The organism is Roseobacter sp. EG26, from assembly GCF_049830555.1.
Lineage (GTDB): Bacteria > Pseudomonadota > Alphaproteobacteria > Rhodobacterales > Rhodobacteraceae > Roseobacter.
Genome location: NZ_JBNBLH010000001.1, coordinates 1013708 through 1128198 on the forward strand (window position 1 = coordinate 1013708; position 114491 = coordinate 1128198).

At 58.1% G+C, this 114491-nt stretch carries 105 protein-coding genes and 2 tRNA genes (2 of these 107 running past the window's edge); 60 read left to right on the plus strand and 47 right to left on the minus strand.

The window, feature by feature from the left end:
* On the minus strand, positions 1-370 hold the 5' portion of the coding sequence (gene hpt, locus ACOTTU_RS05010) for a hypoxanthine phosphoribosyltransferase (RefSeq protein WP_425656290.1). 176 nt of this gene lie to the left of the window's left edge; only the first 370 of its 546 coding nucleotides appear in the window; its start codon is at positions 368-370; its stop codon lies beyond the left edge, outside the window.
* A gap of 69 nt (positions 371-439) precedes the next feature.
* On the opposite strand from hpt, the gene ACOTTU_RS05015 reads away from it, so the two are divergent.
* A complete protein-coding gene (locus ACOTTU_RS05015; RefSeq protein ID WP_425656291.1) occupies positions 440-895 on the plus strand; it encodes a type II toxin-antitoxin system RatA family toxin in 456 nt (151 codons plus the stop codon).
* 28 nt (positions 896-923) lie between these two features.
* Positions 924-2216: an MmgE/PrpD family protein gene (locus tag ACOTTU_RS05020; protein WP_425656292.1), complete on the plus strand. Its 1293-nt coding sequence runs from the start codon at positions 924-926 to the stop codon at positions 2214-2216.
* Here the strand turns inward: ACOTTU_RS05020 and ACOTTU_RS05025 are convergent.
* From ACOTTU_RS05025 to ispD, 4 genes are read right to left on the minus strand one after another with little or no spacing between them, the layout of a single operon-like run.
* A complete protein-coding gene (locus ACOTTU_RS05025) occupies positions 2205-2669 on the minus strand; it encodes a CinA family protein (RefSeq protein WP_425656293.1) in 465 nt (154 codons plus the stop codon). The two genes, ACOTTU_RS05020 and ACOTTU_RS05025, sit on opposite strands and share 12 nt — an antisense overlap.
* A complete protein-coding gene (locus ACOTTU_RS05030; protein WP_425656294.1) occupies positions 2666-3163 on the minus strand; it encodes a phosphatidylglycerophosphatase A family protein in 498 nt (165 codons plus the stop codon). The genes ACOTTU_RS05025 and ACOTTU_RS05030 overlap by 4 nt, the downstream gene beginning before the upstream one ends.
* Entirely contained in the window at positions 3160-3639 is a 480-nt protein-coding gene (gene ispF, locus ACOTTU_RS05035; RefSeq protein WP_425656295.1) for a 2-C-methyl-D-erythritol 2,4-cyclodiphosphate synthase, read from the minus strand. Before ispF ends, ACOTTU_RS05030 begins: the two co-directional genes overlap by 4 nt.
* Complete coding sequence (ispD, locus tag ACOTTU_RS05040; protein ID WP_425656296.1) at positions 3620-4294, minus strand: 2-C-methyl-D-erythritol 4-phosphate cytidylyltransferase; 675 nt, start codon at positions 4292-4294, stop codon at positions 3620-3622. Before ispD ends, ispF begins: the two co-directional genes overlap by 20 nt.
* Positions 4295-4473: 179 nt before the next feature.
* Here ispD and dusB point away from each other — a divergent pair, with 179 nt between their 5' ends.
* The 5 genes from dusB (at position 4474) to ACOTTU_RS05065 (ending at position 11673) form a co-directional block, all read left to right on the plus strand.
* Positions 4474-5457 (plus strand): tRNA dihydrouridine synthase DusB, encoded by a 984-nt coding sequence (gene dusB / locus ACOTTU_RS05045; protein WP_425656297.1) that lies wholly within the window; start codon positions 4474-4476, stop codon positions 5455-5457.
* Complete coding sequence (locus ACOTTU_RS05050) at positions 5454-6521, plus strand: two-component system sensor histidine kinase NtrB (protein WP_298918189.1); 1068 nt, start codon at positions 5454-5456, stop codon at positions 6519-6521. Before dusB ends, ACOTTU_RS05050 begins: the two co-directional genes overlap by 4 nt.
* A gap of 23 nt (positions 6522-6544) precedes the next feature.
* On the plus strand, positions 6545-7909 hold the full coding sequence (locus ACOTTU_RS05055; RefSeq protein WP_425656298.1) for a response regulator: 1365 nt from the start codon (positions 6545-6547) through the stop codon (positions 7907-7909).
* 101 nt (positions 7910-8010) lie between these two features.
* Positions 8011-10257 carry an ATP-binding protein gene (locus tag ACOTTU_RS05060; RefSeq protein ID WP_425656299.1) on the plus strand — a complete coding sequence of 749 codons (2247 nt, stop codon included), beginning with the start codon at positions 8011-8013 and terminating at the stop codon, positions 10255-10257.
* A 3-nt stretch (positions 10258-10260) separates the two neighbouring features.
* Entirely contained in the window at positions 10261-11673 is a 1413-nt protein-coding gene (locus ACOTTU_RS05065; protein ID WP_425656300.1) for a sigma-54-dependent transcriptional regulator, read from the plus strand.
* A gap of 4 nt (positions 11674-11677) precedes the next feature.
* On the opposite strand, the gene ACOTTU_RS05070 is transcribed toward ACOTTU_RS05065, so the two are convergent.
* Both ACOTTU_RS05070 and ACOTTU_RS05075 read right to left on the minus strand, forming a co-directional pair.
* Positions 11678-12631 (minus strand): nuclear transport factor 2 family protein, encoded by a 954-nt coding sequence (locus ACOTTU_RS05070; protein ID WP_425656301.1) that lies wholly within the window; start codon positions 12629-12631, stop codon positions 11678-11680.
* 126 nt (positions 12632-12757) lie between these two features.
* Positions 12758-13240, minus strand: coding sequence for a hypothetical protein (locus tag ACOTTU_RS05075; RefSeq protein WP_425656302.1), 483 nt, complete (start codon positions 13238-13240; stop codon positions 12758-12760).
* A 103-nt stretch (positions 13241-13343) separates the two neighbouring features.
* Between ACOTTU_RS05075 and trkA the strand changes: the two genes are divergently transcribed.
* The 4 genes from trkA to hflX all read left to right on the plus strand — a co-directional run bounded on the left by trkA (position 13344) and on the right by hflX (position 17941).
* Entirely contained in the window at positions 13344-14720 is a 1377-nt protein-coding gene (gene trkA, locus ACOTTU_RS05080; protein WP_298918205.1) for a Trk system potassium transporter TrkA, read from the plus strand.
* 3 nt (positions 14721-14723) lie between these two features.
* Positions 14724-16277, plus strand: a complete 1554-nt coding sequence (locus ACOTTU_RS05085; protein ID WP_425656303.1) for a TrkH family potassium uptake protein — start codon at positions 14724-14726, stop codon at positions 16275-16277.
* Positions 16278-16406: 129 nt separating this feature from the next.
* Positions 16407-16646 (plus strand): RNA chaperone Hfq, encoded by a 240-nt coding sequence (gene hfq, locus ACOTTU_RS05090; protein WP_007119530.1) that lies wholly within the window; start codon positions 16407-16409, stop codon positions 16644-16646.
* The gene (gene hflX, locus ACOTTU_RS05095) at positions 16643-17941 is read left to right on the plus strand and encodes a GTPase HflX (protein WP_425656304.1); all 1299 of its coding nucleotides are present in this window, start codon (positions 16643-16645) and stop codon (positions 17939-17941) included. Before hfq ends, hflX begins: the two co-directional genes overlap by 4 nt.
* Positions 17942-17944: 3 nt before the next feature.
* Here hflX and ACOTTU_RS05100 read toward each other — a convergent pair whose 3' ends face one another.
* Positions 17945-18508 carry a pseudouridine synthase gene (locus ACOTTU_RS05100; RefSeq protein WP_425656305.1) on the minus strand — a complete coding sequence of 188 codons (564 nt, stop codon included), beginning with the start codon at positions 18506-18508 and terminating at the stop codon, positions 17945-17947.
* A 7-nt stretch (positions 18509-18515) separates the two neighbouring features.
* The gene (locus ACOTTU_RS05105; RefSeq protein WP_425656306.1) at positions 18516-20981 is read right to left on the minus strand and encodes a penicillin acylase family protein; all 2466 of its coding nucleotides are present in this window, start codon (positions 20979-20981) and stop codon (positions 18516-18518) included.
* A gap of 102 nt (positions 20982-21083) precedes the next feature.
* Here ACOTTU_RS05105 and ACOTTU_RS05110 point away from each other — a divergent pair, with 102 nt between their 5' ends.
* Positions 21084-21956, plus strand: coding sequence for an NAD(P)-dependent oxidoreductase (locus tag ACOTTU_RS05110; protein WP_425656307.1), 873 nt, complete (start codon positions 21084-21086; stop codon positions 21954-21956).
* Positions 21957-22007: 51 nt separating this feature from the next.
* Here ACOTTU_RS05110 and ACOTTU_RS05115 read toward each other — a convergent pair whose 3' ends face one another.
* Both ACOTTU_RS05115 and hemB read right to left on the minus strand, forming a co-directional pair.
* Positions 22008-22574: a YSC84-related protein gene (locus tag ACOTTU_RS05115; protein ID WP_298918222.1), complete on the minus strand. Its 567-nt coding sequence runs from the start codon at positions 22572-22574 to the stop codon at positions 22008-22010.
* A 105-nt stretch (positions 22575-22679) separates the two neighbouring features.
* Entirely contained in the window at positions 22680-23684 is a 1005-nt protein-coding gene (gene hemB, locus ACOTTU_RS05120; protein WP_425656308.1) for a porphobilinogen synthase, read from the minus strand.
* 159 nt (positions 23685-23843) lie between these two features.
* Between hemB and ACOTTU_RS05125 the strand changes: the two genes are divergently transcribed.
* Together ACOTTU_RS05125 and mfd are read left to right on the plus strand one after the other, a co-directional pair.
* Complete coding sequence (locus ACOTTU_RS05125) at positions 23844-24335, plus strand: component of SufBCD complex (protein ID WP_425656480.1); 492 nt, start codon at positions 23844-23846, stop codon at positions 24333-24335.
* 34 nt (positions 24336-24369) lie between these two features.
* Entirely contained in the window at positions 24370-27834 is a 3465-nt protein-coding gene (mfd, locus tag ACOTTU_RS05130) for a transcription-repair coupling factor (RefSeq protein WP_425656309.1), read from the plus strand.
* On the opposite strand, the gene ACOTTU_RS05135 is transcribed toward mfd, so the two are convergent.
* From ACOTTU_RS05135 to ACOTTU_RS05145, 3 genes are all read right to left on the minus strand, one after another.
* Positions 27835-29028, minus strand: a complete 1194-nt coding sequence (locus ACOTTU_RS05135) for a multidrug effflux MFS transporter (RefSeq protein ID WP_425656482.1) — start codon at positions 29026-29028, stop codon at positions 27835-27837.
* 147 nt (positions 29029-29175) lie between these two features.
* Positions 29176-29817 carry a DsbA family oxidoreductase gene (locus ACOTTU_RS05140; protein ID WP_425656310.1) on the minus strand — a complete coding sequence of 214 codons (642 nt, stop codon included), beginning with the start codon at positions 29815-29817 and terminating at the stop codon, positions 29176-29178.
* Complete coding sequence (locus tag ACOTTU_RS05145) at positions 29810-31327, minus strand: class I adenylate-forming enzyme family protein (protein ID WP_425656311.1); 1518 nt, start codon at positions 31325-31327, stop codon at positions 29810-29812. The genes ACOTTU_RS05140 and ACOTTU_RS05145 overlap by 8 nt, the downstream gene beginning before the upstream one ends.
* Positions 31328-31391: 64 nt before the next feature.
* Here ACOTTU_RS05145 and ACOTTU_RS05150 point away from each other — a divergent pair, with 64 nt between their 5' ends.
* Positions 31392-32012, plus strand: coding sequence for a helix-turn-helix domain-containing protein (locus ACOTTU_RS05150; RefSeq protein WP_298918237.1), 621 nt, complete (start codon positions 31392-31394; stop codon positions 32010-32012).
* A 12-nt stretch (positions 32013-32024) separates the two neighbouring features.
* On the opposite strand, the gene ACOTTU_RS05155 is transcribed toward ACOTTU_RS05150, so the two are convergent.
* On the minus strand, positions 32025-33842 hold the full coding sequence (locus ACOTTU_RS05155; protein WP_425656312.1) for an extracellular solute-binding protein: 1818 nt from the start codon (positions 33840-33842) through the stop codon (positions 32025-32027).
* A gap of 341 nt (positions 33843-34183) precedes the next feature.
* Between ACOTTU_RS05155 and ACOTTU_RS05160 the strand changes: the two genes are divergently transcribed.
* Entirely contained in the window at positions 34184-34969 is a 786-nt protein-coding gene (locus tag ACOTTU_RS05160; protein WP_425656313.1) for a 3-hydroxybutyrate dehydrogenase, read from the plus strand.
* 66 nt (positions 34970-35035) lie between these two features.
* Positions 35036-36076 carry a patatin-like phospholipase family protein gene (locus ACOTTU_RS05165; protein ID WP_425656314.1) on the plus strand — a complete coding sequence of 347 codons (1041 nt, stop codon included), beginning with the start codon at positions 35036-35038 and terminating at the stop codon, positions 36074-36076.
* Positions 36077-36078: 2 nt separating this feature from the next.
* Here the strand turns inward: ACOTTU_RS05165 and ACOTTU_RS05170 are convergent, their stop codons facing one another.
* The 4 genes from ACOTTU_RS05170 to ACOTTU_RS05185 all read right to left on the minus strand — a co-directional run bounded on the left by ACOTTU_RS05170 (position 36079) and on the right by ACOTTU_RS05185 (position 39554).
* Positions 36079-36801, minus strand: a complete 723-nt coding sequence (locus ACOTTU_RS05170; protein WP_298918250.1) for a DUF502 domain-containing protein — start codon at positions 36799-36801, stop codon at positions 36079-36081.
* A gap of 75 nt (positions 36802-36876) precedes the next feature.
* Positions 36877-37809, minus strand: a complete 933-nt coding sequence (locus tag ACOTTU_RS05175) for a pseudouridine-5'-phosphate glycosidase (RefSeq protein ID WP_425656315.1) — start codon at positions 37807-37809, stop codon at positions 36877-36879.
* The gene (locus ACOTTU_RS05180; RefSeq protein WP_425656316.1) at positions 37806-38699 is read right to left on the minus strand and encodes a PfkB family carbohydrate kinase; all 894 of its coding nucleotides are present in this window, start codon (positions 38697-38699) and stop codon (positions 37806-37808) included. Before ACOTTU_RS05180 ends, ACOTTU_RS05175 begins: the two co-directional genes overlap by 4 nt.
* 48 nt (positions 38700-38747) lie before the next feature.
* The gene (locus ACOTTU_RS05185; protein ID WP_425656317.1) at positions 38748-39554 is read right to left on the minus strand and encodes a DUF4198 domain-containing protein; all 807 of its coding nucleotides are present in this window, start codon (positions 39552-39554) and stop codon (positions 38748-38750) included.
* A 1-nt stretch (position 39555) separates the two neighbouring features.
* On the opposite strand from ACOTTU_RS05185, the gene ACOTTU_RS05190 reads away from it, so the two are divergent.
* Positions 39556-40701, plus strand: a complete 1146-nt coding sequence (locus ACOTTU_RS05190; protein WP_425656318.1) for a HupE/UreJ family protein — start codon at positions 39556-39558, stop codon at positions 40699-40701.
* 4 nt (positions 40702-40705) lie between these two features.
* Here the strand turns inward: ACOTTU_RS05190 and ACOTTU_RS05195 are convergent, their stop codons facing one another.
* Positions 40706-41326: a thiamine phosphate synthase gene (locus ACOTTU_RS05195; protein ID WP_425656319.1), complete on the minus strand. Its 621-nt coding sequence runs from the start codon at positions 41324-41326 to the stop codon at positions 40706-40708.
* A 142-nt stretch (positions 41327-41468) separates the two neighbouring features.
* Between ACOTTU_RS05195 and ACOTTU_RS05200 the strand changes: the two genes are divergently transcribed.
* From ACOTTU_RS05200 to ACOTTU_RS05215, 4 genes are all read left to right on the plus strand, one after another.
* Positions 41469-42224: an RNA methyltransferase gene (locus ACOTTU_RS05200; protein ID WP_425656483.1), complete on the plus strand. Its 756-nt coding sequence runs from the start codon at positions 41469-41471 to the stop codon at positions 42222-42224.
* 63 nt (positions 42225-42287) lie between these two features.
* Positions 42288-43442, plus strand: coding sequence for a heme A synthase (gene ctaA, locus ACOTTU_RS05205; RefSeq protein ID WP_425656320.1), 1155 nt, complete (start codon positions 42288-42290; stop codon positions 43440-43442).
* Entirely contained in the window at positions 43439-44914 is a 1476-nt protein-coding gene (locus tag ACOTTU_RS05210) for a carboxypeptidase M32 (RefSeq protein WP_425656321.1), read from the plus strand. Before ctaA ends, ACOTTU_RS05210 begins: the two co-directional genes overlap by 4 nt.
* A gap of 81 nt (positions 44915-44995) precedes the next feature.
* Positions 44996-46609 (plus strand): hypothetical protein, encoded by a 1614-nt coding sequence (locus tag ACOTTU_RS05215; RefSeq protein ID WP_425656322.1) that lies wholly within the window; start codon positions 44996-44998, stop codon positions 46607-46609.
* Between the two features lie 12 nt (positions 46610-46621).
* Here the strand turns inward: ACOTTU_RS05215 and gyrA are convergent, their stop codons facing one another.
* Positions 46622-49378: a DNA gyrase subunit A gene (gene gyrA, locus ACOTTU_RS05220; RefSeq protein ID WP_425656323.1), complete on the minus strand. Its 2757-nt coding sequence runs from the start codon at positions 49376-49378 to the stop codon at positions 46622-46624.
* 191 nt (positions 49379-49569) lie between these two features.
* Here gyrA and ACOTTU_RS05225 point away from each other — a divergent pair, with 191 nt between their 5' ends.
* The gene (locus ACOTTU_RS05225) at positions 49570-49839 is read left to right on the plus strand and encodes an usg protein (RefSeq protein WP_298918264.1); all 270 of its coding nucleotides are present in this window, start codon (positions 49570-49572) and stop codon (positions 49837-49839) included.
* Between the two features lie 9 nt (positions 49840-49848).
* Here the strand turns inward: ACOTTU_RS05225 and ACOTTU_RS05230 are convergent, their stop codons facing one another.
* The gene (locus ACOTTU_RS05230; RefSeq protein WP_425656324.1) at positions 49849-50796 is read right to left on the minus strand and encodes a radical SAM protein; all 948 of its coding nucleotides are present in this window, start codon (positions 50794-50796) and stop codon (positions 49849-49851) included.
* 173 nt (positions 50797-50969) lie between these two features.
* On the opposite strand from ACOTTU_RS05230, the gene zwf reads away from it, so the two are divergent.
* Genes zwf through pgi form a run of 3 tightly spaced genes read left to right on the plus strand, consistent with a single transcriptional unit; the run spans position 50970 to position 54696 of the window.
* On the plus strand, positions 50970-52439 hold the full coding sequence (gene zwf / locus ACOTTU_RS05235) for a glucose-6-phosphate dehydrogenase (RefSeq protein WP_425656325.1): 1470 nt from the start codon (positions 50970-50972) through the stop codon (positions 52437-52439).
* Positions 52436-53107, plus strand: a complete 672-nt coding sequence (gene pgl / locus ACOTTU_RS05240) for a 6-phosphogluconolactonase (protein ID WP_425656326.1) — start codon at positions 52436-52438, stop codon at positions 53105-53107. Before zwf ends, pgl begins: the two co-directional genes overlap by 4 nt.
* On the plus strand, positions 53104-54696 hold the full coding sequence (pgi, locus tag ACOTTU_RS05245; RefSeq protein ID WP_425656485.1) for a glucose-6-phosphate isomerase: 1593 nt from the start codon (positions 53104-53106) through the stop codon (positions 54694-54696). The genes pgl and pgi overlap by 4 nt, the downstream gene beginning before the upstream one ends.
* A 40-nt stretch (positions 54697-54736) precedes the next feature.
* On the opposite strand, the gene ACOTTU_RS05250 is transcribed toward pgi, so the two are convergent.
* Positions 54737-55219: an acyl-CoA thioesterase gene (locus tag ACOTTU_RS05250; protein WP_425656327.1), complete on the minus strand. Its 483-nt coding sequence runs from the start codon at positions 55217-55219 to the stop codon at positions 54737-54739.
* Between the two features lie 125 nt (positions 55220-55344).
* Between ACOTTU_RS05250 and ACOTTU_RS05255 the strand changes: the two genes are divergently transcribed.
* A complete protein-coding gene (locus tag ACOTTU_RS05255; RefSeq protein WP_425656328.1) occupies positions 55345-56964 on the plus strand; it encodes a long-chain fatty acid--CoA ligase in 1620 nt (539 codons plus the stop codon).
* A gap of 118 nt (positions 56965-57082) precedes the next feature.
* Complete coding sequence (locus tag ACOTTU_RS05260; RefSeq protein WP_425656329.1) at positions 57083-57526, plus strand: hypothetical protein; 444 nt, start codon at positions 57083-57085, stop codon at positions 57524-57526.
* 17 nt (positions 57527-57543) lie between these two features.
* Here the strand turns inward: ACOTTU_RS05260 and ACOTTU_RS05265 are convergent.
* The 4 genes from ACOTTU_RS05265 to speB all read right to left on the minus strand — a co-directional run bounded on the left by ACOTTU_RS05265 (position 57544) and on the right by speB (position 61640).
* A tRNA-Gly gene (locus tag ACOTTU_RS05265) sits at positions 57544-57617 on the minus strand.
* A gap of 45 nt (positions 57618-57662) precedes the next feature.
* On the minus strand, positions 57663-58514 hold the full coding sequence (locus tag ACOTTU_RS05270; protein WP_425656330.1) for a class I SAM-dependent methyltransferase: 852 nt from the start codon (positions 58512-58514) through the stop codon (positions 57663-57665).
* Positions 58511-60562 (minus strand): ASKHA domain-containing protein, encoded by a 2052-nt coding sequence (locus tag ACOTTU_RS05275; protein WP_425656331.1) that lies wholly within the window; start codon positions 60560-60562, stop codon positions 58511-58513. The genes ACOTTU_RS05270 and ACOTTU_RS05275 overlap by 4 nt, the downstream gene beginning before the upstream one ends.
* A 106-nt stretch (positions 60563-60668) precedes the next feature.
* Positions 60669-61640, minus strand: a complete 972-nt coding sequence (gene speB / locus ACOTTU_RS05280) for an agmatinase (protein ID WP_425656332.1) — start codon at positions 61638-61640, stop codon at positions 60669-60671.
* A gap of 158 nt (positions 61641-61798) precedes the next feature.
* Here speB and guaB point away from each other — a divergent pair, with 158 nt between their 5' ends.
* The 3 genes from guaB (at position 61799) to ACOTTU_RS05295 (ending at position 67383) form a co-directional block, all read left to right on the plus strand.
* Entirely contained in the window at positions 61799-63247 is a 1449-nt protein-coding gene (gene guaB / locus ACOTTU_RS05285; protein ID WP_425656487.1) for an IMP dehydrogenase, read from the plus strand.
* 197 nt (positions 63248-63444) lie between these two features.
* On the plus strand, positions 63445-64614 hold the full coding sequence (locus tag ACOTTU_RS05290; protein WP_425656333.1) for an RsmB/NOP family class I SAM-dependent RNA methyltransferase: 1170 nt from the start codon (positions 63445-63447) through the stop codon (positions 64612-64614).
* A gap of 552 nt (positions 64615-65166) precedes the next feature.
* Entirely contained in the window at positions 65167-67383 is a 2217-nt protein-coding gene (locus tag ACOTTU_RS05295; RefSeq protein ID WP_298918476.1) for a PAS domain-containing hybrid sensor histidine kinase/response regulator, read from the plus strand.
* Here ACOTTU_RS05295 and ACOTTU_RS05300 read toward each other — a convergent pair.
* Entirely contained in the window at positions 67375-67986 is a 612-nt protein-coding gene (locus tag ACOTTU_RS05300) for a gamma-glutamyl kinase (RefSeq protein WP_425656334.1), read from the minus strand. The genes ACOTTU_RS05295 and ACOTTU_RS05300 overlap by 9 nt on opposite strands.
* A gap of 193 nt (positions 67987-68179) precedes the next feature.
* Between ACOTTU_RS05300 and recA the strand changes: the two genes are divergently transcribed.
* The 3 genes from recA to ACOTTU_RS05315 all read left to right on the plus strand — a co-directional run bounded on the left by recA (position 68180) and on the right by ACOTTU_RS05315 (position 72352).
* Positions 68180-69259 (plus strand): recombinase RecA, encoded by a 1080-nt coding sequence (recA, locus tag ACOTTU_RS05305; RefSeq protein ID WP_298918281.1) that lies wholly within the window; start codon positions 68180-68182, stop codon positions 69257-69259.
* A 143-nt stretch (positions 69260-69402) separates the two neighbouring features.
* On the plus strand, positions 69403-72060 hold the full coding sequence (alaS, locus tag ACOTTU_RS05310) for an alanine--tRNA ligase (protein ID WP_425656335.1): 2658 nt from the start codon (positions 69403-69405) through the stop codon (positions 72058-72060).
* A gap of 4 nt (positions 72061-72064) precedes the next feature.
* On the plus strand, positions 72065-72352 hold the full coding sequence (locus tag ACOTTU_RS05315; protein ID WP_425656336.1) for a DUF1330 domain-containing protein: 288 nt from the start codon (positions 72065-72067) through the stop codon (positions 72350-72352).
* 41 nt (positions 72353-72393) lie between these two features.
* Here the strand turns inward: ACOTTU_RS05315 and typA are convergent, their stop codons facing one another.
* The 3 genes from typA to ACOTTU_RS05330 form a co-directional block, all read right to left on the minus strand.
* Positions 72394-74211 carry a translational GTPase TypA gene (typA, locus tag ACOTTU_RS05320; RefSeq protein WP_425656337.1) on the minus strand — a complete coding sequence of 606 codons (1818 nt, stop codon included), beginning with the start codon at positions 74209-74211 and terminating at the stop codon, positions 72394-72396.
* 108 nt (positions 74212-74319) lie between these two features.
* Positions 74320-74655, minus strand: a complete 336-nt coding sequence (locus ACOTTU_RS05325) for a DMT family transporter (RefSeq protein WP_425656338.1) — start codon at positions 74653-74655, stop codon at positions 74320-74322.
* Between the two features lie 14 nt (positions 74656-74669).
* Positions 74670-75128 (minus strand): Lrp/AsnC family transcriptional regulator, encoded by a 459-nt coding sequence (locus ACOTTU_RS05330; RefSeq protein ID WP_298918291.1) that lies wholly within the window; start codon positions 75126-75128, stop codon positions 74670-74672.
* 110 nt (positions 75129-75238) lie between these two features.
* Between ACOTTU_RS05330 and ACOTTU_RS05335 the strand changes: the two genes are divergently transcribed.
* Both ACOTTU_RS05335 and ACOTTU_RS05340 read left to right on the plus strand, forming a co-directional pair.
* Positions 75239-75445: a DUF6356 family protein gene (locus tag ACOTTU_RS05335; protein WP_425656339.1), complete on the plus strand. Its 207-nt coding sequence runs from the start codon at positions 75239-75241 to the stop codon at positions 75443-75445.
* Positions 75445-76242, plus strand: a complete 798-nt coding sequence (locus ACOTTU_RS05340) for a class II glutamine amidotransferase (protein WP_298918295.1) — start codon at positions 75445-75447, stop codon at positions 76240-76242. The genes ACOTTU_RS05335 and ACOTTU_RS05340 overlap by 1 nt, the downstream gene beginning before the upstream one ends.
* A 51-nt stretch (positions 76243-76293) precedes the next feature.
* Here the strand turns inward: ACOTTU_RS05340 and ACOTTU_RS05345 are convergent, their stop codons facing one another.
* From ACOTTU_RS05345 to ACOTTU_RS05360, 4 genes are all read right to left on the minus strand, one after another.
* On the minus strand, positions 76294-77508 hold the full coding sequence (locus ACOTTU_RS05345; RefSeq protein WP_425656340.1) for an NADP-dependent isocitrate dehydrogenase: 1215 nt from the start codon (positions 77506-77508) through the stop codon (positions 76294-76296).
* Between the two features lie 113 nt (positions 77509-77621).
* Positions 77622-78197, minus strand: a complete 576-nt coding sequence (locus ACOTTU_RS05350; protein ID WP_425656341.1) for an HD domain-containing protein — start codon at positions 78195-78197, stop codon at positions 77622-77624.
* Positions 78194-78433 carry a hypothetical protein gene (locus tag ACOTTU_RS05355; RefSeq protein WP_298918302.1) on the minus strand — a complete coding sequence of 80 codons (240 nt, stop codon included), beginning with the start codon at positions 78431-78433 and terminating at the stop codon, positions 78194-78196. Before ACOTTU_RS05355 ends, ACOTTU_RS05350 begins: the two co-directional genes overlap by 4 nt.
* A gap of 4 nt (positions 78434-78437) precedes the next feature.
* Entirely contained in the window at positions 78438-79091 is a 654-nt protein-coding gene (locus ACOTTU_RS05360; RefSeq protein ID WP_425656342.1) for an alpha/beta hydrolase, read from the minus strand.
* Positions 79092-79272: 181 nt separating this feature from the next.
* On the opposite strand from ACOTTU_RS05360, the gene ACOTTU_RS05365 reads away from it, so the two are divergent.
* The 11 genes from ACOTTU_RS05365 (at position 79273) to ACOTTU_RS05415 (ending at position 87901) form a co-directional block, all read left to right on the plus strand.
* Positions 79273-79746, plus strand: a complete 474-nt coding sequence (locus ACOTTU_RS05365; RefSeq protein ID WP_298918306.1) for an Rrf2 family transcriptional regulator — start codon at positions 79273-79275, stop codon at positions 79744-79746.
* A 39-nt stretch (positions 79747-79785) separates the two neighbouring features.
* The gene (locus ACOTTU_RS05370; RefSeq protein WP_425656343.1) at positions 79786-80916 is read left to right on the plus strand and encodes a cysteine desulfurase family protein; all 1131 of its coding nucleotides are present in this window, start codon (positions 79786-79788) and stop codon (positions 80914-80916) included.
* A gap of 15 nt (positions 80917-80931) precedes the next feature.
* On the plus strand, positions 80932-82470 hold the full coding sequence (gene sufB, locus ACOTTU_RS05375; RefSeq protein ID WP_425656344.1) for a Fe-S cluster assembly protein SufB: 1539 nt from the start codon (positions 80932-80934) through the stop codon (positions 82468-82470).
* On the plus strand, positions 82467-82691 hold the full coding sequence (locus ACOTTU_RS05380; RefSeq protein ID WP_425656345.1) for an HTH-like domain-containing protein: 225 nt from the start codon (positions 82467-82469) through the stop codon (positions 82689-82691). Before sufB ends, ACOTTU_RS05380 begins: the two co-directional genes overlap by 4 nt.
* Entirely contained in the window at positions 82688-83002 is a 315-nt protein-coding gene (locus tag ACOTTU_RS05385; RefSeq protein WP_425656346.1) for a YbjQ family protein, read from the plus strand. Before ACOTTU_RS05380 ends, ACOTTU_RS05385 begins: the two co-directional genes overlap by 4 nt.
* A gap of 68 nt (positions 83003-83070) precedes the next feature.
* Positions 83071-83826, plus strand: coding sequence for a Fe-S cluster assembly ATPase SufC (gene sufC / locus ACOTTU_RS05390; RefSeq protein WP_425656347.1), 756 nt, complete (start codon positions 83071-83073; stop codon positions 83824-83826).
* The gene (gene sufD / locus ACOTTU_RS05395; protein ID WP_425656348.1) at positions 83826-85106 is read left to right on the plus strand and encodes a Fe-S cluster assembly protein SufD; all 1281 of its coding nucleotides are present in this window, start codon (positions 83826-83828) and stop codon (positions 85104-85106) included. The genes sufC and sufD overlap by 1 nt, the downstream gene beginning before the upstream one ends.
* On the plus strand, positions 85106-85591 hold the full coding sequence (locus ACOTTU_RS05400; protein ID WP_425656349.1) for a YIP1 family protein: 486 nt from the start codon (positions 85106-85108) through the stop codon (positions 85589-85591). The genes sufD and ACOTTU_RS05400 overlap by 1 nt, the downstream gene beginning before the upstream one ends.
* Positions 85588-86181, plus strand: coding sequence for a YIP1 family protein (locus tag ACOTTU_RS05405; RefSeq protein ID WP_425656350.1), 594 nt, complete (start codon positions 85588-85590; stop codon positions 86179-86181). Before ACOTTU_RS05400 ends, ACOTTU_RS05405 begins: the two co-directional genes overlap by 4 nt.
* Positions 86174-87394, plus strand: coding sequence for a cysteine desulfurase (locus ACOTTU_RS05410; RefSeq protein ID WP_425656351.1), 1221 nt, complete (start codon positions 86174-86176; stop codon positions 87392-87394). Before ACOTTU_RS05405 ends, ACOTTU_RS05410 begins: the two co-directional genes overlap by 8 nt.
* Positions 87395-87421: 27 nt before the next feature.
* Positions 87422-87901, plus strand: coding sequence for a hypothetical protein (locus ACOTTU_RS05415; protein WP_298918331.1), 480 nt, complete (start codon positions 87422-87424; stop codon positions 87899-87901).
* 42 nt (positions 87902-87943) lie between these two features.
* Here the strand turns inward: ACOTTU_RS05415 and ACOTTU_RS05420 are convergent.
* Together ACOTTU_RS05420 and ACOTTU_RS05425 are read right to left on the minus strand one after the other, a co-directional pair.
* Positions 87944-88020: transfer RNA gene (locus ACOTTU_RS05420), tRNA-Arg, on the minus strand.
* 176 nt (positions 88021-88196) lie between these two features.
* The gene (locus ACOTTU_RS05425; RefSeq protein WP_425656352.1) at positions 88197-89162 is read right to left on the minus strand and encodes a radical SAM protein; all 966 of its coding nucleotides are present in this window, start codon (positions 89160-89162) and stop codon (positions 88197-88199) included.
* 254 nt (positions 89163-89416) lie between these two features.
* Between ACOTTU_RS05425 and ACOTTU_RS05430 the strand changes: the two genes are divergently transcribed.
* The 5 genes from ACOTTU_RS05430 (at position 89417) to ACOTTU_RS05450 (ending at position 95054) form a co-directional block, all read left to right on the plus strand.
* Positions 89417-91096, plus strand: coding sequence for a hypothetical protein (locus tag ACOTTU_RS05430; RefSeq protein ID WP_425656354.1), 1680 nt, complete (start codon positions 89417-89419; stop codon positions 91094-91096).
* Between the two features lie 116 nt (positions 91097-91212).
* Positions 91213-91485, plus strand: coding sequence for a hypothetical protein (locus tag ACOTTU_RS05435; RefSeq protein ID WP_425656356.1), 273 nt, complete (start codon positions 91213-91215; stop codon positions 91483-91485).
* Positions 91486-91507: 22 nt separating this feature from the next.
* A complete protein-coding gene (locus ACOTTU_RS05440) occupies positions 91508-92563 on the plus strand; it encodes a hypothetical protein (RefSeq protein WP_425656358.1) in 1056 nt (351 codons plus the stop codon).
* Positions 92560-94623, plus strand: a complete 2064-nt coding sequence (locus ACOTTU_RS05445) for a glycosyltransferase (protein ID WP_425656359.1) — start codon at positions 92560-92562, stop codon at positions 94621-94623. The genes ACOTTU_RS05440 and ACOTTU_RS05445 overlap by 4 nt, the downstream gene beginning before the upstream one ends.
* Complete coding sequence (locus ACOTTU_RS05450; RefSeq protein ID WP_425656360.1) at positions 94620-95054, plus strand: hypothetical protein; 435 nt, start codon at positions 94620-94622, stop codon at positions 95052-95054. The genes ACOTTU_RS05445 and ACOTTU_RS05450 overlap by 4 nt, the downstream gene beginning before the upstream one ends.
* Positions 95055-95288: 234 nt before the next feature.
* Here ACOTTU_RS05450 and ACOTTU_RS05455 read toward each other — a convergent pair whose 3' ends face one another.
* A complete protein-coding gene (locus ACOTTU_RS05455; RefSeq protein WP_298918351.1) occupies positions 95289-95858 on the minus strand; it encodes a YcbK family protein in 570 nt (189 codons plus the stop codon).
* A 311-nt stretch (positions 95859-96169) separates the two neighbouring features.
* Here ACOTTU_RS05455 and ACOTTU_RS05460 point away from each other — a divergent pair, with 311 nt between their 5' ends.
* Genes ACOTTU_RS05460 through ACOTTU_RS05475 form a run of 4 tightly spaced genes read left to right on the plus strand, consistent with a single transcriptional unit; the run spans position 96170 to position 100421 of the window.
* On the plus strand, positions 96170-97783 hold the full coding sequence (locus tag ACOTTU_RS05460) for a L,D-transpeptidase family protein (RefSeq protein WP_425656361.1): 1614 nt from the start codon (positions 96170-96172) through the stop codon (positions 97781-97783).
* 31 nt (positions 97784-97814) lie between these two features.
* Positions 97815-98915 (plus strand): UDP-3-O-(3-hydroxymyristoyl)glucosamine N-acyltransferase, encoded by a 1101-nt coding sequence (gene lpxD / locus ACOTTU_RS05465; protein ID WP_425656363.1) that lies wholly within the window; start codon positions 97815-97817, stop codon positions 98913-98915.
* Positions 98916-98948: 33 nt separating this feature from the next.
* Positions 98949-99206 carry an acyl carrier protein gene (locus ACOTTU_RS05470; protein WP_425656365.1) on the plus strand — a complete coding sequence of 86 codons (258 nt, stop codon included), beginning with the start codon at positions 98949-98951 and terminating at the stop codon, positions 99204-99206.
* Positions 99207-99212: 6 nt separating this feature from the next.
* Positions 99213-100421 (plus strand): beta-ketoacyl-[acyl-carrier-protein] synthase family protein, encoded by a 1209-nt coding sequence (locus ACOTTU_RS05475; protein ID WP_425656367.1) that lies wholly within the window; start codon positions 99213-99215, stop codon positions 100419-100421.
* A 53-nt stretch (positions 100422-100474) separates the two neighbouring features.
* Here the strand turns inward: ACOTTU_RS05475 and ACOTTU_RS05480 are convergent, their stop codons facing one another.
* Positions 100475-101098, minus strand: a complete 624-nt coding sequence (locus tag ACOTTU_RS05480) for an invasion associated locus B family protein (protein ID WP_425656369.1) — start codon at positions 101096-101098, stop codon at positions 100475-100477.
* 422 nt (positions 101099-101520) lie between these two features.
* Between ACOTTU_RS05480 and ACOTTU_RS05485 the strand changes: the two genes are divergently transcribed.
* Positions 101521-103068: a helicase HerA-like domain-containing protein gene (locus ACOTTU_RS05485; protein ID WP_425656370.1), complete on the plus strand. Its 1548-nt coding sequence runs from the start codon at positions 101521-101523 to the stop codon at positions 103066-103068.
* A gap of 21 nt (positions 103069-103089) precedes the next feature.
* Here ACOTTU_RS05485 and ACOTTU_RS05490 read toward each other — a convergent pair whose 3' ends face one another.
* The 6 genes from ACOTTU_RS05490 to ACOTTU_RS05515 all read right to left on the minus strand — a co-directional run bounded on the left by ACOTTU_RS05490 (position 103090) and on the right by ACOTTU_RS05515 (position 108723).
* Positions 103090-104394 carry an ABC transporter permease subunit gene (locus tag ACOTTU_RS05490; protein ID WP_425656372.1) on the minus strand — a complete coding sequence of 435 codons (1305 nt, stop codon included), beginning with the start codon at positions 104392-104394 and terminating at the stop codon, positions 103090-103092.
* A complete protein-coding gene (locus tag ACOTTU_RS05495) occupies positions 104391-105401 on the minus strand; it encodes a branched-chain amino acid ABC transporter permease (RefSeq protein ID WP_425656374.1) in 1011 nt (336 codons plus the stop codon). Before ACOTTU_RS05495 ends, ACOTTU_RS05490 begins: the two co-directional genes overlap by 4 nt.
* A complete protein-coding gene (locus ACOTTU_RS05500; RefSeq protein ID WP_425656376.1) occupies positions 105401-105808 on the minus strand; it encodes a hypothetical protein in 408 nt (135 codons plus the stop codon). Before ACOTTU_RS05500 ends, ACOTTU_RS05495 begins: the two co-directional genes overlap by 1 nt.
* Positions 105809-105834: 26 nt before the next feature.
* The gene (locus ACOTTU_RS05505; RefSeq protein WP_425656378.1) at positions 105835-106659 is read right to left on the minus strand and encodes an ABC transporter ATP-binding protein; all 825 of its coding nucleotides are present in this window, start codon (positions 106657-106659) and stop codon (positions 105835-105837) included.
* Positions 106656-107438, minus strand: coding sequence for an ABC transporter ATP-binding protein (locus ACOTTU_RS05510; RefSeq protein ID WP_425656380.1), 783 nt, complete (start codon positions 107436-107438; stop codon positions 106656-106658). The genes ACOTTU_RS05505 and ACOTTU_RS05510 overlap by 4 nt, the downstream gene beginning before the upstream one ends.
* A 94-nt stretch (positions 107439-107532) precedes the next feature.
* Positions 107533-108723: an ABC transporter substrate-binding protein gene (locus ACOTTU_RS05515; protein ID WP_298918381.1), complete on the minus strand. Its 1191-nt coding sequence runs from the start codon at positions 108721-108723 to the stop codon at positions 107533-107535.
* Between the two features lie 214 nt (positions 108724-108937).
* On the opposite strand from ACOTTU_RS05515, the gene ACOTTU_RS05520 reads away from it, so the two are divergent.
* The gene (locus tag ACOTTU_RS05520; protein ID WP_425656383.1) at positions 108938-109978 is read left to right on the plus strand and encodes a PQQ-dependent sugar dehydrogenase; all 1041 of its coding nucleotides are present in this window, start codon (positions 108938-108940) and stop codon (positions 109976-109978) included.
* A gap of 3 nt (positions 109979-109981) precedes the next feature.
* Here ACOTTU_RS05520 and ACOTTU_RS05525 read toward each other — a convergent pair whose 3' ends face one another.
* A complete protein-coding gene (locus ACOTTU_RS05525) occupies positions 109982-110986 on the minus strand; it encodes a GlxA family transcriptional regulator (protein ID WP_298918386.1) in 1005 nt (334 codons plus the stop codon).
* Between the two features lie 192 nt (positions 110987-111178).
* Between ACOTTU_RS05525 and ACOTTU_RS05530 the strand changes: the two genes are divergently transcribed.
* The gene (locus ACOTTU_RS05530; protein WP_425656385.1) at positions 111179-112549 is read left to right on the plus strand and encodes a class II 3-deoxy-7-phosphoheptulonate synthase; all 1371 of its coding nucleotides are present in this window, start codon (positions 111179-111181) and stop codon (positions 112547-112549) included.
* A gap of 128 nt (positions 112550-112677) precedes the next feature.
* Here the strand turns inward: ACOTTU_RS05530 and ACOTTU_RS05535 are convergent, their stop codons facing one another.
* Entirely contained in the window at positions 112678-113364 is a 687-nt protein-coding gene (locus tag ACOTTU_RS05535) for a PAS domain-containing protein (protein ID WP_425656387.1), read from the minus strand.
* Positions 113365-113668: 304 nt separating this feature from the next.
* On the opposite strand from ACOTTU_RS05535, the gene ACOTTU_RS05540 reads away from it, so the two are divergent.
* A protein-coding gene (locus ACOTTU_RS05540) for a YicC/YloC family endoribonuclease (RefSeq protein ID WP_425656389.1) crosses the window boundary here: on the plus strand, positions 113669-114491 show its 5' portion. Its footprint extends 68 nt past the window's final position; only the first 823 of its 891 coding nucleotides appear in the window; its start codon is at positions 113669-113671; its stop codon lies beyond the right edge, outside the window.

Consider the following 114491-nt stretch of genomic DNA (forward strand, 5'->3'; position numbering starts at 1 on the left):
GCGCAGGCAGGCGGCTTTCAAGCAGATGTGTGACATGGTTCAACGTGTGGCCGGTATCTACGATGTCTTCGACCACCAGGACATCGCGGCCTTCAATGGCGCCTCGTAAATCCTTGAGAATACGCACTTCTCTGGAACTTTCCATACCATCGCCATAGCTTGAAGCCTCCAGGAAATCGACCTCGATGGGCAGGTCCAACTCGCGCACCAGGTCGGCGATGAAAACAAAGCTGCCACGCAACAGCCCCACGACGATCAGCTTGTCGGTACCCTCATATTCCTTCTGAATTTCGCGACAAAGGTCTTCGATCCGGGCGGCGATCGACTTGGCGGAGATCATTTCATCTATGACATAAGGACGCGAGGACATGGGTTAGACCTTGATATTGCAGGGCGGACATAGGACATGGATGGCTAACCTTCACAAGCCGACAAATCAATGCCAACCCACTCTGAAACTCGAACGCTCCCCTATACAGCCCAGCAAATGTACGATCTGGTTGCCGATGTGGGCAGTTATCCGGAATTTTTGCCATGGTGTTCGGCAGCACGCATCAAATCCGTGACACCGCAAGGTGATACAGAGGTCATGGAGGCCGATCTGGTGATCAGTTTCAAAGTCTTCCGCGAACGCTTCACCAGTCGCGTGGTCCTGATGCCCGCCGACCGAAAAATTGACACCGAATATCTCGATGGCCCGTTCAAATACATGAAGTCAAACTGGACCTTCAGGGATGTGGAGGGCGGAAGTGAGGTTAGCTTTTTCGTCGATTTCGCTTTCCGGAACATGATCTTGCAGCGGCTCATCGGTGTTGTTTTCAACGAAGCGATGCAGCGTGTCGTGCGTGCTTTTGAGGCCCGTGCAAAAGATCTCTACGGCGACGACAAGGCATGAACCCCGGGGGCAAGAGGCAGGGTCTGACATGAACATCACCGACGCACTTCTGGCCTTTTCAACAATTGACGCGGACCCCGAAGCGCGAGACATGATGCGCCTGTCGCTTTTCGATTGGGCGGCATGCGGCATGGCCGGGGCGGCGGAAACGGATTTTGCAGGCTTTTCCCGGCTTGTCCTGCAACAGGGCGGGACGGCGGAAGCGATGACGCTGCTTGGGTCCTCGATACCGGCAGCCGCTGCGGCATTGGTAAACGGCACCTTGAGCCATGCGTTGGATTTTGACGACACGCATTTCGCCCATATTGGCCACCCTTCCGTTGTCGTTGTGCCGGCAGCTTTGGCTGTTGCGCAAAAAAAAGGGTTGGGTTTTGATGCGATGCTGGATGCGGCACTGATTGGTGTCGAGGCGTCGATCCATGTTGGCCTTTGGCTGGGCCGGGATCACTATCAGATCGGCTTTCACCAAACCGCAACGGCGGGGGCCTTTGGTGCCACCCTCGCCGTCGCCCGTCTGCTGGGATTGACCAACCGCGAAACGCGCCATGCGCTGGGTCTTTGCGCCTCGATGGCATCGGGGGTGAAAGCGCAATTCGGCACGGCGGGAAAACCGCTCAATGCAGGTCTTGCGGCGCGCAGTGGCGTCGAGGCAGCACTTTGGGCGCATCAGGGCATGACCGCTGCATGGGATGGGCTGGACGGGCCGTCGGGGTTTGGGGACACACATCACGGATCCGCTCAGACAGAGCACCTGACCACTCTGGGAAGCGCGCCCTGGCATATCCTGTCGATCAGCCACAAATTTCACGCCTGCTGTCACGGGTTGCATGCGATGCTTGAGGCGATCGCGGGTGCCGCGCTCTCTCGCGACGACGTAAAGGCCGTTGCGATCACGACGCATCCACGCTGGATGTCGGTTTGCAACAAGGCGGACCCGACAACCGGTTTGGAGGCGAAATTCAGCTATCGCCATACGGCAGCGATGGCGCTCAGCGGCATTTCCACGTCTCGCCGTGAAATGTTCAGCGATGCAATGGCCAACGACCCGGCGCTTGGGGCACTGCGGCAAAAAATTCTGGTGCATGAGGATGCCAGGCTGTCGGAAATGCAGGCGAAGGTTCAGATCACGCGCCAAAACGGCGAGGTTGCAGAGTTTTCTCACGATCTCGCCGCGCCGATGCGCTTGGCAACGCGCCGGGAAAAACTGCAGATCAAGGCCCGCGATCTGGTGGGTGCAGAGATGGCGGATCAGATATGGGCGGCCATCGCTTCTGATGATTTTGCAGGGCTGTGCCTGATTCTGGGTGGGTCAAAGCGCTGATAAGAGCAGGCGCAACGCGTGATCTCTGGCCGCAAGTCGAACGTTTTCACGCCCCAATGGGCCAAAGTCCACGGTTTCGGCACGGATGCCTCCGTCTCTGGCCACGGCGAAACAGACCCGGCCTTCGGGTTTGTGTTCCGAGCCCCCGGGCCCGGCAATACCTGTGACCGAGACGCTGATGTCCGCATGGGATTCGGACCGCGCGCCGCGTGCCATCTCAATGGCGGTTTGTTCTGATACCGCGCCGAATTCACCAAGCGTTTCCGGGGTGACACCCAGCATTTCGATCTTGGCGCAATTGGCGTAGGTCACAAAACCACGCTCAACCACGGCGGAGGATCCGGGCACATCGGTCAGAGCCGCCGCGACCAGACCACCGGTACAGCTTTCCGCCGTGGCGATCATTTTTTTGGACGCGGCCGCTTTTTCAATGATCTGGGCGGCAAGTGTCACTGCAAGACCCCGTGATAAACCCCGCCGAGCACAAGGACGCCCAGGGCGGCAAAAACGCCGGCAATGACGTCATCTAGCATGACCCCCAGCGCGTCGCCGCGGCGATCCGCCCACCCCACAGGACCGGGTTTGAGAATGTCAAAAAAACGAAAAAGAACGAACGCCGCGATCCACCCCGGCCAAAAAGCAAGGATGTTGAGGCCCATGGACCACGCCATATAGGAGAGCGGTAAAATGGCGATCCATTGCCCCACGAGTTCGTCGACAACGATTTCCGATGGGTCGTGGTCATCGCCGCCGCGGGTCATTTGAGCCGTCGCCCACCAGCCTTTCAAAAAAGCGATGATGATGCCAAGGATCAGTAACGGAAACCCGCCCAGAACGTGGAGCAACCAGCCCCATGGCAGGGCTACCAGCGATCCCCAAGTGCCGGGTGCCGGGCGGATGTAGCCAACCCCCAGAACTGTTCCGATCAACGGTGCGAAACGCTTCATGCGGTCACCAATGCCGCAGTTGCAAGACAGGCGATGCCTTCGCCGCGTCCCGTGAAGCCCAGCTTTTCGGAGGTCGTTGCCTTGACCGAAATGCGTTCGATAGCGACGCCCGTCATTTCAGCCAGAGCCTCCCGCATTGTCTGCGCATGAGGGCCGATTTTCGGCTGCTCGCAAATCAACGTGCAATCAATGTTGGAGATGGCAAACCCGAGGTCGGCAGCCAGTTTCACGGCGTGGCGCAGAAAGATGTCGCTTGCGGCACCTTTCCATTGTGGGTCACTTGGCGGGAAATGCTGCCCGATGTCTCCGCGCGCCAAAGCGCCGTAGATGGCGTCGGTGATCGCATGCAGGGCGACATCTGCGTCGGAATGCCCCTGAAGACCCTGATCGTGCGGGATGTTGATGCCGCAGAGGGTCACATGATCCCCCGGCCCGAAGGCGTGCACGTCAAATCCATTACCCAGTCTGATGTCCATGACGCTCTCTCAAAATGCGTTCTGCCCGCCCGAAATCCTCCGGTACGGTGATTTTCAGGTTGTCTTCGCTACCATCGGTGATCACGATCTTCAATCCGGCTTGCCGTGCCAGGGCAACATCGTCTGAACCACCCTTGGGAAACGCCCGATGCGCGGCAAGGATCGCATCGACATGAAACCCTTGCGGCGTCTGGGCACGGTAGAGCGCTTTCCGGTCAACGATATCTGAAACCTGGCCCGCGTCCCCGCGCCACAAGGTATCGACAACAGGCACAGCTGGTGCTGCGGCAGGCGCGGTTTTCAAGGCTGCCAGCACGCCGTCGATGACCTGCGCGGTCACGCAAGGTCGCGCGGCATCATGGATCAGGACCTGATCGCAGGCCCCTTCAAGAACTTCCAGACCGGCGCGAACGGAGGCGCTGCGGGTAGCGCCTCCGGTAACGACATCTGCGGCGGGCGTTCCGGGCCAGACGTCCTGTTGGACGTCATCGGGATGCAGAACAAGAATGAGCCTGTGAATGCCCGGATGATCGGCAAAAACCTGTAGCGCGTGCTGCGCGCTTGTGCGCCCTGCCAAGGGGCGCCATTGCTTGGGCAGTCCACCGCCCGCGCGGTGACCCCGACCCGCAGCAACGATAATGGCCGCGACCTTCATATGCTCGAATACCCTGTCATAGAGATGTGTCTATGGCTTTGTCCGCGCGGTGGCAAATGGCGATTAATATGCCTAATAATTAGGCAACATGAATTCAATGCCGCCACGGAAGGGCTGGAAACATTGAGGTAATGCACGGCAATAGATAGCCTATGCCCCAGTGCACAAGGATTAAGCAAGTGACAACCGCTGCTCTGCCGTTTGATTTGAAAACGCCCGTTTTGCTGGCGCCCATGGCTGGAATCACCGATCTGCCGTTTCGGTCATTGGTCGCCGGCTTTGGCGCGGGGCTGGTGGTCTCGGAGATGGTCGCCAGTCACGATATGCTGAATGCCCGCCCGGGCAGCCGGGAAAAGGCGGAGCTGGGTTTGGGAGAGGTTGGCACGGCCGTTCAGCTGGCCGGGCGTGAAGCGGCACCGATGGCCGAGGCTGCCCGCATGGTCGAAGGGCAGGGCGCGCAGGTGATCGACATCAACATGGGCTGTCCTGCCAAGAAGGTGACGCAGGGCTATTCCGGCTCGGCGCTGATGCGCACGCCGGATCACGCGCTGACCCTGATCGAGGCTGTGGTCAGGGCAGTGAACATTCCGGTCACACTTAAGACGCGCTTGGGCTGGGACGACAACTTGCTGAATGCGCCGGATATCGCGCGCCGGGCCGAGGCTGCCGGTATCCGGATGATCACCATCCACGGGCGTACGCGGTGCCAGTTCTACAAGGGTCAGGCCGATTGGGCCGCCATTCGCAATGTCAAAAACGCCGTGGAAATTCCGGTGATCGCAAATGGAGATATTGTCGATGCCGCATCGGCTGCGCGCGCTCTGGAGCGTTCGGGGGCGGATGGCGTCATGGTCGGGCGCGGCGCGCGGGGCAAACCCTGGTTGCTGGCACAAATCGCCCACGACCTCTTTGGCCACCGAGCGCCGGTGATCCCCAAAGGTCGCGATTTCGCGGATCTTGTGCTGGGGCACTATGAGGCGATGATCCGCTTCTACGGGGAAACCCTTGGTCTGCGGGTCGCCCGAAAACACCTTGGCTGGTACATGGATACCTGTGGCACGCCTGCTGATCAGCGGCGCGCGGTACTGACGGCACCGGACGTGCGATCAACCTCTGCGCTGATTGCTGACGCTTGCACCGCGCCTGACGTGGTGGCTGCATGAATTCGGACAGCTCAATCTGGGCCAGCCTGCCGGTCCCGACCCTGATCATTGGGCCGGACAATCAAATTGTCGACATCAACTCCGCCGCCGAAGGCTTTCTCAACGTTTCCGCGAAATCCGTGCGCGATGTGCCGGTATGGGACCAGGTTGCGGTCAACGATCCGCTGGAGACCGCCTTCGAACGCGCGCGATCCAGCGGCACACCGCTCTTTGTGAATGACGTCGATGTCGGTAGCGGGCAGCGCGCGCCCATGCAATCCGATTTGCAGATTGCACCTTTGAACGGCACCCCGGGGCATATGATCCTGATGATCTCACCGCGAGAACTCGCCGGACGCATGACGCAGAATCACTCGGTGAAATCGGCGGCCAAGTCGGCGATCGGCATGGCTGAAATGCTGGCGCATGAGATAAAAAACCCGCTGGCCGGGATCACCGGGGCGGCGCAACTGCTGAGCATGAACCTTGGCGCGGAGGATCTCGAACTCACCGATCTGATCGTTGAGGAGAGCCGTCGGATCGTCAAACTTCTGGGGCAGGTCGAGCAATTCGGCAACTTGTCCGTGCCGGATTTTCAACCGGTCAACATACACGATGTTCTGGACCGGGCGCGGCGTTCCGCGCTGCTGGGGTTCGGTGCGCATATGAAGATCATCGAGGATTACGATCCCTCTTTGCCGCTGGCCTTCGGCGATCCTGACCAGCTGTTGCAGGTGGTGCTGAACCTGTTGAAAAACGCCTCCGAAGCGTCGGGCGGGGCGGCGGGCACCATCCGCCTGCACAGCTATTTCGAGCATTCTTTCCGTCTGCGCAGGTCGGATGGGTCAGGCAAATCACTGCCCCTGCAAATTGAGATCATCGACGACGGTCCCGGTCTGCCGGAAAACATCAAGGGCGATGTTTTTGACCCCTTTGTTTCGGGTCGGGAGAATGGCACCGGGCTTGGGCTGGCGCTTGTTAGCAAGATCATTTCCGATCACGACGGGTGGATTTCTGTCACCTCTGTGCCCGGTAAAACGGTTTTTCGAATTTCACTCTCACGCGCACCGGAAACTGCCGCGTGACGGATACTCAGGAGACGTAAGATATGGATGGCACGGTACTTGTCGCCGATGACGACAGAACGATCCGCACTGTTCTGACCCAGGCCCTGACACGGGCAGGGTGCAAGGTGCATGCGACATCCAGCCTGACCACCCTGATGCGATGGGTCGGTGAGGGCAAAGGCGATGTGGTGATCTCTGACGTGATGATGCCGGACGGTAATGGATTGGAAATGCTGCCAAAAATCGCTGAGGATCGCCCGGGACTGCCGGTGATCGTGATCTCTGCGCAAAACACCATCATGACGGCCATTCAAGCCGCAGAGGCGGAAGCCTATGACTACCTGCCCAAGCCCTTTGACCTGCCTGATCTGATGAAACGAACGGCGCGTGCACTGGAGGCGCGACCCCAAAGCCCTGCGGCAAGCTCAAGCTCGGACGGGCGTCCGGATGAGCTGCCTCTGGTCGGGCGCACCGCTGTCATGCAATCGCTCTATAGGGTTGTGGCCCGGGTCATGAACACAGACCTCCCCGTGCTGATCTGGGGCGAGTCTGGCACAGGGAAATCTTTGATTGCCAGGGCCATTCATGATTTCTCTGATCGCCGCAACCTGCCGTTTATCACCGCTGCGGCCGCAGATCTTCTCGACCTCGAAGGTCCCGCCCGTTTGTTGGCGCGGGTCAAAGGTGGCACGCTTTTGATCGAGGAAATCGCTGATTTACCCGCTGAGTTGCAAGCCAGGTTGGTCCATATGATGGACACACCGGGAGACTATCAGCCGCGTTTTCTCGCAACCAGTCAGACCGATCTGAACGATGCGATGGAGGCGGGGCAGGTCCGCAAGGATCTCTATTACCGGCTCAGTGGCGCGACACTTACCGTTCCTGCCCTGCGCGAACGGGTTGATGACATCCCGGTTCTGGCGGAGCATTTCCTCGCGAAAGCCGAGGCTGCGGGCAGCGCTGCGCGACAGCTGTCAGCACAGGCCAGCGAGATTTTTCGCAATTACAGCTGGCCGGGAAACGTCCGGCAGCTTGAAAATGCCGTCCGGCGGCTGGGGCTGACCAGCCGCGCCCCGGAAATTTCGGCAAGCGAGGTCGAACAGGTTTTGGGTGCCCAGCCCGACCTCGAACCGATGCGCACGGCTGGCAACACGGAGAAACTCGGCGCGTCGGTTGAGCGTCACCTGAGGCGGTATTTCGACCTTCACGGGAACATGTTGCCGCCCGCCGGGCTCTACACGCGCATTTTGCGGGAAGTCGAAGCGCCGTTGATCGGGATTGCACTTGAGGCGACGGGCGGAAATCAGGCAAAATGCGCCGATTTGCTTGGGATTAACCGAAATACCCTGCGAAAGAAGATCACAAATCTCGATATAGAGGTGACACGCCGCCGCAAATTGATGTAAAACGGCCACACAAAGCGTGGCCATTGGGGGACACCCCTGATCAGGACCACAAAATAGAGCGGTCAGGCGTGAAAGCGCCACATCATTTGTGAGGGCATCGGGTGACTCCCCGTGTAGAAAGGACACTATGGCTGCGGCTCGGGCGTTTGCGCCGGATCAGGCGCGTGCGCAATGCCGCGACATTGGGCCTTGTTCTGCTGGGGCCGTTGCTGACGCTGTCGACATATCTGGTATTGGGGCCGTTGGGTCAGGCGGGAAACACCCCAAGCTTGCGACTGATCCTGCTGGCCGATCTGGTCTACATTCTGGTGGTCGCGGCATTGGTATTGGCGCAGGTCGGTCGGCTGGTGGCTGCCCGTCGGGCCAAGTCCGCCGGATCGCGGCTGCACCTTCGGCTGACCGGGGTTTTTGCGCTGCTTGCCCTGATCCCAACGGTGACGGTTGCAATTTTTGCAGGGCTGACCATCAATGTAGGGCTCGAAGGCTGGTTTTCTGATCGCGTGCGTGAGGTGGTCGGTAATTCGCTGGCCGCGGCTCAGGCCTATGAGGCGGAACAGCGTCTTGATCTTTCCGAAGACGCGCGGGTTCTGGCCAGCAGCATCGATCAGGCCCGCCGTTCCGGCGTTCTGATATCCGACAGCGAGCTGCTGAGCGAAGGTCAGCGGCAAATCCAACGTGGGCTTCGTGAGGCCTACCTTATTGATGGGACAAGAGAAATCCGGGCGCGAGGGGATCGCTCCTACCTCTTTGACTATGAGCCACCAACAGAAGCACAGATGCGCGATGCCGATAGCGAGGACGTCGTGATCATTGAGGATTGGGGCAATAATGAGTTCCGTGCGTTGGTGCGATTGTCGGCTTTTGTTGACCGTTTTCTCTTTGTAAGCCGGGATGTCGATGGCGAGATTCTGTCGCTGCTTGATGAAACACAGGAAACCGTACGTCTCTACCAGCAACTGGAAAGCGAACGCGGGCGACTGCTCTTTGAGTTCGGTCTGTTGTATCTTGCTTTTGCTCTCATCCTGATCCTCGCGGCAATCTGGTTGGGTCTGTGGTTCGCCGAGCGGCTCTCGGGACCGGTGGGGCGTCTGACCGGTGCGGCGCAGCAGGTTGGGGCCGGGGATCTGAACGTTCAGGTGCGCGAAGGCGAGGGCGACGATGAAATCGCCATGCTTGGGCGCTATTTCAACCAAATGACACGCCAGCTTAAAGCCCAACGGGACACGCTGGTGGAAAATACCCAGCAGATTGAACGCCGTCGCCGGTTGTTTGATTCGGTTCTGAGTTCCGTCACCTCCGGCGTCGTGGGGCTGGACCCGCAGGGCAGGGTGACATTTGTCAATAAGTCTGCCGAGAGATTGCTGGACTGGCAAGGCGGGCAGGAATCACTGGCCATCAAGGTCGCGGTCCCCGAATTTGGACCGCTTTTCGAAGAAATCGTGCGATCACGCAACGAGGTCGCGCAGGGTGAGGTCAAGGTGTCCAGGCAACGCCGCCTGGAAAATCTGCTGGTGCGCATGGCGACGCGGCGATCTCAGGACGGCACATTGGAGGGCTATGTTGTCGCCTTTGATGATGTGACGGATCTGGTCAGCGCACAGCGCATGGCCGCTTGGGGGGACGTCGCCCGCCGCATCGCCCATGAGATCAAGAACCCGCTCACGCCGATCCAGCTTTCGGCCGAGCGCATCAAACGCAAGTTCTCTCCCAAAGTTGGCGATGAGAGTGAAACACTTGAGCAGATGACCGATGTCATCGTGCGCCAGACCGGAGATTTGCGCCGTATCGTTGATGAGTTCTCAAAATTTGCCCGCATGCCGGAACCGGAGCGCACGGCGCTGAACCTGACCGATCTGGTGCGGGATGCGGTCCTGTTGCAGCAGACCGGTCAGCCGGATGTGTCCATCAGAGCCGATTTGCCGGACAGCGAGATTACTGCCGATCTGGATGCCACGATGATCAGTCAGGCCCTGACAAATCTGATCAAGAACGCCGGTGAAGCCATTGATTCTCTAAAGGAAAAAGGTGCGCCAGAAGATCATTCACCTCAAATCGACGTGCAGCTTACGGTCGCTGGATCGCGTGCACGGATCTCGATTGCGGACAATGGTATTGGGCTGCCGGAAGACCGGGCGCGCTTGTTTGAACCCTATGTGACAACGCGCAGCGAAGGCACCGGTTTGGGCCTGCCCATCGTCAAGAAGATCATCGAAGAGCACGGCGGCAGCCTTTCTCTCGAAGACGCACCGGTCTTTGAAGGCCAAACCCATTCAGGGGCCATGGCGGTGATTTCGCTGCCCTGTAGCCCTGTCACCACAGACCCGTCCCTCGCCCAGGAAGGAACTTGAGCTATGAGCGATATTCTCATTGTAGATGATGAACGTGACATCCGGGAGTTGATCTCGGACATTCTGAAGGATGAAGGCTACGCCACGCGGCTTGCCGGTAATTCTGACGATGCCATGGCGGCGATTAACGCCGAAGCCCCCGCCCTGATCATTCTCGACATCTGGCTGAAGGACAGCCGCATGGACGGGATCGATATTCTCAAGACTGTGAAACAGGACAATCCGGATGTCCCGGTGGTGATTATTTCCGGCCACGGCAATATCGAAATCGCTGTCGCAGCGATCAAGCAGGGCGCTTATGATTTCATCGAAAAGCCCTTCAATATTGACCAATTGCTTGTGGTCATCCGACGGGCCATGGAAACTTCGCGACTGCGGCGCGAGAACCAAAGCCTGCGGCGGCGCGATGTCACGAAATCGGAAATGATCGGGACATCCGCCTCTTTCCGCACGGTTGTCGGTCAGCTCGACAAGGTGACGAAATCCAACGGTCGGGTGATGCTGACGGGCCCTGCGGGCTGTGGCAAGGAAGTCGCGGCGCGCTACATCCATGCCAATTCGAACCGGGCCTCTGCGCCCTTTGTCACCGTGAATTGTGCCGGTGTGGAACCGGAACGCATGGAAGAAGTGCTTTTTGGCAAGGAGACTCCGGAGCGGGGGGTCGAGCCGGGCCTTCTGGAGGAGGCGCATGGCGGCGTCATCTATTTCGACGAAGTGGCCGATATGCCGATCGGGTCGCAATCCAAGATACTCAGGGTGCTGGTGGATCAGCAATTCCAGCGCGTTGGCGGCAATGACAAGGTGCGCGTGGATTTGCGTGTCATTTCCTCAACCAACCGCGATCTGGAGCAGGCGATTGCCGCAGGCACCTTCCGCGAAGAGCTTTATCACCGGCTCAACGTGGTACCGATTGCCGTCCCGTCGCTGGAGGAGCGTCGCGAGGATATCCCGGCGCTGGCAGATCACTTCATTTCCGAGATGAACACGGTTCAGGGCCTGCCGCTGCGCACGCTCAGCGATGATGCCATTGCCTTGATGCAGACAATGGTCTGGCCGGGGAATGTGCGTCAGCTCAAGAACCTGATTGAGCGGGTATTGATCCTCGGGGATGGTACGGGACCCATTGAGGCGCGCGAACTTCCGGGTGTCGATGAAGGCAATAATGACGACAGCCGTGTCGTGCTTTCCGGGGCGCTCGCCACGCTCGCCCTGCGCGAAGCCCGCGAAGCTTTCGAGCGGGAATATCTGCTGACACAGATCAATCGGTTTGGCGGCAATATTTCACGAACTGCAAATTTTGTCGGCATGGAACGGTCGGCCCTGCACCGCAAACTGAAGTCTCTGGGGGTCGTGACATCGGCCAAATCCGGAACGCGCGTTGCGCATGTGGACGAAGAGGCCGATGCGGCGGAATAGCCGGTTACGGCGCAATTTCCGCCAGAATATCAACGCCCTGCATCTTCAGGAAATGCAGCATGTCGATGAAAATCCAGTTTTCCGCCAGTTTATCCCCTGAGCGGCGATAGACATCCACGACGCGCATATCGGCGCGAACATCATTCGCCGGGATGCCCATGAAACCGTTGGTGTTGGTCAGTGTCAGATTGGGCCAGCCGAAGAAACCGCCATAGTGCCCCTCGCTCATGCGGCACAAATGGCCATTGAAAGCCCGCCCCGACAGACCGTTGCGAAACGGCCCCTGATGCTGATCAATATAGCGATCAATTGTGTAGGTGGCGCCGATCCCGGCGGGCCCCCACCAGATCATGTCATCGGTCCAGTCACTCGCCAGTTCATCATGCGGGGTGGGAGGTTTTTCCGCCGCATTGGCGTGATCAATCGAGCCGATCAATTGATTGATCAGGGCAAGCGTCTTGTCGGTTTCCGTTTGTGGTTGACCGGATGCCACGATCCCATCGTGGGTCATCGGACCCGGTTGCACCACATGGACGCCGGTCTGAGGGGCCCGAAGCGGGTTGAGACCCGCCTGTAGCATTAGATGCAATAAATCCACGAACAGCGCCGATCTGGTAATGCGCCCGTTCTCGACCTTGTTGAATTCAGCGTAGCGCAGGAAGGCCATTTTCCTTGTTGCGGGGATGTTGAGAAAGGGGCTGTCAAAAAGCCCCATGAGATGGCCCATGGAGCAGGTCCAGTGACCCTGGAAACCGTCGATTTCATTCAACCCGGCAAAAAAGATGTCTTCGCGCCGTTGCACACGCGAAAAAGCGCTGAGGAAAGGCGCCCAGAACGCCTCTGCAATAGCCGCGGGTCCGGATTGTTCGTGAAAAGGGTGCATCCCGTACCAATGACAGTTTGCAGCATGCGATTGGCCCAGAATGTCAGCGACATTCCCGGCGGTCGCTTGTGTCATCGCGGTATAATGGGATTGCACCACGGATTTTACGGATTGCACGGTGTCTGTGGGGGGATTCGAAATATTCATATGGCGAAGGATTAGAAAGCTCGCGTGGGGGTTTCCAGCCCAAAAGCGACCAACCTATCGTGCTTGGGTCACAATCTGCCAGGTTTTGTCCTTGTTGCGGATCGCACAGCTGCGTGACGACAGTCGCGGCAATACTGCTGTGGCACCCTGAGGGGCAGCGTTCGAGATATTGGCAGGGCAATTGGGCACGGTCACGCGGGCAAATCCCTTTTCAGCCATGCATTGTTGCTCCGCGCGACCCCGCAGGCTGGCATTGACATCGACCGTGTAGACGTCACCGGGAACATAGTAACCGCCCCGGTTGTAGCAATGCCCTTCGGCATTGCAGTACCGTCGCCCGGGAATGTAACGGGGTGGATCACGGCGGATCTGATTTGCTACGGGAACGTCCTTCAGAGATTTGATTTCACAAGATAAAAGATCAGATTGCATTCGTGTGACCGCAACACCTTCGCGATGATAGATCGTCAGGGGCGCGCAGCTGACAAGTACAAGCGGGCCCAGCAAAAGGGCAGATCGGATATTGAATTTCCTCATGGGACCAATCTGCCCTGATTTTGCGCGCAGGACAATTGAATTGACCCTCCATGGACCATCTGCCATTCAGAAGACCGCGAAAAGGTCGAAGGACGCAAAGCGCATGAAAGTGATCATCTGTGGCGCCGGGCAGGTTGGGTGGCAAATCGCGCGCCATCTTTCGGGCGAACGCAATGATGTCACGGTTGTAGACAACAATCCCGACCTGGTACGCCGCGCGACAGATACGCTGGACGTACAGGGAATCGCGGGTTTTGCAAGCTACCCGGACGTGCTGGACAGGGCCGGGGCGCGGGATGCTGAGATGATTATCGCCGCGACCCATTCCGACGAGGTCAATATGGTCACCTGTCAGGTGGCGCATTCGGTCTTCGGGATCAATCGAAAGATCGCCCGCCTGCGCAGTCAATCCTATCTCAACGCGATTTATTCCGACCTTTACCGCCGCAACCACATGCCGATCGACGTGGTGATCAGCCCTGAAAAGGAAGTGGCCGCTGCCGCCCTGCAACGTCTGTCGGCACCCGCTGCATTCGACACGGAAACCTTCATGAACGGCCAGGCGCATCTGATGGGTATTTCCATCGAAGAGGAATGCCCGGTCGTCAACACGCCCCTGCGGCAACTGACCGATCTCTTTTCAACGCTGCGGGCCACGGTTGTCGCGGTTCGGCGGGACGGCTCGCTGTTCGCGCCCGACGCCAATGACCAGATTTTCGTCGGCGACGAATGCTACGTCTTCTCTCATGCCAATGATATTCCGCGCACGTTGGAAATTTTTGGCAAGAAAGTCGCAAAGCAGGACCGCGTCGTTCTGGTGGGGGGGGGCAATGTCGGGTTGGCCGTGGCCCAGACGCTCGAAGCGCGCGCCAAGCGCGTCCGGGCCAAGGTGATCGAGAAAAACCGCATCTGCGCAGAAAAGGCCGCCGAAGCGCTGGAACGCACGATTGTGTTGAACGGCGATGGTCTGGATGCGGCGCTGCTGGCTGAGGCCGGAATTTCGCGTGCCGATGCGATGCTGGCGATCACCGACGATGACAAAACCAACATGCTGGCCTGCGTGCGCGCCAAAGCCGAAGGCTGCCCCTATACCATCGCATTGATCAATGATCCGACGCTTGTGCCGCTGATGATCCCGCTGGGCATCGACGCCTACATCAACCCGCGCGCCACAACGGTGAGCTCGATCCTGCGGCATATTCGTCACGGACGGGTCCGCGCGGTTTATTCCATTGGCGATGCGGAAGCCGAGGTGATCGAGGCAGAGGTGCTCTCGACGTCACCCCTGGCGGGCAAGCGGATCTCCGAGATCGATTTTCCCGAAGGCGTGCTTGTCGGTGCGGTGCGCAAGGGAGAAGAGGTTATCCGCCCCATGGGCAGCACGCGGATCGACGAAGGTGACGTGATTGCGATCTTTGCGCTGGCGGAGGATGTCCCGGAGGTGGAGCGGCTGATGCAGGTCTCCATCGATTTCTTCTGATCCATGGGACGCGCGCTGAACTCCCGCAAACGGCAGGGCGCTTTTCGCCAGCTTCTGGATTTACCGCTTTTCCTGCTGATTTTCGGTGTGGCCTCCGTGGCGATGCTGGTCCCTGCGATCCATGGCGGCGCCTCCCGTAATCTTGAAACCGCCCGCATGTTTTTCTATTGCGGATTACTTGGGATCACGTTTTTCGTCTTTGTGGCCATTGCCCAGGCGGGGCGCAGATCACGGTATGGCGTGCTGGGATCACTGTTGTCGCTTTTTGCGACATTTGTTTTTCTCCCGGCGTTTCTGGCAATTCCCTTTTTTGAAAGCCTGAAGACCACGACTTTTCTGAATGCCTATGTGGAGATGGTCAGCGCGTTGACAACCACGGGCGCCACCATGTTCGACGACCCTGAACGGCTCGATAGCACGCTGCATTTGTGGCGGGCACAGGTTGGCTGGATGGGTGGCGCGATCATGTGGATCGCAGCCTCCGCCATTCTGGCACCGCTCAATCTGGGTGGGTTCGAAGTGACGGCTCAGGCGGAGCCCGGGCAACGCGAAGCGCTGTCCAGCCTGATCGACCGTGCGGACCCGCGCGAACGGCTTCTGCGTGTCGCATCCGCGCTGATGCCGATCTACGTTGGCCTCACACTGCTTTTGTGGATCTTGCTGATGATCAGTGGCGATACATCGCTGGTGGGCCTGAGCCACGCCATGTCGATCATGGCCACGTCGGGCATTTCACCTGTGGGCGGCGTGGAATTCAGCACATCTGGCATCACCGGCGAGGCCCTGATGCTGCTCTTCATGTTTTTCGCGCTTTCGCGGCTGACGTTTTCATCTGACACGGTGACCGCAACGCAAGGTGGCTTGCGTACGGACCCGGAGTTTCGGCTTGGCATCGTGCTCGTTCTTGGCGTGCCCCTGATCCTCTTTATACGCCATTGGCTGGGGGCACTTGATGTTTCAGCCGAGAGCCAGGTGGGGCAGGCAGCCAATGCGCTCTGGGGTTCGGTGTTTACGGTGATGTCATTTCTGACCACAACCGGCTTTGTGAGTTCTGACTGGGCGCAAACCCAGGCATGGTCCGGCCTTGAGACGCCAGGCCTTATCCTGATGGGGTTGGCCTTGATCGGCGGCGGCGTGGCAACAACCGCCGGAGGGGTCAAGCTTTTGCGTGTTTTTGCGCTTTACCTCAACGGGTTGCGCGAAATGGAGCGGCTGGTGCATCCCTCATCCGTCAGCAGCGCCGGCGGACAAAGCCGCAGGTTGCAGAAAAACGGCGCTTTCATTGCGTGGATTTTCTTCATGCTCTTTGCCCTCACTCTGGCTGTCATCACCGTCACACTGGCCTTGCAAGGGGTCTCATTTGAGGACGCTTTGGTTCTGAGTATCGCCGGATTATCCACCACCGGACCTTTGATCACCTTTGCGGCCGATACGCCGATACAGCTGGTTCAACTGGATCCCTTTGCCAAGGCGGTTTTCTGCGCTGCGATGGTTTTAGGGCGTTTGGAAACGCTTGCGATAATCGCCCTGTTGACGCCGGATTTGTGGCGCGCATAATCATCTGAGATTTTTAGGTCCGTAACGGACTGTTTTTTGGGGTGGAATCTCTCGTGCGCGCGCTTCATAATCGGTGCGAGGGGTGGGCTCGGTCCGCGGGCTCCAGCAAGAAAAAAGGCGAGTGCTAGAATGGCGTCGGACAGACAGAACCTTCAGGATGCGTTCCTGAATCATGTGCGCAAGACAAAAGTTCCTGTGACAATTTTCCTGATCAATGGGGTGAAACTGCAAGGGGTCATCACGTGGTTCGACAATTTCTGTGTGCTGTTGCGTCGCGACGGGCAGTCCCAGCTTGTCTATAAACACGCCATTTCGACCATCATGCCCAGCCAGCCGATCAGCCTTTATGAGGGCGAAGACGCTTCTTGAGCAAAGCGCCATTTCAAATCGAGAATGACGACGCCTCGCGGGTGACCCGCGCGTGGGTCCTGCATCCCGACATCAAATCCGACCCCGAACGTCGCCTCGCTGATCACGCCCTGGCCGAGGCGATGGCGCTTGCGCGCGCCTTGTCCGAGCTGGAGGTTGTCGGTGGTGAGATTGTTCCGCTCAAGACGGTCCGGGCGGGCATGCTCTTTGGGTCTGGCAAGATTGCTCAGATCAAACAGGCGCTCGAAGACCGCGAGATCGAACTGGTTCTGGTTGATGGTCCGGTCAGCCCGGTACAACAGCGCAACCTTGAAAAGGCCTGGGGCGTCAAATTGCTCGACCGCACGGGGCTCATTCTGGAGATTTTCAGTGACCGGGCTGCTACCCGTGAGGGTGTGTTGCAGGTGGAAATGGCCGCGCTCAGCTATCAGCGCACACGTCTGGTGCGCGCCTGGACCCACCTGGAACGGCAACGGGGTGGCTTGGGATTTGTTGGCGGTCCCGGCGAGACACAGATCGAGGCGGACCGGCGCGCCATTGACGATCAGCTGACCCGGTTGCGTCGGCAGCTCGAAAAGGTTGTGAAAACGCGCGCGTTGCACCGGGCGGCCCGCGCCAAGGTACCTTACCCGATCGTGGCGCTCGTGGGCTATACCAACGCGGGGAAATCGACCCTGTTCAATCGGCTCACTGGGGCGGAAGTGATGGCCAAGGATATGCTTTTTGCCACGCTCGATCCGACCATGCGCCGGGTGCAATTGCCCGACGGGCCGGAAGTGATCCTGTCCGATACGGTTGGTTTCATTTCCGATCTGCCCACCGAACTGGTCGCGGCTTTCCGGGCCACGCTGGAAGAGGTGCTGGCGGCTGATGTGATCTGCCACGTGCGAGATATCTCGCACCCCGAAACCGAAGAACAGGCGCAGGACGTTGAGCACATCATGACCTCTCTTGGGGTCGAAGAAGATCGCCCGAGTTTCGAGGTCTGGAACAAGCTGGACCTGATGCCCGCCGACGCCGCCGATGCGATGCGGGCACGGGCTGACCGCGATGAGCGGGTGTTTGCCATCTCGGCTTTGACGGGCGAGGGCATTGATGCGCTGCTGGCGGCGGTGACCGATCAGGTGCAGGGGGCAAAACGTGCGGTCGATCTGTCGTTGAGCTTTGCGGAAGGCAAAAAACGGGCATGGCTGTTCGCGCAGGAACTTGTCGAGAATGAGCGGCAGACCGACGAAGGGTTTGAAATTTCCGTGCGCTGGACGGCTCAGCAGGAAGCGCAATACCAGCGGCTTTGAGGGTCACAGGCCGTCCGAACGGGCGTAGCGCCAGGTCCCGGGTGCCAGGTCGTTCAATCGCCATTGGCCGATCTGCACCCTGATCAGGCGCAGGCAGGGCAGGCCCACATGGGCCGTCATGCGTCGTACCTGACGGTTGCGACCTTCCCGTATGGTGATCCTTAACCAGGCATCGGGCACTGTCTTGCGAAACCGCACCGGCGGGACGCGCGGCCACAGCGGATCGGGGATGTCGATCTGCGCGATCTCAGCTGGTTTCGTTGGCCCGTCCTTCAAGATCACCCCGCGCTGCAATTGTTTCAGCGCAGAGGCGTCCGGGGTCCCTTCGACCTGAACCAGATAGGTCTTGGGCATCTTGTGTATGGGGTCCGTAATACGCGCCTGCAACCAGCCATCATCCGTCAGCAGCATCAGCCCCTCGCTGTCTTTGTCCAGCCGCCCGGCGGGGTAGAAGCCCGGCGCATCAATGAAACCAGACAGCGTCGGGCGCGGTGAGCCTTCTGTCCCTTTGTCGGTGAATTGCGACAGCACGCCGAAAGGTTTGTGAAAGAGAATGACCCGCGTCATGGGGTGGCTACTGCACCGGTTTCAGAACGGTCACCCCAACGGCGGCGGCGCGCGCGAGGTCTTCATCCAGCGACATCGGAATATATTCCCCACGCCGCCACAGTTGCGCCATGTCATCATAATGGCGCGACAGGAAATGCCCCGATTGCCCGGTTGAGGTGATAAAGACCGAACTGTCGGGGTCGGCAAAATCATAGACGCCGCGATAGGCCGCACCGTGCACATTATGGAAAGGATGCGGACCTGTGCCCGTTGTCAGACCCCGTTGCAAGGTATTGTCCCCCCCGTTGGTGGATTGCCGGATATTCACGAAATACCGCAACAGCGGAACCTCCCCCAGAACCGGGTGATCATGTGTGGCCTGATGCGCGTCCCCCCATCGCAGGGATTCCAGTGCCGGTCCCCATGTTTCCTCCACCCAGATCAGCGCGTCGTCCAGCGCCAGTCGCGCCATGTCGGAACAGGTCTCTACCGGGGCGGATTGGATGACATCGCACCAGATCGACGCGCCATCCACGTCCCGAAACGCGCGTTCAATGAAAAGCGGCTCGACATGGGTCAATTCGCTCGCCAGCGGGCCAAGCTCATCCTGGATCATCCGGGCCTGAAGGCTGCGCAGCCAGGCCGCGTAGATCAGCGGTTCGGGCATGTGTTCGTTCATCTCGCCGGACCAGCCGGCCAGAAGCGTCAGAGCGCGCTGTCTTTGACGCAGCGGTGTGCCCTCGGGTGCCGCCTCGCCGGTGAACCAGAGCTCAGCGCCTATCAACGGCAGCAGGGACCGGGCGGTAAAGCTGACGGTATCGAGTTGTGCTTCGATGAAACTGTCCCGGGTATGAACCTCACGGGCCTGCATCAGGCGCTGCCAGCGTTGAATGCGCTGCGTATCGCTCCAGTCGAAAGACACATGGTTCGGAAACGGGCGATCAACGGTCTTGTTGTTGGTGTTGCCGAGGATACCGCCGTTCGGCGCGATGAACTCCGGATTTGAGGCGTAGGGCAGGCGCCCCTGCCAGCGGTTGGCCTCGATCCATCCGGGGCTGGGCAAGCGTCCCTGACTTTGATGGCGCGCGTCCCGGCGGGGCATCGCGCCAATCATCTTCATCGCAATTTCGTCATTGTCCACAAGCATCAGGTTCTGTGCAGGGGCTACAAAGCCTTCGATCGCCTGCAAGCCGTCCCGGACCGACTTTGATTTCATCAGCCTGAGGGCCGCCATCATCGTGGTGTCTTTCGGGCTCAGAACCGTCCAGGCCAGAGACGCCACATGACCCTTGGGTGTGATGCTGGCGAGGTTGTAATGGGTGCCCGGCAGAACCGGCCCGTTGTCCGTCCAGCGCAGGGTGATGGTGATGGGCGTGGCATCCTTGATGTTGATGATCGAGCCGCGTGTCTCAAAGCGTTTGAACCCATCCGGTGTGCGGTATTCTTCCGGATTGTCGGGGTTGACCTCTTCGATATAGACATCCTGATCGTCCATACCTGCCGAGGTCAGCCCCCAGCCGAGATCGGCGCTGCGCCCGCTCAGAACCAGGGGCATGCCGGGAATGGTGGCACCGATGATGCCGCCTGACTGCAGTTCAAGTCGCGCCAGATACCAGATGGCCGGGGCTGTGAACCCAAGATGCGGATCATTGGCGAGCAAAGTGCCCCCGGAGGCGGAGCGTGACGGGGCCGCAGCCCAGACGTTTGATGCGCCCGCAAAAGGCTTGCGCTTGAAAGGAGAGAGCGGGTGTGTCTCCTGCGGCCGGGTTGCGGCAAATCGGGGCACACCGGGCACCAGTTGCGCATATTCGGGCAGGGCCGCCACACCGCTTCCCGGCGTATCAGGCAGAATGTCCTTGAGACGGTTGGCATTTGGCAGGGCCAGCGAAATACGCGCGCGCAACACCTCGGCGTCCAGATGGCTGGAGAGTTGCAACCCCATCAGCTTGATGATGGCCAGTGAATCGGCGGGCCGCCACGCCGATACCGGCGCGTTGAAAACGAACATCTCCGGCGCACCGCGCCCCAGCGCGGAAGTATTGATCTCATCCAGCCGCGCGTTCACACCGGTGGCATAGGCGCGCAGGATTTGCAGGGTTTCTTCGTCCTGCACCTCAACCGAGGCGACGGCGCGCGCATAGATATCCAGCCTGCGCAGCAGTTTATCAATGTTGACGGTCGCCGCCCCGAAGACTTCCGACAGCCGACCCTGGGCTGTGCGCCGCAGCATGGTCATCTGCCACAGCCGGTCCTGTGCGTGCGCGTACCCCAGCGCATAGAAGACATCCAGATCCGCCTCGCCGAAGATGTGCGGCACATTGGCATTGTCGCGCACGATCTCGACGGGGGCCGTCAGATAGGGCAGTTCCAGCACCTTGTCATAGTCAGGCAGGGACCGCGACGCGAGGTAGTAAACCATCCCGACACCCAGCACGACCAGGGTCACCAGTGCCCCGGCAATTCGCATCAGCCATATGAAGACCCGACCCATCTGCGCCTCGTGATTGTTTCGGGTCGTTTGGTTGACCCTTGGGATTTGACTGTTAGGTAGGACAGAAGCGTAAATCAACACGTAATAGGGAAGGTTAATTTTATGGCCAAGCTGGCATTTTTAGGACTCGGCGTCATGGGAGGCCCGATGGCCGGGCATTTGCAAAAGGCAGGCCACGACGTGACGGTTTACAATCGCACCCAGAGGAAATCCGAAGATTGGGTTGCAGCACACGGCGGGGCCATGGCCAAAACGCCCCGGGACGCGGCGGAGGGTGCCGAATTCGTCATGGCCTGTGTGGGCAATGACGATGATCTGAGGTCGGTTTGCCTGGGTGAGGACGGTGCCTTTGCCGGGATGGCGTCAGGCGCGGTTTTTGTGGATCACACCACGGTTTCGGCAGCGGTGACGCGGGAGCTTTACGCCGCGGCCAATGAAAAACAGGTGAGTTTTGTCGATGCGCCGATCTCGGGCGGGCAGGCCGGTGCCGAGAACGCAGCACTGTCGATCATGTGCGGCGGTGATGAGGGCGCGTACGACCGCGCATTGCCGGTCATGGAAATCTACTCAAAGATCTGCCGTCGTATCGGCGAGAGCGGCGCAGGCCAGATGACCAAGATGTGCAACCAGATCGCGATTGCGGGCCTGGTTCAGGGGCTCAGCGAAGCGTTGCATTTCGCCGAAAAAGCCGGTCTCGATGGGCGCGCGGTGGTTGAGGTGATCAGTCAGGGGGCGGCGGGCAGCTGGCAGATGTCCAACCGCTATGAAACCATGCTGGATGACCATTTCGACCACGGGTTTGCCACCGACTGGATGCGCAAGGATTTGGGGATTTGCCTGTCTACGGCTAATGAAACAGGTGCCAGCCTGCCGGTGACCGCCCTTGTGGATCAGTTCTACAAGGACGTGCAAAAAATGGGCGGCGGGCGCTGGGACACGTCCAGCCTGTTCAAAAGGCTGCAGGCGCTGGGTTAAGCGCCACCTCGAAGAACCTGACGCCCCGACCGCAATCGGGGCGTTTTCCGTTCAGGGAATGATACGCGAATACTTCGTTCCCTGAAGCGTGGCACCAACCAGCAGGCCCGCGCGGCCAAAAACGGCGGCCAGTACCGGTGAGAGGGTTGTGGTCGAATCCGCTTTCAAACCATCCCCCTGATCGGAAATGACATATTCGACGTCCCCTCCCACGGCCCAGCCGGGAGAGCGGCGGAAATTTGTCAGCGCCTCTTCGGTCATGAAGAACAGAACGTGGGAATACTGCTGCCCGCCAATCTGAAACCCACCCGAAAGCTGCGTGGTCGAGTAGTAATCCACCGTCACGTCATTGACCCGCAACGCGCCGCGCCCGTAAGCGCCGCCAAAGCCGAAACCGGCTTCGGTGACAAGCGGCATGACCAGCATGCCATTGGCCTTGTCAGCGAGGTTCCGTGTGTTAGGGAAACTGCGATACATTTCCTGGAGTGTGGAGTCGACGCGCGCGTCAATGGTTGCGGCCCCCTGGGACCCGATACCGTTGCCGCAGGCTGCTGTAACAGACACGCCTGCCAACGCGCCAAAAGTGAACACTCTGCGTGAGAGTCCTGAAGTTTTCATGCTATCCGCCTGTAATTTGTTGCTCGAATGCCGGTTGATCCGACTTATGCGCGAACATACGCCGATTGCGGGGCGGTGTCACTCAAAAGGTGGCGATTGCGCGGCTTATTGCTGGGCATTCAGCAGGCGCGCGGCGGCGGGGGCGAAGTATGTCAGAATGCCGTCACAGCCTGCGCGCTTGAAGGCCACCAGGCTTTCCATCATCACTTTTTCGCCATCGACCCAACCATGTTCTGCTGCGGCCTGGATCATGCTGAACTCGCCGGAGACCTGATAGGCATAGGTCGGCGCGCCAAAGGTGTCTTTCACCCGGCGACAGATATCCAGATAGGGCATCCCGGGTTTGACCATCACCATATCGGCCCCTTCGCGCAGATCCCGCTCGATCAGGCGCAGCGCTTCATCTGAATTGCCCGGATCCATCTGGTAGGTCTTCTTGTCACCGGTCAGTGCGCCCGAGGCGCCCACCGCATCGCGGAACGGACCATAGAAAGCCGAGGCATATTTGGCCGCATAACTCAGGATCATCACGTTTTGATGGCCAGCAGTTTCAAGAGCGGCGCGCATCGCGCCGATGCGTCCATCCATCATGTCTGAGGGGCCAATGATGTCCGCACCTGCCTCCGCCTGCGACAAGGTCATCTTGACCAAGGCCTCAATCGTGCGATCGTTGACGATTTCACCATCTTCGACAAAGCCGTCGTGACCGTTGATGTTATAGGTATCGAGCGCCACATCCGTCATCACCGCGATCTGGGGCACGGCCGCCTTGATGGCACGGATGGCGCGGTTGGCGTGGTTCTCCGGGTCCCAGGCACCGGCGCAATCCTCGGTACGTTCCTCGATGCTGGTGTAGGGAAAGATGCAGATGGCCGGAATACCCAGGTCCGCCGCCTCTCTGGCGGCCTCGACGATCTTGTCGACCGACCGGCGGAATACCCCGGGCATCGACGGGATCGGTTCTTCGATGCCGTCACCGGCACGCACAAACACCGGCCAGATAAAATCGCTGACACTCAGGCTGTTTTCGCGGGTCAGGGCACGAATTGCGGGGCTTTGACGGGCACGGCGGAAACGGGTGGCAGGAAAGGGGGCTTGGGTCGGGCGCATGGGCGAATTGTCCAGTTTGAGAGACAGATCATGCTTGGCACGGATTTTTCTGCAAGCCAAGGGTAGGAATTGCCGCAAAGCAAGGCTAAGAGGATCAAAACACGTAGCAAAAGCCCTTACCCCTTGAGTTTCTATCAAAGCGTCTTCGAACTGATCGACATGCGATCCTTCTCGAACCTGTGGTTCTGGATCGCACTGGCGGTGCTGTGGTCCACGGCCAGTCACTGGGTGCTCGGCGTGCCCTATGACATGGTGCTGCGCGCGCGGAGGAATGGGGGTCAGGCAGAACAGGATCTCGAAGATCTGGTGCGGATCAACTCCAACCGGTTACTCTATATCGCCAATGTCTCCGGCCTTTGGTTGCTGGGGCTTGGCTGTTTTTTGCTGACGGGTCTGTGTGTTCTGGGGTTTTTCTATCGTGTCGAAATTGCGCAGGCGCTCTTTCTGCTGGGCTTCCCGATGTCCATCGTCGGCCTTTTGTCTTTGTCCACGGCCCGCCTGATCTATCAGGAAGAGGCGCGCGGGGAGCTTTTGCGCCAACGTCTTACGCGTCACCGCCTTTACGTGCAGATGACTGGCATGGTTTCGATTTTCGTCACAGCGCTCTGGGGGATGTATCAAAATATGAACATCGGACCTCTGGGTGGTTGACACTCGGGCAATCTCCCCCAATTGACAAAAGCCCATGACTGACGTGTCTCATATTACCGTTTCAGGCGTCCCCGAAGGCTTTGATGCACGCTTCCTGTTGTCCGAGCTGCAACGGCAGGATGGCCCGATCTTGCACGTCGCCCGGGATGACAAACGCCTTGCAGCACTACGGGCCGCCTTGCGGTTCTTCGCGCCCGATATGCCGGTTGTGGTGTTTCCGGGCTGGGATTGCCTGCCCTATGACCGCGTTTCCCCCAATGCCGATATTTCTGCGCGCCGCATGGCCACACTGGCAGCGCTCGCGCACGGGATGCCGGCACAGTTTATCCTTCTGACAACGCTCAATGCCGCAACCCAGCGGGTCCCGGCGCGCGAGACCCTGAAAGGGGCCGCCTTTGCTGCGCGCGTCGGCGATCGCATTGATGAAGCCGCTCTGCGCAATTTTCTTGTGCGCATGGGGTTTGTGCAAAGCCCCACTGTGACGGAGCCCGGAGATTACGCCATTCGCGGTGGCATCATCGACATCTTCCCCCCCGGTGATCTGGGGCCCGTGCGGCTCGATCTCTTTGGTGATGTGCTGGACGGTGCGCGCCGCTTTGACGCGGCAACCCAACGCACCACCGAAAAGCTCGACGTCGTGGAACTGGCACCGGTGTCAGAAGTGATCCTGGACGAGGCGGCCATCACCCGGTTTCGCCAGAACTATCGCATCGAATTTGGCGCGGCGGGCACGGATGATCCGCTCTACGAGGCGATCAGTGCCGGGCGCAAACATCAGGGCGCGGAACATTGGCTGCCGTTCTTTCACGCGGAACTGGAAACTCTTTTTGATTACGTGCCAGCGGCGACCATCAGTCTGGATGACCAGGTGACGCCGACCCGTCTGGCCCGTTGGGACAGCATCGCCGATCAATATGAAACCCGCCGGTTGGCGATGACCAACCGCTCAAAGATGGACAGCGTCTATAAACCGTGCCCACCGGGTGTGCTTTATCTGGACGATGCCACGTGGGAAGCGACCATCAAGGATCGACGCGTCCTGCAACTGGCAGCCTTGCCGCAACCCACCGGTTTGGGTGTGATTGATGCAGGCGCGCGCATCGGGCGCAATTTCGCCCCGGAACGCCAGCAGGAATCTTTGAGCCTTTTCGGAGCTTTGGCGGCACACGTTAAAGCAAAGATGGAAAGCGGCCCGGTCTTGATCGCCAGCTATTCCGAAGGCGCGCGCGAACGCCTGACTGGGTTGATCGAAGACGAAGGGCTGGCCGAGGCGATCCCGGTGCCAAACGCCACGCGCATTGGCAAACGCGGGTTGCATCTGGCCGTCTGGGCGCTTGAACATGGGTTCGAAGCTCCCGGTCTGACGGTGATTTCCGAACAGGACGTGTTGGGGGATCGTTTGATCCGGCGGCCCGCGAAAAAGCGCCGCGCAGAGAATTTCCTGACCGAAACTCAATCACTGAGCCCCGGTGATCTGATTGTTCATGTGGATCACGGGATTGGCCGCTACAAGGGGCTGGAAGTGATCACCGCTGCCGGGGCAGCGCACGAGTGCATCCTTTTGGAATATGCAGAAGGGTCAAAGCTCTATCTGCCGGTTGAGAACATCGAGCTGCTGTCAAAATATGGTCATGAAGAAGGGCTGCTCGACCGTCTTGGCGGCGGCGCCTGGCAGGCCAAGAAGGCCCGCCTGAAAGAGCGTATCCGAGAGATTGCTGACAAACTCATTCGTGTGGCCGCAGAACGCGCGTTGCGCAAAGCGCCGGTGCTGGAGCCACCGCCGGGCATGTGGGATGCGTTTTCAGCGCGTTTTCCCTATCAGGAAACCGACGATCAGCTCCGCGCCATTGGCGATGTCATAGACGATCTGACTTCCGGCAATCCCATGGACCGTCTGGTCTGCGGCGACGTGGGCTTCGGCAAAACCGAAGTGGCCATGCGCGCGGCCTTTGTGGCGGCCATGTCCGGGGTTCAGGTCGCGGTGATCGCGCCCACGACACTGTTGGCCCGCCAGCATTACAAGAGCTTTGCAGAACGCTTCCGGGGCTTTCCGATCAATGTGCGCCAACTCAGCCGGTTTGTCTCGACCAAGGAGGCCAATGCGACCCGCGACGGCATGGCACGCGGCACCGTCGATATTGTGATCGGCACCCATGCGCTGCTGGCCAAGGGCATCCGGTTTCAGAACCTCGGCCTGCTGGTCATCGACGAAGAACAGCATTTCGGCGTGACCCATAAGGAGCGGCTCAAGCAGCTGCGCACCGATATCCATGTGCTGACCCTGACCGCCACGCCGATCCCGCGGACCCTGCAACTCAGCCTGACCGGTGTGCGGGACCTGTCGATCATCGGCACGCCACCGGTGGACCGGCTGGCCATCCGCACCTATGTCAGCGAGTTCGATACTGTGACGCTGCGCGAGGCGTTGTTGCGCGAACACTATCGCGGCGGCCAGTCGTTTTACGTGGTCCCGCGCATCTCCGACCTGCCGGAGATCGAGGAATTCCTCAAGGCGCAGCTTCCCGAACTGACCTATGTGGTGGCCCATGGCCAGATGGCGGCAGGTGAGCTTGATGACCGCATGAACGCATTTTACGATGGCAAGTTCGACGTTCTGCTGGCCACCACGATTGTGGAATCCGGGCTCGACATTCCCACCGCCAACACCATGGTGGTGCACCGGGCGGATATGTTCGGTCTGGCGCAGCTTTACCAGATCCGGGGCCGCGTCGGACGGTCCAAAACCCGTGCCTACGCCTATCTGACCACAAAACCCCGCGCGCGGCTGACAACCACGGCGGAAAAACGTCTGCGGGTGTTGTCCAGCCTTGATACGCTGGGGGCAGGCTTCACGCTGGCCAGCCAGGATCTGGATATTCGCGGCGCGGGTAATCTGCTGGGCGAAGAGCAATCCGGCCAGATGCGCGATGTGGGTTTTGAGCTCTATCAATCCATGCTGGAAGAGGCGATCGCCAAGATCCGCGCAGGCGAGATGGAAGGTCTGAGCGAGGCGGACGACCAGTGGGCACCGCAGATCAATCTCGGTGTGCCGGTGCTGATCCCGGAAGCCTACGTGCCTGATCTCGACGTGCGTCTGGGGCTTTATCGCCGTCTCAGCAGCCTGACCACCAAGGTAGAGCTTGAAGGTTTCGCCGCAGAACTGATTGACCGCTTTGGCAAATTGCCACGCGAGGTCAACACGCTGATGCTGGTGGTGCGCATCAAGGCCATGTGCAAACGCGCAGGGATCGCCAAGCTGGACGGGGGGCCAAAAGGCGCGACCATACAGTTTTACAACGACAAGTTCGCATCGCCAAAGGGGCTGGTGGAGTTCATTCAGGACCAGCGCGGCATGGCCAAGGTCAAAGACAACAAGATCGTTGTGCGTCGCGACTGGAAGGCGGATGCCGATAAGATCAAGGGAGCCTTTGCCATCGCGCGCGATCTGGCGGAAAAGGTCGTGGCCGAGAAGAAAGCCAAGAAGGCCAAGGCCAGCTGACTATTCTGCGGGCAAACGCGCCTCGACCCGCCCCATGTAGCGCATCAGCGCAAATGCCAGCAGGGCAAGGGCAAAAATTGCACCGATAAGCGGGCGGACTGTGCCGTCAAAGAGCAAACCTATGGGCGAGGCGATGGCCGCTGCCAGAACCGTCGAGACCGAGCCGATCACACTGGCCGCCATGCCTGCGATATGTCCCATGGGTTCCAGCGCGATCGCATTGAGATTGCCGATGGTCAAACCGGCCTGAAAGAACACATAGGCCTGCCAGATGGCAAATATGGCGAAAGTACTGGTGCCATAGGTTTCATTGTGGATCAGCACGGTCGCCGACAGCACGATCTGAACTGCAAGCGCCATGGTGATCAAGCGCCGCATCCCCAGACGCCCGACCAGCATCGCATTGAGAAAACTCGCTATAGCCGACACCAGTGCGATGCCGCCAAACCAGAAATGGAAAGTGTCCTGTTTGTCATAGACATGTTCATAGATGGGCTGGATCAGCATCAGGACGGTGAACAGCATGGCCATGCAAAGGGTTTGAACAAAGATCGACAGGCGGACCACGGGATGGGCAAACATCTCGCGCACCGCCGCCATCAGCAGCCGCGGTTTCAGCGGGCGACGGTTTTCGCGGGCCAGGGTTTCAGGCAGGCGCAATCCCAGCCATAGCACCGACAGAACCGAGAAAACGATGAAGGCCAGAAAGATGCCGCGCCAACCGTTTGTCATGATGATCACATAGCCGAGCGTTGGGGCAAACCCGGGGACCAGCGTGAAGATCATCATCACGATGGAGACGATCTTGGCCATTTCCCGGCCCGAGAAAAGATCGCGGATCACCGCAATGGAGACGACGCGCGGACCCGCGGCGCCGAGGCCCTGAAGGATGCGGGCGGCAAGCACGATTTCAAATGTAGAACTGGCCCAGGCGATGGCAGAAGCGGTGATGTAAAGCGCCGCCCCGCAGACCATCACACGCTTGCGTCCGAAGGCATCCGACAGCGGACCGGTGAAAAATGTGCCAATTCCCATGCCCAGCACAAAAGCCGTCATGATCAGAGGGGCGCGTGTCGGATCTTGCGGTGTGAGTTCATCGGCAATTTCGGGAAGGGCGGGTAGCATCGCATCAATTGAAAACGCAATGGTGGCAAACATCATCGCCATCAGGGCAATAAATTCAACCCGCCCCATGGCGGGCTGTGAAACTGGTTGCGACACAAAAATACTCCCGAGCGAGCATCGCGTAATAATCGACGTTCGGCCTATCCGGTGTAACCCAGAGTTGTAGAGGGGGCAACGTCACATTTTCACACATCCGTGCGTGCGATGCCGCAGAGGTCACGCGGTGGCGGTAAGCTCCGCGATGACTTTATCCCAAAGCTCGGGCGGCTGTGCGCCCGGCACCGCGTGCTTGCCGGCAACGATGAAGGTTGGCACGGAATTCACGCCCATGGACCGGCTGTGCGCGTCGCGCTTGGAGATGTCTTTTTCGTCCGAATCCGATTGCAACAGCTTGCGCACAACGGCGGCATCCATTTCGATGCCATCGGCAATATCGGCCAGAACGTCGTGATCCCCAATATCGCGGGCCTGGACGAAATAGGCCTCAAAGAGGGCTGCAACCGCTGCGGTCTGGCGTCCCTCAATCCCCGCCCAATGGATCAATCGGTGGGCGTCGAGTGTGTTGGGCGTGCGCTTCATACCTTCGAAATCTATCTTGAGACCGGCGGCCTCGGCATGTTCGACCACGGGCGCATAGGCGCGCACGGCCCCCTCCTTGCCGCCGAATTTGCCTTCGAGATAGGCCCGCCGGTCCATGCCAGCGCGGGGCATGTCGGGATTGAGCTGAAACGGATGCCATTCGATCTGGAACGGATGGCCGGGATGAGCGGCCAGCGCCTTGTCCAGATGGGTCTTGCCGATGTAGCACCAGGGGCAGATCGGGTCTGACATAATGTCGAGCTTGATAGGGTCAGTCATTTTGGGCCTCAAAACCGGCCCGCAATGCACGCCGCAGTATTTTGCCGTTTGGCCCCATGGGCAACTCGGGCAGGTGGATATAGAGACGCGGCTGTTTGTACCGCGCCAGCTTGTCAGACACATAGGTGTGCAAGCGCCGATCGTCCAGTGCATGCGGCGCGGTATAAAACGCGGCGATCACGCGGGTGTCTTGTTTGATCTGCACATCGGTCACCGCAACCGCCCGAATGCCGGGGCAGGTTCCAAGGATTGTTTCCACTTCGATGGGGGAGACCCGGTAGCCGCCCGCATTCATCATGTCGTCATTACGCCCCAGGTAGGTGATCTGCCCCTCCGGTGACATGACACCTTGATCGCCGGTCAGAAACCACTCTCCCTGCATCCTGGCCGCTGTTTCCTCGGGTGCATTGAGGTAGCCCAGCATCAATCCGGGATCCGAACGGTGAATGGCAATGGTGCCTTCCCGACCAACCGCGACTGGTCCCTCGCTGCCCATCAGGGCGACCCGGCGACCCGGTTGCGGGCGTCCCAGTGCGCCGGGGGTTGCGGAACGCCCCGGCGCGCTGGAAATGAAAGTCGAGCATTCGGACATGCCGTAGGCTTCAAAGAGCGGCGCTCCCGAAAGGGCTGTCCAGCGCGCCGCCAGATGGGAGGAGAGTTTCTCACCGGCGCTCAGCCCGTGTCGAAGATCGGGGGATTGGATTGGCGTGTCGTCCTTGAGCATCTGACGGTAGACACCCGGAGCCGCAGCAAAGATCGTGGCGGCATGACGGCGCATCAGGTCCGGCAGCTCCGTGACCGCTGTGTCCGCGGCGGGGATCAGGGCGGTGGCCCCAACCGTCCAGGGATCCATCAAGCCGGTGCCCAATGTATAGGTCCAGTTGAAGGCCCCCGCATGCATCACCCGGTCCTGCGTGGTCAGACCGTACCAGCCGTCAAACATCATGCGTCTTGCCCAGATCGCCCGATGCGCGTGCGCCACAGCACGGGGCTGCCCGGAAGTGCCCGATGTATAGATGATATACCCCAGCCTGTCCGGATCGCCCATGTCCCAGGGCGCGGGCGGCAGGGTGCGGAAGGATCGCAACCGGTCGAGGTCAATCAGCTTTGGATGCTCCGGGCAAGCAATGGCGTCCTCCCGAAGAATTGCGGCGGGGCGCATCTGCGCAATGATGCCAACCACTTCGCTTTCAGTCAGGGCCGCAGAGGTCGGGATCGGCACCAAGCCGACGGCCAGAGCCGCCAGATAGGCGATGGGAAAATCAACCGAGTTTCCGAGCCGCATCAGCAGCCTGTCGCCGGGGGTCAGCCCCTGATCCAGCAAACCTGTGGCCGTTCCCAGAACCGCCGCCAGCAATTGCGCATAGCGCCACCTCTGCGTGCTGTCCTTGCCGACCAGAAGCAGCGCGTCTTTATCAGGGAGGTGCTCGGCGCGCGCCAATACATAGGCTGCCATATTGAAAGGCGCAGGGCAGGGCGACGCCGTCCCTTCTTCAAAGAGTGATAACATATCAGGGTGCTAGCTTGGCCTCCGCCGCGTTGCAAGCGCTGTCGCGAGGCCTTATAGCTGCGCCATGAGTGCTGACCCCAAAACCCTGATCCAGATCGCCCGCCAGGGCGGAAATGACGAAAACGGCGCGCCGGTGGACCTTGGCCAACGCGTGCGCGAATTGCGAAAGGCTCGGGACTGGACGCTTGAGCAGGCCGCCGGTCAGGCCGGCCTTGCGCGCTCCACCTTGAGCAAGATCGAAAACGGACAGATGTCGCCCACCTATGACGCGCTGAAAAAGCTGGCCGTGGGTCTTGAGATTTCCATTCCACAGCTTTTCACGCCGCCTCGGGCCGGGCAGGTCAACGGCCGCCTTGCTGTCACCAAATCCGGGCAGGGGACGGCCCAGGCAACGGTGACATATGAACACGAGCTTCTGGCTGAAACCCTGACCAAGAAACAAATGCTGCCGTACCGCGCCCGTGTGCGCGCCCGTCGCATGGAAGAATTCGACGGCTGGGTGCGTCACGACGGCGAAGAATTTCTCTATGTACTGACCGGTGTCATTCGCCTTTTTACGGAATTCTACGAACCCATTGAAATGCGTCGTGGCGATAGTGCCTATTACGACGGGACGATGGGCCACAATATCGTGTCTGTCAGCGAAGAGGATGCCAATATTCTCTGGGTGACCTCCCTGACCTGACATGCCGCGTTGTTAGGACGGATCATACCACCAGACCTGAGGCATGTAGTTTGGCCCGTCTCCGTAAATGGGCAGGGTGTCGGAGAATTTCATTTCCTTGATGTGGGCAATCCGGCCTTCGGTGAATTGCCAGAAAGGAATGACATAGCGCCCGGCGGTCAGCAGCCGGTCAAGAGCGCGCACGGCTGCCACGAATTCATCCTGACCGCGGGCAGAGAGCATCCGGTCGATCATCGCATCAACTGCTGGTGAAGCGACCCCCATCCAGTTGCGCGACCCGGGCTGGTCTGCCGCTTCCGAACCCCAGTAAAACCGTTGCTCATTGCCCGGTGACAGCGACAGCGCGCGCCGATAGGTGGTCATGTCAAAATCGAACTCATTGGTGCGGGCGGTATATTGGGCACTGTCGGTCGTTTCGATTGCGACGTTCATTCCCAACCTTTTCAGGGCAGAGACATAAAGATCAGCAATGGCGATGTTCTCGCTGCTGGTCTGTGCCAGCAGGATGGAGAAGGACAATATCTCGCCGGAGTCGTTGCGCATCTGACCGTCCTGTGCCGTCCATCCGGCCTCTTCCAGCAGGGACATCGCGCGCCGGATGCCCTTGCGGTTACGGGCGGAGCCGTCGGAGACCGGCAATGCATATCCCTCAAGGGTGCCGGGCGGGATCGTGCCCGCAAAATCCGCCAGCAGATCGGCCACCTGACCCTGTGCTGCACCGGGCATCATCGCGAGGCTGGAATTGGAGAAATATGAGGTGATGCGCGGTTGCGCCCCGCCGGTCAGCGTATCGTTGATGAATTCGAAATTGAACGCCTGAATCATGGCCTCGCGCACGCGCCAGTCATCGAATGGCGGTTTGCGGGTATTCATGACAAAGCCGGTCATACCAGAGGGTTTTTGATGCGGGATTTCCGATTTCACGATCTCACCACGCGAAATTGCCGGAAAATCATACTGGGTGGCCCATTTTTCCGCATTGAACTCGCGCAGCGCTGAAATATCCCCGCCCTTGAAAGCTTCGAAGAGCACGGAAGCATCGCCATAAAAATCCAGCTTGATGCTGTCAAAATTGTGGGTGCCTTTGCGAAACGGCACATCCATCCCCCAGTAGTCCGGGTTGCGCGTCAATTCTACGAAGCGACCGGCTTCATAGTCGGAGATCACGTAAGGCCCGGTGCCCATCGGAAAATCTGCCAGGGGGGCATTGGCGAAATCTCTACCTTCCCATTGCGCGCGACTGAGAATGGGGCGCATGCCCGCCAGCAGGGCCAATTCCCGATTGTCGGTGTTGAAGGTGATGCGCAGGGATCTTGGGCCGGTTTGCTGGATGGCGTCGATCTGGGCCGCGAGGCTGTGGTAGCGTGGGTGGCCCTCGGTGCCAAGAAGTTCATAAGAGAACAGAACATCCTCCACGGTGACCGGCGAGCCGTCCGAGAACATGGCGTTTTCACGCAGGGTGAATCCCACCCAGGACCGATCATCGGGGACCTCGACCGATTCGGCCAAAAGACCATAAAGCGTGAAGGGTTCGTCCCAGGACCTGCCCATCAGACTTTCGTGGGTGAAGAAGCGCAATTGCCATGGAACTGTACCTTTGCGCACAAACGGATTGAGGCTGTCGAACCCACCTGTGTTCCCCAGGGTAATGCGACCGCCCTTGGGTGCATCGGCGCGCGCATATGGCAGAGACACAAAATCGGGTGGCAAGGCTGGCGTGCCATACATAGATATCCCGTGCGCTGGCTCGGCACTGGCCTCCGACAGCCAGAGAATCGCTGCGCACACGGCGAAAATCCGCTTGGTGGCGCGGAAATAAACAGTGTTCATTTTGGAGACAATCTCCTGCTGCCCTTGTTTTCTTGGACCTCAGCCTACCGAGGTATTTCCGTCTTATCAAACTTTTAGCTTGGCCTGTGGCGCTAGATTGCTTATAACAAGATCACTGCTCGATAGGTTTCTTGCCTGTATGAAACCTGCCTCAATAACTTAACGCCTGCCTTGTGCAGGCGTTTTTTTTGTGCCCGTGGAATCTGGTGAATTGATCTGTGTGAGGTGGAGTACCCCCGCTTTGTGATCAACCATGGGTTAATTGGGCGTTTTCTTTGCAGTCGCAGCACGTCATTATGCATGCAACGCAGCATGGCTGGCACCGGGAAAAGGAAACACAGATGGCATTTGAAATTTCACTGGCGGGCAAAACCGCCGTCATTACCGGGTCGAACTCGGGTATTGGTCTCGGCATTGCCTGGGAACTCGCACGTGCTGGTGCCGATATCGTCCTGAACTCTTTTACCGATAACACAGAAGATCACGCGCTGGCGTCAGACATGGCCAAATCCGCCGGGGTCAAGGTCCAGTACATTCAGGCCGATATGTCCAAAGGCGATCAGTGTCGGCATCTGATCGCGCAGGCGGGGCGTTGCGATATTCTGATCAATAACGCGGGCATTCAGCATGTGGCCCCGATCCCCGATTTTCCGGTCGAAAAATGGGATGCCATCATTGCGATCAATATGTCTTCGGCCTTTCACACGACCGCTGCCGCCCTGCCCATGATGCGCGCCGCAGGCTGGGGACGAGTGATCAACATCGCCTCGGCCCATGGGCTGACGGCCTCGCCCTTCAAATCCGCCTATATTGCCGCCAAACACGGGGTGGTCGGGTTGACCAAGACAACGGCGCTGGAAACCGCGCAAGAACCCATTACCGCCAATGCCATCTGTCCGGGCTATGTGCTGACGCCCATCGTGGAAAAGCAAATCCCCGACACGATGAAGGAATATAACATGTCGCGCGAAGAGGTGATCGAGAAGGTCATGCTCACCCGGCAGCCGTCCAAGGAGTTTGCAACCGTCGAGCAGATGGGCGGCACGGCAACCTTCCTGTGCTCGGATGCGGCGGCCCAGATCACCGGCACCACGATCAGCGTCGATGGCGGCTGGACGGCGCTTTAAGCGCGCTTTGATCTTTCGGGAACAGGCAACGACATACATAATCCGGTAACGGGGAAGGCTGCTATCATGGCGCGCAAAAAGCGGATCAATCTGGCCCTGCAGGGTGGCGGCGCGCATGGGGCCTTCACCTGGGGGGTGCTCGACCGGCTGCTGCAGGAGGAAGACATCGAGATTGCCGCGATCTCGGGCACCTCGGCGGGTGCGCTGAACGGGGCGGCCCTCAAGGCGGGGATGATCGAAGGCGGGCGCGACGGCGCGCGGGCGCGGCTCGACTGGCTCTGGCAGGAAGTGGGCGCGCGCCCTGATCTGAATATCCCCGCCTGGATGGTGCCGTTTTCGCTATCGGATTTCAGTCAGGCGCTGGAATATTCCTGGCCGGTGATGACCGCCGATGCGGTCTCGCGGCTGGTTTCTCCTTACGCATACGGCCCGTTTTACAGCAATCCGCTGCGCGCTATCGTCAAACAGTTCAATTTTGATGCTGTCTGTGAAGAAAGCGGCGAGGGGCCTTGCCTTTTCATCTGCGCCACGCGCGTGCGCAACGGCAAGGTGCGCGTCTTCAAGGATAGCGAGATCAGCACCGACGCCATTCTCGCCTCTGCCTGTCTGCCCACAGTATTTCAGGCGGTCGAGGTCGAAGACGCTGAAACCGGTATGAAGGAAGCCTTCTGGGATGGCGGTTACACCGGCAACCCCGCGCTTTTCCCGCTGTTTCACCCGAATTTGCCTGACGACATCCTGATCATCAACATCAACCCGCTCGAACGCACCGAACTGCCACGCTCGGCGCAGGCCATTCAGAACCGGATCAACGAGATCAGTTTTAATTCCTCATTGCTGCGTGAATTGCGCGCCATTGAATTCGTGCAGCGGCTGCTGGATCGCGGGACGCTGTCCACGGATCAGAAAAGCCGGGTGCTGGTGCATATGATTGCCGATGACGCGCTGATGAACGAACTATCCGTCGCCACCAAACTGGTGCCCACACCCTTCACCCTGTCGCGTCTGAAAGAGGCGGGTCAGAAGGCCGCCGATGACTTCATTGCGCAGCACAAGAAGGATCTTAACAAGCGCAGTTCGGTCGATCTGGTGGAAATGTTCCAGTAAGCTCAGATCTGCCCGTTTTCAGGCGGCGTGTTCGGGTCTTTGCCGTTGGGATAGACAAGCCCGGCGGAGATCACCAGTTTGGCGGCTTCCTCCACGGTCATGTCCAGCTCGATGATGTCATCGGCAGGAAAAAACAGCAAAAATCCGGACGTCGGGTTCGGTGTCGTCGGTACGAACACACTGACCATGGGACGTGCATCATTTGCACGCGCGGCGATCTCGCCCTTGGTGGTAGTCGAGATGAACCCGATGGCCCAGATGCCACGCCGCGGGTATTCGATCAGACAGGCTTTTTCGAAGGAACGTTCCGATTGCGCAAAAACCGTCTCCGAAATCTGTTTGATGCCGGAATAGATTGTGCGGACAACGGGGGTGCGTTCCACAAGGCTTTCGCCGTATCTGATCAGTGATCGCCCGATCAGCCCCTTGGCCATCCACCCCACAACGATGGTGAAGACCAGGAAAATGACCACACCGATGCCGCGCACGTTGATCTGCACCGAAGGATCGAGCCCCAGGTAATCCTGAAGCACCTTGTCGGGCTGGTAGCTGTCGGGCACCAGTGGCAGCACAAAGCCGTCAATCCAACCCACCACCGACCAGATCAGCCAGATGGTCAGACCCACAGGTGCGATCACCACAAGCCCGGTCAGAAACGACGCCCGCAGGCGGGCAAAAAGGCTTCTGCGTGTCAGGGGTGGTTCAGGGTCAAACGGCGTATTCATAAACGTTTCTCAAACTGGTTAACCGTAGTTAGGCGCTTTATTGCCACTTCACAATGGCGTCCGGTTGGTTTCCCTTCAACTTCCCGCACCACGCGAAATACTGGTCAATTCCGTGGCAATTGATGCGGCCAGACGGGCGTTGTTGCGTACCAGTGCGATGTTTGCCGTCAGCGAGCGCCCCTCGGTCAGCTCGAAAATCCGTTGCAGCAGGTAGGGTGTGACGGCCTTGCCTCTGATCCCATGAGCATCCGCGTCCGATTGCGCCTGTGCAATGATCGGGGCCAGGGTTTCGGCGGATATTTCATCAGCCTGTGGAATGGGGTTGGCGACAAGCTGCCCGCCGGGCAATCCCAGCATGCCGCGCATGTGATGCGCCCGGGCAATCTCACCGGCCTGATCCATGCGCAGGGGCGCTTTCAGCAAAGAGGATGCACTCCAGAACGCCGGGAAATTATCCTGACCCACGGCGATCACCGGCACCCCTTGGGTTTCCAGAACTTCCAGCGTCTTGTCCACGTCCAGAATGGCTTTCGCGCCCGCGGCCACAACGGTCACTGGGGTTTGCGCCAGTTCCATCAGGTCAGCGGAGATGTCAAAGCTGTCTTCAGCGCCCCGGTGCACGCCGCCGATCCCGCCCGTGGCGAAAACCGCGATGCCAGCGGTATGGGCGGCGATCATGGTGGCTGCGACCGTGGTCGCACCAGTGCCGCCTGTGGCCATGCAGGCGGCTATATCGGCACGCGACAGCTTGGCAACCCCTTTGGCCTGCGCCAGTTCTTCCAACTGTATGTCGTCGAGGCCGATGTGCAACGTGCCATCCATCACGGCGATGGTCGCCGGGGTCACCCCTTCAGCGCGGATGTCGTTTTCCACCTGGCGGGCAACCTCAAGGTTCTGCGGATAGGGCATGCCATGGGTGATGATGGTGCTTTCCAGTGCGACAATGGGTCTGCCAGCGGCTTTTGCGGCGGCAACCTCGGCAGAGAGGATCAGGGGCAGGGCGGTCATAGGGCAGTTTCTCCGGAAACATAGGTGGCGGCGGCGTGCAGGGCGCGTCTCAGCGCGTCTTCGGGGCTGGACCCTTCGGCATCTGCGGCGATATGGGCGGCCATGAAGGTATCACCGGCCCCTGTGACGCGGGTCACCAGAACCTGCGGCGGGGTCTGGGTGATCAGCGCGTCCGCACGACCCTCGGTCGCATCCGATCCACCATCGGTGACCAGAACGCGCGCCGCGCCACGTTTCAGCAGCCCTTCGGCCGCGTCACGCGAATTGGCGAATTTCTTCTGGCAGAGCAGCCCGGCCTCTTCGAGATTGACATAAAGCGTGCCGCGCCCGGTCTGCACAAAGGGGGCCAGCCTTTCGGCCTTGCCCGGCGAGGCAGGCGCCACGCGCAAATCCGCCTGCGCCAGCAGCGGGCTGCGGGCAATATCGCTCAGCAGTTTCAGGGTCAGATTGCCGTCAAGCGCCACCAGCCCCTCATAGGGTGTTTCCGGCGTCGCCAGCCGCCCATCCGACAGCGGTGCCAGTATCTTGGCGCCCGCCGCCTCAAGCGAATGCGCATCGGCAATGGCCGCGATCAGGCCGTTTGCACCTTCGACGGCCATGTAGATGTCGGTTGGCAAGTCGTCGGAGCGGTAGACCGTGTCGGTGATCATGCCGCGCGCGGCACAGGCGCTGATCAACTCATCGCCTTCCGCATCTCGCCCGATGGCCGTCAACAGCGCCGGGGTGAGATCAAAGCGTGCAAGTGTCATGGCGATGTTCATGGCCACGCCGCCGGGCAGGCGAGTGATCCGCCCGGGCACATCTGATCCCTGCCGCATGGCGCTGGCGGACCGGCCGATGATGTCCCACAGAACCGAGCCGATACACAAAATGTCAGGCGTAGATTTCATAGCCGTCTTGTGACGGGGAAGTGCGGGGGGTTCAAGAGCGGGCTGCTATTATTCGGGCACAGCAAAGGTCAGCGCCGCCCAGAGGGTTTCCCACACCGGGGCGTTTTCAGCCGTGCCTGCGGCGGCACTGGGGCGCAGCACCACCGCGTCGAGCAGATAGTCATGCCCTTGCCTGACAGGCAGTACCGCTATTCCGTCGTCATCCGTGCGGGTGAGCGACACCGTTACGCTGCCATCCGCCGCGCGGTCAAAGATTTCGACCTGCGCATCCGCGCGCGGCACGCCCTGATAATAGACCTGCACACGCATCTGCCCGTCAAATCCCGGATCATAGGGGTTTGTCAGGGCGACAAATTCCGTGGCCAGCCCAAAGGCGCGGTCCGCTCCGGCCCCAGCACCCACCGCGACCAGTGCCTTGGCATGGCGCGTATAGGTCTCGCGAAACCGTTCCTTCGACCAGCCAGCGGCCTCGTGATCCGCCGCAGCATCCGGGAAATCCTTGTGATCGGCAAATTTCAGAAACTTTTCCCATTCCTTATACGTCAGGTTGGAAGAGGTCGTTTCATGCAGGATCACCAGCAACCCCGCTCCTGGCGCTGTGACCTCCAGTGCAGGTGTGTCGCCGATGCGCCCCTCAACAGGGGTCAGCTCATCGCCCGAAACCATGTCAAATCGGGTGAACCGGTTGTCAAACCAGGCCAGCGAGGAGCCCTTGAAATTCTGACCATTGCGCAAATGGGCAACAAGTTCCGCACCGGGTGCAACCTGAAACTGTTCCGGTTCAATCCAAAACTCATGGCCAACCGCGGGCTGACCGGTTAGCAGTAGGGCCACGATGAAAAGACGAGAGATCACGATGTTATCCACGTTAAAAACCTTCCTGTTCAAGCTGTTGTTTTTGGCAGTTTTGTCAACCGCTGCTCTGTGGCTCGACGCGCCTGCAAGCCGCGCCCATGAATTGCAACCCACGATCGCTGACCTTTCCCTGTCACCGGACGATCATGTCACGCTGGATTTTCGCATCAATATCGAGGCTTTCCTCTCCGGTGTTGATCTTGATCTTGTGGATAACACCGATGATGACGCGGCCAGCGACGCTTATACACGCTTGCGTGATCTGCCTGCGGATGCGCTCTCCGAACTTGTGCCGCAATTGACCACACTGTGGAACGCGGCCCCGCTGGCCGAAGCGGATGTGCCCCTGAGTTTCAGCATCGCGCAGCTGGAGGTGCCTGAAGATGTGGATATCGAACTGCCCCGCATTTCGCTTCTGACCCTGACGGCCCCTCTGCCTGAAGGTGCGCGCGCGGTCACGCTGCATTGGCCCACCGGGTCTGGGGCGCTGGTGCTGCGCCAGCAGGGGGTCGAGGAACCTTACACCGGCTATCTGGCAGGCGGCGACAGCAGCCCGCCCATCGCCTTTGCCGGGGGTGGTGCGCAGACGCTGACGCAGGCGTTTCTGGGCTATATCCCGGTGGGGTTTGACCACATCCTACCCAAAGGGCTTGATCATATTCTCTTTGTGCTGGGCCTGTTTTTCCTGAGCACGAAGCTGCGCCCGCTGGTCTGGCAGGTCAGCGCCTTCACGCTGGCGCACACGGTCACGCTCGCGCTGGGGGCTCTGGGCCTTGTGAGCATCAACGCGTCGGTGGTGGAGCCGATGATTGCCGCCTCCATCGTCTTTGTCGCGGTGGAGAATATCTTTACCTCGGGGCTCAACCCCTGGCGGCCTGTCATCATCTTTGGCTTCGGGTTGCTGCACGGGTTGGGGTTTGCCTCCGTGCTGGGAGAGTTTGGCCTGCCAGAAGGTCAGTTCATCCCGGCCCTCATCGGGTTCAACATCGGGGTCGAGCTGGGCCAGCTGACCGTGATCGCACTGGCCTTTGCCTGCGTGGGCTGGTTTGCCAAACGGCCCTGGTATCGGGCCCGTATCGCCATTCCCGCCTCCTGCGTGATCGCGGCGGTCGGGGCCTATTGGTTTGTGGAGCGTGTCTTTTTGTGACGGCTCACACCATGGCGCTGGTCAGGGCACCCAAGGCTTTGGCCGGCGCGTCCGCATCCCAGATTTCCGAGCCGATGCCAAAGAAATCCGTGTGCGGCGCAAGCTGTGCCACCATGTCGGCGGTCAGATCGCCTTCGGCCACCACCGGCACCTCGATCACCTCTGACCACCATTGAAACAGATCCAACGGGGCGAAACTCCCGTCTCCCAGTGCGGAGGCGCGTAAGGGTCCGAAACTCACGTAATCCGCGCCCGCTTCGCCAGCTGTCATGCCATCATGGCGCGAGGTCGCACAATAACTGCCCACAATGGCCTCCGCACCAAGCGCCTTGCGCGTTTCGCGGACCGAACGGGCAGCATCGGTCAGATGCACGCCGTCCAAGCCCAACCGGTCTGCCAGCACCGAGTGATCGCTGAGCACAAGGGCGATGTCACGGGCATGGGTGACTTCACGCAAGGCGTCTGCCGCGCGTGACAGCCGGTCTTCGTCCTTGGTGGACAGGCTCAGGCGCACACAAGCCACCTCATGTGCATCCAGAACAGAGGCCAGAACGTCGGGAAAGCTGCTCAGTTCGAATTCCGGCGGGGTAATCAAATATAGCTGCGGCTGCTCGGGCATGTCCATGAACGGGATCCTTCCGTGGTCTTTGGCAGAGCAGTAGCGCACCTGCAAACGAATGGAAATGAATATGCCCGTGACGCGGAAAAATTCGCATGGGGGCGGGCTGCATGTTGCGGGCGCGCAGCACGCAGCTTATGAGGCGGGCATGACAAAGCCCGTTGAGCAACCCGAAACACCCGCCTTCGTGCTGGTGCGCCCCCAGATGGGCGAGAACATTGGTGCTGCTGCGCGCGCGATGTGGAATTTCGGCCTCGACCGGATGCGTCTTGTGGCCCCCCGTGACGGCTGGCCGAACCCCGCGGCGACAGCGATGGCAAGCGGAGCAGGGCGGCTGCTGGACGGCGCGCGGCTCAGCCCCGATCTGCCGGATGCCGTGGCCGATTGCTCTTATGTCTTTGCCACCACGGCGCGGGCGCGGGATTTGACCAAGCCGGTCTTCAGCCCCGAAGCAGCAATGCAGATGGCGGCGGAAAAGATCGCGTCCGGGCAGCGGGTCGCCGTCCTTTTTGGCCCGGAGCGGGCCGGGCTTGAAAACGACGATATCGCCCGGGCCAATGCGATTATTTCGGTGCCCGTGAACCCCGAATTTGCCTCGCTCAATCTGGCGCAATGTGTGCTGCTGGTGGGTTATGAATGGATGCGCGCCGTGGGCGAGGTGATGGATCACACCACCGAAATGGCAGGCACGGACTGGGCCGAAGGGGTGGAGGTGGAACATCTGGCGCAACACTATCAAGACCGGCTGGAAGAGGCCGGATTTTTCTTTCCCGAACACAAAGCCAACTCCATGCGGACCAATCTGCGCAACATGTGGAGCCGCATGCCGCTGACCCGTGCAGATGTGCAGATGCTGCACGGGGTGATGCGCCAGATGGTCCGCTGGAAAACGCGCGACGACTAGCAACTGGACGCGCCCGGTCAAGCGCCTTAGGTATGCGGCTGAAGTTAAGACAAGGACGATGGCATGAGCCGCAAACGCAAGCTCTTCGAAGAGGTCGGCACCGAGCAGCAAACGCGGCCCGTTGCGCAAACAGGGGTCATTGATCAGGGTCGTGGCGGCGCGCGTGGCGCAATCCGTATCTGGCTGATGGTCCTCTTTGCTCTGGTCTTTTTGATGATCGCCGTGGGCGGGCTGACACGGTTGACCGACAGCGGGCTCAGCATCACCGAATGGCGCCCGATCACCGGGGCGCTGCCGCCGATGAATGCGGCTGACTGGGAAATGGAATTCGCGAAATATCAGGCGATTGATGAATTCCGGATTCAGAACCAGTGGATGCAACTCGATGATTTCAAAGTGATTTACTGGTGGGAATGGGGCCATCGCCAATTGGGCCGCGTCGTCGGGCTGGTCTGGGCTCTGGGCTTTGCGTGGTTCGCGCTGCGGCGGCAAATTCCGACCGGCTGGTCGCCGAAACTGCTGTTTCTGGGCGCGCTTGGCGGCGCGCAGGGGGCCATTGGCTGGTGGATGGTCGCCTCCGGCGTGACCCAGGGCGAGGGCGTGACAGATGTGGCCAGTTACCGTCTGGCTACCCATCTTGGCTTGGCTTTCGTCATTCTGGGTTTCATCACCTGGTATATTCTGCAACTCGGGCGATCAGGCCGTGATCTGATGCAGGCCCGGCGTGCCAAGGAGGCCAGACAATGGGGGCTGGCTACCGGATTGATGCATTTCGCCTTCCTGCAAATCCTGTTGGGCGCGCTGGTCGCGGGCATCGACGCCGGGCGCAGCTATACCGACTGGCCGCTGATGGGCGGGCAGGTCTTTCCGGCCAGTGCTTTTGTGCTTGACCCGCTGTGGCGCAACTTCTTTGAAAGCCCCGGACTGGTGCAGTTCATCCACCGGGTCAGCGGTTATCTACTGGCGGGTTTTGCCATGGTGGTCTGGCTGCGGGGCCGCAAATCCGCCCATGCCACAACGCGCTTTGCCTTCAATGCCATGATCGCCGCCGTGGCCTTGCAGATCGTGATCGGTATCGCCACGGTGCTCTATGGTGCGCCGGTGCATATCGCGCTGCTCCACCAGCTTCTGGCCGTGGTCCTCTGGGTGCTGATCCTACGCGCCCGGTTCCTGAGCGGCTATCCCATTGCCACGTCTTTGAGAGGAAACACCCCATGACTGCATTTGACGCCCTCATGGCGCATGCCCGTGAAACGCAGGCTCTGGTGCAAGTCGCCGGACGTCTGGGCTGGGATCAGGAGACCATGATGCCGCGCGGGGCGGCCCCGCAACGGGGTGAAGAAATGGCCGCGATGGAAAGCGTTCTGCACGCCCGCCGTGTCGATGCGCGGGTGGCGGGCTGGCTGGCGGAACTGGATGGCGCCGATCTGGATGCGCAGGCGCAGGCGCAGCTTCGCCACATCCGGCGCAGCCATGACCGCGCCAGTAAGGTGCCCGCCGATCTGGCCGCCCGCATCGCGCGGGTGACATCCGAAGCGCAGGGCACCTGGGCCGAGGCCCGCAGCGCGGATGATTTTGCTACCTTTGCCCCCACGCTCGAAGAGGTGATCACCCTGAAACGCGAGGAAGGGCAGGCCCTGGCAAATGGCGGCGATGTCTATGACGCCATGCTGGCCGACTATGAACCCGGCACCACCGGGGCGGAGCTTGAGGCGATGTTTGGCGCGCTGCGTCCCGAGCTTGCCGCGCTGCGGGCGGCCGTGCGCGCGGCCGATGCGCCACCCAAACTCAGCGGTTCCTTTGATGAGGCAGCCCAGATGAAACTGACCCGCAAGCTGGCCAGGGCCTTCGGTTATGACATGACCCATGGGCGCGTCGACAAGGCGGTGCACCCTTTCAGTTCCGGCTCCGGGCTCGATGTGCGCATCACAACCCGCACCAGCGCAGAGGATCCGTTCAACTGTTTCTATTCCACAATCCACGAGGTCGGTCACGCCGCCTATGAGCAGAATATCAACCGCGACTATCTGCTGACCCCGCTGGGCGAAGGCGTGTCCATGGGCGTGCATGAAAGCCAGAGCCGCATCTATGAAAACCAGATCGGGCGCAGCCGCGCCTTTACCGGCTGGCTCTATGGCCAGATGCGCGACATGTTCGGCGATTTCGGCATTGCCGATGAAGACGCCTTTTACGCCTGTGTGAACCGGGTCTCGGATGGCTACATCCGGACCGAGGCGGATGAATTGCAGTATAATTTGCACGTGCTGATGCGCTTTGATCTCGAACGCGCGCTGATGGCCGGTGATCTGCAGGTCGCCGATCTCGAAGCCGCGTGGAATGACCGTTTCGAGGCTGATTTCGGCTTTGCGGTGGATAAACCTTCGAACGGCGTATTGCAGGATGTGCACTGGTCGGTTGGTCTCTTCGGCTATTTCCCGACTTACAGCCTGGGCAATGTCTACGCGGGCTGCCTGCACGAAGCCCTGCGCAGCGCCGTGCCGGACCTCGACAGCCATCTGGCGCAGGGTGACACGTCACCGGCCACCGATTGGCTGCGCGAGAACGTACAAAGCCACGGCGGTCTCTATGAGCCCCGCGACGTCATCGCCCGCGCCCGAGGTGCTGACCCTTCAGAAGCCCCGCTGCTGGCCTATCTGAGAGAAAAATTCACCACCATCTATGGCCTTTAACCAAGTTCAGGGAGATACTCCGAAGTCATAACGCCGCCGCATTCTGCTTGCACTGTTGGCTCAGCAAGATGGGAGCCGGAAATGTTCAAGCGTGGACTTACAATTTTCCTTATTGGTTTGGCGGCTTTTTCCGCGAATGCTGAAAATCCGCCAGTTGTTACGTTATCAGAATTGCGGCAGTTAGCGTACGACGGTGAGGTGAAAGCCGTATCCGCTGCGTTGAAACAGGCCCAGGATGTCTATCTTTCGGGTGAGATTTCGGCTGACTACATGCGCACCCTCTTTTCTGGTTTCCAGACAACAGATCGGCGCATGATCGCGTTCATCAACAAATGGCTTGAAGACGATCCTACGGGTGCGATGCCTAATATCGCGCGATTTTGGAGCATCAGTTCGGCGGCAGATGGACTCATTGGGACATCCTTTGCAAGTGATCTACATCGTGATGCGTTTTCCGCTTACAGGTTCTTGTTGAGCGAAGCGGGGCGCAGGGTTCGTTTGGCATTCGAGGAAGACCCTGATCTTATTCCGGTCTCCGACGGTGCCTTAAAACTCGTGGCGATTACCGGCGTAATGGACCAACCGGGGGTGTTCGTTGACCGCATTATGGAAATGCGACCGAACTGGGGAACGCTACACCGCGTGTTGTTTTTGGCGAACCCAGCGTACAATGGTTCTGTCGAAATGCTGGATCGGATTTGTGAACGCTATGGGCCGATGGTGCCGACCGACGGTGTGGATATGGTTTTCCGGTGCAAGTTCGTTGGGCGTTACGAAGACTTCAACGATGAGTCCTTCGACTGGCTCGTGTCCAAGGTGGATGAAGATGACGATCGGTACCTCGATTTCTACCGGGCAAAATTCATTATCACCATGGCGCACGATGGCTTGGCATCCGACAAGCAAATGCGATTTGCCCGGCGGATCATGTCTGAACCGACACGCATCAATCTCAATCTCGCAATGCGATATAACGCTTTTATTGCCCAGCCCAATGGATGGCCAAAAATTGATCGGCAGGTGATCCTGCAAGCGCGGGCCCATGCGAGGGAAGCTTTGAAGCACGATCCATATAATCACGATCTGATTGATATGGCACTTCTCGATTGGGCTCCGGCGGGCGATCAAAAGCGCAGCAAGAGAAAACACGAAAAGCTGCCCGATCCGATTGATGCAGCAACACGGATTGAATACGCTCGTCGGAAACTTGTTACCCGACCACATGACCCGCATCTTTGGTCGGACTACGCGGGTCAGCTAACGGGGCGAGGGACGCCTGACGCTTTCCTTGCTGGGGACCCGTACCTCGAAAATGCTGCCTATTACAGTGGTCATGATGCCGGTTTTCTTTCGTCGATCATGGCGCGAAAACTTCTTCAGTATCAGGCGGTTGAGGCCGCGGCCACGATGGAGATTTCGGATGTGTGGAAAGATTTTTTTGCTGATCTCGATGTTGAGTATCACATCTATTGTCCATATCTGCGAGCGTATCGTCAGCAACAGGCCCTTTGTGACACCGGAGGCGCCGAGATGGAGATGCTCTGCGACATGGGTCCGCAATTTACAGAACCTATGGAGGCACTCGCGAGGCTCGCAGCGAACACCGATAGTTGCGATTTCGCTGCTACGGCACCGTTGTCGAGATTACGCTACGACCCTATCGGGTTACCGCTATCAGCCGTGCCAGGCGGCTGATAGCGGCACCGTCTACGCCTCGGAGCCTTCTGAATCCTCTGCCTCGGGTTCCCCCTGATCCGCGATCCAGGCGACGCTGACAACTTCTTCGCCCTTGCCGGTATCGAATACCTTGACCCCACCCGCCGAGCGGGACCGGAAGGAAATGCCTTCGACCGGCACGCGGATCGACTGACCCTTGGAGGTGGCCAGCATGATCTGGTCGTCCATCTCCACCGGGAAGGAGGCGACCAGCGCCCCACCGCGCATGCCCTTGTCCATGGCCTGCACACCCATGCCGCCGCGCCCGCGCACCGGGTAATCGTGGCTGGAACTCAGCTTGCCGGTGCCCTTGGAGGTCAGCGTCAGGATCAGATTTTCCGCCGCCGACATCTCCGCATAGCGCTGCTGGCTGATGGTGGCATTTGCATCGGTGCTTTCGTCGTCGGTCATATCGGCGTCATCCGCCAGACCAGCCATCGCGCGGCGCATCTTGAGGTAAGCGGCCCGTTCGTCCGGGCTGGCGTTGAAATGGCGGATCACCGACATCGAAACCACCTTGTCGTGACCTGTCAATCTCACACCCCGCACCCCGACGGAACTGCGCGAGTTGAACACACGCACGTCGGAGGAGGGGAAGCGGATCGCGCGGCCAGACGCGGTGACCAGCATCACATCATCATCCGGAGAGGCGATGCGCGCGTTGATCAGCGTTGTCTGCGCATGCTCGTCCTCGAACTTCATTGCGATCTTGCCGTTGGATTTCACATTTGTGAAGTCTGACAAGGCGTTACGCCGCACTGTTCCGGCAGAGGTGGCAAAGACGATCTGCAATTCCGACCAGTCTTTTTCATCCCGGTCGATGGGCAGAATCGCAGCCACGGACACGCCCGGCGGGATCGGCAGGATGTTGACGATCGCCTTGCCCTTGGAGGTGCGCCCGCCCTGCGGCAAACGCCAGGTCTTGAGCTTGTAGGCCATGCCATCGGTGGTGAAGAACAAAAGCTGCGTATGCGTGTTGGCGACAAAGAGGGTGGTGACCACGTCCTCTTCCTTGGTCTGCATGCCCGCCAGACCCTTGCCGCCGCGGCGCTGACTGCGGAAATCGGCGAGCGGCGTGCGTTTGATATAGCCGCCGGAGGTGACCGTCACGACCATATCTTCGCGCGCGATCAGGTCTTCGTCCTCCATGTCACCCGACCAGTCGACAATCTCGGTCCGGCGTGGCACCGCGAAAAGGTCGCGCACTTCGCGCAGCTCGTCGGCGATGATGCCCATGATCCGGTCGCGCGATCCGAGAATTTCCAGGTATTCCTTGATCTTACCGGCCAGTTCTTCCAGCTCGTCCGTGACCTCCTTAACCCCGATTTGGGTCAGCCGTTGCAGCCGCAGTTCCAGGATCGCGCGCGCCTGCGCCTCGGAGAGGTTATAGGTGCCGTCGTCATTGGCGGTATGGGTCGGATCATCAATAAGCGCGATATAGGGCAGGATGTCCTGCGCCGGCCAGCGCCGCGTCATCAGCTTTTGCCGCGCTTCCGGCGCGTCCGCAGAGGCACGGATCGTGGCGACCACCTCGTCGATGTTGGTCACCGCCACGGCCAGACCGCACAGGATATGGCTGCGCTCGCGCGCCTTGCGCAGCAGATAGGCGGTGCGGCGCGCGACAACATCTTCGCGGAAGTCTATGAAATACGTCAGGAATTTCCGCAGTGTCAGCTGTTCGGGCCGACCACCATTCAGCGCCAGCATATTGCAGCCGAAATAGGTCTGCATCGGCGTGAACCGGTAAAGCTGGTTCATCACCACCTCAGCGGTGGCATCCCGTTTCAGCTCCACAACAACCCGCACCCCGTTCCGGTCGGATTCGTCCTGAACATGGGAGATGCCTTCGATTTTCTTCTCGCGCACCTGCTCAGCGATCTTCTCGATCATCGTGGCCTTGTTCACCTGATAGGGGATCTCGTCCACGATGATGGCCCAACGGTCCTTGCGGATTTCCTCCACCCGGGTTTTGGCGCGGATGATCACGCTGCCGCGCCCGTCAAGATAGGCTTTGCGCGCGCCAGAACGACCCAGCATGATGCCACCCGTAGGGAAATCAGGCCCCGGCACATATTCGATGAGCTGCTCGGAGGTCAGATCCGGTTCCTCGATCAGGGCGAGCGTCGCGTTAACCACTTCACCAAGGTTATGTGGTGGAATATTCGTGGCCATCCCAACGGCAATACCGCCCGCGCCATTGACCAGCATGTTGGGAAAACGGGCAGGGAGCACGGTCGGCTCCTGCTGCTTGCCATCGTAGTTATCCTGAAAATCGACAGTATCCTTGTCGATATCGGCCAGCAGATAGGCGGCAGGTTTGTCCATGCGCACTTCGGTATAGCGCATGGCGGCGGGGTTATCGCCGTCCATGGAGCCAAAGTTGCCCTGGCCATCGAGCAGCGGCAGCGACATGGAAAAATCCTGCGCCATGCGCACGAGGGCATCATAAATCGCGCTGTCACCATGGGGGTGATACTGGCCCATCACGTCGCCGACGGGACGCGCGGATTTGCGGTAGGATTTGTCATGGGTATTGCCGGTTTCATGCATGGCAAAGAGGATCCGGCGGTGCACCGGCTTCAACCCATCGCGCAAATCCGGAATGGCGCGGCTGACGATAACGGACATCGCATAGTCGAGGTAGGACGTGCGCATCTCATGTTCGATGCTGACCGACGGCCCGTCATACGCGGCGCGCTCCGGGGTCATTTCATCATCGTTTTCAGGGGGTTGTGGTGTGTCGCTCACGTGGTTCGCTCGATCTTCCCGCTGGCTCTATATCTTGTGGGAGCACACTATCAGAGGGGACATATAAGGTGCAATGCCTGTTCGTCAACAGGATTAGCAGCCAACTGGCTCAAGTGATAACACATTGTTTTCATTGAAAAGTAATTTTGTCATGGCATCCTGGTGCTGTGAAACAGTGAAAAGGTTAAAAAATGCCCGAATCTGAAACAGAACTTATGCTCAAAGGCTATGGGCTAACCACGGCCGAATTCTTTTACCACATTCCGGATTACACCCACGTGCTGAATACCTTCATCTGGCAGGAATATGATCTGGCACCCGACCATCCGAAGCTGTTCGAATTTGTCGAATTCTGGCAGTCAGAGATTGAAGGCCCACTTCATTCCGTGCGGTTTACCCATCGCAAGATGATCAGTCCGGGGGAATGGCGCAACGTGACGGGTGAATTCACCATACATTGAACCGTTCGCTCAGACAGAGCAACTGGCGCCCCCCAGAACGCAGAATTTCGCACAATGAGGATGGTTGAGCGCCACGTCCTTTTCGGCCTCTTCCAGCGTAGCGCCGAGTTCGAATTCCGCGGAATAGGGCAGCAATGTGCAGGCGAGCACAACCGGTGAGGCGTCGCCCTTGCGTTTGACGACCATGCGGGATGAGGAACACATCAATGCATCCGGCGATTTGTTCAGGATGTCCCAGCAGCCCTTAGTGATTTCCGGGACTTCGACCGTTTCGTCCATTTCAGGAAAGAGCACGGTCATGGTGGGGTCATGCGCATCAATGTCAAAGCCGTGTTTTTCGAAAAACGCCGCATAACCGGCGCGGCTTTCCACATCGCTTTCGGCCATGATAGAGCGCCCGGCGACCGCCATGCAGATACTGTTGTCCCTAAGCCATTCCATACCCGCCAGTGTTTTCCCGAAGGCTCCGGTACCACGTTCGCAGTCGTGCAAAAGCGGATCATGATGGTCCACGGAGATGCGTAGCGTCAGCCTGCCCGGATGCGCCTCATTCAACGCGACCAGCCCATCGCGCATCTTTGCGCGCATCATCGGTCGCATGGCATTGGTGAGGATCAAAACCTCATATCCACGCGCCAGTGCACGCCGCGCCATATCGATCATTTGCGGGTTCATGAAGGGCTCGCCCCCCGTGAAGGCGATTTCCGTAATCGGCCATTTCCTGTCCTCGATCTGGTCCAGGTAGGCCGAGACCTCATCCGCTGTAATATAGACCAGCCGATCATTTGTTGGGCTGCTCTCAATGTAGCAGTTCAGGCAGGTGATATTACACAGGGTCCCGGTGTTGAACCAAAGCGTTTTAGGGGAGGTCAGACGAACGGTCGCGCGCTCTTCACCTTTGGCGGTAAAAGCAGGTTCTAAGAATTTTCCTGCATTGGCCTGTGAGAGATCTTTCATGGGCGCGCGTGTCCTTCCTGTCAGCTTCCGGTGAATGTGTGCTAGGAGATAGACAAAGGCAAGAAAACATCTTTTGTTCTCTTTGCACGGGTTTGTGAACGGGTTTCAATCTGTTTCTGTTTGCGCTAACAGGAGCGCAAGACGCTCAGACATCTGGATTCAGGATAGACAATATGGTTTCGCGCGTAATTCCCGTCAGCCCCTTTGATCTCGTGATATTCGGCGGCACCGGCGACTTGGCCCGTCGCAAAATTCTGCCGGGGCTTTTCCGGCGTTACTGCGCGGGCCAAATGCCAAAGGACGCACGCATCGTGGGCGCCGCGCGCCGCGATATGGCGGCATCCGACTACGCGGAACTCGCCGCGGACGCCATCCGCGAATTCGGCGGTGGCAAAGCCTGCGAAGACGGCACGCTGGAGGAATTCCTGACCTGTCTTGACTACGTGACAATTGACGCGCGTGGGGAGAGAGGCTGGAAAGAGCTTCAGGAACGTATGGCTGGCAAGGGCCGTGTGGAGGCGTATTATTTCTCAGTAGCCCCGTCGCTTTTTGGCGATCTGGCCGAGCGCCTTCAGAGCCATGGCATGGCCGATGCGGAGGCGCGGATCGTCGTTGAAAAACCATTCGGGCGCGATCTGGCTTCGGCACAGTCCCTGAACGCAACGCTGGCAAAATATTTCGACGAAAAACAGATATACCGGATTGATCACTACCTGGGCAAAGAAACCGTTCAGAACCTCATGGCGGTGCGCTTTGGCAACATGCTGTTTGAGCCCTTGTGGAACAGTCAGTTTGTTGACCACATTCAGATCACGGTCGCCGAAACCGTCGGTGTGGGCGGACGCGGTGAATATTACGACAAATCCGGTGCTATGCGGGACATGGTGCAGAACCACCTGATGCAACTGCTCTGTCTGATCGCCATGGAACCCCCGGCGCGTTTCTCGCCGGATGCGGTACGTGATGAAAAGCTCAAGGTTATCAGAGCATTGGAGCCGGTGGAGCCACACCACATCGTGCGGGGCCAATATGAAGCGGACCCTGACGATCCTGAAGAACTCCCTGACTATCGAACGGCGGTGGGCGATCCGCGCTCTCGGACCGAGAGTTTTCTGGCCTTGAAAACCCATATTGCCAACTGGCGGTGGGCGGGCACGCCGTTTTATCTGCGCACCGGCAAACGGCTTTGCGCGCGTTCGTCCGAAATTTCCATTGTTTTCAAGGACACGCCGCATTCGATTTTTGGCGAGGAAGCCGGGCGTCATCGCAATGTCCTGTCGATCCGGCTGCAACCCAATGAGGGCATCACGCTGGGGGTGACAATCAAGGAGCCGGGCCCGGGCGGCATGCGGCTGATTGATGTGCCGCTGGACATGACGTTTGCCGATGCTCTGGGTCCGGATGGCGCCGAAAACGTGGATGCCTATGAGCGTTTGATCATGGATGTGATCCGGGGAAACCAGACGCTCTTTATGCGCGGAGACGAGGTGGAAGCCGCCTGGTCTTGGACGGATCCGATCATCGAGGGGTGGACAAACCGGGGCGATGTGCCCAAGCCTTACGACAGCCACGGCGCGGGGCCGGATGCTTCTGCACAGCTGATGCGCCGGGATGACCGGGAATGGCGGGAGATCACACCATGAAATTTGTCGAAAACTCGGATCGTGATATGGCGATCATGAACGTTGCACATGCGCTCACCAGCGATTTGCGCAAATGTCTGTTGCAGCACGAGTTTGCCAGCTTTGCAGTGCCGGGCGGGACAACGCCGGGGCCGGTTTTTGATGCCATGAGTTCGGTGGAAATCGACTGGTCGCGTGTGCATGTCATGCTGACGGATGAGCGTTGGGTGCCAGAGGATCATGCGCGATCCAATGCCGGTTTGGTGAAGGCCAGATTGCTGACCGGGCACGCCGCAAAAGCGCAGTTCGTCTCTTTCTATCGTGACGGAATGACCGCACAGGAAGCTGCCCCCGAGATTTCCGCGATGCTGACGGATCAAGTCCCGATTTCGGTTTTGCTGCTGGGCATGGGCGCGGATATGCACACGGCATCACTCTTTCCCGGCGCACCGGAACTGGAGGGCGTGATACACAGGGATGCACCGCTTGTCTGTGCGGTGACACCACACGATCAGCCTGAAACCCGTATTTCACTCAGCGGGCCCGCGTTGAATGGTGCGATGGACAAGCATCTGCTGATTTTCGGCGATGACAAGCGCGCGGCTTTTGATCGTGCAATGACATTGCCGGCGCTCGAAGCACCAATTGGTGCGGTCATCAAAGGAGGAACGGTTCATTGGGCAGCTTGAAGACACATTGGGACACGCTCCAAACCCGTTTTGATGCCACGCGCGCGAGGTCAATCCTGTCGCTTTTTGAGGACAGGCAGCGCGCGGTGTCTTTCAGCGCTCAGCTTGGTGATATGCTCTTTGATTATTCGAAAACCAATATCGATGACGACACGCGCGCAGCTCTCTTTGACCTCGTTGACGCAGCTGACGTGGCCACAAAGCGGGATGCCATGTTTGCGGGTGAGCCCATAAACGACACCGAAGGGCGCGCTGTTTTGCATACGGCTTTGCGTAATCTTGATGGCGGTCCGGTCTTGGTTGATGGTGCGGATGTCATGCCCGGGGTGCGCGATACATTGGCTCGGATGCGGGCCTATGCCGAAGACGTCCGCAGCAGTGACATCACCGATGTTGTCAACATCGGCATAGGCGGCTCTGATCTGGGGTCGGCGATGGCCGTGCAGGCGCTGTCGCCCTATCACGATGGCCCGCGCTGTCATTTTGTTTCCAACGTGGATGGCGCGCATGTCGCGGATACGCTGCGTGGGCTGGATGCGAAAACCACACTGGTGATTGTCGCGTCAAAGACCTTCACAACCATCGAAACCATGACAAATGCGCGCACGGCCAAGGCCTGGATGCAAGACCATGGGGGTGATCCGACCGCGCAATTTGCCGCCCTCAGCACGGCGGAAGATAAAACGCGGGATTTCGGCATTCCATCCGAGCGCGTCTTCGGGTTCGAGGACTGGGTCGGCGGGCGGTATTCCATGTGGGGGCCCATAGGCCTGTCGCTCATGATCGCCATCGGTGCCAAGGGGTTTGACGCCTTCTTGCGCGGGGGGCAGGCCATGGACAGTCATTTCCGCCACGCGGAGTGGTCAGAAAACCTGCCTGTGTTGCTGTCGCTCGTTGGTATTTGGCATGCACAGGTCTGCGGCTATGCCAGCCGCGCCGTTTTGCCCTATGATCAGAGGCTTGCCCGGTTGCCGGACTATTTCCAGCAGTTGGAAATGGAATCGAATGGCAAGGGCGTGCAGATGGATGGCGCCCCGGTCGAGGTCGATAGTGGCCCCATTGTCTGGGGTGCTGCGGGGACCAACGGGCAGCACGCATTCTATCAGTTGATCCATCAGGGCACACGGGTGATCCCCTGCGAGTTCATGATTGCAGCCGAAGGTCATGAGCCGGAGTTGAAACATCATCATCAACTGCTGATTGCCAATTGTCTGGCGCAATCCGAAGCCCTGATGCGCGGGCGATCCCTTGAAGAGGCCCGCGCGAAAATGCAAGCGGCCGGGTTCGAGGGCAAGGAGCTTGAACGACAAGCCCGCCACAGGGTTTTCAAGGGTAACAGGCCGTCTGTCACCTTGGCCTATCCGACGCTTGATCCGTTTACGCTGGGCCAGATCATCGCGCTCTATGAGCACCGCGTGTTTGTCGAAGGCGTCATTCTGGGCATCAACTCTTTTGATCAATGGGGCGTTGAACTGGGCAAGGAACTGGCGACCTCTTTGCAACCGGTTGTGGAAGGGGAAAAAGAGGCGTCGGGCAAGGACGGTTCAACCGTTGCTCTGGTCGGTTTTATTCACAAGCATCAGGCATAGGCGCTGAGAATCGCCGTCTGACCCGATGATCAACGCGCGCCTAGTTTTCCTGTGTTGCCCCATCGACGGAGATGAACCTGTCTTTGACAGCATCCGGGATCGGAAACCGGGCGGATGCGTCATGCGTCAGTAAGACGAGTACACAGTTAAAGCTCGCCCGCAGCGTACCTCCCGACCAAAGCGTCTGTGCCAGCGTGAAGGAGGTATTGCGAAAGGCGGTACAGCCACATGTCACAACGTAGTCTTCATCCATGCGCATTTCCTGGCGGTAATGGATTTCGCCGGACCTGATGACGATCCTGGGGTCAGTGCCGCGGCCCATGTATCGCGAAATGCCCCAATCCTGCGTGTAGCGGATGCGCAGGCGCTCGAACCAATGCATATAAACGGCGTTATTGACGTGATTGAGCACATCGAGTTCGGAGAACCGCACCTGATCGGCCATTGCCAGCGGGGCGGGCGGGGTGATGCCAAGGGCGCTCTGTGCGTCGGCGGACAAGGGTGTGTGGTACTGGAGGCTCATGTTGTGGCCATACGTGTTGCGACCTGCTTTGCCAAGGCTTGCCAGAGCCGGTTTCCCTTGGCACCTTGGCATGACGTATATTTTCTCGAGAATTCTTGCACCTGACCGGTGGATCGGAGACGCCCATGCTTGGCCAGATGATGACAGCGCCCTTGTTGATTTCTTCGCTTGTCGACCACGCCGCACGCTATCACGGCCAAACGGAAATCGTCTCGGTGAACACAGGGGGCGGCACGGAAACGGTCAATTGGGGCAGCGTCGCCCGGAACGCCAAAGCACTCGCCTCCGCGCTGACCGGTCTGGGGCTCTCGAAGCAAGCCCGGTGCGCCACCATCGCCTGGAACAATCGACGCCACCTTGAGATCTATTTCGGGGTCTCGGGCAGCGGCTTTGTCTGCCACACGATCAACCCACGCCTGTTCCCTGAACAACTGATCTACATCATCAATCACGCAGAGGATGAGGTGCTGTTTATAGACGCAACTTTCGTGCCTCTGGTGGCGGCAATCCGCGATCAGCTTACCTCGCTGAAACACATCGTTCTGCTGGAGGCGCGCGCGGATGAAGCCGCCAAGACATTGCCTGACATCATCGCCTATGATGATCTGATTGCCAGCGGTGATGACAGATTTGAATGGCCACAGTTTGATGAGCTGACAGCTTCCAGCCTGTGCTACACCTCCGGCACTACCGGCAACCCCAAGGGCGTGCTCTTTTCGCATCGCTCCACGGTGCTGCATAGTTTCGCCTGCAATCTTGCCGACAGCATCGGGTTTTCGGCAATGGATGTCGTATTGCCAGTGGTGCCGATGTTTCACGTCAATGCCTGGGGCTCCCCTTACGCCTGCGCCATGGTGGGGGCGCGCATGGTTTTACCGGGTCCGGGGCTTGATGGCCCCTCTCTTGTGGCCCTGATTGATCGGCACAAAGTCAACATCGCGCTGGGGGTTCCAACGATCTGGATGGGGCTTCTGGGTGAAGCTGAGAAGGCCGGTAGCTCGCTGGAAAGCCTTAGGAAAACGGTTGTCGGCGGATCCGCTTGTCCACCCTCGATGATCAAAGCGTTTCGAGACCGTTACGGAGTGGAAACCCTTCATGCATGGGGCATGACGGAGATGTCCCCGATTGGCAGTGTAAACCAACCGCTGGCCAAGCATCTGGACCTGGAACTCGACGCACTGCGCCGGCTGCGGGAAAATCAGGGCAGGCCGCCCTGGGGCGTAGAGCTTGCGATTGTCGATGATCAGGGAAACCCATTGCCACATGATGGCAAAACGCAGGGCGAGCTGTTGGTTCGCGGTCATTTCATCCTTGATGCTTATTTCCGCACGTCCAGCGAGGAGACTTTGCAGAATGGTTGGTTCAACACCGGTGACGTGGCCACGTTGGACCCCGACGGCTATCTGACGATCTGTGACCGCTCCAAGGACATTATCAAATCGGGCGGCGAATGGATCAGTTCGGTGGAACTGGAGAACATCGCCATTGCGCATCCGGATTTATCCGATGCTGCTGTCATCGGCGCACGCCATGCCAAATGGGACGAGCGACCCGTGCTGGTCGCCGTGAAAGCCGAAGGTCGAAATCCAACATCCGACGAGCTTCTGACTATTTTTGACGGCAAAATCGCCAAATGGCAGACGCCGGATGCAGTGGTCTTTGTCGATGCCTTGCCTCGCAACGCCACGGGCAAGGTTCTCAAGCGTGACTTGCGGGACACGTTCGCGAACATCTTGATGCAATAAGCCTCTGTTAACGCTTATCCCGCAGACTTGAGCAAGAAAGTGTGCAACCTAAAGGTAACTGATGCGTCTCAGTGCTCTTGTTGCGTGCAGAGCCTCTAACCCTTGCCGGAGTTCCGCCATGAAACTGTCTGCGATGATCCTCGCTGCTCTTCTTCCCACCACAGCACTTGCCGGACCTGATCGCCTGTCGATCCTGTTGGGATCCGAGCATGTAAACTCCACAGAGGATTTTCAGGAATTCAATCCCGGTGTTTTTCTAACCTGGGAGCAGGAGACCTTCGACTATAGCGTGGGTGCGTTTTACAACAGCTACGAAGATGTCTCGGTGATTGCCTCCATCGGGTATGATGTAGAGATTGCGCCGGAATTCGAGGTTGGCGTTTTTGCCGGTGTGGCACTGTACCCGGGCGAAGGGGATCGGTTCAGCCATGCGATTGGCGACCTTGTCCCGCTTGCCGGTTTGCAGGCGCGGTACAGAAACTTTTTCACTCAGCTGATCCCGACCAACGCCGATTCTGTCGATGCCGTGATCACCTTCGGGCTGACGTTCGAGCTGAACTGACGAACCGGGGTAGAAGTTGGAGCGGGTAGCGGGAATCGAACCCGCAATGTAAGCTTGGGAAGCTCGCGTGATACCTTTTCACCATACCCGCGCTCGCGTTTTGGATATTGATTTCGCGTCATAGCGTCAAGGACGATCACGCTGCCTTGCGGTGCGCCTGGAAGAAATTGATCTCGGCTGGAATGCGCACACCTTGAGACGACGCAAATGGTTCGAAAGCGGTTTCAAGACGTGCTGCAACGGCCGCGAAATCTCCGTCTGTTCCGTTAAAATGCGACAGGGTGCGCGCGGCCGGACCAATGCTAATCGCCAGGGCGGCCACTTCTGCGGGTGTGCCGTATGGCGTCAGGTACATGTCAACCGTTTCCGCTGCGGTCCGTTCAAAACCGGCGTTAGCAAGAATTCGGACCACCACATCCACATTGCGCATGCTGAAAGGCCCTGGAGCGTCAGGATCCACCGGCGGGGGTGATCCGAGGTGAGCCTTTGCTGCCTGTGCTGCGCATGTGAACCACGGGTTGTTCGGAATTTGGCCCCAAGTCGCAAAAGTCACCTTGCCGTTATGTTTTAAGGCATTGTGTATGTTCGTAAATGCGGCAGTGGGTTCAGAAAAGAACATCACGCCGAAACGGGAAACCATGTGCTCGAACTTTCCTTGCTCAAAAGGGTGTTCAGCAACATCGGCCATCAGAAAATCGACATTGGCGACACCTGTGGAACGATCCCGCGCCCGTTCCAGCATCGTCGAGGAAATATCTGCCCCAAGCACGAATCCAGACGGTCCGACCCCTTCTGCGGCTTGCAAGGTGCTGGCGCCGGTGCCGCATCCAGCATCCAGAACCTTGTCGCCCGGTTGCAGGTCAGCGCGGTCCAGCGTTCCATCCAGAACCGGCTGGAAAAGCGCGTCGAGGGCTGCTTGTTGCGCAACCCATTTCAGACCCGCATCCGTTGTCCAGAATTCCGCCTGATCGGCGTTGCCGGCGTTCACGCGCGACGTCTCCTGCGCCGCCCGCCGCCCGAGCCATCATCAGCGCCGCCGCCTCCGGTGTTGAAAGTGGCTGTCGGCAGGGTGACGATGGAATTGAGGATGGGGAAGGGCTCGACCGCGTTTGGAATGGCGGAGGCGTTGACAAAATGCTCCTGAAACCGTGGCTCGATGGCGGTCTCGACCTTGTGGATTGCCCGCACCGTAGCCTCGATTTCAGCGCGCGCAGCAGTGTTGAGCAAGGCAATGCGCGCGCCCGTTCCGGCGGCATTCCCGGCGGAGGTCACCTTGTCGAGCGCTGCGTCCGGGATCATGCCCAGAACCATGGCATGTTTGGGGGAGATATGTGCGCCGAACGCGCCAGCGAGTACGACACGGTCCACATTGTTGACGCCGAATTTATCCATCAGCAGACGTGCACCTGAGTATAGCGCGGCTTTTGCCATCTGGATTTCGCGGATGTCGCGGTTGGTGATGGTGATCAGGGGGCCACCTTGGGCGGTGCCGTCGTAGACGAGGTAGGAGTTTGTGCGCCCGTCCTGAAAGCAACGATCAGAACCTGTCTGCTCCGCTGAGCCAATCAGGCCAGGTGCATCCACGATCCCGTTCAGACGCATCTCGGCCACCATTTCGATGATGCCGGAGCCGCAGATGCCAGTGACACCGGTGGCGGCGATCATCTCGTCAAACCCCTCTTCATCCGACCAAAGATCCGACCCGATCACCTTGAAACGCGGGGCCTTGGTTGCGGGGTCAATTTCCACCCGTTCAATGGCACCGGGGGCAGCCCGTTGGCCGGAGCTGATCTGCGCCCCCTCAAAGGCGGGCCCCGTGGGTGAGGAGCAGGCCAGAACCTTATCCTTGTTGCCCAGCAGGATTTCCGCATTTGTGCCCACATCGACCACCAGAACGAGATCGTCGGATTTATCGGGGGCTTCGGACAGGGCCACCGCTGCCGCATCGGCACCCACGTGGCCCGCAATGCAAGGCAGCAGGTAAATGCGGGCGGAGGGGTGAATGTTCAGTTCCAGATCATCCGCCCGCAGACGCAGGGCGTTGTTTGTCGCCAGCGCAAAGGGGGCCTGACCCAACTCAAAGGGATCAATGCCCAAGAGCAGGTGATGCATGACCGGATTACAGACAAAAACCGCATCGACAATCAGGGTTTTGTCGATACCCGCTTCGGTTGCGATCTGGGTGAACAATGCGTTCATGCCCTCCCGCACGGCGCGCGTCATTTCCTCGGCACCCTTGGGGTTCATCATGGAATAGGACACGCGGCTCATCAGGTCTTCGCCAAAGCGGATTTGCGGGTTCATCACACCCGAGGACGCCAGAACGGTACCGGTTTGTAGATCACACAGATGTGCTGCAATGGTGGTGGAGCCGAGATCGACCGCGAGACCGTAAACTGTCCCGTCATAATACCCGGGCCAGATGTTCATGATGCGGGGTTTGTTCTCCTGATCGCCCAGATGCACGGCAACCGTGACCTTCCAATCGCCCTTGCGCAGGATGGGCTGCATCATTTGCAGAATGTGCAGATCGGCGGTGACGTCGTGAAGGTCCCATTGGTCCTGCAAGGCATCGCGCAACCGCTCCAGATCACCTGAGGGGTCGTGCATGTCCGGCTCGGCCACTTCGATGTAATAGAGCTTGGTGGAGGGATCGAGGATGATTTCGCGCGCTTCGGCACGTTTGCGCACCACCTGCTTGTGCACCTGGCTTTCGGGGGGCACATCAATGACCACATCGCCCTGCACGGTCGCCTGACAGCCAAGACGGCGGCCCTCTTTCAGCCCGCGTTTGTCCTGATAGCGCTGCTCGACCTTGTTCCATTCCGACAGCGCATCCTTGGCCACTGTCACGCCGTGTTTGGAGAATTCGCCGTAGCTGGGGGTGATCTGGCATTTCGAACAAATGCCGCGCCCGCCACAAACCGAATCGAGATCGACCCCCAATTGCCGTGCGGCGGTCAGGATCGGCGTGCCCACGGGAAAACGGCCGCGTTTGCCGGAGGGCGTAAACACCACCAAAGGATCAGTCGTCATGGATGAGGTACCTGTATCACTGCGTTACCCGTAGCATAGCGATGATGGCTCGGAGGGAAAGCCAATCCACGTCACATCATGCCGCAGGGGCGGCATGGATGGCGTGCTATCCGCGATGTCCAGCATGGAAAATGAACCCAAGTGTGTTCAGCAGAATTTGTGCTGCCAGAATGGATGTGGAGCCAGTCGGATCATAGTCGGGTGCCACCTCGACCAGATCAATACCCACGATCTTATGGGCATTGGCGACCCCCTGAAGCAGTTCCAGCACTTCGTAGTAGAGAAACCCGCCGTGGCTTGGCGTGCCGGTGCCAGGTGCGATCGACGGACAAAACGCATCAATGTCGATGGTGATGTAAATATCTGCGTCCTCGGGCAGGGTGCGCAACAGCCCCTCAATACCCATGTTGCGCGCCTGACGGACAGAGATGATCTGCGAGCTCATCTTGCGGGCATCGGCGTAACCTTCGCGCGCGGTTGAACTGACGTTGCGAATGCCCACTTGTGTCAGGCCGGAAACATAGCTCTGTTCGGCTGCGCGGCGCATCGGGTTGCCATGCCCGTGGCGCACGCCGTGGCGCTCATCCACGAAATCCAGATGCGCATCGATTTGCAGAACGTGAATGTCGCGCCCCTGATATTCCGGCCCCGAAAAGGCGCGAATGCAGGGAATGTTGATTGAATGATCACCGCCAATGACAACCGGAAGCGCCCCGGCGGAGAGGATTGCCCGCACCCCGCTTTCGATATTGGCATGACTTTTTTCGGTGTCGGTATGCACGATATCCGCATCACCGATATCCACGATGCGCACGGTTTCCGGCAGGTAGGTTGCGTCATCCTCGTGATCATAAGCGCCTGCATGTCCGAAGCTGAAAAGTGTCGAGGCCTCGCGCACGCCGCGCGGCCCAAACCGTGCACCGGCCCGCCATTGGGTGCCCGCATCAAACGGTGCGCCCAAGACCGCGACATCCGCCTTGATGGCGGTCCAGTCCGGCTCGTAGGGTCTCTTGCCGAAGGTCGAAATTCCTACAAAGGGCAGATCAAGCCTGCCTGCCTCATACCCGTGTCCGCTCATTGGTCTCTCCGCAAAATCGTGTCGCGGCAGCATTACGCCCGCCGACGGCTTTGGCAACGGTGATCGCGAGGGCTATGCGCCCATTTTGCCCCTTTCCATTTTGGGTGGGCCATGAAATAGGAAACTGCCAAATGAGACACTCCGAAAGCGAGGTTGCTATGGAGATTCGTGAGGCCCTGACCTTTGATGATGTGTTGCTTGTGCCGGGGGCGTCTTCGGTGCTGCCCTCCACGGCGGATACCAGAACGCGTGTCACCCGCGCCATTTCAATGAACATTCCGCTGCTCAGTTCGGCGATGGATACGGTGACCGAAGGGCGGATGGCCATTGCCATGGCGCAGGCCGGTGGTATCGGCGTCGTACACCGCAACCTCAGCATCGATGAGCAGGCACGCGAAATCCGCCGGGTGAAACGGTTTGAGAGCGGCATCGTCTACAACCCGATCACCCTGCGCGCGAACCAGACCCTGGCCGATGCAAAGGCCCTGCAAGACCGCTACCGCGTCACGGGCTTCCCGGTTGTGGATGATCAGGGCCGGGTTGTGGGGATTGTCACCAACCGCGACATGCGCTTTGCCAGCGACGACAAGACGCCGGTTTCGGTGATGATGAGCTCAGACAACCTCGCCATTCTGCACGAACCCGCCGACCGTGAAGAAGCCATCAGCCTGATGAAGGCGCGCCGTATCGAAAAGCTGCTGATCACCGACAAGGATGGCAAACTGACCGGTTTGTTGACGCTGAAAGACACCGAACAGGCGGTGCTCAATCCGACGGCGTGCAAGGATGCGTTGGGGCGTTTGCGGGTGGCTGCGGCCACAACCGTCGGGGATGCGGGTTTTGAGCGCTCCGAGGCTCTGGTGGACGCAGGGGCCGACATGATTGTGATCGACACGGCTCATGGCCATTCCGAAGGGGTGGCCGCCGCCGTGCGTCGCGCCAAAAGCCTGAGCAATGAGGTGCAGATCGTGGCAGGTAATGTCGCCACCGGTGAAGCGACCCGCGCGTTGATCGACGCAGGCGCTGATGCGGTCAAGGTCGGGATCGGGCCGGGCTCGATTTGCACAACGCGCATGGTCGCAGGTGTCGGGGTGCCTCAACTGACCGCGATCATGGATTGCGCAGGCGCCGCAGGGAACACGCCGGTCATCGCGGATGGGGGTATCAAGTTTTCCGGTGATTTTGCCAAGGCCATTGCTGCGGGCGCGTCCTGTGCCATGGTGGGCAGCATGATTGCAGGCACGGACGAAAGCCCCGGAGAGGTCATTCTCTATCAGGGCCGCAGTTTCAAAAGTTATCGCGGCATGGGCAGTCTCGGGGCCATGGCCAGCGGGTCAGCGGATCGCTATTTCCAGAAAGACGCCGCCTCCGACAAGCTGGTGCCTGAAGGGATTGAAGGGCAGGTCGCCTATAAAGGCAGCGCAGGCGCGGTCTTGCATCAGCTGGTCGGTGGTCTGCGTGCCGCGATGGGTTATACCGGCTGTGCGACCGTGGATGAGATGCGCACGAACTGTAATTTCGTGAAAATCACCGGGGCGGGTCTCAAGGAAAGCCACGTGCATGATGTGCAGATTACCCGCGAGAGCCCGAATTACCGGGCGGGCTGATAGGGAATTCGCGCGGCGTAGCCCGCATTTTGCGAATATCCGGCCTTGAAATCGGATGTGGGTATTGCTGACTGAGCGGGAAAAGCTTTGCAGAATATTGGGAAAGCTCAGAGCAGGGCTTGAATTGATGCGTCGAAAAAGCAACGTCGTTGATGGCGGCTCTATGACACGAAACGGATGATGGCGGCACAAGCGTTATGACACCGGCGGCCCGCATAAGCGCGGCAATTCACTTGATGGATCGTATTCAGGCAGGCGAACTGGCGGACCGTGCCTTGGCAGACTGGGGACGCAAGAACCGTTACGCCGGTTCAAAGGACCGGGCTGCGATTGGAGACATTGTCTTTGAGGTACTGCGGAGAAAACAAAGCCTTGCCGCACTTGGTGCAGGCGAGACGGGACGCGCACTCTTGCTCGGCTACGTGCGTGCACATGGTCAAGATCCTGAAACCGTCTTCGGTGTGGATCGGTACGCACCACCAGAGTTGACGGACGTTGAGCGCGCCTCGGCAGGGTCCGTTGAAGCCCATGACGGCGAAGGTGCTGACTTTCCCGACTGGCTTTGGCCTGATCTGGCGCGTTCTCATGGGGAGCAAGCGCAGGCGATTGCACAGGCCATGCGAAACCGGGCACCCGTCCACCTTCGGGTGAACCTTGCGAAATTGAGCCGCGAGAAGGCAATCGCCTCACTTGCCCTTGAGGTAATAGTCGGCGAGCCCCATGCGTTGTCTTTATCGGCCGTAGAGGTCTTGGAAGGATCGCGAAAAATCCGAAACTCAAGGCTCTACAAGAACGGAGAAATCGAGCTGCAGGACGCGTCCTCGCAGGCGGTCGGCGACCTGGTCCCGCTCAAGCAGGGCGAGAGATTACTCGATTTTTGTGCAGGCGCGGGCGGCAAGGTGCTGGCGGTGGCCGGACGCATTGCCGGAGATTTTTTTGCCCATGATGTCGACCCACGCAGAATGAAAGACCTGCCCGTCAGGGCCTCCCGGGCCGGCGTGTCCGTCAAGCAAGTTTCGCTCAGGGATGCGCAACAGGGACCGCAATTCGATACAGTTCTGGTCGACGCCCCATGCTCAGGCAGCGGTTCGTGGCGTCGCGACCCCCAAGGGAAATGGTTGCTGACCCCCGAGAAGCTCGGTCACGTTGTGGACCTGCAAAAGGAAATCCTTGATCAGGCGGCCAAACTTGTCCGGGCACAGGGTCATCTTGTGTATGCGACATGCTCGTTGCTGGAGTGCGAGAACGCATTTCAAATAAAAGAGTTCTTGAGCCGCAGCACCGCATTTTCGGTCGCGGTCGAGCGACATTTTACGCCTCTGTCTGGTGGTGATGGATTTTACTGTGCTGTCCTGCGCAGAGATTGAACGCTGATGGCAAACCGATCATTCACCGACACTTTCTGACGGGCAATTACATGTTTTCAAGCGAAGCCGATTGTGGTTCCCGGCTATCGAATGGGCCAATGGATCGCGTAGTTTTCAGTGTCGTGACATTTAACCCTTGGTTTTAATCTATCGAGCGACCTAAAAACCCTGTGTTGCACGCGGCGCGGCCGGTCTCACCAAATGCTTGGTTTACGCAACTTGTTGGCTTGCTAGATTGGAAAACGAACACTTCATCGCGGCCTTTCGTCAGCGGCTGCCAGGTCAGATTTGTAAGTTGCAACACAGGTTTGCGGTAACATTGGCGATGACGGGTGCAATAGAGTACACTTGACGCGAGTTTAATGCTCGGCATACTCAACTTGAACGGGCATTGCCTGACGTGGTTAAGCCAAGATTAACTCATCAGGCGTGTTAATGCTGAAGCGATTCGAAACTTCTGGGAGCTAGATTTTGTCGCGCCACGCGTTGTCTCCATCCAAATTGACCCGTTTTGCAATAGATGCACAGAAGCGTCTGGGCACACTCGTTTTGATGGCCGTTCTGTTGGGTGTGCTGGCATTGGCGTCGCCGGATATCCTGGCGCGCAAGGTGCTCTTTTCGGCATGTTTGTCGCTTCTTGTCTTGAGCTGCATCCTGATGTCGCTTGCACAGCGTTATAAAAAGAGCAATTCCGCGACCGTTTCATTGCTTGCAGATTTCATTGGAAACGATTCCTCCCCAAGTTTTCTGACAGATCAGGAGGGCGAAATTCTCTCTGCGAATGTCGCCGCCCGAAAACGATTTACAAAAGATATCGAAGATACGATCAGCGGTACCCTGAAAAACACCCTGGCAAATCCCAGCGGGATCGTCTTTCGCCTGCAGACCCGCGCAGAACTCGAAGGATCAGCACGAGAAGATTTGGTGACCCGGAAGGGTCATATTCGCCTTGTTGTCCATCAGGCCGGTTCGGAAAAATTCCTGTGGCGGCTGGATGATGTGCCGCTTGCGGCGCAACAGGCCGAGGGGCCGACGTTGCCGATGATCCTGATCGGGCGGACGGATGCAGTCCTTTACATGAACGAGGCTGCCCGGAAATTGGCCGGTGGTCGGATCAAAACACTGGACCGCCTGTTCAAGCACCTCCCTGTCGTGCCGGGCACGGTATGCGACATCGCTGGCGTCGAGGGTCCGACCCGCGCGCTGGTGAGTGAAGTTGATGCCGGCGCTGGCAGACGCGCGCTCTATTTGTTGCCGCCCGGGTCCGAGCCGATGGTCAAGGACGGTTGGAATGTCTTTCAGGACTTGCCGGTCCCGCTCCTCAAAGTTTGCCCTGATGGACGGGTGCAATCTTATAACCGTCAGGCCGCTGGGCTTATTGGGGTAGCGCTCAAGGACGAAGTGCAACTTTCCGACCTGATGGAGGGTCTGGGCCGCTCCATAACCGATTGGCTGACCGAAACGCTTGCCGGACGGACTGCGCAGAATTCGGAGTTCCTGAGGCTGAAGCGCACTGACAAGGAAGTCTTCGTTCAGGTAACCCTCAATCGTGTGACCGAAGAGGGCAAACCTGCGCTGATCGCGGTGCTCAACGATGCCACCGAGCTGAAGTCACTGGAAGCCCAGTTCGTGCAAAGTCAGAAGATGCAAGCGATCGGGCAGCTCGCCGGCGGTGTGGCGCATGATTTCAATAATCTGCTCACGGCGATCTCCGGCCATTGCGACTTGCTTTTGCTGCGACATGACCAGGGAGATCCTGATTTCAGCGATCTGGTTCAGATCAACCAGAACGCCAACCGTGCCGCTGCTCTGGTCGGGCAGCTCCTCGCATTCTCGCGCAAACAGACCCTGCGTCCCGAAACGCTCGACATGCGGGACACACTTTCGGACCTCACGCATCTTCTGAACCGTCTCGTGGGCGAAAAGATCACGCTGACACTCAGCCACGACCCGGTTCTGGATCCGATCCGCGCTGATAAGCGTCAGCTTGAGCAGGTCCTGATGAACCTTGTGGTCAATGCCAGAGATGCAATGCCACAAGGCGGGCAGATCAGAATCGTGACCGAATGTACCGATCTGGAAAAGCCTCTCGAACGGGATCGTGTAAGCGTTCCGCCAGGTCGATACGTTACCGTGCAGGTTTCCGACGACGGTGTGGGAATTCCATCGGACAAGCTGCAAAAGGTGTTTGAGCCGTTCTTCACCACCAAGAGGACCGGGGAGGGGACTGGCCTTGGTCTTTCCACGGCCTATGGCATTATCAAGCAGACTGGCGGCTATATCTTCGTGGACAGTACGGTCGGGACGGGCACTTGTTTCACGCTCTATTTCCCGGTTCTTGAACACCCTGAAACCGCAGCCCCGGCCGAGCGACAGATCGCTGCAAAACCTACCGGAAAACATGGCGATGGCGTGATCCTGTTGGTGGAAGACGAAGCGCCCGTGCGCGCCTTCGCCAGCCGCGCATTACGCCTGCGGGGATACACGGTGCTGGAGGCAGATTCTGCTGAAGCCGCCCTCAAAACCCTTGAAGACGCTTCGCTGAATGTCGATGTCTTTGTGACGGACGTGGTGATGCCCGGTATGGATGGGCCAAGTTGGGTGCGCGAAGCGCTGAAAGAACGGCCCGGCGTGCGGGTGGTGTTTGTCTCGGGGTATGCCGAGGACAGCTTCGGCGAAACACAGATCAAGATTCCCAATTCGGTCTTTCTGCCCAAACCATTTTCCCTCAACGACCTGACGGATACGGTGCATCAGCAACTACACTGACAACCCCTTTGGGCGAACGCTGTCATAGAGTTCAAATTCAGCGGCGCACTTGCGTCTGAGCCTGTCTTCAACCTCCTTGGATAGCGACAATGCCATCTCCGGGGAGGTATTTTCGCGCCCGATATCCGGCAAAACACCGACGCGATCTTTCAGGAACGCCTGTATGAGAGCCTGGTTTTCATAAGCAAAAAGATATGTCACGCGGGTGCCATTCGCTTGTGGTGCCAGAAAACGGGCCTGGCTGCCCACATCTGCAAAGGGCGGCGGTTTGCCTTTGCTGTAGGCCATCACGAATTCGTCAAAACTCACGTCGAATGTGGCCTTTGGGTCGCCACGCATCGAAGGCCGCTGACGATAGCGATACCAGCTTCCCAGCCAGCTGATCGGTTCGCGCACGACCGCCATGACCTGGAGTTCAGTGCCGCAAACCTTTTCATACATTGGTCGAATGAAGCGATTGTAGCGATAGAGAGGTGCATGTTTGAGCGCGGGTGGGTTGCTGATGACATGATCTGCGACCACAGAATATGCTTTTTCATAGGCGGTCGTGCCGGTTTTCGGAATGGACAGAAATACCAGACGCGGTTTGTAAAAGACGAGCACCTGAACCGCTCCCGAAAACAAGTTGATGTATTTAAACTACTCTTTAACGAGTTTCGGAAAGAAATGAATTAGTGAAATTTTGATTGAAATGTTCTCCTTTTGGTCTCATAAGGAACGTAATGAGAACATTACAGGATCCGACACCGGCGCGCATTGCCGAGTTTCGTGAAGTATGACACTAAGGGGAAATAGAATGGCAACGGCAGATTTATTGAGCATGAACAGCAAAAAAACCGCAGACAAACAGAAAGCGCTGGATTCCGCGCTGGCTCAGATTGAACGTCAGTTTGGTAAAGGTTCCATCATGAAGTTGGGGCAGGAAGGGGCTGTTCAGGATATCAAGGCCAGTTCCACCGGTTCTCTGGGGTTGGATATTGCGCTTGGGATCGGCGGGTTGCCGATGGGGCGGATCGTGGAAATCTACGGGCCTGAAAGTTCGGGCAAAACCACTCTGACGCTGCACTGTGTTGCGGAGCAGCAGAAGGCCGGTGGTGTTTGTGCCTTTGTGGATGCCGAGCATGCGCTTGACCCGACCTATGCCAAGAAACTCGGCGTCGATCTTGACGAGCTTCTGATCAGCCAACCCGATACCGGTGAGCAAGCGCTGGAGATTACCGATACGCTGGTCCGATCCGGTGCGGTGAACATGGTGATTGTCGATTCGGTGGCTGCCCTTACACCCAAATCCGAACTTGAAGGCGATATGGGCGACAGCTCCGTCGGAGTTCAGGCCCGCCTGATGAGCCAGGCAATGCGCAAGCTGACAGGCTCTATAAGCCGTTCGAACTGCATGGTGATTTTCATCAACCAGATCCGCATGAAAATCGGCGTCATGTTTGGCTCACCGGAAACCACCACCGGTGGCAATGCGCTTAAGTTCTACTCCTCTGTGCGTCTGGACATTCGCCGCATTGGTGCGCTGAAAGACCGTGATGAGGTGGTGGGCAACCACACCCGCGTGAAGGTTGTCAAAAACAAAGTCGCGGCCCCCTTCAAGCAGGTCGAATTTGATATCATGTATGGCGAAGGCATCTCCAAGATGGGCGAATTGCTCGATCTCGGTGTTGCCGCCGGCGTCGTCGATAAGTCCGGGTCTTGGTTCAGCTATGGTGACGAGCGCATCGGGCAGGGCCGCGAGAATGCCAAAGGCTTCCTACGCGAAAATGTGCAGATGGCGTTGGAGATCGAAGACAAGATACGCGCAGCCCATGGCCTGGACTTCGATATGCCGGCACATGAGCGCAAGGAAGATGACGACATTCTCGAAGCGTAACACGCGTTACATAGTCTTCAAAAGCAGGGCGCACCGAAAGGGCTGCGCCCTCTTTGCTTTTTAACGTCTTTGAGACGTGGACAGCCGGGAACGGGGCGGCTATTTGATCAAGACCACAATTCCACGCTCAAAGGCCCCGGTTCATGCAAACCCTGAACGATATCCGCTCCACCTTCCTGTCCTATTTTGACAAGCAGGGCCATGCGGTTGTGCCGTCGAGCCCGCTGGTGCCGCGCAACGATCCGACCTTGATGTTCGTGAATTCCGGCATGGTGCAGTTCAAAAACCTCTTCACAGGTGTCGAAACCCGCGACTACAAGCGCGCCACGACGGCGCAAAAATGCGTGCGGGCGGGTGGCAAACACAACGATCTGGATAACGTGGGCTATACCGCGCGCCACCATACTTTTTTCGAAATGCTGGGGAATTTCAGCTTTGGCGATTATTTCAAGGATGACGCCATCCCGTTCGCCTGGAACCTGATCACAGGTGAATTCGGTATCCCCAAAGAGCGCCTCTATGTCACCGTCTATCACACCGATGATGAGGCTTTTGACATTTGGAAAAAGGTCGGTGTGCCGGAAGAGCGGATCATCCGCATCGCCACGTCCGACAATTTCTGGCAGATGGGCCCTACCGGCCCCTGCGGTCCGTGCACCGAAATCTTCTACGATCACGGCGATCACATCTGGGGCGGCCCTCCGGGCAGTCCGGAAGAAGACGGTGACCGTTTCATCGAGATATGGAACATCGTTTTCATGCAAAACGAGCAGTTCGAAGATGGCTCGATGATCGATCTGGAAATGCAGTCGATTGACACTGGCATGGGATTGGAACGCATTGGTGCGCTTCTGCAGGGAAGCCATGACAACTATGACACGGATCTCTTCAAATCGCTGATCGAAGCCTCGGCCCATGCTACCGGCGTCGATCCCTACGGCGATCAGAACGTGCATCACCGCGTGATCGCCGATCACTTGCGATCCACGTCCTTCCTGATGGCCGATGGGGTCATGCCATCGAATGACGGGCGCGGCTATGTGCTGCGGCGCATCATGCGGCGGGCCATGCGCCATGCGCATCTTTTGGGTGCAAAAGACCCGTTGATGCATCGTTTGGTGCCGGCACTGGTTCAGAAAATGGGCGCGGCCTATCCCGAACTTGGTCAGGCGCAATCCATGATCGAACAGACGTTGTTGCAGGAAGAAACCCGGTTCCGCCAGACGCTGGATCGCGGTTTGAAATTGCTAGACGAAGAATTGGCGCGTCTGCCCGAGGAAGCAGATTTGCCGGGTGATGCCGCCTTCAAGCTCTATGATACCTATGGGTTCCCGCTTGATCTCACACAGGATGCGCTGCGCGAGAAGGGGCGGTCGGTCGACACCGACGGTTTCGACGCGGCCATGGCAGAGCAAAAAGCCAAGGCACGTGCCGCGTGGTCGGGCTCCGGCGAAGCCGCGGATGCGACGATCTGGTTTGATGTGGCCGACAAACACGGCACGACCGATTTCCTTGGCTACGACACCGAAGTAGCGGAAGGTCAGATTGTGGCGCTAGTGCAGGACGGCGCGGAAATCGCCAGTGCAGACCCCGGTCAAAACGTGCAGATCGCGCTGAACCAGACGCCTTTTTACGCCGAGAGCGGTGGTCAGGTTGGGGATACAGGTGTCATTCGCACAGCCAGTGGGGTGGCCGAGGTTTCTGATACGCGAAAATCGGCTGGCGTCTTCATTCATATCGCGACGGTCACCGAAGGGTCAATCACCACCGGTGATGCTGCCGTTCTCGACGTTGATCATTCTAGACGTACCGCCATCCGCGCGAACCATTCGGCCACGCACCTGCTGCACGAAGCCTTGCGCGAAGCTCTGGGCGATCACGTAGCACAGCGCGGATCGCTCAATGCGGAAGACCGGTTGCGGTTCGATTTCAGCCATACTCAGGCCCTGAACCTCGACGAACTGGCCAAAGTGGAAGCGGATGTGAACAGCTACATTCGCCAGAATGCTGCCGTTGAGACCCGGATCATGACGCCCGATGACGCGCGTGCCTTGGGCGCTCAGGCGCTCTTTGGTGAAAAATATGGAGATGAGGTGCGCGTCGTTTCCATGGGCCGCAAGGACGGTTCCGGCAAAGGGTCTGATGGCAACACCTATTCGCTGGAGCTTTGCGGCGGCACCCATGTGCGCCAGACCGGTGATATCGGCGCATTTGTGACCCTGGGCGACAGCGCCAGCAGCGCAGGTGTACGCCGGATCGAAGCGCTGACCGGGGCCGCAGCTCTGTCATATTTACGCGCGCAGGATCATCGACTGGCCGAGGTCGCCCTGGATCTCAAAGCGCAGGCGGCGGACGTGCCCGAAAGGGTTCGCAGTCTGATGGAAGAGCGCCGAAACCTGAGCAATGAGGTCGCTCAATTGCGCCGCGAACTGGCAATGGCGGGTGGCGGTGGCACAGATGCACCCGAAGCAAAGGACGTCGGTGGGATCGCTTTCATTGCGCAGGTTCTGACGGGTGTGACGGGCAAGGATCTGCCGGCGCTTGTGGATCAGTTCAAGGAAAAATTGGGCAGCGGCGCTGTGCTGTTGGTCGCTGATTCCGATGGCAAAGCGGCCGTCGCGGCTGGTGTGACCACGGATTTGACCGACCGCGCCTCAGCAGTTGATATCGTCAAGGCCGCGGTGGCGGAATTGGGCGGCAAGGGGGGCGGCGGACGACCCGATATGGCGCAAGGTGGCGCAAAAGATGCTCAGAACGCCAAAGCCGCCATTGCCGCAGCAGAAAAAGTTTTGAAAGGATAGGACCATGGGAGCCCTTTGGATCGCACATGTCACGGTGACAGATGACGACGCCTACAGCAAATACGCAGCCCTCGCCACGGAGGCTATTGCAGCACATGGCGGGACTTTTATCGCACGCGGTGGCCGGTTTGTTCAACTCGAAGGGCGCGCGCGTCCCCGCAATGTCGTCGCGCGTTTCCCCGACGTGGAAACAGCTGAAAAATGTTATCGTTCAGATGTTTATCAAGAGGCACTGAACCACGCGCGCAATGCCAGCGAACGTGAATTGATGATTATCGAAACCAACGAATGAGGGTTCGACCGCTCTAAGAGGGCGGACGATCACCTTGCGTCTTAGCTGGCTCTGGCCATCCGTTTGCGTTCATGCGGGTCAAGGTAGCGCTTGCGCAGACGAATGGCGTTTGGCGTCACTTCGACCAGTTCATCATCGTCGATATAGGCAATCGCCTCCTCCAGTGAGAGGTTCATCGGCGTGGTCAGCCGCACGGCTTCATCCGTCCCGGAGGCGCGCACATTGGTCAGTTTCTTGCCCTTGAGTGGGTTCACTTCGAGATCGTTTTCGCGGCTGTGCTCCCCGATGATCATGCCAGTGTAGACATTCGCCTGCGCGCCGATCATCATTCTACCGCGCTCTTCGAGGTTCCAGAGGGCATAGGCCACAGATGTCCCATTCTCCATGGAAATCAGCACACCTGCGCGTCGTCCGGGGATCGGCCCTTTGTGCGGCGCCCAGGTATGAAACACCCGGTTCAGAACACCTGTACCACGGGTATCGGTCAGGAATTCGCCGTGATAGCCAATGAGACCACGTGAAGGAACGTGGGCCACAATCCGTGTCTTGCCAGCACCCGCTGGCTTCATCTCAACAAGTTCGCCGCGTCGCGCCCCGGTGATTTTTTCAATGACCGCCCCAGAATATTCATCATCGACGTCGATTGTTGCTTCTTCGATGGGTTCATGCCGTATGCCATCGATCTCCTGAAACAGGACCTGCGGGCGCGAAATGCTCAGTTCAAACCCTTCCCGGCGCATGTTTTCGATCAGAACGCCCATTTGCAATTCGCCACGACCCGCGACTTCGAACGCCTCGCCGCCGGGGGTGTCGCTGATCTTGATTGCAACATTGGATTCCGCTTCCTTCATCAGCCTTTCGCGGATCACACGCGATTGCACCTTCTTGCCATCGCGCCCGGCCAACGGGCTGTCATTAATGCCAAAGGTCACAGTGATGGTGGGCGGATCGATGGGTTGGGCGGGCAGCGCCTCAGTGACTGATGATGCGACGATGCTGTCGGCCACGGTGGCCTTGGACATGCCCGCAAGGCTGACGATATCGCCCGCTTCGGCCAGATCAATCGGTTGCTGCGTCAGTCCGCAGAAGGCCAGAATTTTGGTGACACGGAAATTTTCTATCAGCCCGCCGTCGCGCGACAGGGCCTTGACGGTCTCACCTGCCTTCAAGGTGCCGGATTCGACGCGACCGGTGAGGATACGACCGATGAACGGATCGGCCCCAAGCGTCGTGGCCAGCATGCGAAAAGGCTCATCCCGTTGCGCAATCTGCGCCGGGCTGGGGACGTGGTCTACAATAAGGTCAAAGAGGGCGGAGAGATCAGCGCGCGGGCCGTCCAGTTCCATATCTGCCCAGCCGCTCCGACCCGAGGCATACATGGCGGGAAAATCGAGCTGATCATCATCCGCCCCGAGATTGGCGAAAAGATCAAAGCATTCATCCAGCGCGCGATCCGGTTCAGCATCGGGTTTGTCGACCTTGTTGAGCACGACAATTGGACGCAATCCCAGTGCCAGGGCCTTGGATGTCACGAATTTGGTTTGTGGCATCGGGCCTTCTGCCGCATCCACCAGCAAAACCACGCCATCGACCATGGAGAGAATCCGCTCCACTTCGCCGCCGAAATCCGCGTGGCCGGGCGTGTCGACAATGTTGATGCGCGTGCCTTTCCATTCGACCGATGTCGCCTTGGCCAGAATGGTGATGCCGCGCTCCCGCTCCAGATCATTGCTGTCCATGGCGCGTTCAGCGGTGGCCTGATTTTCACGAAAGGTGCCGGATTGTTTGAGCAATTCATCCACGAGCGTCGTTTTACCGTGATCGACGTGAGCAATGATTGCGATGTTACGCAGGTCCATGACGAGAGCCTTTATTGGGAGATCGCGCGCCTGAGGGCGCATGTGTTGGGGGGCGCATACCGCGCCTCCTGTCGGAAAGCTAGGGGAAATCGGACAAGCCGCTGCGGCTTAATGCGTCGCCGTTTTGGAAAAGAGGTGAATGATGAGGATTCCGACGATGATCAATGAAAGCCCCAAGGTTGCTGGCAGGTCCAACCGTTGACCGAAAACAACGAACCCGATGATTGCGATCAATACAATGCCAAGCCCGGACCAGATCGCGTAGACGATGCCGACAGGCATGAATTTCAGTGCGAGCGCTAAGAGGTAGAACGAAATAGCATAGGCCGCGACCACGAGGACCGATGGCCAGAACTTGCTGAACTGCTGGCTGGCTTGCAGGGCGGTTGTGCCGATGGTTTCCGCCGCAATGGCGAGGACGAGGTAGATGTAATGCAACGGCATGGGGGGCCTTTCGCTCAGAGCGGCAGTTGATGCGTGTCTTTGATCTGCTCCATCACGAAACTGGCCGAAACATCCGACAGAGGAACGCGCCGGATCAGCGCCTGATAGAGCCTGTCGTAATCGGCCATATCTGCGACACGGGCGCGGATCAAGTAGTCGAGATCGCCGGTCATTCTGTAAACGCCCAGAATCTCCGGCATGGATTGGGTCGCTTTCTTGAAAGCCTCCAACCAGTCTGGCGCATGGGCGTTGGTGCGGATCATCATGAAGACCATCAAACCAAGCCCCAGTGCGTTTGGATCCAGCAAGGTCACGCGCGCAGAGATCACTCCAGCCGCCTCAAGTGCCTTGATCCGGCGCCAGCAGGCATTGCGGCTCAGGTTGACCGCATCACTCAATGCGTCAAGCGACTGGCTTGCGTCCCGTTGCAGAAAGGAGAGGATTCGTCGATCTGTTTCATCAATTTTCAACATATTCGCCAAATTAGAAGGAAAATATCCCCTATACAAACAAAACTTTAAAACGTTTGGGACAAATTCTCATGGGTATCGCGCTAAAACTGCTCAACAAACAGGAGATTCAAATGTTCCAGCGCATCTTTCTTGAACACCCCGCCACGGTTGATGAGACCTTTTTCCAGCACATGCGGTTTGCGATGACATTTGCACTATCGCTTTTTGCTGCCGCCGGGGCGGCACTCGTGCACGCTTTCATCCCGTGTCTTTTTGAGAAAACCGCCAGCCGGATCATCACCCGGCTCTATGGTCGCATTCACAACCGGGGGCACTGATGTGCAGATGGGCCGCCTATCTGGGCGCGCCGATTTTTCTCTCGGAGATTCTGACTGCACCGGCGCACTCGCTGATCAAGCAGTCCAAGGCAGCTACGGAATGTAAGACCGCCATAAACGCGGATGGTTTTGGCCTGGCCTGGTACGATCAGCGCCCGGAACCCGGTCTCTACCGTGACGTCTATCCGGCCTGGTCCGACCCGAACCTTGCCGCATTGGCTGATCAGGTGAAATCCCCGCTGTTTCTGGCCCATGTCCGCGCCTCCACCGGAACGGCCACGAGCCGGAACAACTGTCACCCTTTCGTGCAGGGGCGCTGGTCCTTCATGCACAACGGGCAGGTCGGCGGTTTCGAAGGATTTCGCAAATCCGCAGACATGCTGATTGCCGACAGGTTTTACTCCGATCGCAGGGGCGCCACCGACAGCGAAGCCATATTCCTGACCGCCTGTGGTCTGGGTCTCGAAGAAAACCCGCGGCTGGCGCTCGAAAAGGCCGTTGGCATGTTGCAGGATTTGGCGGCTCAAAGCGAATTTGACGGCGCATTGATCCGCTGCACCGCAGCCCTGTCGGATGGTGAAACGCTTTACGCGATCCGCTATGCCTCCGATCATCTGGCGCCATCACTCTACTATCAATGGCATGAGGCCCGGCGCGGTTGGGCGGTGGTCTCAGAGCCCTACGAAGAAGATGCCAACGAGTGGCACGCGGTGCCGGCGGGAAGCTTTTGCCGTTTCACAAGGGACACGGTGGAGATATCCAGCTTTGAGCCAAATGTGACGGCGCAGGCAGCCTGAAAACAAAGGGGCGCAATTTGCAGCCCTTTGAATTCGCTGGATTCCGAAAATTCAGCCTACCAGGGCTTTGTTCAGGTTCTCGTCGACCTTCTCCAGAAAACCCATCGTCGTTAACCAGCTCTGATCCGGACCAACAAGCAGGGCCAGATCCTTGGTCATATGCCCGCTTTCCACTGTGTCCACGATGACTTTTTCCAGCGTCTCCGCAAAATTCAGCAGGGGCGCATTGTCATCAAGCTTCGCGCGGTGCTTGAGCCCCCCCGTCCAGGCGTAGATAGATGCGATCGAATTGGTCGAGGTCTGTTCGCCTTTCTGGTGCTGGCGATAGTGGCGGGTCACCGTGCCGTGCGCTGCCTCGGATTCCACGACCTTGCCATCAGGTGTCATCAGAACGGAGGCCATCAGCCCCAGCGAACCGAACCCCTGTGCGACCGTATCGGACTGCACGTCACCATCGTAGTTCTTGCAAGCCCAGACATAGCCGCCCGACCACTTCATTGCCGAGGCCACCATGTCGTCGATCAACCGATGCTCGTACCAGATTCCGGCCTCTTTGAATTTCTCGGCGAATTCCTCGTCAAAAATCTGCTGAAAGAGTTCCAGAAAACGCCCGTCATATTGTTTCAGGATCGTATTCTTGGTGGACAGATATACGGGCCATCCAAGCGTCAGCCCATAATTGAACGAGGCACGGGCAAAATCGATGATGGATTTATCTAGGTTATACATGGCCATGACGACACCGCTGTCGGGGGCATCAAAGACCTCGCGTTCGATCTCGGTGCCGTCGTCACCCACAAATTTCAGGGTCAACTTTCCTTTGCCGGGGAATTTGAAATCGGTGGCGCGGTATTGATCGCCGTAAGCATGCCGCCCGACAACAATAGGCTTTGTCCAGCCCGGCACCAGCCGCGGGACGTTTTTGCAGATGATCGGTTGGCGGAAAATGACACCGCCCAGAATATTGCGGATCGTGCCATTGGGCGAGCGCCACATCTGCTTGAGGCCAAATTCTTCCACCCGCGCTTCATCCGGCGTGATGGTCGCGCATTTGACACCAACGCCGTGCTCCTTGATGGCATGGGCGGCATTGATGGTAATCTGATCGTCGGTCTCATCCCGGGCTTCGATGCCGAGATCGTAGTATTTCAGGTCCACATCCAGATATGGCAGGATCAGCTTTTTCTTGATGAAATCCCAGATGATCCGGGTCATTTCGTCGCCATCGAGTTCGACGATGGGGTTGTCCACCTTGATCTTGGTCACGGAGCACTCCTGTTGAGAAAATCGAGTCGGTCTGCGCGCGGTGTAGCGCAGTTTATTCAGATTTTAAAGTCGGTATACAAATGCATACCGTTTTGGTGTTCAGTTTTCACAGATCAGGTTTTGAAGAACAACCGCAGCTTCGGCAAAAGCCACTCCCAAAGCCCCGGCGCGCCGCGATTCACAGGGGTTCCGACACGTGTCTCCAGTTGATCAAAACTCACGTTGTAGTCTGTCCATGATCCACCGCCATTCGACAGGTTGCCGATGGGTGTCTGAACGCGGTCAATGGACTTGGCGAAAATCGCATCCGGCGTCTCGGCCGCTTCGAATTCATCCCAGAGTGCCCGGAAGGACAGCGCCTGATCTTCGGGCAATAAGCCAAATATACGGTCGGCTGCCGCCGCCTCCTTTGCAGCCATGGCAGCGACGTCGACATCACCGTGAATGGGGTTGTCACCGGCGTCGATCTCAACCAAATCATGCAACAGCAACATCTTGATCACCCGGTCGATCTGCACATTTGTGTCGGCCTGATCCGCCAGCACGTAGGCATAGAGCATCACGTGCCAGGAATGTTCTGCAGAGTTTTCAAAGCGGCTGGCGTCGTGAAGGCGCGACGCCCTGAGGATCGATTTCAGTTTGTCTGCCTCTGACAGAAAAGCAATCTGACGGTCCAGCCGGTCGCTCATTCTTTCGGAGGTTCCAGGCTGCGCGCCATGTCATCCTTGAGTGTCTTGAGTAACTCGCGGGCCCGTTGTTCTGCGCGCCGCACACGCACCGCGGTCAGATAGGCCTCTTCCATGGTCTGTGAAGAGCCGCCAATTGTATCGGCGACGCGCTGCACAAAGGCATCGTCGCCCGTGGCGTTGATGATTTTCAGGCTTTCCAAGGCCAATTCGTCGGCGACGTCTTCGACAATTCCCATCAGCTTACCGGCTTGTTTCCGTGAGGCGGCGTTTCACATATGTGGTCGTGCTGTCGATCAGCGTATCGAGATGGGGCTCTTCAAAGAAGTGACCCGCGCCCTCAACCTGTTCATGGGTGATCGTGATGCCTTTTTGCTCGTGCAGCTTTGATACGAGCCCTTCGGTATCATGCGGCGGTGCAACGCGGTCGGCAGTCCCATTGATGATCAGGCCAGATGCGGGGCAGGGGGCCAGAAAAGAAAAGTCATACATGTTGGCGGGTGGTGCTACCGAAATGAACCCGGTGATTTCCGGGCGACGCATCAGCAGTTGCATTCCAATCCAGGCGCCAAATGAAAACCCGGCGACCCAACAATGCTTGGAGTTGTTGTTCATGGACTGGAGGTAATCGAGAGCAGATGCCGCGTCTGACAGCTCGCCAATGCCCTGATCGTATTCACCCTGAGAGCGCCCGACACCGCGGAAATTGAACCGCAGAACCGTGAAACCCATATTGTAGAACGCGTAATGCATGCGGTGCACGATCACGTGGTTCATGGTGCCCCCGAACTGCGGGTGGGGGTGCAATATGATTGCAATCGGTGCGTCCCGCTCTTTTTGCGGGTGATAGCGGCCTTCTAGGCGACCTTCGGGGCCGGGGAAAATGACCTCAGGCATGAGCGTCCCTGTAACAATGTCGGCCAGCGCTGGGTGAACAGAAGTTCGTTCCACGAAGCGCCTTAGAACGGTTCTAATTTACTTGCGCATCTTTATATAGAGTGCGAAAACCGGACTTAGGCATTTAAACGCCCCGCGTCAATCAATTGCGGGCTCTGACATGGATCACGGGGAGCACTACGTGAAGTTATCGACCAAAGGCCGCTACGCCATGGTGGCGCTTTCCGACATTGCTCTGCAACCCGAAGGGCAACTGGTCACCCTTGGCGATATTGCCGATCGGCAGGCGATTTCGTTGCCCTATCTTGAGCAGCTTTTTGTAAAACTTAGGCGGGCGAATTTGGTGTCGTCGGTGCGGGGACCTGGTGGGGGGTACCGTCTGGCGCAACCCGCTTCCGCCATCCGGGTCGTAGATGTGTTATCCGCCGTTGATGAGACGGTTGACGCCATGCACAAAGGCGCAGGCGCATCGGGTGGCGCGTCTGGCAGCCGGGCGCAATCGCTCACCAATCGCCTCTGGGAAGGGCTCAGCGCGCATGTCTACGTGTTCCTGCACCAGACACGCTTGTCTGACGTGATCGCCAATGAGCTCGCGCCTTGTCCGGCGGTTCCGCACCTCTTTGACGTTGTTGACGACCCGAGCCCCGTCTCCTGATCCTCGCCAAACCCATTTATTCAAGTGAACACCTGACCGATGAAACGCGTCTATCTGGACCATAATGCAACAGCACCTTTGCGGCCCGAAGCACGGCAGGCAATGTTGGCCGCAATGGATTTGATCGGCAATCCCTCTTCGGTTCACGCAGAGGGGCGCGCTGCCAAGGGCCTTGTGGAACAGGCGCGCCAGCAGGTTGCCGGCCTTGTGGGCTGCGCGCCTGCCGAGATCATTTTCACCTCCGGTGCTACCGAGGCCGCTGCTCTGGCAATTCCCGACGGTGCCACATTGTCCAGTGCTGGTATTGAGCATGATGCGGTTCTGTCCTGGGTTCAGAAAGAGGGTGTTGATCTGAGCCAACTTCTGGATGTCGACGGCAATGGTGTTTTGACCGGACAGGCCAACGGACAGAGTTTTGAGGACGGCATCTGGGATGATGTCGTGGCACTTCAGGCCGCCAACAGCGAAACTGGCGTTCTGCAGGACACATTGAAGCACGCGCAGGCGCTCTGGGCCCTGAAACGCTCTGTTCTGATCCTGGTGGATGCCGTGCAGGCGCTGGGAAAGACAGATTTCTCCTTTGCGAGATCCGGCGCGGATTTTGTCATGGTATCCGCGCATAAACTTGGGGGGCCGAAAGGCATCGGCGCCTTGATCGTCAAACACGGGATCGATGTGAAGCCGCGCATCCCGGGAGGCGGTCAGGAAATGGGCCGAAGATCCGGCACCGAAAACATCATCGGAATCGCTGGATTCGGGGCCGCTGCGGCCGCTGCGGCACATGATGTCGCGTCCGGGCGGTGGGAAGAAATCAAAGAACTTAGAAAGATTCTAGAAAACACTCTTGCAGCCAGCGCCAAGACGACTATTTTTGTCGGGAAAGACGCCGATCGTTTGCCGAACACCTCTTGTTTTGCCACGCCGGGCTGGAAAGGCGAAAGCCAGGTGATCCAGATGGATCTTGCGGGTTTCGCCATCAGCGCAGGCTCTGCCTGCTCCAGCGGCAAGGTGCGTGCAAGCAAAGTCTTGCAGGCGATGGGATATGATGACGAGATCGCCAGCAGCGCCATTCGCGTGTCGCTGGGATTGGAAACAACAGCCGAAGATGTTCAGCGCTTTGCTGAAACATGGTTGGCCAAGGAACAGAAATTCCGCGCCCGCATGGCGTGAGACCTGGAGGAAAACATGGCGGCACTGGATCAGACCAGAGCGGATGACGTACAAGTCAAGGACGGCGTCGATCAGGAAACCGTTGATGCTGTCCGTGAGGTCGGTGGCAAGTATAAATATGGCTGGTCCACCGACATTGAAATGGAATATGCGCCCAAGGGCCTATCCGCCGATATCGTCAAGCTGATCTCGGAAAAGAACGAAGAGCCGGAATGGATGCTGGAATGGCGTCTCGCGGCCTACGAACGTTGGCTGGAAAAGAAAGAGCCCAAATGGGCGATGGTCGACTACCCGGAGATCGATTTTCAGGACCAGTATTACCACGCGCGTCCGAAATCCATGGAAGTGAAGCCCAAATCGCTCGATGAGGTCGATCCCAAGCTTTTGGAAACCTACAAGAAACTGGGCATTCCGCTCAAGGAGCAGATGATCCTTGCAGGTGTTGAAGGGGCCGAAGACCTGACGGATGCGCCGCGCAAGGTTGCCGTGGATGCGGTCTTTGATTCCGTCTCCGTGGGCACAACCTTCCAGGATGAGCTGAAAAAAGCGGGTGTGATCTTCTGCTCGATTTCCGAGGCGATCAAGGATCATCCGGAGTTGGTGAAGAAATATCTCGGGTCGGTCGTGCCGGTTTCCGACAACTATTACGCGACGCTGAATTCGGCGGTCTTCTCGGATGGATCGTTTGTCTACGTCCCGCCGGGCGTGCGCTGCCCGATGGAGCTGTCCACCTATTTCCGCATCAATGCGGAGAACACCGGCCAGTTTGAACGCACGCTGATCATCGCCGACAAGGGCTCTTATGTGTCCTACCTCGAAGGCTGCACCGCGCCGCAGCGTGACATCGCGCAATTGCATGCCGCCGTGGTCGAGATCATTGTCGAGGAAGACGCGGAGGTGAAATATTCCACTGTGCAGAACTGGTATCCCGGCGATGAGAACGGCAAGGGCGGTATTTACAACTTCGTGACCAAACGCGCGGACTGCCGGGGCGACCGGGCCAAGGTGATGTGGACGCAGGTGGAAACCGGCTCTGCCGTGACCTGGAAATACCCCTCCTGCATCCTGCGCGGGGACGACACGCAGGGTGAGTTCTATTCAATCGCCATCGCCAACAACATGCAGCAGGCCGATACCGGCACCAAGATGATCCATCTGGGCAAGCGCACGAAGTCGCGGATCGTGTCCAAGGGCATCTCTGCCGGCAAGGCGCAGAACACCTATCGCGGGCTGGTGTCGATGCACCCCAAGGCCAAGGAATCGCGCAACTATACGCAATGCGACAGCCTGCTGATCGGCGGTGACTGCGGCGCGCATACGGTGCCTTACATCGAGGTCAAGAACAACTCCAGCCGCGTCGAACACGAGGCCACGACCTCCAAGGTGGATGACGATCAGCTTTTCTACTGCCGCTCACGCGGAATGGACGAGGAAGAAGCCGTGGCGCTGGTGGTCAACGGCTTCTGCAAGGACGTGCTGCAGGCGCTGCCGATGGAGTTCGCCATGGAAGCGCAGCAGTTAGTGGCGATTTCCTTGGAAGGGTCGGTTGGATGACCGAGGACGCCTTGATTGATATTCTTAGGGTTCGCTACCAGCGATCAAATGATATCGGTAAAGTTGTTGCTATTCATTTGTTTGCTATCGAATACGCAAAGTATCTTCAGGGATTGAGTCTGCAGCGTATTGCAGAATCTGCGACGGGTAAGAAATCTTACGGTGCTGAGTTGCGAAAAGGCATCAATCTTGCGCCCCATGTAGAGTTGAAAGACGAATGATCCTCACCACAACAAATACAGTCGAAGGACGCCCGATCACCGCTTATCACGGCATTGTCGTGGGCGAGGCTATTATGGGGGCTAATATCGTGCGGGATTTCTTTGCCTCCGTCACGGATGTGATTGGCGGGCGCTCGGGGGCTTACGAGACCAAGCTCAAAGACGCCCGTGACGAGGCAATGGCCGAACTCGAAGACCGCGCGCGGGCCAAAGGGGCCAATGCGGTTGTGGGCATTGATCTGGATTACGAGGTGATCGGGGACAGCATGCTGATGGTTTCTGTCTCTGGCACCGCCGTCACGGTCACCTGAAGAACTCAATTTAACATGTTGAAAAAGAACATATCCGCCAGAGCGGAGCCGACAAAAGGACAACCGATATGCTGAGCATCAAGAACCTGCACGTGAAACTTGAAGAAGAGGACAAACAGATCCTCAAAGGCGTCGATCTGGAGGTGGACGCAGGCAAGGTGCACGCGATCATGGGGCCAAACGGCTCGGGTAAATCGACCCTGTCCTATGTGCTTTCGGGCAAGGACGGCTATGAGGTCACCGACGGTGCCGCAATGCTGGAAGGCGAGGACCTGCTCGACATGGACCCCGAAGAACGTGCCGCAGCGGGTCTTTTTCTGGCGTTTCAATACCCTGTGGAAATTCCCGGCGTTGGCAATATGACCTTCCTGCGCACTGCAGTGAATGCACAGCGCAAGGCGCGTGACGAAGAGGAGATGTCCGCATCCGATTTTCTCAAGGCGGTGCGCGCGCGTGCAAAGGAGCTGAAAATCGACGCAGATATGCTGAAACGCCCGGTCAATGTGGGCTTTTCAGGTGGTGAGAAAAAGCGCAATGAAATCCTGCAGATGGCCATGCTGGAACCCAAAATGTGCATTCTGGATGAAACCGATTCCGGTTTGGATGTGGATGCGATGAAACTGGTGGCCGAAGGCGTGAATGCGCTGCGGTCTGCGGGCCGCGGGTTTCTGGTGATCACGCACTATCAACGGTTGCTCGATCACATCAAGCCCGATGTGGTGCACATCATGGCTGACGGGCGGATCGTGAAATCCGGCGGGCCGGAGCTGGCGCTCGAAGTCGAGAACAATGGCTATGCCGGTATTCTCGAAGAGGTGGCGTAATGGCCCAGGCAGCGCAGAAACTCTCCACGCTTGAGGCGCGGCTGGCGTCCTTGTCCCAACCTGCGGGCGGATGGCCGGATGGCGCGCGCGCCGATGCGCTGAGCCGGTTGCACGCGATGGGCCTGCCGGAGCGGCGCGATGAGTATTGGAAATACACCCGCCCTGACACATTGACCCAGCCCGCAGCGGTCCCGGCGGCCCTTTTCGACAATGATGAAGGGCCGATTTTCGGGCATATGGACCGGATTCAGATCGTTTTTGTCGATGGAGTATTCGATGCGGATGCTTCCAGCGATCTTGTCGCCGAAGGGCTGAGCATTGATCGCCTGGCCGAGGCGCGAACAGATATTCATTGGGCGCGCGACCTTTACGGCACGCTTGAAGCAAAAGGCCAGTCGCCCGTTGCCCGCCCTCTGGCCGCGTTGAACACCGCCTTTGCGCCGGATGGGGTTTTGATCCATGTGACCGGTCAGGTCTCCAAACCTGTCAGCTTGCAATATCACCACCGGTCCGAGACCTCTGATGCGATGTTGCACCATGTGATCCGTGTCGATGCGGGGGCCTCCGTCACGGTATTGGAAAACGGGCCCGCTGCGGCGCGGTTCAACAAGGTGATGGAAGTGGACGTTGCGGATGGCGCAGAGTTTCATCATGTGCGCGCTCAGGGGCGCGATCACGAACGTCGCGCTGCAACTCATATGTTTGCACGTCTGGGGGCGGAAAGCGTCTTTAAATCCTTCACGCTGACGGCAAACGGTGTCATGACACGCAACGAATGTGTCATTGAGCTGACGGGTGACGACGCGGTAGCCCATGTTGCCGGTGCCTGTGTCGGTGACGGGGATTTCCACCACGACGACACGGTGTTTGTCACCCATGACGCGGTGGGCTGCGAAAGCCGTCAGGTCTTCAAGAAGGTTTTGCGCAATGGCGCGACCGGGGTTTTTCAGGGTAAAATTCTGGTCAAGAAAGATGCCCAAAAAACAGATGGTTATCAGATCAGCCAGTCTCTTTTACTGGATGATGACAGTCAGTTTCTGGCAAAACCAGAGCTTGAGATATACGCCGATGACGTAGCTTGTTCGCATGGGTCTACATCGGGCGCGATTGATGAGGACGCATTGTTCTATCTCAGATCGCGTGGTGTTCCAGAAGCGACAGCAACGGATTTGCTGACGCTGGCATTCTTGGCCGAAGCGGTGGAAGAAATCGAGAACGAAGCCCTGCGCGATGAGATCAACGATCGCCTGGCTGCCTGGTTGGAACGGCACCGCGGCTAATGGCGGTGACGCGCAATATTTCGGCCACTTACCGCAATCCGGGCCAGGTTTTGCGCGACCTTTTGGCGATGGGGCAGCGTGAAGACCGCGCATTGGCCTATCTAATGGCGGGCTGCGTCATCGTTTTCGTCGCTCAGATGCCCAAACTTGCACGCCAGGCGCACCTTGAAGGTCAGGAGCTGAACATGCTGTTGGGGGCGTCGTTGATGGCGTGGGTTTTTATCGCCCCTCTGTTGCTATATTGCCTTGCAGCTCTGTCGCACCTGGTGGCGAAACTCTTCCGCGGCAGGGGCAGCCATTATGGCGCGCGGCTTGCTTTGTTCTGGGCTCTGCTGGCGTCATCGCCCCTGATGCTGCTGAACGGTTTGGTCGCAGGGTTCATAGGCCCGGGCCTTGAGCTACAGATTGTCGGGCTGGTTTGGTTCGTCATATTCGGCTGGTTTTGGATCGGCGGACTGGTTGCTGCCGAAGGCACGCCAAGATGATCAGCGCGGTCAACTGGCCACAATTGGGCGTGCTCACATTGCGCGATCCAAAAGCGGCCGCCGCTGAGATCATGAGTTGGCAGCTACCACGCCCTGAATTGTGGATGGCAGCCGGGGTCATTGCGATCATCAGCACGATCTTCTCAACTCTTTCCAACATGATCCTGCCACTGCCGGCCCCCTACACCGACCTCTTCCCAAGCCCGTTCACGCTCTTCACGTTCATTGCGGGAGGCTTCGTGTTGACCGTAAACGTGCTGTTCTGGACCGGAAGAGCCTTGGGCGGCACCGGCGAAATGGGCGATCTGCTGGCGTTACTTGTGTGGTTGCAGGCCTTGCGCGCTGCGGCACAGTTCTTGATGTTGATTTGTGTCTTGTTGATACCGGCTCTGTCCGGCTTCCTTCTTCTGTTCATCGGCATTGCGACGCTTTGGGTGTTTCTGAACTTTCTGAGCGTTGGCTTGCAACTGAACTCGCTTGCCAAGGCCGTGCTGGTTCTGCTGGTAAGCATTGTGGCCTTGTCGATGGGCGTTTCACTTCTCTTTTCATTGATCGGCATCAGCGCGATCGGAGTACCTGCAAATGTATGACGTCGAAAAAATTCGCGCGGATTTCCCGATTTTAAGCCGCGAAGTGAACGGCAAGCCACTGGTTTATCTCGACAATGGTGCATCCGCCCAAAAACCGCAGGTAGTGATTGATGCGATCACCAACGCCTATGCCCATGAATATGCGAACGTCCACCGCGGCCTGCACTTTTTATCCAATCTGGCCACGGATAAATACGAAAGGGTTCGGGGCATCATTGCGCGGTTTCTCAATGCTTCTTCAGAAGATGAAATCGTGCTGAACTCCGGCACGACCGAAGGCATCAACATGGTGGCTTATGGCTGGGCCATGCCGCGTCTCAAAGCCGGCGACGAGATTGTGCTTAGTGTGATGGAGCACCACGCGAATATCGTCCCTTGGCACTTTCTGCGGGAACGACAAGGCGTTGTATTAAAGTGGGTTGATGTCGACAGCACCGGATATCTGGACCCCCAGGCGGTCATTGATACCATCGGTCCAAAGACAAAGCTCGTCGCGATCTCTCATCTTTCCAACCTGTTGGGCACTAGAGTTGATGTAAAATCGATCACGCTCGCGGCACATGCGCAAGGTGTTCCCGTTCTTGTCGACGGCTCTCAAGCGGCGGTGCATCAGCCTGTTGATGTGGCCGATATTGGCTGTGATTTCTACGCCATCACCGGGCATAAGCTCTATGGTCCGTCCGGCTCCGGAGCGATTTTCGTCAAATCGGAACGGATGGCTGAAATGCGTCCCTTCATCGGCGGCGGCGATATGATCCGGGAGGTGAGCAAGGACGGCGTGACGTACAATGACGCGCCGATGAAGTTCGAAGCAGGAACCCCGGGCATCGTGCAAACCATTGGGCTTGGCGTTGCGCTGGAATACATGATGGCGCTGGGGATGGAGAGCATCGCTGCTCACGAGGATCAGTTGCGGGACTACACGGTTGAACGACTGGGCGGGCTAAACTGGCTGCAGGTTCAAGGAACGACCGCTGACAAGGCTGCGATATTCAGCTTCACAATGGATGGGGCAGGGCATGCACATGATATCTCCACCATTCTGGACAAAAAAGGCGTCGCCGTTCGGGCAGGTCAACACTGCGTTGGCCCCCTGATGGCACATATGGGTATCCCGGCCAGTTGCCGCGCGTCCTTTGGCCTCTACAATACAAAAGCGGAAGTTGACGTGCTCGTGGATGCGCTGGAACTAGCTCACGATCTTTTTGCCTAACTGCCGCACAGGCATTAACCTTCATCCATGAAACTTCGATTCCTCATTTATCTGGGCGCATCTTTTTGTGTGCCTCAGGTTGCCTTTGCAGATGTTCAACCACAGTCCGGCACCTGGGCAGGGCAGGTTGTTTTTGACGGACAAACAGGTTGCCCGGCCCAGGTTGCTGACCAAATGAAGGGCGCGCAACCGGGCTATGCGGGCCAGCAAATTGAATTTCCAGCGCCTTTTGATCCCGTCGCACTGAAAGGTAACGACCCGAAGTTCACGTGGCGCAAGATTTCAACTGATGTCTGGGAAGGCATTTTCAGCGACGTCCAGCAGACCAGCTTTGGTACACTGACCGTAGTCTCAAAGTCGATCATCGTTGTCTTGGCACCAGATAAGATCAATCAGATTGCTGATCTGACGGTTGATTTCCCACAGAACCTTGCGCAGACCATGGGTATGTCAGGCACGACATGTGTTGTGCGCAGCAACGTCTATCACAAACGTACCGGTCCTTAAGCGACCGGTAAAGCGCTTGAATTGAGGCTGAAAAGCGAAAAATGGCGCACCCATCAGGATTCGAACCTGAGACCTCCGCCTTCGGAGGGCGGCGCTCTATCCAGCTGAGCTATGGGTGCGTACCGACGTGTCGATCGCGTCTCAGCGCGGTATAACTTGGCTGTCTCGCCCTCGCAACGTCAAAACGGCCAGCTGCGCCATGAAGTTTTAGTTGCGGCGAAAGCGGCACATCAGAGGTGCCTTACCAAACCGCGGCCCATTGAATTTTCGGCACCTTGGCAAACAGGACGCAAACCTAGCCAATTCTGGCTTTGGTTGTCAGAATATCAGCAACACATGCACAGGAGGCTTTGGTGCACTGGATGGCTTGGTCGGGTAGTGCGACAGCGCTGCCAAGGTGACCTATGCGACCACCGACACCGCAAACTGCGCGCAAAACCTCTCCAGAGCCCTTAATGCGCAGAGATTCCAGACCGATATTGCATTTAAACCCCCGCCAGTTGTTGATGCCCCGCAGAATGAAGTCATTTGCGCGCAGGGTATCCTGACCGCCCTCAGGTGTTGATGCCTGCATCGTAGAGCGCGGGGTGATAGAGGTCGAACGGATACTGGTTGGCACCCCCTTGCTAAGCCTGTTGCGCTGATCGGGGGTGTATTCATATAGCTCCGATTCAAAACCAACTCGCAAGGGTTTCAATGTGATCGTTGCCGTCGGTAACGCGGCTCGCAAGGCTTTTGCTTCTTCATAGGTCCGATCGAAGCGGTCAGGGTGCATGGTCACATTGATGTGCACGTTCATCTGATCAATGAGCAGATTTCCCACTTCGACGAAGTGGTCCAGAGTTGCAAATTCATTGTGGTAGGTCAAAATGACGCTATCGAGATTGTCACGAATTTTGTGCCAGAAACGAACGGTTCTAGAAGCATTGCTAATCAGGCTTACCCGGAAGCCCATTGCGGAAGCGGCGCGAAGAAGATCAATGATACGTGGATGCATCGTGGGTTCGCCACCGGTGAATTGCAGCCAGACGCATTTATCCAACCGATCCACATAGTGACCCTTCATTTGGCGATAGAGGTCGAGCACATCATCGGTTTTTTGCCAGCGTATCGACCCATCGTGCAAGTTTTTGGGGCAATAGCTACAGGCATAGCTGCACGCGTTGCCCAACATCCAATCCACCAGAACCGTGCGCGCATGTTGCGGATTGGAATGGTCAATCCGCACATATGGAGTTGTATTTTGCCGCGTGCCATCCATTCCAATTTCCCCGATCAGGGTTGCCTGGTGACGGCGACTGTTGAAAGTCTAAACCTCACCATGACCTCCAACCTACATCGGGCTGATGATGCAGCCAAAGACTAAATGGATTGCACGCGATCCGCCACACAGGCATGTCGCGCTCCCGTGCGTCTGGGACTTTGCAAAAATGTTCGATTTTGTATAAAATTATAACATATTTCTAAGGATTCGTTTGATCACTAGTTTAATGCAGTCCGGGGGGGGCTGTGAGTATGTCGGATTTTACCGAGCGAGAGGCATTCGAGAATTCGCAGAAATCTGCCTCAAGTGCGGTGCGTGCCGACACTGCGCAAATTCCGTCAGACCTCGAAGAACGGCTTGCCGAAGCGCGCTTGAAACGCCAGAAAATTCTGGCGGCAAAGGGGAAGTCTGATAGCCGGCCCAAGGTGAAGCGCCCGGCGTTTTTCGAACCAGAGAAAAGTTCGGAGAGAGCATCCGTCCCGATTACCAAACCCGATCCCCGACGCATGGCCAAAACGCCGGAAGACGTCGCCAGGGCAGATGCCCGGGCAGCAAAGGCCGCAAGATTTGCCCTGTTGGAACCTCAGGAGCCCTTAGCGGCCAAACCTCCAGAACCACGGCAATCCTCACGTTTGTCGCTTTCCCGGATCGCTGCTGTCGGCTTTGCCTGCTTTTTTGGACTGGGCTTCGGAATGATTCTGAGCCTTGGAGCCGTGGTTGGATTGGGGTGGGTTTCGGTGACAGATGTCGCGACCCGCCTAGGTGCGACCGATCCGGTCGATATCCGAGCACCTGTTGTTTATGATCAATCATATCAGGCACTTAACACGCCGCTTGTGAATGTGTCGGCTTCTCCACCAACGAGATTTATCGAGCTGGCGATCAAGGCTCCAGTTCAAAAAATGTCAGCGCTGGCGGGAATATCGCACCCGGATTTGGCACCCAGAGGCATGCTCTCTCCGGGGCCACGCGTGGCGGCTTTCGATCAAGCGACCCCTTTGACCACCAAGCTCGATGCGACACCCGCATTCATTTTGACGTCATTTGAAACACCAACCCGCGCTGGCGTTTCACCGCTGCAAAGCCTGAACCAGCAAGCCAATGTCGACGGCTTGCCCGTCTTGTTTGAAGTGAGCCCGATCAAAGTGCTAAGCGATTTTTCGGACATGATCACACCTTCGCTTAATGTTTTGCCGGTCGTCGCGCCCGCATCGCAAGGCAGCATACCGGTGGTGCGTTCAGTGCCCAGATTATTGAGAACCGAACCGGATCAAAACAGCTGGGCTGAACCCGGGCCGATCGCTAAACCTGTCTACTCATTGGCCATTGAGAATTGGGAGCCAACTGACGGATCGGACACGTCTTCCAGCCTGAAGTTTGCAGGTTTGAACCCTGCGCCCGATCCCGGACCTGCGATCACCGCATTGGCCGCACCCGCGTTCGCCCGCTCATTGCCAGTTGTGGAAGGCCCTTTCATCCGCGAGCCGAGCTTGGCGCTGACGTTGGCGGATCAGGGCGCGGACATTCGCAGGGTCGCTTTGGTCACCTATGCGCCAAGAAGCGTCTCTGAACCGGAGTTGAGCCGAAGCCTTGCTGTTTTGGCGGCAACGGGGTTTCCAATTGAAGCGTCCAATCGGGTGAAATTCAAAGTTTCCAAGTCGCATGTCCGGTTTTACAAACGCGCAGACGAGAAAGTTGCGCGGGCCATCGCGCAGGAGATCGGAGGCGAAGCACGGGATTTCTCGCGCAGCAAGACCTCGGCACCATCCGGGCACATTGAAATTTGGTTTGCCGGCACAAGATCCGCCGCGGCAAAACCCAAAACGAAAACGACTTACGCGCAGCGCCAGGCATTTCTCAAAGCACGTTTGAAAGACAGATTGGTGAACAGCCTCAGAAGGGGTGAACATCTCGGCTCGACACGTCCTTGATGACCTGGATGTTTAACGTGGGCCGGGGGCCGGTGCGGCGAGATTGAATTTGCAGATTTGGATTATTGATTTTCGGTCGGAACAAGGATGTGGCGAATAACAGGTTATTAGCGGTCGTGACGGTGCTTCTTCTTGTGGGGTCGACCGGCGATGCTCAAGACAATGTAACCCTGCAAGAATTACAAGCGATTGAGAGTTTGATCGCGGGTAAGGACTGGCGGGCTCTCTATACTTATGTTGTCGCCAACCCCAAGCTGACGGCTGGAAATGATCCTTTGGCCGTGGAACTGAGATCGTTTGTTGACGACGCCAAAAGAGGGTTGCTGAACACTTTCAACGCCGCGCCAAGCCCGTCCGCGCCGCCAACCGCGACCCTCAGCATCTATTGAAGCGGAAAGATATTCAGGACCGATGATCACGCGCCCTAAAATCGCATATGTCCTCGACCCAAGGTTTCCCGGGGGAACATCATCCGCGGTTGCAGCGGAGCTGGAATGCGTAAGCCAGACTGCGCGCGTCGAAGTGCACGCCATCTCAACCGCGATGTTTCCCGGTCAGCCGGTCGCGCCTCAACTGGCGTCCGTTCTGAGACGTCTGAACATCCCTCTAATCTGGGATGCCGGGGAAATCAGCGGGGACGCCGTCATTCTGCACAACCCGTCCTGTTTGAAATTTCAGGAAACGCTCGATACGACCATAATCGCAAAACGACTGGTCGTCGTCGCGCATGAAAATTTCTTGCGCCCCGGAGGCGCTGAGGCCTTCGATGTCGCCAGATGTCTTGATCTGATTGCCCGCTGTTCGGTTACTCTGGAACGCAGCATCGCCCCAATATCGCCCTGGAACCGCAAAACCGTCGAACAGTGGCTCTTGGCCAATCCAAGTTACGATGTCTGGTCTGTTCTGGATTGGGACTGGTTCAATATCTGCGCATTTGATCGGCATCCACCGACCGCGTTCCCAACGGACCGGCGGGGCCGCCATTCCCGCGCCGGTTTCGAAAAGTTCCCACAACGTGACGTGATGGATTTGTGTTTCCCGCAAACGGCCAAGCAGAATACCATTCTGGGCGCAGATAATTTTCTGGGTGAACCCAATACACCGACACATTGGACGCTCTATCCATTCGGTGGCGTGTCGCTCGCGCATTTTTTCGAACAGATTGATTTCTTTGTCTATTTTACTGCTGCCACCTGGCGGGAAAGCTTCGGGAGGGTTTTGGCCGAGGCTGTTGCTGCGGGCAAGATTGCGATTTCAGACGTCGATACCGCTGCCTCCTTTGACGGGGCGGTCATTGGGGCCAGCCCGGCAGATGTAACGGCAATTGTGAAAGGTTACCTTATTGATCCGGATCGCTATCAAGATGATGTGCTTGCGGGACAAAAAAAGCTTGAGCAGTTCTCGTCGCAAGCGTTTCGGCGTTCCTTTGACGCGTTCCTGATGCCGCAAACAGAGGTTTCAACATGATCCTGCTATGCAGCGGGGAGGTTTCCGCCAAGCACTTTGACGCGCTGCTGATGTTTGCGGCTCTGCTGGAGAGCTGTGGGCACAATGTGACCATTGATGCCCGATACATGCCCGAAGACGTGCTAAAGCCGCAAAAATATGAGGCGGTGCCTTTTCTCGTTGATCCCGAAGACATCAGCGCTGACACGGTCCTTGCGATCGGGGCGGAGGCGATCTCGCGGGAAAGCCAAGTGATTTTGCGCAGCCTCAATCCCGCCCCCGATGTCTCGATCCGGGCGATCGGTTGTTTCGCGGATTATCAGGGCGAAATCAATGCCCGCAACAAGATTGCCGACGCCACCGGCCGCGATCCGACGTTGCATAATTTGAATGGACCACGAACACCGGCGCTATTGGAAGGGGCGTGTACGCCATTGGTCACGCGCATTGCTGCGGAACCCGAACAAAGCGCCGGGAAACTTTCAAGGGTTCTGGTCTATGTTCCCTGCGATGATTTGGAGGATCAAAACGCGCTCAACGCACTTGCTGCAACAAGCTTTAGCCCGACACTTGAATTGCATGTGCTGACCAACGCCAAGGGCAAAGATTTGATCAGACGATCCCGACATGCCGAGCTTTCGGTTTTCGGATACAGTGAACTTCCGCCCGCAGACATCGTGAACTTTGTAGATGTCATCGCCTTTTTTGGGACAAATGTGCCGGGTGAACGCATGGCCGCGCTGACCATGGCCGCAATGGGTGCTGGCAAAGTCGTCATTGATTGCACAACGTCTTCAGGTTTCGCGAATACCGGGGCACCTGTTATCAAAGGGCCAGAGGACATATCTGTGTTCTCCTCATATCTTCATGAAGTGGTGACCCGGAACAGATTGGAAATTGGTCACCGGACCCTGCAAAGCACTTGGCTGAAGCAATTTGATTTGACCGTTTTGGAACGCGATCTTGAGATCACGGCGACATCGGAAGTGTCCACGCCAAGGCCCTCCCAGATCATCTTTTTCCCGACAAACGGCAACGGCTTGGGTCATGCGCAGCGATGTGCGCTCATTGCTGAGGCGATGCCAAACGAACTGAACCGTCGTTTTGCGGCATTTCCAAGCTGTATCGACATGTTGGAAAATCGTGGCTTTGAATGTGTCCCGATGATCTCGCGCAGTGCGCATCACACCGATGAATATGCCGCTGACCTGGTGAACTCCCTGAGGCTGCGCAATCTGCTTCGAGCGGGTGATCGCCTTGTTTTCGATGGCGGCTATGTATTTGATTCTGTGTACAGAACCATCCTGTCCCGCCAATTGTCGGCGGTCTGGATACGTCGCGGGCTCTGGCGCCCCGGACAGATCAATCCGACTGCTTTAGAACGCGAACGCGCCTTTTCACAAATTATCGTCCCGCAAGAGGCTTTTGCGGAATTGAACGCTGATTACTCGACCTGCCCACGGGTGGAGAAGGTTGGGCCAATCGTTCGTCAGACGACCATGACCAATGAGGACCGACAAAATCTGCGCGATCGGCTGAGCGTGGAATTCGATCAGACGGTTGATACCTTGGCGGTGACCATGTTGGGCGGAGGCGTGGCATCGGATCGAACGTCACAAACACAGTTGTTGTGCAGCCTGTTCGAACAGCGACCGAACTGTTTGCATTTGATTGTGGCATGGCCAAACGCAAGAATTTCGAGCGGATTATACGGCTGGAAAAACAGTCACGTTGTCCAGACGTCTCAGACGCTCGCACTTTGTCAGGCGGCAGATCTCACCGTTTCCGCCGTTGGGTACAATTCGTTTCACGAGTTGCTCTATGCCCAGGTGCCCGCCATCCTGATCCCACAGTCAGCGCCCTATCTGGATGATCAGGAACGACGCGCGCGCGCTGCCGCTGACAGAGGATTGGCGGCATTGGTCGCGGAAACAGATTTGTTGACATTGGAACGGGAGGTTTTTGCATTTCTGGAGGGGGATAAAGTAGAAAATCTGCGCAAGGCGCTTGGCGACGAGGTGCTCCCAGCACTCGGTAACCAGGCAGCCGCAACATTGATCGAGCAGGGAGGTAGCCAATGACTCTATGCGAAGAATATCAAGCGCTTCTGACCAATCTGTCGCCGCAAGCGCCTTTGGCTTTGGATCCTTTGATTTTTGATCCCACCGATCGCGCAGAACCCGCCGCCAACGGCGATCCGGGATTTCCGGCCAGCTACAAGCTGTGGAGTTTGTTGGAGGAACGGCATTCGTGTATCGGTATTCGGCTTCGCGAACCGCTGGCAAATCCGCATGTCGTTGCGGCACGGCTGGCGGCGATGGCCGTAGAACGTCAGATCATCCCGATCTTCTTGACCTACATCAGCACGTCTGAATTTCAGCGGTTTGGATTTCGGATCGAGCATGTCGCTGGATGCAACGATATTCAGCGCGAAGCGAGCGAAGAGCAGATCAGGCGGTTCTGGAATCTGGCAATGATCATTGAGGCAAAGGATATCGAGAAGCTGCGATGATGATTTGGGTCAGATTTCGTGACAGGTGGCATAAAGCCGCTGAATACGAAGGTAAAAGTTACGAAACGATTACAGAAGGTAGGAATTGCGAGTTGTCACACCACAGTTGAGACATGGATCGATCCGCAAGCGAAAAACCCAACCGGCGCTGCGGCGATGAAATCCAGACAATTCGACAAAAAAATGCGGCTCCAATGCCGCATCTTTGCCCGTCAATGATCGATAAATCTCAACTTAGCGACCCCAGGTTCGCACCACACCACAGTCCATATGGACGAAATTCGACCTCGAGTATTTACCAACACCGCCACCCCGGCAGGCTTGAGCTGCACGAGCAATTTGTCCAACCGATCTGGTAGACAGGCGCAGGTCTGCGGCTTGGCCCTTCATGTGCAGAGAATTCTTGGCAACAGAGCGACTGCGCGACCGCAGCATCGCGTTGGTTTGCGGGCTGCGATAGCCCGACAGCAACATGTAGGGTTCATTGACATCAAGAAGGTTGTGAGCCGCCGACATAATGTCAATCGTCCGCAAATCCATGGACTTCACACCATCGGTGCGCCAATCCCTCATGAAGTGGTTGATTTCTTTTATGGATTCCTTGATGTACTTGCCTTCGACCCAGTAGATCATGTCGATGCGCTCGCCTGTTCGCCCGGAGTACATTCGTATGCGCCTGATGTCGCCACCACCGCGCAGAAATCCTGCTGCATTTGCAAATGTTGGTGCTGCCGTAATTGTCGTTGCTGCGAATGCACCCAGTAGCGCACGCCGGGTCATACCCGTTGAGCTGTCGATCGTCATGTGGTCATTGCCCCGTATTCTGCCTTTACCCGTGATGTTACACGAGGGTGTCATCTCTTCCCCAGATGCAACATTGGTATGTCATAGCGCCGATTGTTAACCAAGTCCTGAAAGTCAGAACGCCTATTTTGGTCCAATTTTAGGCAAAATCCCGCCAATTCTGTGCATGCCCCGAAAAACGGACTTGCTGCGATGCATGCATGCATCACGTTCAGTTTTCCTTGACCGATTTACCAATTGTTATTGGACATCGCGCGGCTGGACCGGCAAAAAACCAAGACTTTTTGTTTATTTGCTGAGTGGGGATCCCTATGCCGTCTTTGGTACTGCGCCATCGCACCCTTGCCATATTTCTAGCAAGCCTTCTACTTGTCGTCTCATCATTGTCGATACCAACGCCCGTCCGGGCACAGGTCACCGCTTTCAAACAGGCCGTTGCCGAGGCTGCCGCGCGGGACAAAGACATTGCCGCATTCTATCAATCCAATGCCTATGAGGGGATATGGACCGGCAAGGGCCGTGACCGTAATCGCCGCTCCGCGCTCATACAGGCGCTGAAATCCGCGGGCAACCACGGGCTGCCAGCTGCAAGATACGACGTTGAAGGTCTTCAGGCGAAGATGAAGGCGGCGCGCACGCCCCGTGATCTGGGATTGCTGGAAGTGGAAATCAGCAGAGTGTTTTTGCAATACGCGCGCGACATCCAAACAGGTGTGCTGATCCCCAGCCGTATCGACAAAGCAATTGTACGCAAAGTGCCCTACAGGGATCGCACCTCATATCTCGTCAACTTCAAGAAGTCCTCGCCAAAGGGTTTCTTTCGTGCGCTGGCGCCGAAAACCACGGAATATTCCGCGCTGATGAAAGAAAAGCTGCGTCTTGAACGATTGCTTGCAAAGGGAGGCTGGGGCCCTCAGGTGCCTTCCAAGACCTTGAAACCCGGTGCCTCCGGAAATGCTGTGATCGCCCTGCGTGATCGCCTGGTACGGATGGGATATCTCAAGCGCAACGCGGGCAAGACCTACGATGCCAATATGACCAAGGCCGTACAGCAATTTCAGCGGGCTCACGGACTGGCACAGGACGGCGTCGCAGGGCCCGGCACGATGACAGAGATCAATACCTCGGTGCAAACCCGCCTACAGTCCGTGATCGTTGCCATGGAGCGTGAACGCTGGCTCAATCAGGACCGCGGGCGTCGTCACGTCGAAGTCAACCTGACGGATTTCACGGCAAAGATCATCGACAACGGGAAGGTCACCTTCGAAACCCGCTCGGTCATTGGTGCGCGGAAGTCTGATCGTCAATCGCCTGAATTTTCCGACGTCATGGAATTTATGGTCATCAATCCCAGCTGGTATGTGCCTCGATCCATCGTGACCAAGGAATACCTGCCTGAGTTGCAGAAAGACCCGAATGCGGTGAACCATATTGAAATTACCGACAGCAAGGGGCGTCGGGTTGACCGCTCTGCTGTGGATTTCACGCAGTTCACGGAGCGAACTTTCCCCTTTGCCATGCGTCAGCCGCCAAGCCGGGGCAACGCTTTGGGACTTGTGAAATTCATGTTCCCAAATCCGCATAACATCTATTTGCACGACACGCCTGCGAAAAACCTCTTTGGCCGCGAAACCCGCGCCTACAGCCACGGCTGTATTCGACTGGCCGATCCGTTTGACTTTGCCTACGCGCTGCTGTCCAAGCAGACAAATGATCCCAAGGGCTTGTTTCAGGCGAAATTAGCCACAGGCACGGAACAACAGGTGAACCTCAAGCAACCTGTGCCCGTTCACATCATCTATCGCACCGCCTTTGTGGACAACAAGGGCCGCACGCAATTCCGCCGTGACATCTATGGTCGTGACGCCAGGATTTGGAAAGCCTTGGCCAAAGCGGGGGTAGCAATGCGGGCCGTTCAAGGTTAAATCATGCCCCTGATGATAGAGGGCAAAAGACATGAAAACCGTCGGTCATAGCGTCAAGGACATCGCTGCTGCAATTGGTGCTGATGCCCACGGGGACACGTCTTTGCGTGTTGAACACGCGGCGGAACCCGGATCGGCTGGTCCCAATGACATCGCAATGGCGACAAATGCGTCCTATGCGGAAACACTCGCTGATGGCCATGCCAAGGTAGCACTGCTTTGGGACGGCGCCGACTGGCAAGCCCTAGGCCTGAAGGCAGCGATTATTCCCAGACGGCCGCGTTATGCCATGTCTGGCCTTACGAGGTTGCTGGATCGCGGGCAGGGTTACGGGGCGGGAATTCACCCGAGTGCGGTGGTCGACCCTTCGGCAGAATTGGGCGAAGGGGTGAGCGTTGGGCCGCTCGCAGTGATCTCCGCTGGCGCGAAGATCGGAGCTGGCAGCATTATCGGTCCGCAGTGTTTTATCGGTTGGGACGTCGAGATGGGCGCGGACGCTTTTCTGCGCGAACATGTGTCAATCGGCGCGCGCGTGAAAATCGGGGATCGCTTTATGGCGCAGCCTGGTGCGCGGATCGGCGGCGATGGGTTTTCCTATACCACGCCAGAGCCTTCGTCAGTAGAAACCGCCCGCGCTACCCTGGGTGATCAGCGCGACTCCAAAGGGCAGGCCTGGGCACGCATCCACAGTCTGGGGGCGGTCACGCTCGGTGATGATGTGGAAGTTGGCTCCAACTGCACCATCGATTGTGGCACCATTCGCGACACGAAGATCGGCAACCGCACCAAGATCGACAACCTCGTTCAGGTTGGCCACAACTGCGTCATTGGCGACGATTGCCTCTTGTGCGGGCATGTCGGGTTGGCAGGGTCGGTAAAGGTTGGCAATAATGTCGTTCTGGGCGGACAGGTAGGGGTCAGCGACAATATCTTTATCGGTGATGGCGTGATCGCAGGCGGCGGTAGTAAACTGCTGTCCAATGTCCCGGCGGGACGCACAGTGCTGGGGTATCCGGCGGTGAAGATGGACACTCACATTGAAACCTACAAGATTCAGAGGCGACTGCCCCGGCTTGTCCGTGATATCGCTGCCTTGCAGAAAGCGGTTTTCAAATCGGATGCAAAGGACTAAATCCTAGGCGAGCAGCGTGAAAGGAATAGGCACGTGAGCACCAAGGACAAAGTCATCGCCATCATTGCGGAACAGGCTGTGCTTGATCCCGCCGAGGTCACGCTGAACAGCACTTTGGAAGATCTTGGAATAGACAGTCTGGGTCTGGTCGAAAGTATTTTTTCCATTGAGGAAGAATTCGACATCAGCGTGCCCTTTAACGCGAATGACCCGCAATCGTCCGATTTTGACATATCAACCGTGGCCTCCATTATCGCGGGTATCGAGCGTCTCCAAAAAGAACAGAGCTAGTCGCCCATGAAACGTGTGGTTATTACCGGTGCTGGCACGATCAATGCGCTTGGTCATGACGTGAAATCAACCATGGCGGCCATGCAGGCGGGAACCTGCGGCATCGGTGCTTTGGAGCTGCGTGACGTCGAACGCCTGTCGATCCAGATCGGCGGGCAGGTACGGGGTTTTGAGGCAGAAGGGCGCTACAACCGCCAGCAGATGTCCCTTTACGACCGGTTTACGCAATTCACCCTGGCGGCCGCGAAAGAGGCCATTGATCAATCCGGTCTCAGCTTCAGCGGCGATCTTGCCGCCAAATGCGGCGTGGTTCTGGGCACCGCCGGGGGAGGGGTCAGCACCTGGGACGACAACTATCGCTCGGTTTACGAGGATGGCAAAAACCGGGTGCATCCGTTTGTCGTACCCAAACTGATGAATAACGCTGCGGCGTCCCATGTCAGCATGGAGCACAATCTGAAAGGTCCGTCCTTCACCGTCTCAACCGCTTGCGCGTCGTCAAATCATGCCATGGCGCAGGCTTTCAGCATGGTCCGTTCCGGCATGTCACCAGCGATGATCACGGGAGGGTCGGAAAGCATGTTGTGCTTTGGCGGTGTCAAAGCTTGGGAAGGATTGCGCGTCATGAGCCGTGATGCCTGCAGGCCCTTTTCGGCCAATCGCAACGGTATGGTGCAGGGCGAAGGCGCGGGCGTTTTTGTCTTTGAAGAATATGAACACGCCCGTGCGCGCGGCGCCGACATTCTGTGTGAAGTCTCGGGCTTTGCCATGTCATCTGACGCCAGCGACATCGTCATGCCTTCAAAAAGCGGGGCAGCCCGGGCAATGGCCGGGGCGCTTGCAGATGCCGGGATCAACCGCGACGAGGTCGGCTACATCAACGCGCATGGCACGGGCACTGCTGCCAACGACAAGACTGAATGCGCGGCCGTCGCCGATGTTTTCGGACCGCATGCGGACAAGCTGATGATCAGTTCAACGAAATCCATGCATGGCCATCTGATCGGCGGCACCGGTGCTGTGGAACTTCTTGCCTGTATCATGGCGCTGCGTAACGGCGTGATTGCACCCACAATCGGTTACGAAGAACCTGATCCTGAATGCGCGCTTGACGTGGTGCCAAATGAAGCCCGCAAAGCAAAGGTCAAAGTGGCCCTGTCCAATGCCTTTGCGTTTGGCGGCATGAACGCTGTGCTGGCCCTGCGCGCCATTTGACAAAAAAACCGCGCCCCGAAAGGCGCGGCTGCGTTTACGATCACCGTTTTCCGTTATTGCTGGATCACCGAAACCTTTTCAAAGCCCGCCGTAAACCCCTTAAGGGAGAGGACGATATCGACCTTCTGATCGGGTGCCACGATCGGAACAATCGTCAAGGTTGCCTCAACGCCTTTTTTGAAGCTCTCGACATCCTCTTCGGTCAATCCGATCCGCGCGTAGCAACCGATGTTGTTACAAAAGGCGAAGGGATATCTTTTTGTCGGTTTTTCATCAATCTTGATCGCCAGTTGCTGACCAAGGGAGGTTTCAAGCGGCACGATCACGGTTGCACCGGCCTTGGCCTGACCGCCTTCCGGCAACCGGAAAAGGGTGAATTCGGAAATGGGTGCCCCTTCACCATCCGCCAGCAATTGATACATCTGGCAAGGGTCGTCGCCACTCTCAACCTTTACACAGCGCAGGCTCCAGTCGTCGAATTTTTCGGTCACATAGGTCTCGCCAACCTTCGGACCTTCCGGCTCCACTTCGCCCAGGCTCAATTCATTTTCGATGCCTGGGGCTTCAGCCGGTTGCTCTTCGGTCTCGTCGGATTGGGCAAAGGCAAAAGAGGACGCCGCAACCAAGGGCAAAGCCACCACAAAACTGCGCGTCAACATAGAAGTATACTTGGGCATGTTCGCTCCGATTTTATTGCTTTTTCAGGGTGTACCATGCCCGTAATTGGGTGTCAGTCCCGAGATCGGCAAAACCGCTCCAGAACATTAAAATATTTGGCATATTCTCAAAAAGAAAAAGGGATGCTCACCGCATCCCCTTCCCAATTAGTCTTCTCCCCGTCGGACTGGCCGACTTATTGCAGGGAAGCTACGAAACGACGCAGTTGACGTCAACCTAAAACACCGAAGATTTATCCACTTGCTGATCAAATTTATGTTGAGAGTAAAAAAAGGCCGTACCGAAAACGGCACGGCCAGTCTGACAGGGAGGATGCCCAGACCGGAAAGGACAAATCCGGCGGCTGAGCGATTTGACTATGACGTGCAAAGGTTAACATCGTATGCTCGGCAAATGAGTTTGTGATTAAAGGAAGACTTGCGTGACATCAGACATCTTTATTGGCGGCGGCGGGCCGGATTATGGCGTGAAACAGCACCTGAGTTTGGGTTACGCAAACCGCCATGGGCTGGTCGCCGGGGCCACCGGAACCGGCAAGACCGTGACCCTGCAAATCCTTGCGGAAGGATTTTCCAAGGCAGGCGTGCCGGTGTTTTTGTCCGATGTGAAGGGCGATCTGTCGGGCCTTGCCAAGGCGGGCACCGAGACACACAAGCTGCATGGGCCTTTTACCGAACGTGCCACGCAGATCGGGTTCACCGATTACATCTACGAGGCCTTTCCGGTCACTTTTTGGGACCTTCTTGGGGAACAGGGTCATCCCGTGCGCACCACCGTTTCCGAAATGGGCCCGCTGTTGTTGGCACGACTGTTGGAACTGACTGAAGCGCAGGAAGGCATTCTCAACATCGCGTTTCGACTGGCCGACGAAGAAGGGCTGCCGCTGCTTGATCTGAAGGATCTGCAATCCCTGCTGGTCTGGATCGGGGAGAATGCCAAGGCGCTTTCCCTGCGTTATGGCAATGTCTCCTCAGCCTCCATCGGGGCCATTCAGCGGCGGTTGCTGGTTCTGGAAAACCAGGGGGGCACAGGCCTTTTTGGCGAGCCGGCGCTGGCGCTGTCCGATCTGATGCGGTGCGATGCCCAGGGGCGCGGCGAGATCAATATTCTGGCGGCGGATAAATTGATGGCCTCGCCCGGGCTCTATGCAACGTTTCTGCTGTGGCTGCTGTCGGAGCTATTCGAGGAACTGCCCGAAGTGGGAGACCCCGACAAACCCAAGCTGGTGTTTTTCTTCGATGAGGCCCATCTGCTCTTTGACGATGCCCCCAAGGCACTGGTGGACAAGGTAGAACAGGTGGCGCGACTGATCCGCTCCAAAGGCGTGGGGGTCTATTTTATCACGCAAAATCCCGCAGATGTGCCGGATGATATTCTGGGTCAGCTGGGCAATCGTATTCAGCACGCCCTGCGCGCTTTTACGGCCAAGGATCGCAAGGAGTTGCGCATGGCGGCCGAAACTTACCGCGAAAACCCGGCATTCAACACCGAAGAAGCCATTCGCGAGGTGGGTGTGGGCGAAGCGGTCACCTCCATGCTGCAACGCAAGGGCGTGCCGGGCATTGTCGAACGGACCTTGATCCGCCCGCCCTCGTCGCAACTGGGCCCCATCAGCAAGAAAGAGCGGGCGGAGGTGATGGCGGCCTCCGATATGTCCGGGAAATACGACGCACCCGTGGACCGCAGCTCGGCTTACGAAATCCTGAAAAAACGCGCGGAGGATGCTGCAGTAGAAGCGGCCAAGGCCGAAGAAGAAGCCGAAGAAGGATCACCGCAATTGCGCGAATTCAACGCCGCACGCCGCTACACGGGCGGGCGCGTGGCGCGCTCCACGTCCCGGCGTGGCAAGACGCGGCAATCCCAGAGCCTCGGCGGCGCTGTGGCCACAGCCGTCATCAAGGAGTTGCAAGGCACAACAGGACGTCGCATCGTGCGGGGCATCCTGGGCGGATTGTTCAAGGGCCGTTAAGGGTGCCCGACAGGATCAGGGTCATTTTTCAGGGATCAAGCCGCGCGGACTGAACCGCAGGACCAGCAGCAGCAGCACCCCGATGGTCAGCAGGCGCATATGTGCTGCTGAGGCGATCAGATGTGCCTTCAGGGCGCTGCCATCTGCGAGACCGGCGGTGATCCATTCCATCACCTCCAGACCAATGGATTCACCCTTGTCCCACATCAGGTAGATCAGCATGCCGCCCAAAACGGCACCAAGGTTGTTGCCGGAGCCGCCGACAATCACCATGACCCAGATCAGGAAGGTAAACCGCAGCGGTTGATAGGTGCCGGGCGTGAGTTGACCGTCGAGCGTGGTCAGCATGGCCCCTGCGATACCGCAAATCGCCGATCCCAGAACAAAGACCTGAAGATGGCGCGCCGTCACGTCCTTGCCCATGGCCTCGGCGGCCACCTCATTGTCGCGGATCGCCCGCATCATCCGGCCCCAGGGGCTATTGAGCGCCATCTGCGCCATCCACAACAGCAGCACCAGCACAAAGGCGAATAGTCCACAGTAGAGCAGTTTTACATAGATGGTGGAGGCCGTCACCGCGTCAAAGCCGAAACCGGCGGCACGCTCGACAAAGCCCGTATTGTTCTGCAAGTCTATTTCATAGGGAACCGGGCGGGGCACACCCACCACGTTTTTCACGCCGCGCGACAGCCAGTCTTCGTTCTTGAGAATGGCGATGATGATCTCTGCAATGCCCAAAGTGGCAATGGCCAGATAGTCAGAGCGCAGCCCCAATGCGGTTTTCCCGATGATCCAGGCGGCACCGGCAGCGAGCAGCCCGCCTACTGGCCAGGCAATGATCACCGGCAGGCCCAGACCGCCGAGATACCCGGTCAGTGCCGGCTCAATCGCCTCAACCGCTTCGACCGACGGGTCGAAAAGACCCCGGTAGATCATGAACCCCGCGACGAGGATCGCCAGAACCACAAGGCTGCGCAGCCACCCCTTTGCCATACGTCCGGCGACGACAATCGCGATGACAATGGTGGCCGCACCCATCAGCAAGGCGCCGATAATGCCAAAGCCACCCGCCTGCCAAGCGCCCGGTGTCGCGGGCATGCCGACCAACACCGCAGCCAGACCGCCCAGGGCAACAAACCCCATGATGCCGACGTTAAAGAGGCCCGCAAACCCCCATTGCAGGTTCACGCCAAGCGCCATGATCGCGGAAATCAGCCCCATGTTCAGCACGAAAAGTGCCGCATTCCAGCCCTGGAAATGGGCGATCACCGGGATCATCGCGAAGACGGCTGCGAAAAGGAGAGTGTTTTTCATGGCCGAGGTCATACCGCTTTCCCCGCAAAAAGGCCGGTGGGTTTGACCAGCAGGACAATCAGTAGAATGACGAAGCTCACTGCCAGTTTGTAATCTGTCGACATCAGTTGCACCAGCGTGTCAGGCGCCATGCTTTCGGGCAGCACATAGGTTGCGACCTTCTTCCAGGCATAGGTCACAGTGACTTCAGAAAAGGCGATGACGAAGCCGCCCGCAATGGCCCCCAGCGGATTACCAAGCCCGCCCACGATGGCGCTGGCAAAGATCGGCAGCAGAAGCTGGAAATAGGTGAAGGGTTTGAAGCTCTTGTCGAGCCCGTAAAGCACACCCGCAATGGTCGCCAGTCCCGCCACGATCAGCCAGGTGATCATCACCACGCGCTCGGGGTTGATACCCGACAGCAGCGCCAGATCTTCGTTGTCGGAATAGGCCCGCATGGATTTGCCGGTGCGCGTTCGATTGAGAAACCAAAAGAGCAGGGCCACCACGATCACGGCGGTCAGGATGGTAATCCCTTGGGTGGTTTTGAAGGCCAAACCCTCACGCAACCCGGTCATTTCCTTGAAGGTCCGGGCGGAGATGATGAAGCGTTCGCCGTCCAGAAACCGCTGATCATCCGGCCCGATGATGAATCGTACCAGCCCGTTCAAGATGAAAGTCACGCCAAGCGATACGATCACGAAAATAACCGGTTTGGCCTTTTGCGCTCGGTAAAACCGGTAGACGATCCGGTCTGTGGTCAGCACCAGCGCCATGCACCCCAGAATGCCGAAGGGCAGGGCGAGCAAGGCGGTTGGCAGGGGGCCCAGCGAAATGCCCCAACTTTGGAATAGCCAGGTCACCAGAACCGTGACCATCGCACCAAAGGCCATGGTGTCGCCATGGGCAAAGTTCGAAAACCTCAAGATGCCGTAGATCAGCGTCACCCCCAACGCGCCGAGCGCCAGCTGCGCGCCATAGGACATCGCCGGGATGATCACGAAGTTTGAAAGCGCCACAATGGCGTTGAGAAAATCCATCAGCCAAGCACCTTACAATTTCCTGCTAACTTCCAAATGTGGTCATTGACGGACCCTCGTACCATTTGCCGTATTTCGAAGTCAGTCTGGAGGCCCTCGTTGTCAAAAGTTAGATTAATGAGCCCACGATCATCGGTAGCACCCGCCTGATACCAATCAAAGTCGTTGAAGTAAGGACGGGCTTCTTTGAAAGTAATTCTCAATTCTTCTCCGTTCAGAATGATCTTTCGCCCATGCACCGTTGCTTCGAACACCCGACTGTCACTGCGACATATCTCTGTTGGATTTTTGTGCAGATATTCATCTATGCTATTGCATCCTAGCGCTTCCTGACAGGCGCAAAAAGTCTCAGTCTGGCAGGAATATTCAGTCGCTGATACGGGCGTCGCAAGCAGCAAACTACTCAAGAGCATATTGGGTAAAATCAACGACCTCACCCCCCCAAAAACGATTTGCGGACTTCGGGGTCGTTCAGCAGTTCCTTGCCTGTCCCCGTGTACGCATTGCGCCCCTGCACCAGCACATAGCCCTTGTCGGCGATCTCCAGCGCTTGGCGTGCGTTTTGCTCGACCATCAGGATCGGGATGCCCGTGCGCGCCACCTCGATGATCCGGTCAAAAAGCTCGTCCATCACGATGGGGCTGACCCCGGCGGTCGGCTCGTCCAGCATCAGCACTTTGGGCTGCGTCATCAGCGCCCGACCCACGGCGACCTGCTGGCGTTGCCCGCCTGACAACTCCCCCGCTGCCTGCAACCGCTTTTCCTTCAAGATCGGGAACAGGTCGTAAATCTGCGCCATGGTGCTGGAGATGTCGTCGGTGCGAATGAACGCGCCCATCTCAAGGTTTTCCTCGACGGTCATCGAGGTGAAGATGTTCGAGGTCTGCGGCACGAAGCCCATGCCCCTGGCCACGCGGTCCTGCGGCGACAGTTGGGTGATGTCCTCGCCGTCCAGTTTTACATGGCCCTCGCGCAGGTTCAGCATGCCAAAGACCGCCTTCATGCCGGTGGATTTACCCGCCCCGTTGGGTCCGACGATCACGGCGATTTCGCCGCGATCCACCGCGATGGTGCAGTCGTGCAGAATATCGGGACCGGCCCCATAGCCGCCAGTCATGTTTTCACCGATCAAAAAAGGGCCGCCCGCCGCCGGATAGGCCTTGCCGCCCGGTTGGACAGGTGTGGCCGTGCCCATACCCTTGGGATTGCCCAGAGACAGGTCCTTGTTGCCGCGGTCGCTATAGGGATCGCTGCTCATGCGCCGACTTTCTCTTTATTCTTCAAGCCGGTGCCCAGATAGGCTTCGATCACCTGCTCATTGGCCTTGATCTCGTCGAGCGTTCCCTGCGCCAGCACCTTGCCTTCGGCCATGCAGATCACCGGATCACACAGGCGGCCGATGAAATCCATGTCATGTTCGATCACCACGAAAGTATAGCCGCGTTCCTGATTGAGACGGATGATCGCGTCACCGATGGTATTGAGCAGAGTGCGGTTCACGCCCGCGCCGACCTCGTCAAGGAAGACGATCTTGGCGTCCACCATCATTGTACGGCCCAGTTCGAGCAGTTTTTTCTGACCACCGGAGATCTGACCCGCCTTGTGATCGGCCAGATGTTCCACGGTCAGGAACTCCAACACTTCGTCCGCCTTGGCGCGCAGGGCGCGTTCTTCATCCGCGATGCGTTTGCGCCCGAACCATGTGTTCCAGAGTGTTTCTCCCGACTGCGAACCGGGCACCATCATCAGGTTTTCGCGACATGTCATGGAGGCAAATTCATGGGCGATCTGGAAAGTTCGCAGCAGCCCCTTGTGAAAGAGCGTATGCGGGGGCAGACCCGTGATATCTTCGCTCGCCATGGTCACTTTTCCCGATGTGGGTTGAAGTACGCCCGCTATCACATTGAAAAGGGTTGTTTTTCCAGCGCCGTTGGGGCCAATCAAACCGGTAATGGATCCCTGTTCGATTTCCAGAGAGGCGCCATCAACAGCGTGAAAGCCGCCGAAGTGTTTGTGAAGGTCGTCCACGACGATCATGTGTTTTCCCCGTCAGCGCGTCTTTGCGGCGCTTTAGATGTTGGAACAGCCCGGAACACGAGGCTCCGGGCTGTTCAATGGTCAATCGGGCAAATTACTTGAACCCAATGGTCTCGTTTTTACCCTCTTTCACTTCGATCATGCGGTATGTGCCGGCAGATTCACCGGGGCCGATCAGTTCAACCGCTGATGCGCCGACATAGTCCACATCACCACCGCTGCGGATAATGTCGAAGGCTTTGCCCAATTCGCCGGGGTAGATTTTTTCTCCCGGTGCGTTGGCCACTTCGAGAATTTTGGAGCCGTAATCCGCAGGATCAGTGCTGTCAGCCGCTTGCATGGCCAGCATGAAGAGCGCCGCTGCATCATAGCTTTCAGGCGTGTAGGGCGACGTTGCATCAAAAGCGTCACCCGCAAGCGCCACCAGCTTTTCGATCCCTTCACCACCGGAGCCCGCGATTTGCCCGTATGAGCCGTTCAGCGCCGGACCCACGTTCTCGGGCAGGCTGTCACCGATCATGCCGCCGGGCAGACCGAATGTATCCCACGCGCCGGTGTCCAATGCCGCATTGATAATGCCCAGGCCACCCTGATCGAGATAACCCGCAACCACCAGCAAATCGCCACCGGCAGAGGCCAGCGCGCCAATTTCAGCAGAATAGTCGGCCTTGCCGTCTTCATGTGCCGCGACGATGGTCACTTCACCACCAGCCGCCTTGAAGTTGCTTTCAATCGCATCCGCGAGACCTTTGCCGTAATCGTTGTTGGTGTAGGTCAAGGCAATGGATTTCACGCCACGCTCTTGCAGGATTTCCGCCATCACCTGACCTTCACGCGCGTCAGACGGTGCGGTGCGGAAGAACAGATCATTGTCTTCTACCGTGCTGAGCCCGGGTGACGTGGCGGAGGGTGAAATCATCACCATGCCGTTCGGGATGGCCACGTTTTGCAGGATCGCGCCGGTCACGCCGGAACAGTCGCCACCGATCAGGCCGTTGATCCCTTCGGCAACCAGACGTTCGCCGTTTGATGTGCTCAGACCGTTGTCGATGCACCCGGTATCAGCGCGGATCGGCGTGACTTTGGCGGCATCCAGCAGTTTGCCGCTTTCGGTGGCTTCGGTCATCGCCAGCTCAGCGCCAGCGGCCATCGGGCCGGTCAGTGATTCAATCGGTCCCGTGAAACCGATGAGAATGCCCAGTTTTACTTCCTTTGCATGACCACCCGCCAGCGCGGAGGTCGCCACAAGTGCTGCGGCCGTGGTGGCCAAAAGCATCTTTTTCATTGTTATCTCCCATATTGGAACTTGACGTTCGGGGGGCAGATTAGGCGTCAGCTCTTCAAATGAAAAGCACTTTTGAACCGCGCCGCTGTGCTCACGGCTCTGTCACACAAAAATGAGCGTGAAATACCCGTTATCCGATCTATTTTACATTCAGGAGAGAGGTGAAACGATGCGTTTAGCGATAACATTCTTTTTTCTTATCATAACGATACGAATGATCACGCCTGCGGCAGCTGAGGTGCAGATCACGCGCATGATTTCCGGACTGGATCAACCCTGGGGGATCGCTTTGCTGCCGGATGCATCGGTGCTGATCACTGAAAAAGAGGGCCGGCTGCTGCATGTACGTGGTGGAAAGGTTCATGAGATCGGAGGTCTCCCCAAGGTCACAGACCGGGGCCAGGGGGGATTGCTGGACATCACTTTGCCGCGCGATTTCGAGACCAGTCGCGAGGTTTTCCTCACCTACTCCAAGCCTCAACGTAGCGGGTCGGGGACAGCGCTTGCCATCGCGCGCTTGCCAGAAAACGCCAGCCAGTTGGAAGACTTACGCGATATTTTTGTCATGGCCCCGGGCTCTTCGGGCGGTCGGCATTTTGGCAGCCGGGTTGTCGAGGCAAATGATGGAACGTTGTATCTGACCATTGGCGATCGCGGCGACCGTCCTGCCGCGCAGGATCGATCGGTTCACAACGGCTCCATCGTGCGGGTCAACAGAGATGGATCGGTGCCCTCGGACAATCCATTCGTCGGACAGCCCAGTGTTTTGCCGGAAATCTGGTCTTTCGGACACCGCAATCCGCAGGGGGCAGGCCTTGATGGGCAAGGTCGGCTCTGGACGTCGGAACATGGGGCAAGAGGAGGTGATGAAGTGAACTTCATCCGGAAAGGGGCCAATTTCGGATGGCCAGTCATCTCCTATGGGCGGCACTATTCGGGGGCGAAAATTGGTGAAGGGACGCGCAAGCCGGGTCTGGAGCAGCCCGCCCATTACTGGGATCCGTCAATCGCACCGTCCGGCCTGCTTGTCTATCAGGGCGCGATGTTTCCCGAGTGGCGTGGCGACATATTCGTGGGATCGCTCAAGTTCGACTACATTGCCAGACTGGAGGTCAACGGCACGCAGGCAGCAGAAATCGCGCAGATCAAGACACAGGCAACGGACCGAGTGCGCGACGTGATCGAAGCCCCTGATGGCAGCATCTGGTTTATTTCCGTCGGAAACGGCGCGGTTTATCGCATGTCCAGGGGCTAAGCGTCAGATCGACAGGCGCGCGGCATGGCTGCCGCGTTCGCGATAGGGCGTCGTGTCATAATGTGAACGGTAGCATTTCGAAAAATGGCTGGGGGACGCGAACCCGCAGGCCAGTGCCACATTGATCACGCTCATATCGGTCTGCATCAACAGGTTGCGCGCCTTTTGCAATCGCAGCTCCATATAGTAGCGCTTGGGCGAGCGATTGAGATAGCGCCGGAAGAGGCGCTCCAGCTGACGGGTGCTCATGCCCACGTTCTTGGCCAGAATAGAGGGGCTTATGGGTTCTTCGATGTTGCCTTCCATCATCTGGATGACCTTGCTGAGCTTGGGATGCCGCACACCGATGCGCGTGGGCACGCTCAGTCGCTGGGTATCCTGATCGGTGCGTATCGAGGCATAGATCAACTGATCCGCGACCATATTGGCAAGCTCTTCACCTTGTTGGTCCGCGATCAGTTTCAGCATAAGGTCGATGGAGGATGTCCCGCCCGCAGTTGTCAGCCGATTGCCATCCACGACAAATACCGATTTCGTCAGATCCACTTCGGGAAATTCCTCCGCGAAGCTGTCCTGATTTTCCCAGTGAATGGTGGCGCGCTTGCCATCGAGCAATCCGGCTTTGGCCAATGTATGTGCCGCCGTGCAAAGCCCCCCCACCAGCAACCCCTTGCGGGCTTCACGACGTATCCAGCCCAGCACCTTCTTGGTGGTCGCGGCCTGAACATCAATGCCGCCGCAAATCATCACGGTGTCATCACGGTTCAAATCGACAAGATCGCTGTCGAGCTTGAACCCGCTGCCAGCTGAACAATGCACGATATCGCCGCCTTCGCCGACGATACGCCATTCGTAGAGGGTTTTGTTCGCCATGCGATTTGCAATTCTGAGGCTTTCAACTGCAGCCGAAAAACATAGCAGCGTAAAGTTATCGAGCAGCACGAAAACGAAGCGCTTGGGCTTATCTGCGGGCGGGTCATTCCGCGTGGCTGATTGCATCTGGGACATGGCCGACTCTTGATCTTATATTTCGATGCGCGACCGGTCAGGGCATGGCGCGAATAAAGTCACTTGGTCACGGTCGGAATGCGACGTCAAGAGGACGAATTTGTGATATGGTCTCTCCCCGCAGGCTTTTGTATAGAGAGCGCTGTGATGTGAGCGCTCGCAGGACTGCGAGCCCAACCCGGAGTTGAAAAGATGAGCGAATGGACAAAATCAAGCTGGCGCGCCAAACCGCGGATCCAGATGCCGGATTATCCGGATCAGGCCGCATTGGAAGCAGTTGAGGCCCAGCTTGCCCGTTTTCCGCTTCTGGTTTTTGCCGGGGAGGCCCGGCGTCTGAAAGAGCGTCTTGGCGCTGCTGGCCGGGGGGAGGCGTTCTTGCTTCAGGGCGGTGATTGCGCCGAGAGCTTTGACCAGTTCAGTTCCGACGCGATCCGCGACACGTTCAAAGTGATGTTGCAGATGGCGATTGTGCTGACCCATGGAGCCAAGGTGCCGGTGATCAAGGTTGGTCGCATGGCGGGCCAATTCGCCAAACCACGCTCCGCGCCAACCGAGACCGTGGAAGGCGTGGAACTGCCGAGCTACCGTGGCGACATCATCAACGAGCTGGATTTCACCGCGAAAGCCCGCATCCCTGATCCTGAAAAGATGCTGCGCGCCTATACGCAGGCCGCCGCGACACTGAACCTGATCCGCGCGTTTTCGACGGGTGGTTATGCCGATGTGCATCAGGTGCATGCCTGGACGCTGGGCTTTACCGAAAGCGAAAAGGTCGAACGCTACCGCGAGATCGCCAACCGCATTTCCGACACGCTGGATTTCATGTCGGCAGCGGGCGTCACGCCGGATACTGCGCATACCTTGCAGACGGTCGAGTTCTACACCAGCCACGAATCGCTGTTGCTGGAGTACGAAGAAGCGCTGACCCGCGTGGACAGTACGACCGGCAAATGGCTGGCGGGATCGGGCCACATGATCTGGATCGGCGATCGCACACGTCAACCGGATGGCGCACATGTGGAATTCGCAAGTGGTGTTCAGAACCCGATTGGCCTGAAGGCAGGGCCGTCCATGACGTCGGACGACCTCAAGGCGCTGATGGCGAAACTGAACCCGAACAACGAGGAAGGGCGTTTGACACTGATCGCGCGCTTCGGTGCGGGTTCAGTTGGAGAACACCTGCCACGTCTGATCAAGGCTGTGGGCGAAGAGGGGGCCAAGGTGACCTGGGTTTGTGATGCGATGCATGGCAATACGATCAAGTCATCAACCGGCTACAAAACCCGCCCATTTGATTCCGTGCTGCGTGAAGTGCGCGAATTCTTTGGTGTACATGCCGCGGAAGGCACCGTGCCGGGCGGTGTGCATTTCGAGATGACCGGGCAAGACGTGACCGAATGCACCGGTGGTGTACGCGCCGTCAGCGATGAAGACCTGTCAGATCGCTATCACACAGCCTGCGACCCGCGTCTGAATGCAAGCCAGTCTCTGGAACTTGCTTTCCTCGTGGCGGATGAATTGTCAAACCGGCGCGGCACGCATCGCGATAAAGCGGCCGGTTGACCGTCAAGATTGCAGGCAAAGCCCGTCTCCGCTGAGAGATGAGCTTTTTCTGTTTAGGCTTGCAAAAATAAACCGCCCGCACTTTCTGTGCGGACGGCCTTCCTGATCAAAGGAAATCGTTTTAAATTTTAGTCATCGGACTTTACAAGGCGCAGGTATGGCGCGTCCTTGCGTGGTGTCTCGCTCCGGAATGGCACCGATTGTTCGTTGAACCCGGCTTGCAGTTTTTGCGCCTCAGGCGAGAGCGTTGGTTTCTTGTCCGGCTCGACCGCGGGCTGAGACCGTTTGATGACCGGCGCTTCGGTGCCGCTTACAATCGGGCGAAGCGCCGATTGCGTGACATCAAAACGTCGCGGGCTCCGTCCCATTTCCCCCACAGACACCAGGGCGCCCAAAATACGGCTGACATCCCCAAGGTCGCTCTTGAGCGGCATCAAAATCATCCGCGCGTCGAGAGGGGGAAGACCGGCACCTTTTGCGGAATGAAGCTGCAAAGAGCAGGTCGCTGGCGTTTCGAAAACCTCTTCAAGAATATCGCTTATCTGGCGACGTGATCCCGGCGTAATAAAGGACGTCAGTGGCATGCCGCGCACCTCCATCCCCATCAAATCGCTCAGGTGGCTGCCAGCAATGCGCAGCCTGGCAATACCTGGTGCAATTCTTTCGACAATAAAAGAATACTCCAGCGCCTGTTCGATACCACGTGGATCAATTTCCGCGCGATTTGGCATCAGACGGCTGCCGCGAAGCGCCTCCCAATAAGCTTCAACCTGAGCGAGAGGTGCAAATCCGGTATTAGAAATATGTTGCGTCATTGAAAGTACATTGTGCGTTTTTTGCCCACCGTTGTCCATCGTCCGCCCTCTTTCCTCGCTGGAGCGCCAAAGCGCCCTTCAAATTCATTACTAAGACACTGATCGCCGTATTTCGATCCGGTGCCAACTGGTTACTGAAACTTTAATAGCAACAATTTTCTAAAAACGGTGGCATATCTTTACATTTGGTTAATTGAACGGCGGTGAGATGTCATTCTGGCGGTTCACTGCCGAGGGGTTGCCCTGCCACAGGAAAACGCCATAAGGCTGGTGTCGAAATCTGCTCCAAGGGGATGCGCAACCCATGATCCGATCCATGACTGGTTTTGCCTCAGCCACTGGCGGTATCCCGCCACATTCCTGGGCTTGGGAGCTGCGCGCTGTCAACGGCAAGGGCCTGGATCTACGACTGAGAGTTCCGGACTGGATCGATGGTTTGGAGGCAGGCTTGCGCCGCTTGTTGTCAGCGGCCGTCGCGCGCGGCAATGTCACCTTGTCATTGAGGCTATCGCGGGACGAACAAGCAGGCCTGATGCAAATCAATGACGCCCAGCTCACGACCGTTCTGGACGCCATGGCCGTCATCGAGAACCGTGCCATGGAGGCTGGCGTCTCCCTTGCCCCATCGACATCGGCGGACATCGTCGCCTTGCGCGGCGTGTTGGAGCAGAGCACCAGCGAAGATGATGCTGAACCATTGGCCCGGGCCCTGCTGGCCGAAGCTGAGGGGCTGATACAGAACTTTAATGCGATGCGCGACAGCGAGGGCGCCGCGTTGCAAGCGGTGCTGCAAAGTCAGTTGGACGAAGTGGCCCGTCTTACCAAAGAGGCTGCAACGCTTGCGGATGCGCGCGGCGCAAGCATAGCGGAGACTTTGAAACGCAATTTGTCCAGAGTGCTGGAAAACACCGAAGGTGCCGATGCAGACCGGGTGGCGCAGGAGCTTGCCCTGATCGCGGTAAAGACGGATGTCACGGAAGAAATCGACCGGCTGAGCGCCCATGTTGATGCGGCGCGAGACCTGATCGGGCAGGACGGGCCTGTCGGTCGCAAGCTGGATTTCCTGATGCAGGAGTTCAACCGTGAAGCCAACACCCTTTGCGCCAAGGCACAGAGCACCGAATTGA

Bases quoted from the DNA above. Each gene is read 5' to 3' on its own strand.
- ACOTTU_RS05075 (WP_425656302.1), bottom strand. From the start codon at position 13,240: ATGAGGAAATTCAATATCCGATCTGCCCTTTTGCTGGGCCCGCTTGTA.
- hemB (WP_425656308.1), bottom strand. From the start codon at position 23,684: ATGCGCCCGACCCAAGCCCCCTTTCCTGCCACCCGTTTCCGCCGTGCC.
- ACOTTU_RS05290 (WP_425656333.1), top strand. From the start codon at position 63,445: ATGACACCGGCGGCCCGCATAAGCGCGGCAATTCACTTGATGGATCGT.
- ACOTTU_RS05070 (WP_425656301.1), bottom strand. From the start codon at position 12,631: ATGACACAAGCGACCGCCGGGAATGTCGCTGACATTCTGGGCCAATCG.
- sufB (WP_425656344.1), top strand. From the start codon at position 80,932: ATGGCGGCACTGGATCAGACCAGAGCGGATGACGTACAAGTCAAGGAC.
- alaS (WP_425656335.1), top strand. From the start codon at position 69,403: ATGCAAACCCTGAACGATATCCGCTCCACCTTCCTGTCCTATTTTGAC.
- ACOTTU_RS05105 (WP_425656306.1), bottom strand. From the start codon at position 20,981: ATGGGTCGGGTCTTCATATGGCTGATGCGAATTGCCGGGGCACTGGTG.
- ACOTTU_RS05050 (WP_298918189.1), top strand. From the start codon at position 5,454: ATGAATTCGGACAGCTCAATCTGGGCCAGCCTGCCGGTCCCGACCCTG.
- ACOTTU_RS05155 (WP_425656312.1), bottom strand. From the start codon at position 33,842: ATGAACACTGTTTATTTCCGCGCCACCAAGCGGATTTTCGCCGTGTGC.
- ACOTTU_RS05020 (WP_425656292.1), top strand. From the start codon at position 924: ATGAACATCACCGACGCACTTCTGGCCTTTTCAACAATTGACGCGGAC.
- ACOTTU_RS05255 (WP_425656328.1), top strand. From the start codon at position 55,345: ATGCTTGGCCAGATGATGACAGCGCCCTTGTTGATTTCTTCGCTTGTC.
- ACOTTU_RS05510 (WP_425656380.1), bottom strand. From the start codon at position 107,438: ATGATCGTCGTGGACGACCTTCACAAACACTTCGGCGGCTTTCACGCT.
- ACOTTU_RS05425 (WP_425656352.1), bottom strand. From the start codon at position 89,162: ATGGATGGCACGCGGCAAAATACAACTCCATATGTGCGGATTGACCAT.
- trkA (WP_298918205.1), top strand. From the start codon at position 13,344: ATGAAAGTGATCATCTGTGGCGCCGGGCAGGTTGGGTGGCAAATCGCG.
- ACOTTU_RS05210 (WP_425656321.1), top strand. From the start codon at position 43,439: ATGACTGCATTTGACGCCCTCATGGCGCATGCCCGTGAAACGCAGGCT.
- ACOTTU_RS05520 (WP_425656383.1), top strand. From the start codon at position 108,938: ATGATCACGCCTGCGGCAGCTGAGGTGCAGATCACGCGCATGATTTCC.
- ACOTTU_RS05460 (WP_425656361.1), top strand. From the start codon at position 96,170: ATGCCGTCTTTGGTACTGCGCCATCGCACCCTTGCCATATTTCTAGCA.
- speB (WP_425656332.1), bottom strand. From the start codon at position 61,640: ATGAGCGGACACGGGTATGAGGCAGGCAGGCTTGATCTGCCCTTTGTA.
- ACOTTU_RS05505 (WP_425656378.1), bottom strand. From the start codon at position 106,659: ATGAGCAGCGATCCCTATAGCGACCGCGGCAACAAGGACCTGTCTCTG.
- ACOTTU_RS05250 (WP_425656327.1), bottom strand. From the start codon at position 55,219: ATGAGCCTCCAGTACCACACACCCTTGTCCGCCGACGCACAGAGCGCC.
- ACOTTU_RS05275 (WP_425656331.1), bottom strand. From the start codon at position 60,562: ATGACGACTGATCCTTTGGTGGTGTTTACGCCCTCCGGCAAACGCGGC.
- ACOTTU_RS05415 (WP_298918331.1), top strand. From the start codon at position 87,422: ATGAAACTTCGATTCCTCATTTATCTGGGCGCATCTTTTTGTGTGCCT.
- ACOTTU_RS05115 (WP_298918222.1), bottom strand. From the start codon at position 22,574: ATGAAAACTTCAGGACTCTCACGCAGAGTGTTCACTTTTGGCGCGTTG.
- ACOTTU_RS05165 (WP_425656314.1), top strand. From the start codon at position 35,036: ATGGCGCGCAAAAAGCGGATCAATCTGGCCCTGCAGGGTGGCGGCGCG.
- ACOTTU_RS05340 (WP_298918295.1), top strand. From the start codon at position 75,445: ATGTGCAGATGGGCCGCCTATCTGGGCGCGCCGATTTTTCTCTCGGAG.
- ACOTTU_RS05410 (WP_425656351.1), top strand. From the start codon at position 86,174: ATGTATGACGTCGAAAAAATTCGCGCGGATTTCCCGATTTTAAGCCGC.
- ACOTTU_RS05190 (WP_425656318.1), top strand. From the start codon at position 39,556: ATGTTATCCACGTTAAAAACCTTCCTGTTCAAGCTGTTGTTTTTGGCA.
- ACOTTU_RS05385 (WP_425656346.1), top strand. From the start codon at position 82,688: ATGATCCTCACCACAACAAATACAGTCGAAGGACGCCCGATCACCGCT.
- ACOTTU_RS05085 (WP_425656303.1), top strand. From the start codon at position 14,724: ATGGGACGCGCGCTGAACTCCCGCAAACGGCAGGGCGCTTTTCGCCAG.
- guaB (WP_425656487.1), top strand. From the start codon at position 61,799: ATGGAGATTCGTGAGGCCCTGACCTTTGATGATGTGTTGCTTGTGCCG.
- hfq (WP_007119530.1), top strand. From the start codon at position 16,407: ATGGCGTCGGACAGACAGAACCTTCAGGATGCGTTCCTGAATCATGTG.
- ACOTTU_RS05380 (WP_425656345.1), top strand. From the start codon at position 82,467: ATGACCGAGGACGCCTTGATTGATATTCTTAGGGTTCGCTACCAGCGA.
- ACOTTU_RS05430 (WP_425656354.1), top strand. From the start codon at position 89,417: ATGTCGGATTTTACCGAGCGAGAGGCATTCGAGAATTCGCAGAAATCT.
- ACOTTU_RS05150 (WP_298918237.1), top strand. From the start codon at position 31,392: ATGAGTGCTGACCCCAAAACCCTGATCCAGATCGCCCGCCAGGGCGGA.
- ACOTTU_RS05350 (WP_425656341.1), bottom strand. From the start codon at position 78,197: ATGAGCGACCGGCTGGACCGTCAGATTGCTTTTCTGTCAGAGGCAGAC.
- ACOTTU_RS05175 (WP_425656315.1), bottom strand. From the start codon at position 37,809: ATGACCGCCCTGCCCCTGATCCTCTCTGCCGAGGTTGCCGCCGCAAAA.
- ACOTTU_RS05295 (WP_298918476.1), top strand. From the start codon at position 65,167: ATGGCCGTTCTGTTGGGTGTGCTGGCATTGGCGTCGCCGGATATCCTG.
- ACOTTU_RS05445 (WP_425656359.1), top strand. From the start codon at position 92,560: ATGATCCTGCTATGCAGCGGGGAGGTTTCCGCCAAGCACTTTGACGCG.
- ACOTTU_RS05450 (WP_425656360.1), top strand. From the start codon at position 94,620: ATGACTCTATGCGAAGAATATCAAGCGCTTCTGACCAATCTGTCGCCG.
- ACOTTU_RS05530 (WP_425656385.1), top strand. From the start codon at position 111,179: ATGAGCGAATGGACAAAATCAAGCTGGCGCGCCAAACCGCGGATCCAG.
- ACOTTU_RS05360 (WP_425656342.1), bottom strand. From the start codon at position 79,091: ATGCCTGAGGTCATTTTCCCCGGCCCCGAAGGTCGCCTAGAAGGCCGC.
- ACOTTU_RS05330 (WP_298918291.1), bottom strand. From the start codon at position 75,128: ATGTTGAAAATTGATGAAACAGATCGACGAATCCTCTCCTTTCTGCAA.
- ACOTTU_RS05315 (WP_425656336.1), top strand. From the start codon at position 72,065: ATGGGAGCCCTTTGGATCGCACATGTCACGGTGACAGATGACGACGCC.
- ispF (WP_425656295.1), bottom strand. From the start codon at position 3,639: ATGGACATCAGACTGGGTAATGGATTTGACGTGCACGCCTTCGGGCCG.
- ACOTTU_RS05325 (WP_425656338.1), bottom strand. From the start codon at position 74,655: ATGCCGTTGCATTACATCTACCTCGTCCTCGCCATTGCGGCGGAAACC.
- ACOTTU_RS05030 (WP_425656294.1), bottom strand. From the start codon at position 3,163: ATGAAGCGTTTCGCACCGTTGATCGGAACAGTTCTGGGGGTTGGCTAC.
- ACOTTU_RS05140 (WP_425656310.1), bottom strand. From the start codon at position 29,817: ATGACTGACCCTATCAAGCTCGACATTATGTCAGACCCGATCTGCCCC.
- ACOTTU_RS05215 (WP_425656322.1), top strand. From the start codon at position 44,996: ATGTTCAAGCGTGGACTTACAATTTTCCTTATTGGTTTGGCGGCTTTT.
- ctaA (WP_425656320.1), top strand. From the start codon at position 42,288: ATGAGCCGCAAACGCAAGCTCTTCGAAGAGGTCGGCACCGAGCAGCAA.
- ACOTTU_RS05125 (WP_425656480.1), top strand. From the start codon at position 23,844: ATGCGATCCTTCTCGAACCTGTGGTTCTGGATCGCACTGGCGGTGCTG.
- ACOTTU_RS05370 (WP_425656343.1), top strand. From the start codon at position 79,786: ATGAAACGCGTCTATCTGGACCATAATGCAACAGCACCTTTGCGGCCC.
- ACOTTU_RS05260 (WP_425656329.1), top strand. From the start codon at position 57,083: ATGAAACTGTCTGCGATGATCCTCGCTGCTCTTCTTCCCACCACAGCA.
- ACOTTU_RS05110 (WP_425656307.1), top strand. From the start codon at position 21,084: ATGGCCAAGCTGGCATTTTTAGGACTCGGCGTCATGGGAGGCCCGATG.
- ACOTTU_RS05490 (WP_425656372.1), bottom strand. From the start codon at position 104,394: ATGACCTCGGCCATGAAAAACACTCTCCTTTTCGCAGCCGTCTTCGCG.
- ACOTTU_RS05535 (WP_425656387.1), bottom strand. From the start codon at position 113,364: ATGACGCAACATATTTCTAATACCGGATTTGCACCTCTCGCTCAGGTT.
- ACOTTU_RS05515 (WP_298918381.1), bottom strand. From the start codon at position 108,723: ATGAAAAAGATGCTTTTGGCCACCACGGCCGCAGCACTTGTGGCGACC.
- recA (WP_298918281.1), top strand. From the start codon at position 68,180: ATGGCAACGGCAGATTTATTGAGCATGAACAGCAAAAAAACCGCAGAC.
- ACOTTU_RS05160 (WP_425656313.1), top strand. From the start codon at position 34,184: ATGGCATTTGAAATTTCACTGGCGGGCAAAACCGCCGTCATTACCGGG.
- ACOTTU_RS05230 (WP_425656324.1), bottom strand. From the start codon at position 50,796: ATGAAAGATCTCTCACAGGCCAATGCAGGAAAATTCTTAGAACCTGCT.
- ACOTTU_RS05145 (WP_425656311.1), bottom strand. From the start codon at position 31,327: ATGTTATCACTCTTTGAAGAAGGGACGGCGTCGCCCTGCCCTGCGCCT.
- mfd (WP_425656309.1), top strand. From the start codon at position 24,370: ATGACTGACGTGTCTCATATTACCGTTTCAGGCGTCCCCGAAGGCTTT.
- ACOTTU_RS05195 (WP_425656319.1), bottom strand. From the start codon at position 41,326: ATGGACATGCCCGAGCAGCCGCAGCTATATTTGATTACCCCGCCGGAA.
- sufC (WP_425656347.1), top strand. From the start codon at position 83,071: ATGCTGAGCATCAAGAACCTGCACGTGAAACTTGAAGAAGAGGACAAA.
- ACOTTU_RS05495 (WP_425656374.1), bottom strand. From the start codon at position 105,401: ATGGATTTTCTCAACGCCATTGTGGCGCTTTCAAACTTCGTGATCATC.
- ACOTTU_RS05455 (WP_298918351.1), bottom strand. From the start codon at position 95,858: ATGACGATCGACAGCTCAACGGGTATGACCCGGCGTGCGCTACTGGGT.
- ACOTTU_RS05405 (WP_425656350.1), top strand. From the start codon at position 85,588: ATGATCAGCGCGGTCAACTGGCCACAATTGGGCGTGCTCACATTGCGC.
- ACOTTU_RS05480 (WP_425656369.1), bottom strand. From the start codon at position 101,098: ATGCCCAAGTATACTTCTATGTTGACGCGCAGTTTTGTGGTGGCTTTG.
- ACOTTU_RS05355 (WP_298918302.1), bottom strand. From the start codon at position 78,433: ATGGGAATTGTCGAAGACGTCGCCGACGAATTGGCCTTGGAAAGCCTG.
- ACOTTU_RS05335 (WP_425656339.1), top strand. From the start codon at position 75,239: ATGTTCCAGCGCATCTTTCTTGAACACCCCGCCACGGTTGATGAGACC.
- ACOTTU_RS05525 (WP_298918386.1), bottom strand. From the start codon at position 110,986: ATGTCCCAGATGCAATCAGCCACGCGGAATGACCCGCCCGCAGATAAG.
- ACOTTU_RS05400 (WP_425656349.1), top strand. From the start codon at position 85,106: ATGGCGGTGACGCGCAATATTTCGGCCACTTACCGCAATCCGGGCCAG.
- ACOTTU_RS05100 (WP_425656305.1), bottom strand. From the start codon at position 18,508: ATGACGCGGGTCATTCTCTTTCACAAACCTTTCGGCGTGCTGTCGCAA.
- ACOTTU_RS05440 (WP_425656358.1), top strand. From the start codon at position 91,508: ATGATCACGCGCCCTAAAATCGCATATGTCCTCGACCCAAGGTTTCCC.
- ispD (WP_425656296.1), bottom strand. From the start codon at position 4,294: ATGAAGGTCGCGGCCATTATCGTTGCTGCGGGTCGGGGTCACCGCGCG.
- ACOTTU_RS05475 (WP_425656367.1), top strand. From the start codon at position 99,213: ATGAAACGTGTGGTTATTACCGGTGCTGGCACGATCAATGCGCTTGGT.
- ACOTTU_RS05055 (WP_425656298.1), top strand. From the start codon at position 6,545: ATGGATGGCACGGTACTTGTCGCCGATGACGACAGAACGATCCGCACT.
- ACOTTU_RS05200 (WP_425656483.1), top strand. From the start codon at position 41,469: ATGACAAAGCCCGTTGAGCAACCCGAAACACCCGCCTTCGTGCTGGTG.
- sufD (WP_425656348.1), top strand. From the start codon at position 83,826: ATGGCCCAGGCAGCGCAGAAACTCTCCACGCTTGAGGCGCGGCTGGCG.
- ACOTTU_RS05015 (WP_425656291.1), top strand. From the start codon at position 440: ATGCCAACCCACTCTGAAACTCGAACGCTCCCCTATACAGCCCAGCAA.
- ACOTTU_RS05225 (WP_298918264.1), top strand. From the start codon at position 49,570: ATGCCCGAATCTGAAACAGAACTTATGCTCAAAGGCTATGGGCTAACC.
- typA (WP_425656337.1), bottom strand. From the start codon at position 74,211: ATGGACCTGCGTAACATCGCAATCATTGCTCACGTCGATCACGGTAAA.
- pgl (WP_425656326.1), top strand. From the start codon at position 52,436: ATGAAATTTGTCGAAAACTCGGATCGTGATATGGCGATCATGAACGTT.
- zwf (WP_425656325.1), top strand. From the start codon at position 50,970: ATGGTTTCGCGCGTAATTCCCGTCAGCCCCTTTGATCTCGTGATATTC.
- ACOTTU_RS05180 (WP_425656316.1), bottom strand. From the start codon at position 38,699: ATGAAATCTACGCCTGACATTTTGTGTATCGGCTCGGTTCTGTGGGAC.
- ACOTTU_RS05135 (WP_425656482.1), bottom strand. From the start codon at position 29,028: ATGGGGCGGGTTGAATTTATTGCCCTGATGGCGATGATGTTTGCCACC.
- lpxD (WP_425656363.1), top strand. From the start codon at position 97,815: ATGAAAACCGTCGGTCATAGCGTCAAGGACATCGCTGCTGCAATTGGT.
- ACOTTU_RS05170 (WP_298918250.1), bottom strand. From the start codon at position 36,801: ATGAATACGCCGTTTGACCCTGAACCACCCCTGACACGCAGAAGCCTT.
- ACOTTU_RS05065 (WP_425656300.1), top strand. From the start codon at position 10,261: ATGAGCGATATTCTCATTGTAGATGATGAACGTGACATCCGGGAGTTG.